The following is a 115,343-nucleotide window of genomic DNA, read 5'->3' as shown; positions in this document are numbered from 1 at the left end:
CGGAATATGTGCTGAAAGGGTTTCATCAATTGGGAGCCACTACTATTCTGGTCACCCATAATCACGAGCTGTGTGAGCGTCTGCAGAAAGACAATATGGGGGATTACCTGCAGGTTGAGTTCGGTGAGCATGGGCCGACTCATCGGCTGATACCGGGCGTATCGCGTGTCAGCCATGCTGATCGGATCGCCAGTGCATTGGGATTCAGCAGGGAAGATGTTGAAAAACACCTGGCTTCAATAGAGGGGGATGCCGGGAAGTGATCGGGAATTATTGTCCGTTAGGACTGCCTGAAGTGGAAAGATAACGGTAAAATCAAACCTTACCAAACGATCAACGACAAGCTTCAATTGTAGTCACGCCTGCTGTTTTTAAAAACTGCAGGTAATCAAAAAATCAAGGAATTGCCGTGAAATATCAGACCGAAGATCTGCGCATCATTGGTATGCACGAATTGACGCCGCCAGTCGAATTGCACCGTGAGTATCCATTGAGCGAACAGGCAACAGAAGTTGTTTTTCAGGCACGACAGGCGTGCCACCATATTTTACATGGCAAGGATGATCGGCTGCTGGTCGTCTGCGGCCCCTGCTCGATCCATGATGTGGATGCTGCGCTGGAATATGCCTCACGCCTGAATCATCTGCGCCATGAACTCAAGGATCACCTGGAAATCATCATGCGCGTTTATTTTGAAAAACCGCGCACTACCATCGGCTGGAAAGGGTTGATCAATGATCCTGATCTTGACAATAGTTTTCATATCAACAAGGGATTGCGGCTTGCCCGCAAACTGCTGCTGGATTTGAACAATATTGGTGTGCCGGCTGCCACCGAATTTTTGGACCTGATCAGTCCACAATATATTGCTGATTTGATCAGCTGGGCAGCAATCGGCGCACGCACCACCGAAAGCCAGGGACATCGTGAGCTGGCATCCGGGGTCTCCTGTCCGGTTGGGTTCAAGAACGGTACTTTTGGTAATTTGAATATTGCCATTGACGCTATCCAGGCAGCATCTCATCCGCATAATTTTCTATCCGTAACCAAAGCAGGGCACACCGCAATTTTTGCAACACGGGGAAATGAAGATTGTCATATTATTTTACGCGGGGGACAGGCGCCCAATTATGATGCTGATAGCGTGGCCATGGCGATGGAATCCTTGGCTGATGCGCATCTTCCGCCTTATTTAATGGTGGATTGCAGTCACGCTAATAGTTATAAGGACTATCAGCGTCAGCCAGAAGTAGCCGCTGATATTGCCCGCCAGATCGGGCAGGGTAATCCAGCCATTGTCGGTATGATGATCGAAAGTCATTTGCAGTCAGGCAGACAGGATATCGCCGGTAAAAAACTGGAGGAACTCGTCTATGGGCAGAGTATTACCGATGGTTGCATTGGTTTCGATACTACCGAGAAAATACTGTTTCAGCTGGCCGAAGCCGTGATGCAACGCCGACAATATTCTGGTAGCACTCATAGCGCACCTGCCAGTAATTTTGTTGTACTGCCGTAGCTCTGGCAATTACACACATAGGAATGACCACGCATGACAGAGAATAAAACCATCTGGTTCAAGGATTACACGCTGGAATATCTGGAAGGATTGCGCAACGCCAACATGGGCGTGCACATCGGTATTCACTTTAGTGAAATCGGCCCGGATTTTCTAACGGCGCATATGCCAGTTGATCATCGTACTACGCAGCCATTTGGCATTCTGCACGGTGGTGCCAGCTGTGTCTTGTCGGAAACACTGGGTAGTGTCGCTGCATGGATGACGATTGATCCCGAGATTCATCGAGCGGTCGGTATTGAGATCAATGCCAATCATATTCGTGCTGTCACCCAGGGTAATGTCATCGGAATCTGCAAACCTATGCATGTCGGTAAGCGCACTCAAGTCTGGCAAACCGAGATTAGCGAAGTTGCTACCGGCAAGCGTGTTGCTGTGTCCCGATTGACTGTAGCCATTATCGAACAAGGCTCGCTGAGCACTCAGAAAGAAGCAGTGCACTTAAAAAAACAGTGATAGGGCCGACAGGTTTTCTGGCCACCCGGATTTGAATATTTTGCTGCAGCCCTCTCCCGCATTGCATTATCCCCCGGAATTACCCGTTGCAGCCCGGCGCGAAGAAATCAGCCGCACGATCCGGAATCATCAGGTCGTCATTGTTTGCGGTGAAACCGGTTCTGGAAAAACGACACAGCTTCCCAAGATTTGTCTGGAGCTGGGGTTAGGTCAGAACAAGCTGATTGGCCACACCCAGCCACGCCGTATTGCCGCCAGAACCGTGGCTGCCCGTATTGCTTCCGAGCTGAATAGTCCATTGGGCACACTGGTGGGTTACAAAGTCCGTTTTTCCGATCAGACCAGCCCGCAGACCCGTATCAAACTGATGACCGATGGCATCCTGCTGGCAGAAACGCAGCAGGATCCCACGCTGCGGGCCTACGATACCCTCATCATCGATGAGGCGCATGAGCGCAGCCTTAATATTGATTTTCTGCTGGGCTATCTGCGGCAATTGCTGCCGCAGCGTCCGGATATGAAAGTGATCATTACTTCGGCAACCATTGATGCGCAACGTTTTTCCGAACACTTTCATCAGGCGCCGGTCATCGAAGTTTCCGGCAGGCTTTACCCGGTGGAAATCGTTTATCGCCCGTTCAATATCGTACCTGAGGATGAGCGCGATTTACCGGAGGCAATACGGGATGGAGTCGATGAAGCCTGCAGAATGGGGGAGGGAGATATTCTTGTTTTTCTGCCTGGCGAGCGGGAAATTCGTGACACTGCCGAGTGTCTGCGCAAGCACCATTTTGGTTCATCAGGTATCCGCCACGGCATTGAAATACTGCCGCTTTTCTCCCGGCTTTCCCACGGTGAGCAGGTACGAATTTTTTCAACCGGTGGACAGCGGCGGGTTGTGCTTGCCACCAATGTGGCCGAGACATCGCTGACTGTACCCGGTATTCGTTTTGTGATTGATTCTGGACTCGCGCGCCTCAATCGTTACAGCTACCGCAACAAGGTTGAGCAGCTGCTGGTTGAGAAAATATCGCAGGCTTCCGCCAGCCAGCGTGCCGGTCGCTGTGGACGGGTGATGAATGGCACCTGTTTTCGCCTGTATTCAGCGGAAGAGTTTGCGGCTCGCCCACCGTTTACCGATCCGGAGATTCTGCGTTCTTCACTGGCAGGTGTAATTTTGCGCATGCAATCTCTGAAAATTGGTGATGTGGAGAGCTTTCCGTTTATTCAGCCCCCGGCACCGCGCATGATTGCCGATGGCTATCAGTTATTGGCTGAGCTGGGCGCAATTGATAAGGACAAAAAGCTGACGCCTGTCGGCCAGCAACTGGCCAGATTGCCGCTTGATCCCAAAATCGGACGTATGATCATCGCCGCCCGGCAGGAAAACTGCTTGAGCGAAATGCTCATTATTACTTCGGCGCTGAGTGTGCAGGATCCGCGCGACCGCCCTTTTGATCAGCAGGAAGCGGCCGATCGGGCGCATTTGCCATTTCGGGATGAGCGCTCTGATTTTATGGGGTTACTGAAATTATGGGAATACTTTGATGCGCTGCTCAAGCACAAAAAATCCAATAAAAAACTGATTGCGCAGTGCCAGGCCAGCTTTATTTCCCACAGAAGAATGCGCGAATGGCGTGAAATTCATGGTCAACTTGCTACTTCATTGCGTGAAATGGGGTGGCGACCAAATCAGATGCCAGCTGGTTATGATGAAATACACCGCGCGTTGCTGGCGGGGCTGCTCGGCAATATCGGGTTCAAATCTGAGACAAACACCGATTATTTGGGTGCGCGCAGTATCAGATTCTCAATTTTTCCAGGTTCTGTTCTCCGTAAAAACAAGGCCAAGTGGGTTGTCGCCGCCGAGTTGACTGAAACCACACGGCTGTATGCACGCTGCGTCGCCACGATCGACCCCTCGTGGCTGGAGAGAATTGCGGGGCTATTGTGTAAAAAACATCACTTTGATCCCCACTGGGAGAAAAAGCGCGCGCAGGTCATGGTGTTCGAGCGTGTTTCACTTTATGGTCTTACCATCGTGACACAACGCCGCGTCGCCTATGGCGCAATCGATCCCGAACACGCCCGGGAAATCTTTATCCGTGAAGCATTGGTGGCAGGGGAATTCAATGGGTATGCGCCATTTCTGCAGCACAATCAGGAATTGATCGAGGAAATCAAGCGTCTGGAAAGTAAAGCCCGGCGGCAGGATATATTGGTCGATGAGGCTCAGATCGCTGATTTCTATGCAGAGCGAATTCCGGCCGGAATTTATAGTGGGCAGTTGTTTGATAAATGGTACAAACAGGCCGAAAAAGTTTCGCCTTCATTATTACTGCTTACCCGTGAAATACTGATGCGCGCAGCAATGGATACCGAAACGGAAGTGCAATTTCCCGAGTCGCTGCTAATCGAATCGCATGAATTGCCCCTGCGTTACCGGTTTGACCCAGGGCATCCCCTCGATGGCATCACGGTAAGCATTCCGCTCGCCTTGTTGAATACATTTTCTGGTGATCAATTTGACTGGCTGGTGCCGGGCATGATTCGTGAAAAAATTACCTGGTATCTTAAATTGCTGCCAAAAGCGGTTCGTCGTCACGTGATTCCATTGCCGGATTTTGTGACACAATTTTTGCTGGTAAGTGACAAACGCCATACTAAAATTGCCCTGGCAGCAAGCCTCGTTGATTTTGTTCAAGTCAAAACATCCATCCGGCTTTCACGGGATACCTGGGAAAACAAACCCCTGCCGGCACACCTGCAGATGACTTTCAGTGTGGTTGATGACGCCGGGAATGAATTGGCTGCCGGAAAAGACCTGGGTAGATTGCAGGATCAGTTTGGACAAACCGCGCAGCAAGTCTTCACACAGGCCGCGAGGGCAGGGGAAAATCAGATTGAGCGGGATGGCATCACTAAATGGGATTTTGAATCATTACCCGTCACGGTTAACTTCGAGCGTGATGGGGTATCAGTCACCGCTTATCCGGCATTGCTCGACCAACAGCAGCAGGTTGCCATCCGATTATTCGATACACGGGAAGCAGCCCAGGGCAGCATGCGGGCAGGCGTATTCCGGTTATTGCAGATGACGCTGCAGGAACGGGTTAAGTTGCTGGAGAAACAGTTCACAGCCAGACAGCAAACCTTATTGCTGCAACTCGGCAGTCTGGTAACGAGGGAAACCCTGCGGCAGGACATACTGGATGCCGTATTAACACGCGCATTGCTGGGAGAAGACAGCTTGCCCTACACCCGGGAAGATTTTTTGATGCAGGTGGAGCGGGCAAGATCAAGGCTGGGAAACGTCTTCAATGAATTCCTGGAATTGTTGGATGTCATTGCCGCCACTTATCAAGCCTGCAAAAAAAATCTTTCCACGGCGGATGCCGTTTTTCAGGAGAACCTGCTCGCGCAGCTGCGGCAGCTTATCTATCCAGGGTTCGTAAGTAAAACCCCCTGGCACTACCTGCAACACTATCCCCGTTATCTGAAAGCAATGGGAATTCGCATCGACAAATACCTTAAAAATCCTGTGAGAGACCAGGAGAACGAGGCGATCGTCAACGGATTGTGGCAACAATATAGCCAGTATTTGCAGAAACACCCTAAAACCGGTGCCCTTAATCCCAATCTGGAAAAATTTCGCTGGCAAATTGAAGAACTGCGCGTTTCCCTGTTTGCGCAGGAATTAAAAACACCCGCACCGGTTTCGGTTAAGCGGTTACAAAAATTGTGGGAAATGGTGCAGGTATAAATAAACCGTGAGCGCTATGCGGTTTGAATCTGCTGATAACGATTACGCACCATGCGTAACACGTACGCCCATTCTTTTCGGTCCCAGGGGGTAAAACGCGGTAGTTGAAACAGGTCATCATCGTGACATGCCGCTCCCCACGCGGTGGAGACGGCCGCTTCAAAACCCAGCTGACGGATTATATCCACATGTATCGGCAGGTAATCTCTGCCCGGTTTGCCATTGGGGTACGCAAAGAAACGTACAGGCGCACCCGTAATCGTTTCCAGATGCGCTTTCCCTTGAGCAATTTCCGTGCGGGCAGTGGTTTCATCTGTCGAAGCAAGAATCGGGTGGTTGACGGTGTGGCCTCCGATCTCCATGCCATGATCGTGCAATAATTTAACCTGATCACTTGTCATCATGAGGTCATCCGGCAACTTTGCTGCAATGATCTGTGCCAGCTTGTCTACCTGTGACTGCCGGATGACGGGTTCCAGATACTTGAGTTTGTCAATTACGCTGAAAAGCGCCTCACGACGCTGCTCAAGGGTGGCGACGGTATAGCATTCCAGTCCGATTTCCCGCAAATCAATGGTGTTTCCCTGGGCGCGGCGAAAAGATTCAATCACCGTATCGTTCCACATCCTGCCGCCATTAAGAAAACCGGTGGCGACAAAGAACGTGGCGGCTACACCATGTTTTTCCAGTATAGGCAGTGCGATGTCTGCATTATCCGCGTAGCCATCGTCAAAGGTGATGCAGACGGCGCGCGCGGGCAGGGTGGCTGCGCGTAAATGTTCAACAGCTTCGGAAAGCGAAAGCACGTTGAAGTTGCGGGTTAAGTAGCATAACTGCCGGTTAAAGCTGTTAATGTTACTCCCGTCACCCAGGAAATGATCTGCCTCAGGCAGTACCCGATGGTAAATAACGATGGAAAGTTTTGCGCGCTTGCCAGCTGGCAAACAGAACGAGGCGATAGTTTTCATGAAGTCAGGAGAAAGGGGAGCGGTGGCAAATTATGCCTGACTGCGCCGGGCGCGAAGTATCAGGGCATGGCTAAACAATACCCCGACTACAGGGATATGTTGGAAAATCCATCTGCTTCCTGTTGTCTCAAGTAGATATTGATATCGGCCCCAGCGGGCAGGTAGCATGGGCAGCCAGAACAAGGTGATATCCGTGAGCTGACAGGTTTGCATAATCTGTTTAAGATTGCCGGATGATTCGTAACGTAGATGATGAGGACGCTTGCCAAGCCAGAGAACAAAACGCTCCCAGGCGTGAGGAAGGCATTTGCCATTTAACGCATCAATCCAGATTTCTCCCCCGGGTTTGACGCAAGCGACCAGCTGCGCAATCGCATCGTTGGATTGACTAAGCGCCTGGGTTACGCCAAAGCACAGTGCGCCGTCAAATTTTTCTGATTTAACCGGTAATTTGGTGACATCAGCTGCGCACCAGTGGATCGTATCACCAGCATTTTTCGCACTGGCTTTTTGTAATGCCGGCAAGGAATAATCCATTCCGATCACCTCCATTCCCTGATCAGTCAAATATCTGGCATAAGTGCCTGCACCACAGCCTGCATCAAGCCATAATCTGTTTTTGTCATCTGAATTTTGCTTCCATAAGCGCACGAAACACCGCAGCCTGGTCTCCAGCCCTGTCGGCGACCAGCCGGCTACGCCTGCATCATCGTCTGATTTGGCAGCGAATTTCTCGAATCGTTTACGCCAGGATTCTTCGAATGGTGATCTGGAGGAGGGATTAACCATTTTTTAATATCATTAAATATATGTTTGCCAGGCAGTGATAATACCAGTCGAGAGAATCCTGCAACCAGTAGAGGCTGGAATTTTGCCGATCCGGTTAATTAAGTCGAGTGTGTAATGGTTTGTGCATGAATTTCAAGATACCAGATTGACGGCAAAATGATGGCTAATGCTAAGCCAATTTTATTTTTAGAGATGCCCTTTATTAGGCATTGCCTGCAAAGATAGGCTATGCGTTTGTTGCTGAGCATGGGCCAGACTCATTATTAATCTTCGCATAAAATTTGCTGCGTTATGTTGATAGCACATTGAATAATAGATTAATTGTTAATATTTCAAGCGCTTTTCGGTGAAAAACTACAAAGTTACGCTATAATCCGGGGCTGCAAATTGTGTGCTGCAATAATCTGGTTGACAGCGTAGCTGCTGGGTAATCGGAACAACCGCGCATTGGTGACAGAAGCAGAAGCTAAGCACGGCGAGGCAGTACAACAGCCGCAATTTAAACCGGTTCCGGGTTCTCAGCCTGAATCTGCCCTCATAGTTAAGTGGTATAACAGATCACTCGTAATGATCAGTCCCGTGTTCGATTCACGGCGAGGGCACCACAGTAGTTCAGGGATGGGAGCAGGTGCAGATTGTGTTAGATCCGTGTTTCCAGGTGATGGCGTATATGATCCTCAATAAACGTGTGGATAAAATAGTAGCTGTGGTCATAACCTGGGTGGCGACGCAGTGTCAATGGCTGGTTCATTTTTTGGCAGGCAGTTTCGAAATAATCCGGATGGAGCTGTTCGGTCAGAAACGGATCATTCATACCCTGATCGATCAGGGGAGCAGGCAAGTGGTGACCAGATTCAATCAATTCGGTACTATCGTGTTTCTTCCATAATTCAGTGGATTCTCCCAGATAACGGCTGAAAGCCTTCTGTCCCCACAGGCAGTTGACGGGTGCGGCGACTGGTGCGAAAGCGGAAACCGAGCGAAAGATTTGTGGGTGACGCATGGCCAGCGTGAGTGCACCATGCCCGCCCATCGAATGGCCAGAAATGCCGATCCGCTCGGGGTCAGCTGGAAACTTTTGGACAATGATCTCCAGCAGCTCCTGAGTCAGATAGCTTTCCATACGGAAATATCGTGACCAGGGCGCTTCGATGGCGTCAAGATAAAAACTGGCTCCGGTTCCCACTTCCCAGTCTTCTGCTTCTCCAGCTATACCGGTATGACGCGGGCTGGTGTCCGGGCTGACCAGTAATATTCCCCGTTCGGCAGCATAACGCTGTGCGCCAGCCTTGATCATGAATGTTTCCTCGGTACAGGTGAGTCCGGCGAGAAAAAACAATACTGGTCGCCTGGAATGCTGAGTTTGCGGGGGTTCATATACTGAAAAGCGCATCGGCAAATCGATGATCTGCGAATGATGCTCGTAGAAACCCTGTATTCCGCCGAAACAGAGATGCTGGCTTCTGACTTTTAGTTTGCTGGGCATGTATCTTCTCCGTAATCAGTAAACAATAACGGAACGGATCGATTGGCCAGTTTTCATCAGCTGGAAACCTTCATTGATATCTTCCAGTTTCAGCGTATGCGTAATCAGAGGGTCGATTTTAATCTTGCCCTGCATGTACCAGTCTACAATCCTGGGAACATCCGAGCGTCCCCTGGCGCCGCCAAAGGCCGAACCTTCCCATTTTCTGCCGGTCACCAGCTGGAACGGGCGTGTGCTGATTTCCGCACCTGCTGCGGCAACACCGATGATGATGCTGCGCCCCCAGCCCTTATGGGTACATTCCAGCGCCTGCCGCATGACATCGGTACGACCAATACATTCGAAACTGTAATCGACTCCACCCCCCGTTATTTGTACGATAGCGTCAACAATATCCACCCCCTCATGGGGATTGAGAAAATCGGTCATACCAAATTCCCGCGCCAGTTGCTCACGTTCTGGATTGATATCAATCCCGATGATGCGGTCTGCGCCAACCATGCGCGCACCCTGGATGACATTCAGGCCGATACCGCCCAATCCAAAAACAGCCACATTCGCGCCAGCCTCCACCTTGGCTGTGAAAACCACCGCACCGATACCGGTAGTTACCCCGCAGCCGATATAGCAAACCTTGTCAAACGGCGCATCGTTACGAATTTTGGCAAGAGCGATTTCAGGAACGACAATAAAATTGGAAAACGTCGATGTTCCCATGTAATGCAGGATGGGTTTGCCATGCAGCGAAAAACGCGATGTACTGTCCGGCATCAACCCGCGTCCCTGAGTGGCGCGTATCGCCTGGCACAAGTTGGTTTTGCGCGACAGGCAGAACTTGCATTCCCGGCATTCCGGCGTATACAGCGGAATAACATGATCGCCCGCTTTGAGTGATCGGACATTGGCGCCCGTTTCAACCACGACCCCCGCACCTTCATGACCGAGAATAGCGGGAAACAATCCCTCGGGATCCGCCCCGGACAAGGTGTAATAATCGGTATGGCAAATACCGGTCGCCTTGATTTCAACCAGCACCTCGCCTGCTTCAGGTCCGGCGAGATCAACTTCTTCGATCGTCAGTGGCTGACCCGCTTGCCAGGCGACTGCGGCGCGTGTTTTCATGGTGAATTATCCTTAATTGTGAATGGCAAACTGATGTCACTCAGAGCGTAAATAGAGAGAGGGGGGTAATGGTAACAAGGATTCAGGTAAAATTTGCCGGTCCGCTCCTCTTTTTTTGAGAAACTGCCTTGTCTGAATTAAATGTTCAACTTTATCCGTCCCGGCAGGTTGTCTGGATAATGGTAATGGCACACAGTTTTGCTGCGGTGGCGATTTTACCCGCAATCCAGAATTATCCGGTGGTGATCACCATCGCCACCATCGTACTGTTAGTGAGCAGTCTTGGTCATACCTTATGGCGTCATGCCTGGTTGCGGTCAGCGCAATCCGTGGTTGCCCTGCGCCTGACAGGTAAACACGTCTGTCAGGCGCGTCTCCTGTCAGATGATTGCCTGGATTACGTGATTGATAACGGTACGTTTGTGGCACCTTATCTGACGGTGCTCTGTCTGAAAACCAATCGTTACCTTCAGCGTCGCACGGTCGTGATTCTGCCGGATGGTATCGATCCTGAATCGTTCAGGCAGTTACGCGTGTGGTTACGCTGGAAGTAATGCGTTATCCTGTCAGCCAGATTAAATACCAGGAATGGATTCCATCATGAAATTTGATGTTGTCGTAATCGGAGGAGGGCTGGTGGGGGCGAGCCTGCTGGCGGCGTTGAGACATACCGGCCTGAAACTTGCCATTATCGAAGCGAAACCGCCGATACCGCTCCCGGGTGATGATAATTGGGATAGCAGAATCTACGCCATCAGCCCCGGCAGTGCCGAATTTCTACAAAAAATAGGGGTATGGCAGCAACTGCCGCACAAGCGGCTTGCCCCGGTTTATAAAATGCAGGTACATGGAGATGATCAGACATCCAGGCTGGAATTCAGCGCCTACGAGAGTGGTGTGCCCGAGCTTGCCTTCATTGCCGAGAACCGTGAGCTGCAGCATGCCATTTGGGATAGATTGACTGCTGCAGACCGGCATGTACACATTTTTTGTCCCGCACAATGTGCGGCGATCGAGTGGCATCATTCCCATGCGGAAATCACGCTGACAGATGGCGTCTGTCTGCAGGCTTCGCTGGTGGTCGGTGCGGATGGCGTCAATTCCTGGGTACGGGAGCAGGCGGGTATTCGTAGTGAGCGGCAACCCTATTTTCAAACGGGTGTCGTCGCCAATTTTGAAACTGAGTATTCCCACCATCACACCGCATATCAATGGTTCCGGCGAGATGGCATTCTGGCCCTGCTACCGTTACCTGACAAACGGGTGTCAATAGTCTGGTCGGCCAATCAGCTCAAGGCGGAGGCGTTGCTTGGTTTGTCCGATGATGCATTGGCCGAACAGGTTGCTCTTGCATCCAACCATACGCTGGGAAAATTATCGCTCATCACGAAAGCAACGGGTTTTCCGCTGAGTGCCGTGCGAGTGAAATCATTGGTCAAACCTGGAGTGGTATTGATCGGCGATGCGGCGCATGGCATCCATCCGCTGGCAGGGCAGGGCGTGAATCTGGGATTGCGTGATGCACGAGAACTGGCTTTGCTCCTCGAACAATTTGCCGGGCTCGGTAGTGGGGGTGGATATCGAATCCTCCAGCACTACGCGCGTCATCGCAAACAGGATATTGCCGCGATGCAATGGGTAACAGATGGCCTGCAGAAGCTTTTTGACAGTGAACAGGCCACCCTGATCCGGTTAAGAAATCTGGGTTTCGAAATGACCAATCGAATACCATTATTAAAAAATACGCTCATGCAGCATGCGTTGAACTAAGCACTAACCAGCAATATTTCGCATCACACTAAGTTACCCGTTACTTTATTCGTTTTACTCGACATTACCTGGAGAATTTTTATGTCATTATCGTTGCGTTTATTTGCCCTGTTTGTGCTCTTTGGTTTGCTGATGAGTGGATCTGCCATTGCGAATGAAGCAAATCTGAGGAAAGCGCTGCAGGCGCACTTCCCGGGCAGTGAAATTGAAAGCCTGACCCAAACGCCCTATCAGGGGTTGTACGAAGTGGTCATCGGTGGCGAGGTTTTTTATACCGATGAAAAAGCTGATTATTTTTTCATGGGGCACATGGTTGATACCAAAACCCGCAACAGCCTGACCAGTGAGCGCATGCAGCAAATCCGCGACGCACGCCGTATCGCCATCGATTCCCTGCCGCTGCAGCATGCCCTCAAAACTGTCAAGGGCAAAGGGGAGCGTAGTTTGGTCGTCTATTCCGACCCGAATTGTCCTTATTGCAAAAAACTGGAGGCAGAGCTGGCCCAGGCTGAGAACATCACCATTCACACTTTGGTATACCCGATTCTGAATGGTTCGATGGATACCGCTACGGCGATCTGGTGTGCACCGGATCGCGTCAAGGCATGGGATGATTTCATGCTCAGAGCGGTCAAGCCTAAAGCCGGGGAATGCGAAACTCCGTTGAAAACCATTCTCGAATCCGGTCAACAGCATCGCGTCACCGGCACGCCCACCCTGATTTTTGCAGATGGCTCGATTGTCTCTGGAATGATTCCACTGGCGGAAATTGAAAAGCGGCTTGATCAGCAGCCAGCCAAGACCAAATAAAAGACCGGAAATTACGCCTGGTTGTTTTTGTGTTTCCCGCCGGATGATGACGGCGGGCTGAAGGATTCCACTGAGATTGTGCGGTAACGGACAGACAGGATGTCCCGTTCCTCAATGTCGTTGGATGGTCATGCCAGCATCTGCAGCACACAGGTTTATACCCATCTGGATTTTCAGTATTTGGCTAAAACCTATGATCTGGCGCGCCCACGCGCCAGAAAAAAGTAACGAGCAGGCTGCTCTACCGCCCCTGAAACTGAACCCGCCCGTTCAAGGCGCGGGCTGTGCTGCCTGGCTGGCAAAGTTGGCCAGGGCACGGGCGATATTCGCAAGTATTTCATCAAGTCCCTGAATATTATGACGGCTGCCAATAAACTGTGGATCGTTGTAAGTGATGAAGACTTTGCCCTGCCGGTCTTCCCAGATCAGAAACTTGAGCGGCAGATCAATGCCGATGGTCTGCCGGTTTTGCATCAGCCGGGTACCGACAGTTGGATTACCGAATATCAGGAGTTGCGTCGGACGCAGACGTCGTTGATGCGCGGTCTGGGCAATCGCCTGATGGTCGATGGTCGGCAAGACGCCAAATCCGGATTCCGCGAGCAAAGTACGCAACGTGACGACTGTAGCTTCGACCGATTGGCGACTCTCAACGCTCACCAGGCCATCTTCGACCGGACCGAATTGGCTCAATCGCTCAGTCACCCGGCGCAGGAGTTGATCGCGCGGCACGATCCGATGCCGATCGGCGAGATATCCCGACGGGTTATAGCTCAATTGAATCTCCCCGGACGCGGCCTCCCAGACAAGAATCTTCTGTGGCAGATCGATGGCGGTGGTCTGACTGCGCTGAATAAGGCGTGTATCGACCTTTGGATCGGTGAACAGGATAACGGTGGTCGGGCGTAGCGGCAAAGACAGCTCCGCCGCTGCGGCTGCGTGATCGATGACACGGACAATCTGCATTCCCTGGGCTTTAAGTGCAGCGGTAATCTGCGCAACCCCCTCCGTTACTGTTGCTGCATCTTGAAAATTGAAGGATGAATCAGCCGTATCGCTCGCCATGGCCATGGGCATTGGCCCATAAAAAACCGACAATACAAAAGCGATGAGTAATCTACGAGCGTTATTCATGGTCATTCTCCTAAAAAAGCTTCGACAAGCTGGTGTTATATTCAGAAAGCATCTGCCATGTCAACTGTTTTCTGGCTTGCTGCCTGATGAAGAAGGCGGGCTGAAGGGTTCCATCGGGATCGTGCGGTAATGGACGGACAGGATGTCCAGTTCCTCAACGCCGCCGGGCGTGCGTAGCGTGACTGTATCCCCTTCCTGCGCGGAGAGGAAGGCACGGGCGACCGGTGATATCCAGCTGATATAACCTTTGAACGGATCGATTTCATCCACCCCCACGATCGAAACCGTTTTTTCCTCACCGGCCTGATTGGCAAAACACACCGTTGCCCCAAAAAAGATGCGCTGACAGTCGTCGCGCGGCGCGGCCGGATCAACCACCTCCGCGCAATCCAGCCGTTTCGACAAAAAACGCAAGCGGCGATCGATCTCCCGCAGCCGCTTTTTGCCATAGATATAATCGCCATTTTCGGAGCGATCCCCATTACCGGCTGCCCAGGAGACGATTGCCGTCACCTCGGGACGCTCCTGGTCGAGCAGCCAGCGATATTCCGCCGCCAGGCGGGTGTACCCATTCGGCGTCATGTAATTTTTGCCACCAGGTGGTAGCGGTAATACTACATCCTCATCGCCGTCATCCGGCTGGTCGGATTCCCTGATAAAAGCTTTGTTCATGAAGAAAATGGGAGGCAGGTCATGATTTGTAAAGGACTCGTATTGTTTTAACCTAAAAGCAGTTTTCAGGTTTAATCGAATGTTAGCATTGATAGAGAGAGTGTGATGAGAAGGAGGTGAAGAGGTGGTGATGTAATAGCCGGGATTGACGGGATTGACGGGAATGGCAGAGTGGCAGAAATGGGATCGGGTTGGGGTGACGGGATTGCGCCCATCACCTCTCCCACACCACCAGACATGCGGTTTTCCGCATCCGGCGGTTGAACCTGGTGACTTACAATGTCACGAAATCTGATGGAACCCATGGTCCCCAACGTTTCAACCTGCTTTTGTTCAGTACCGTTTGCAACATAGGGCAACGGGCCAAACGCCAGACACCAACCGAATTACTGGCTTGCCTCAAATGATAAGATTTGGCATCAAGCCGCCGCAGTGCATTTTGTCGACCTTTACGGTTGTGCCAGCGTTGCCAGAAGTATTTACGCATATGCCTGCGCATCCAGTTTGCCAAATATATTCATCTCAACCCTTTTCCTTTCTTTTGGGCATGCGCTTCTTCGCTTTAGGCTCACGGCAAGTCATTACTGTTACTGTCACCGTAAATGCACCGTAAACGTGTCACCGTAAACTTTGCGTTCGCAGATTATTTCCTGATGCCACCGATGGCAATACCCAGCGCTTGGGCAACGCCTTCGCCATAAGCCGAATCAGCTTTCAGACAGTTGGCGATATGGCGTAGCTGGATTGCTTCGGGTACACCGTTCATTGCGCGGGCAGTGTTTTCGGAGAGAGTCTGTCGCTGTTCGGAATTCATCAGCCGGAACAGGTTGCCGGGCTGAGAATAGTAATCATCGTCATCTTCACGGTGATTCCAGTGATCAGCTGCACCATCGAGCCCAAGTGGCGGCTCTTTGGCGTTCGGCTGTTCCTGCCATTCTCCGTAACTATTGGGTTCGTAACCAATCGTTCCGGCATAATTGCCGTCGATCCGCATCTGACCGTCACGATGGAAAGCATGGTAAGGACACTGCGGATGATTGACCGGAATCTGATGATGGTTCACGCCGAGACGGTAACGCTGCGCATCGCCATAGGAAAAAAGGCGCCCCTGGAGCATCTTGTCCGGCGAGAAGCCAATCCCGGGAACGACATTTGCCGGATTAAATGCGGATTGCTCGACTTCGGCAAAATAATTTTCCGGATTACGATTCAGTTCCAGCGTACCTGCATCCATGAGCGGATAGTCCTTGTGCGGCCATACTTTAGTCAGGTCGAATGGATTGAATGGCGCATGTTGGGCTTGCTCCTCGGTCATGATTTGAATTTTCATGTCCCATTTAGGGAAATCACCTTTTTCGATGCTGTCGAACAGATCCCGCTGATGGCTTTCGCGATCCCTGCCAATGCGTTGCTCGGCTTCCAGATCAGTGAGGCAGCGGATGCCCTGCCGGGTCTTGAGATGAAATTTCACCCAGCTTCGTTTGCCCTCACCATTGATCAGGCTGAAGGTGTGGCTGCCAAAGCCATGCATGTGGCGATACGAAAATGGAATGCCTCGGTCACTCATGGTGATGGTGATCTGGTGTAACGCTTCGGGCAGGAGTGTCCAGAAATCCCAGTTGCTTTGCGCGCTGCGCAGATTGGTCTTCGGGTCGCGTTTCACGGCGTGATTGAGATCAGGAAACTTGAGCGGGTCGCGCAGAAAAAAAACGGGCGTATTATTGCCAACAAGATCCCAGTTGCCTTCCTCGGTATAGAATTTGATAGCGAATCCGCGAATGTCGCGTTCCGCATCGGCAGCGCCACGTTCTCCGGCGACTGTTGAGAATCGCACAAAAACTTCGGCTTTTTTGCCGATCTGCGAGAACAGTTTTGCTCTGGTGTGTTCTGTGATGTCATGCGTCACGGTGAACGTGCCATAGGCGCCGGAGCCTTTTGCGTGCATTCGGCGCTCCGGGATCACCTCACGGTCAAAGTGAGCAAGTTTTTCCAGAAACCAGATGTCCTGCAGCAACTGAGGGCCGCGTGGTCCAGCAGTCATCACATTTTGGTTATCCGCAACCGGTGCGCCAGCCGTGGTGGTCAGCTTTTTCTTTTCGCCATTCATCTTCATTCTCCTTGCATTCCGGGTTATAAATGCGTTGGTTCAGGTCACATCTTAGTAAACTTTATTGAATTTTAGCTGCGCCGGACTGAATATCCATAATGATAAATGGTTAGTATTTGACATAAATTCAGTTACGTCAAATCAGGTGGTATCAGTTATCTTGCTGCAAATACCGTCTATAGCAGACGACGAACAGAAACAATGGCGACTGGGTCAGCGCGTAAGCACTCACTATCAATCGATTACGGTCACAGTTTACTGGTTCTACTTCGTCAGGTTGCTCCAGAACCACTTTTCGTCGGGCGAAAGACTGTTCGGCACTGAGTCTCCTCTGATGCCGCTTATGAATAATTTCAGCCAGATCATTAATGGATGGCATCGGCCACTGGCGGCGCACTTGATAATTGGCCATGCCACATTTACTTTATGAAAGCTGCGTTCTATAAAAAATCATTGCACGCATACTTGCGCCCGTTTCTGCAACGGTGTTTCAAGTGGCGTGCCGGATAAACAGTAACCTGATCAATTACTTCTCTCGAAAATCTTGTAAAATCCAGATGCTGCGAAAAAACGTAGCAAGATCATGGAAGAATGACAATGGCGATGAATAAAATTCGGCTTCAGGCAGGTTTGTTTTTGCATGAATTTCTACGTTAATATGGCACAGAAGCACAATGTGAAGCGGCTTTGTTTGCTGCGAAGTGACCACATGGCTGGAGATGCTTGTATTGCGAAGGAGCGCGAGCGGGTTTTGCATATGAAGCACTCAAATAATGGTCGAAACTAATCAGGAAAACCTTTACCTAAAGGAGCGCTGTAATGACCGACAAAGAAATCAGTAAACTGGATGCTGCTCTTCTGGCGGCACGTCAACATGCGGAAAAACGTGCCAAGGGTTATCGGGAACAAGCCTTGAAATTATTTCCCTGGATATGTGGTCGCTGTGCGCGGGTGTTTGATCATAAAAACTTGCAACTACTGGAAGTTCATCACAAAAACAGCAATCATGACGATAACCCTCCGGATGGCAGTAATTGGGAATTGCTGTGTACTTACTGTCATGAGAATGAGCACTCAAAGATCAAGGACTCAATGGGGCGCGCTGATAATCACTCTACTTTGCCAGCATCCACTTTTAATCCGTTTGCCAATCTGAAGGATCTGCTCAAGCAGAAAAAATAGCTATAGCGGCAGTTGCGCACTTCTCCCAAAAAGCAATTTAAGAAATCGATGGGGGAGGTTGATAAGGTATGGAGCGGGTAGTCACGTTGGAAGAACAATCCATCAAATTTGTTTCTTGAAAGCTATGAACTTTGCCACTGCCAGTAATACACTCGATCCGGTCGGGGCACTGGCGCGGACAGGCGCGCAAAATAGGTTTTTTCGTGTAGCCGCCGAAATAGGGATGCATCAACTTCAGCCGCAGAACCGCTGCCGAAGCAACCTACCGCAGGAATCAGCTGTGGTGATGCACCGATTTCCAGCAACCAGGCGTTGCGCAGTTCGACGGGAACCGGGAAAATCAGTTTTTCCTGGTTAGCAAGGATCGATTCAATGTGTGGCACTTTGGCAGGTGGCAGACGCGTATTGAGTGCGTTGATCAGCTGAAAGCGTTTATCGCTGTGCAGGTGTTTTTGCTGATAAGCTGGCCAGCCTTGAGCGATCAGTTCATCTTTGGTGTGCGAATGCTCATAATAATGCAGACATCCCGCACCGGGTTCCAGATAAAGCCGGTAGCCGCGTTTCTTTAAACGGCGCATCAGATCAGTGTCTTCCCAGTACAGAAAAAAACGCGGGTCAAATAAACCACCGCTGCGCAGAATTGCTTCGCGGCGGATCAGCATATGCCCGCCGGATAATGCTTCAACTGGAATGGCGGTGGTGCACGTCCAGGCCCGCAATGCTTTTTTCCGGACGTGAAGTGATGGATATGCAGACAAACGCGGAATCGCTCTGGAAACGGCTTCCCGGAAAAAGCCGGATAGCGATGGGTAGATACTCGGCGGTATCAAAAACTGGCAGCCATCGTCCCAGTATACGCGCGGTCCGACCGCCCCGGCATCCGGGTGATTGGCCAGGCTGTCAGCGAGTTTGGACAGTGCGCCGGGCAGCAGGCGGGCATCTGGGTTGAGTAACAATATGAATTCGCCGCTGGACTGCGCGAAAGCCAGGTTGCAGGCGCTGGCGAAGCCGGTGTTTTCCGGATTACGGATATGCGTGACTTCACCGGGTAATTTCGCGTTCAACAGAGCATGTTCGGAGTCGTTCACGCTGTTGTCGACGACAATTATTTCGGGCTTGTCAATAACCTGTTGTGCGGCTACGGAAGCGACAGCGTCGAGTGTATGCCGGGCGGTCAGATAATTAACGAGAATGACAGAGATCATGGGTTTTCAGATTTGGCTGTGAGGTACAAAATTGAATTTTTCTCACCCAGAAGCCTGTCAGGTGTTTTTTTAAATATGGGAGGCGAGTAGTTACGAAAATTTAGCCTATTTGAGTGCAGCATGATCGCCAAGCATCTCCTTGGCGTGCTTGCGTGTGGTGGCAGTGAGTTTTTCACCTCCGAGCATTCGCGCAATCTCGTCGATTCTTCCAGCCTGATCAAGATGATGAATTCGACTGATCAGTGTCTGATCAGCCTGTTGCCCATTTTTTTTGGATACCTGCCAGTGATGATCACCCATTGCCGCTACCTGCGGCAGATGCGTGATGCACAGAACCTGTCGCGTTTCTCCCAAAACTTTGAGTAATTTTCCAATTTTTTCTGCAACGCTACCGCCTATACCGGCATCGACCTCATCAAAAATCAGCGTAGGTGCCATTCCAGCCTGGCTGGCGATAACCTGGATAGCCAGACCAATTCGTGATAATTCTCCACCGGAGGCTACCTTGTGCAATGGCCGCAATGGCATGTCTTTATGTGCGGATACCTGAAATTCAATTTGTTCCAGACCAGATTGATTGCCGGGTGTCACCGGGTGCAACGCCACCTGAAAACGGCCACCTTCCATCGCCAGCATTTGCATGTTTTCGGTTACCCGTCTGGCCAGACTGGTTGCAGCCTCGTGTCGTTTATCACTCAGTTGTTGCGCAAGCTGCGTATATTCCTGCTGGGCAACCTGTTCGGCATCTGCCAGCGCAGTCCCATCTGCCCGGATTTCCAGGTTAGTCAGCTGCTGCGTGGCGGCCGCCAGCAATTCCGGCAGTTCCTCCGGATGGACGCGATATTTTCTGCTGACGCCATGTATGGCCAGAAGGCGCGCTTCGATCGCTTCCAGGCGCTGCGGATCAAGATCCAGGTGCTGCTGATAATGTCTGAGTTCATAAATGACGTCCTGTAGCTGCGCTTCTATCGATTGCAGTTGTTCGCTGATCGGCGCAAGCGTGCTGTCAATCTCAATTACGGAATGCAGACGGGTACTGACGCGATCAATTTGCGTGAGAGCGGCCATTTCATTTTCCGACAGCGATTCGAGGGAAAACTGAGCGGCTTCCAGTAGTTTTGCCGTATGCGCCAGACGGTTATGATCTCCTTGCAGCCTCTGCCAGTCTTCAACTGAAAAATTGAGATCGGATAGTTCCTTGACCTGCCACGTCAACTGCTCCCGCTCCCCGGCGTCGCGGCTGCTGTTCCTCTCCCAGTCAAGCCGCTGCTGACGCACGATTTGCCAATGCTGATAAGCGCTGGCAACTTGCTTTACAAGCCTGGTTTCACCGGCCCAGCCATCCAGCAATTCTGCTTGTTGCGGGATGCGCAGCAAGGTTTGGTGTGCATGTTGACCGTGAATATCGATCAGCCACTCGCCTGCCGTGCGCAGTTGCTGCAAGGTGCCCGGCATGCCATTGATGAAATTACGGGAACGGCCGCTGGTATCGATGACTCTGCGCAGCAAGCAACTGCCTGCCTGATCATCCAGTGCATTTTCCTGCAACCATTGCTGCAAAGGAGGGAGGTTACGGATATCAAATTCCGCACTGATTTCCGCCCGCTCGCAGCCATGTCGAATACGCTGCACATCTGCACGTCCACCCAGCAGCAGTTCCAGCGCATCGATCAGGATGGACTTTCCTGCACCGGTTTCACCGGTCAGTACCGTAAACCCGGATTGAAAGTCGAGCTTGATCTCGTCGATCAATACATAATCACGAATGGACAAGTGAAGCAACATGATAGCTATTCGATGTTATTGTGTTGCAGGATTCCACTCCAGCCCAGTTTTTCACGCAGCATCCGGTAATAGCTGTGATGGGTAGAGTGTAATATTCTGATGGTCTTTGGATGGCGCCGGATGACAATCTGATCCTGCTCACCGAGATCAAACCATGAGTGGCTATCGGCATAAATTTTGGTTTCAGTCGCGCCATGCAGTTTGATCTTGACCACGGCATCTCCGCCTACTACGATGGGACGATTACTTAGTGTGTGTGGACAAACCGGCACCAGCGCCATCAGATCCAGTTTAGGATGCAGGATTGGCCCGCCAGAAGACAGAGCATACGCTGTTGATCCGGTTGGGGTGGCCACGATCAGCCCGTCGGAACGCAAAGCATATCCATACTCATTGTCGATCAGTACCTCGAACTCAATCATGCCGCTGCTTATTCCTCGATGCAGCACCACATCGTTGAACGCCAGCTCCTTAAACACGATTTCCGTCTCGCGAGACACTTCTGCTGCCAGCAGCATACGGTTTTCCACAATGAATTGACCGGTTAGCATCGCGCTGAGCGTGGCCTGCATGGTATCAATCGTGAGATCAGTCAAAAATCCGAGCCGACCCTGATTGATGCCCACCAGTGGTACATTGTAGTCAACCAGTGTGCGTGCAATATTCAGCATGGTGCCGTCGCCCCCCAGCACAATGGCCAGGTCTGCCTGCTGGCCAATTTCATTCAGTGTCAAAACGGGAAATTCAACTTTTTCTATCTCGATGACTGTCAATGCATCCAGCACTATATTGAATCCCTGTCCGGCAAGCTGCCGCGCGAGACCGAGAAGCGGCGCGGTAATATCACGGTTTTTATATTTACCGATTAATGCGATAGTCTTGAAAAATGCGGTCATCTTCCGGAGTGATCCGTCAGTTAATATTAAAAAAAACGAACACGGACACGATAGCTTAAAACTGTTTCTTGATTGGCAGGGACATCAATCCGCCATTGTGCCAGATTGGCAGCCGGTTGAGTGTGGGGCAGGGAGGTTTCGATCATGGTCCAGTCACCCGGGATCGGTTCCTGTACCTGTATGGCGACCGCTTCATCGAGGGCATTGCGAATCCGAATCTGATAGGCTGTTTCAATGTGGCTTTGTGGCGCCGAGGCCAGCTGACGGAATTCAGTTTGAATTTTGTCGGCGGTAATATCGAATGCATTACCCAGGTGCAGACTAACCCGTTCATTTTTTGCAGTATGCCCGATGCGATCCTCGCCGACAAATTGTGCGTGACCTCGTGAATCCCGTTTGTATGTACGGATGATGCCCTTAGGGAGCGGAATACCCAATCCTTTTCCCTTGTTATCAAAATTGATCGAGACAGCCGGGTGCAATTTACGCCCGATCTCACCATATTTTCCAGAAAAATAATACTCCTCGCCTCGAAGCCAGTATTCCTTGTCAATCGCAATACCATTGGCTGACAGCAAACCCACCTGCTTGGTTTGATTGTCTGCAAGCGTGGTTGCGCTCGGCAGACTATAGAGGTGATAGGCAAACAGGGATTCTCGCTCCATCGCAGGTGCCATTTCCATCATGCTGGCAATTGCCATGGATTTTGCTCGATGCGGTGGATCAGGCTGAACCTGATTAATCTCCCCGGCAACCAGCTGCAGCTGTGCATTCTCATAGGCAATCCCGCTGTGATTGACCAAAGTCACCAGACCGTTTATTGCCAGAAGACTGTCATCGGCATTGAGTTCAGCCACATAATCCGCCCGCCAGGACAGACCCGAGGTCAGATATGACAATTCCAGATCATGACTGCCTGCCAGTGAAGTAGTGAGTAGTAGTGATAGTGTGGGTTGATCGCGCAAATGGCTCGGCACATCCGGAAAGGCAATCCGCCCCGGCAGGCCGGTTTCGATGCGATCAGCGAATTTGAGTACGACTCCCTGGCTGGTGGCAAGCACCGTCGCATCTTCGCGTGTTTCTTCACCCGTAGCGGCATTGGTACGAATAATAGCAACGCTTTTGCCCAGATATTTTTCTAGCAGCTTTTGCGGCGTTAACAGATCAAAATCAAAATTTTGCTCTGTTAAGCTTAAATTTGCTGAAGACGTTAGATTGCGCAGCAACGCAGTTTCCGGGCGCATTTGCGCCGATACTTCCCGCCATGCCAGCCGATTTTCACCCTGATCGAGCTGGATTGTGCGTTTCTCTTTGATCAGTGCGAGATTCTCATTGTAAATCGTTAGCATCACCTTGCCTTGATCCCGGTGTGTACTTGTCTTTTCTGCTAAATTTGTGGCAAAACACAGATTTGCCACAGTAAAAAAAACGGTAGCAAAAAAAGCAAGTTGCAAATATTTCATCATAGATATCTCCAGTATGATGGATGTTTCCAGAAATTCCTCATGCGGTTTCGTGTGGAAAATTGACTGCCCAGCATCATCCTGATTACTTCATGGCAGGTTTGCCAAAAAATGATGTTGAAGTTATTTATCATACCGTGGTATTTCTACAGTTGGCAGGATAACCGGCAATGCTTATCGATATAAGGTGGAAGTAACTTCATTCTGACCGAGGGGAAACCGGGTTAGTCAAATCCATGGATTACGACGTAGCAGGGGGCGGGTTGTCTGAGATGATAAAGCCAAAACGAGTCAGCGACCTGATCCAGCGAAGCGTATGCGTTGTCGCGGATGTGCTGGGTAATCAACGGAGTAATCCGGGTAATACTTATTGCTGCAACGGAATAATAAATTGGCTCCCCGACCAGGGCTCGAACCTGGGACCTGCGGATTAACAGTCCGTCGCTCTACCAACTGAGCTATCGGGGAATAGGAAGGAGGCAATTTGAATGAGTCGGGATATTAGCTTGTTAACCTGTTTTGGTCAACTCAATTTAATATTTAGCACATTTCATGCCATATTTTTAGATATATTAATTTAACCTGTTTGTTTGATTTGAAGTGCTGATGAAAATTCGTAGACAATGTGAGATGTGTAAAAAATTCCGACATTTTTGTCAGCTCGAATTGGAAGCTTTGCTCTTGATGAGAGTCAGGAATGGCTCTTGAATATGAAGGAAAATATCGGATATAAAGGCTTTCAGTAGAAGACCCGAGGAATCCGTAGAAGTGTTAAATAAATCGACAAACGGTCGGGAATTTACAAAACTTGAGTCTGAGCGGTAGAAAAGCATGCGGATTCGGAATGTACTTCTGCAAATCAAATGTTATCTTCCTGACTTCCTGTTGTCATTCTGTTCGTTTCATCTAAAATCCTTCCCGGATTCCATAGCAAGAATGGTAAGATCATCCCGAATTCCGTGACTAAAATTGTAACGCAACTTGAAAACCTTAACTTTATTGGAGAATTAGAATGGCAACTATTCATATATTCGATCCTGCTTCATGCTGTAGTTCAGGAGGGTGTGGCTCCGATGTTGATCAGGCGTCGACCGGTTTTTCCGCTGATGTGGATTGGGTCAGACAACATGATGTGGCAATCGAACGTTTTGATCTGGGACAACACCCCATGGTTTTTGAAGATAATTCAACCGTGAAGGCTTTTCTGCAACGCTCTGGTGCGGAAGCCCTGCCATTAATACTGGTGGACGGTGAAGTGGCACTGGCGGGTCGTTACCCGCAGCGTGGTGAACTTGCCCGTTGGGCAGGAATTCCTCTGGAAGAGGCCGTGGAAGAATCGAGCTGTTGCGGTGGCTGCTGCTAAAGCAGATTGGGCTTATACATAATCAGGCCGCTGATGAGCGGTGGCTCAGCCTTGCTGTAAGTGCATGGCCGGTTGGTGTATTCCGCTAGCCGGCTCACTCCTCCAGATTGCGTAACTGTTTGTTTTAAGGAGTCGTTTTAATGAAATCGGTAACTGTTTGCGGATCACGTGTCCGTTTCATTGGCGGCAGGCTTTGCCAGATTCGTCTTCCGTAAGGTCTGGATATTAAACGTGGATCGCAGATCATCAATACGCCCCGGTCAGTTTCATCGCGGATCAAACGCCCTGCTCCCTGCTTCAGACTGATAATTGCGTGGGGTAACTGATATTCCATGAAGGCATTTCTCCCTGTTTTCCGGTACTGATCGATACGCGCGGATAATACCGGATCCTCGAGTGAGGCAAAGGGGAGTCGATCGATGATGACCAGAGACAGGGCGCGTCCGCGAACATCCACTCCTTCCCAGAATGACTGACTGCCAATCAGGACTGCGTTTCCCAATTGACGAAAACGTTCCAGCATCGCGGATCGGGTTTCCTGCCCCTGCAACAACAGGGGCAGTTCAAGCTGCTTGTCTGTGAACGCTGCCTGTAGTAACTCATAAACCTGCTGCATGGCGCGCAGACTGGTACATAAAAAGAAGGTGCGCCCCTGGTTGGCTTCGATGACTGGCAAGGCGGCGGTAATCATGCTTGCAGTATAGGTGCTGTCATTAGGATCGGGTAACTGGGTAGGTACATACAGTAGAGCTTGGTTCGGGAAATCAAATGGACTTTCCCAAACCATGGTTTCAGCTTTACTTAATCCCATAACCTGCTGGTAGTGAGAAAAATTACCTTTAACCGATAGTGTGGCTGAGGTAAATATCCAGGCACGGTTTGCGCTTTCAAGCTGCTTGCTGAACATTTCCGCAATCGATACCGGTGTGGTATTTAATTGCAGACTTTGACTATAGGATTCGATCCAGCTGACATGATCCTGATTATTTTCCTGTTTCAGCCAATGTTCGATTTTGCCGGTCAGCGTCAGCGCGCGTTGCCAGCAGCCTTCCAGTCCTTTTGATCGGGCTGCCTGGGTTTCCAGTAATGTATTCAGTTGCAACAGGGCAGATTTAAGTTTATCCAGAGCCGGATTGAATCCCTGATGCTGTTTTGCCAGAGCAGAAGATAGCCGCGTGTTTTTCTCGCCTATAGTCAAATGAAGATCAAGTGCGGCCTTTTCCACTTCACTGGCCGCATCCGGTAGCGGTGTAAAATCCTGAGCAGATAACGCCGCTTCGATGATCGTATCCCGAACCAGCGCTGATAATTGACCCGTGCTGACTGATTCACCAAAAAACAGACTGGCGATTTCAGGTAATTGATGCGCCTCATCGAATATGACTGTATCGCAGGCAGGCAGCAGCTCAGATAAACCTTCATCCTTGAGCATAATGTCCGCAAAAAACAGGTGATGGTTGACCACAATGAGATCTGCGGACAAGGCACGTTTGCGTGCCTCCATGACAAAGCATTGTTTAAATTGGGGGCAATCCGATCCCAGGCAGTTTTCACGGGTGGAGGTGACGTGCTGCCAGATCGATGCATGCTCCGGTACTTTATCCAGACCACTTTTGTCGCCATGACTGCTGTTGGCGGCATAGCGTTCGATCTGCGTCAGATAGTATGCATCCTGACGGCTGGAAAAGAAAACCTGATCGGATGTGAGCGTGTGTTCGAGATGGTAATGACAGATATAATTCGCTCGACCTTTCAGCAACGCAAGTGATGCCGGAATTTTTAACGCTGCGCGCATTGCGGGAATGTCACGGTAAAAAAGCTGCTCCTGCAGTGTTTTGGTTCCGGTGGATAAAATGGTTTTGCCACCGGATAACAGTGCGGGCACCAGGTAAGCAAACGTTTTTCCGGTTCCCGTTCCTGCCTCGGCAATCAGGGTCTTGCGGTTGGCCATAGCGCTGGAAATGGCTTGCGCCATTTCCCGTTGTTGTTCACGAGGACGATAATCCGCCACACTTTGTGCCAGCAAGCCATGTGCCGAGAAAATAGCAGAGAGATCAGACATCAGATCAGGAATTTATTGGATAATGGCAGCCATTCAGCAAAACAATCGAAGCCAGTTTGAAGAAGTGTTGTAATCAGCCCGGCATCATAACGCACTATGTGGCTGAACCAAACCCGATCGGCAGGCCAGTCATCTCTGAAAAGTTGAATTCCCATAAAAGTTCGATGATCCAATACAAATTCCTTTTTCTCTGGTGTGTGTTGTTATTAATGGCACCAGTTGCCGCCATGGGAGCAGACCGGTTGTTCAAGTCAGGAGACAAGCTGCCGGTTTATATTGAGGCAGATCGGTTTGATGGCTATGCGGGTCGTGAAATCGAGGCAAGCGGTCATGTCAAAATGCGCCAGAATGATCTGGAGTTGAAGGCGGATCGTGTCAAATATTTTCAGGATAGTGAGGCGGTGGAGGTGCAGGGTAACGCAACACTGAATCGTTCTGACGATATTCTGAGGGGGAGCTTGCTGCAATTGAATCTGCAGACCGGTACAGGTGAATTGAGTGATCCGCTTTATTTCATCAAGGATGGCAGTGGACGAGGGGGGGGCAAAATATTGTTCCTGGAGGGGGACGATCATTATCGTCTGAAGCAGGCGCGCTATACGACTTGTCAGGTGGGCGATGACGATTGGTACATTCATTCGTCTGATCTGGCAATTGACAAGACAAAAAAGGTAGGAACGGCGCGCAATGTGACAGTCCGTTTCAAGGATGTGCCTTTTCTTTATTTACCGTGGATGAATTTTTCTTTTGGGGGACAGCGTAAAACGGGGTTGCTGGCACCTATCTTTGGCAATACGGTCAGAAGTGGCGCAGAGGTATCGGTGCCCTTTTACTGGAATATTGCGCCAAACTATGATGCCACCATCACGCCGCGTTATATGAGTAAACGTGGTCTGATGTTCAATAATGAGTTTCGCTATCTGGGGCAAGCCCATGGCGGGCAATTATTGTTCGATATTCTGCCGGATGATTTGCTTACCAATGAAACCCGGTATGGCGTTGCTTTTGACCATACCCAATTGCTGGGCAATGGCTGGACAGGGTCGCTGCATTACGAGCGGGCATCCGATAGCAATTATTTTCGTGATCTGGCAACGAATGTGGCCTTTACTGCACGTACCAATTTGCCTCAGCAGGCAACAGCCTCCTATCTGGGTGAGCTGGGGCGTGATGGCTCTCTGGCGTTCAATATTCTGATGCAACAATTTCAGACCTTGCAGGATCCGCGCGCAACGATTGTTGCGCCACACAAGCGGTTGCCGCAACTCACGTTGAATGCCGTGAAGCGCAATGTGCACGGACTGGATCTCGATTTAACCGGTAACTGGACGCATTTTTCTCATCCAACCCTGCAAGATGGATCACGCCTGGCCCTGTATCCCAGTATCAGTGCTCCTTTGCAGAATTCATGGGGATACATCAAACCGCGTATCGGTGTGCACCACACGCGATACAACCTGAATGCACCAACCGGAACAGAGACGAAAGCATTGAATCGCACTCTGCCCATACTCAGTCTTGACAGTGGCCTGGTATTTGAACGTGATGTCAATTTATGGCAAGGAAAATATATACAAACACTCGAACCGAGATTGTTCTATGTTTACATTCCTTTTAAGGAACAAAACAACTTACCAAATTTTGATTCGGCCGAGATGGATTTTAGTTTTGCGCAAATTTTTTCAGAAAGAAGATTCAGTGGCGAGGATCGTATCAATGACGCCAATGAAATTACCATGGCGGTAACATCACGCCTGATTGAATCTTCAACCGGGAATGAGCGTATTCGCGCCACTATTGGGCAGAAAGTCCGTCTTGATGAACGCCGGTTAACGTTGACTTCCCCTCAGACAACGGCAGCTGGCGCGGATTTTATTGCTGAGCTGTCAGGCAGGATTACTCGGCATATCCTCACGGATGCAGGTGTGCAGCTCAATCAGAATAATTTTCTTACTGAAAAAATACGTGCCGGTATCAGTTATCATCCGCAACCGGGCAAGGTACTGAATATGGGTTATCGCTTCTCGCGTGATATTTTCGAGCAAGTGGATATTTCCACGCAATGGCCAATAACGAAAAGATGGCAAGCGCTGGCAAGTGCCAATTATTCGCTCAAGGATGACAAACTACTTGCCGGATTACTGGGCATTGAATATAACGCCTGTTGCTGGTCCCTGCGGCTGGTTGCCAATCGTTTTACCACCGCCACCCAAAGAACCTCCACCACCATTTTTGTGCAACTGGAATTGAACGATCTGATGAGTATCGGCACCAATCCCATACGTGTTTTACAGCAGGGTATCCCCGGCTATGTCCGAACAAGCATGCAGTAGCCATTCCTGAAATCTACCGACACCTTCGTAATTCCTGAAAGAATGAATATCCAATACTTTTACAAACCCTTTCTTGTCATAATCAGCTTGCTGGCGTCCACCAGTTTTGCCCAGTCATCGTTGGATCCTGCCGGATATCAATCTATTGATCGCATCGTGGTCGTGGTGGATGATGAGGTGATTACCCAGCAGGAGGCTGATGAGGTTTTACAAAATGCCCTCCGGCAACTGGAAAAACAGGGCACACAGTTGCCACGCCGGGATGTTTTGGAAAAACAGATACTGGAGCGCTTGATTCTCAAACGAATACGGTTGAATCGTGCGCGTGAACTGGGACTGGTTGTCAGTGATGATGCGGTGGAGCAAACCCTGCACCGTATTGCCCAGGACAATAATCTTTCAATGGAAGCATTTCGCGAGACACTGCAAAATGAAGGCACCGATATCCAGTTATTCCGTGAGGAAATCCGTGAAGAGATTTTGATGGTGCGCTTAAAAGAGCAGGAGGTGAACAGTCGGGTCAACGTTACCGAAAGTGAAATTAATAATTTCATGCAAACGCAGGAGAATTCGTCAATTGGCAATGATGATTATCGACTGGCGCACATATTGATTCAACTATCTGAAAAAATGGATACAAAACAGATTGAAGCCAGGGAGCAGCGTGCGCAGAGCGCGCTGGAACGCCTTAAGCAAGGTGCTGATTTTGCCCAGGTGGCTGCTGAGTTCTCGGATGCGCCCGATGCCATGCAGGGTGGAGTACTTGATTGGCGCCCCATTGGTCAAATGGGGCCCTTATTCACCAATTTGCTGGTGACCATGCAGATTGGCGAGTTGACACCTGTTGTTCGCAGTCCGATTGGATTTCATATTCTCAAACTATTGGATAGACGCAAGCAGGAAACGCCGGTGGTCATCATTGAGCAAACCCATGCTCAGCATATTCTGATCAAGATCAATGAACTGATGTCAGAGGATGATGCCTACCGACAAATCATGCAGATCAAGCGGCGTGTCGATAAGGGAGAAAGTTTTGCAGAATTGGCCAAGGCTCTTTCCGAAGATAACAGTGCGTCATCGGGAGGAGACTTAGGCTGGATTTCCCCTCGTGATACCGTGCCGGAGTTTGAACAAGCCATGAATGATTTGCTGCCAGACCAGGTAAGCCAGCCCGTGCGCACGACCTTTGGTTGGCATCTGATCAAGGTGATTGAACGTCGTAAACAGGATGTCAGCGAACAGCAGCAGCGCGAAGCCGCCCGTCAGGCGATTCATGCTCGTAAAGCGGAGGGTGTGGTGCAGGAGTGGATGCAACAACTTAGGGATCAGGCCTATGTTGAGTATATTGCTGAAGACAATTGATGCAAGTATTTTTACTTAAAGCTGTCAATCGTTCATTTACGTCACCAGGAAAATAATCATGGTAACTCATGTTCTACCTAGACTGATATTAACAGCCGGTGAGCCAGCCGGTATCGGCCCGGATCTTTGCGTACAGGTCGCGCAAACCTTGCAGCCTTGCCAATTGATTGTTATCGCTGATCGCGATCTGATCCGGGAGCGCGCACGTTGTTTGAAATTGCCGATCGAAATTCACGAATACGATGTTGCCGTGGATCGGCCGCATCAGGCAGGGCATCTGTCGGTCTGGCATGTGCCAACCCGTCAACCGGTAGTAACCGGCAAGCTTGATTCCCGTAATGCCACCTATGTACTTGAGACATTAAAGCGGGCCGTTCACGCCTGCCTTGGTGGTGATGCAGATGCGATGGTAACCGCACCTGTCCATAAAGGCATCATCAGTGAAAGTGGTGTCAAATTTTCAGGACATACCGAGTTTTTGTCTGAACTGACGAATAGTCGAGCAGTGATGATGCTGGTGGGCGGGGGGATGCGAGTGACGCTCGCCACCACCCATCTACCACTGAAAGAAGTGTCGGCGGCCATTACATCCGAATTACTGGAACAAAAATTACATACCATTCACCACGATCTAGTCACTCGTTTCAAAATCGGGCATCCCTGTATTGCCGTAGCCGGGTTGAATCCACATGCCGGAGAGTCTGGCCATCTGGGCCGGGAGGAAATTGATATCATCATTCCCGTTCTGGAGAGATTGCGCGCAGCGGGCATGAATGTGCTGGGACCGCTGCCGGCGGATACCCTGTTTGTACCGCACAAGCTCAAACAATATGATTGTATTCTGACCATGTATCACGACCAGGGGCTGCCAGTACTGAAACACGCAAGTTTTGGTGGTGGCGTCAATGTTAGTCTCGGTTTGCCGATCATCCGTACTTCGGTTGATCATGGTACCGCACTGGAACTGGCTGGCACCGGGCAGGCTGATCTTGGCAGTATGCAGGCTGCCATCGATATGGCGCTGGATCTTGCAGGCAAGGCAAAACTGCTCTCGATACCCGATGCGGCACATTCCGCGTAAACGATTCGGGCAGAATTTCCTGATCGATCAGGGTGTTATTCTTGAGATTATCAATCAGATCCATCCGACCAGAGAGGACCGGCTGATAGAAATCGGCCCGGGACTTGGTGCGCTCACTCGGCCCTTACTGGCGAGACTGAATGAATTACAGGTCATCGAAATCGACCGGGATATCGTCGCTCGGCTCGAACGTGATTTTTCTGGCAGTAACCTGGTTATTCATCATGCTGACGCCTTGAAATTTGATTTTTCCCGGGTGGGAGAAAAGCTGCGCATTGTTGGCAATCTGCCCTACAACATATCTACTCCACTATTGTTCCATCTGGCGAGTTTTGCGAGGCATATCCAGGATATGCACTTTATGTTGCAGCAGGAAGTTGTCGATCGCATGGTGGCAAAACCTTCTACAAGTGAATATGGACGTCTGTCCTTGATGTTGCAATACCGCTATGAGATGGAACGACTCCTGCAGGTTTCGGCGGAGTGTTTCCATCCTGTGCCCAAGGTTCAGTCCGCAGTGATCAGCTTGCGTCCACGCACGCGCCTGCTGATTTCCCCGGAACACGAATCCTTGTTCGCGGATATTGTCAGTGCAGCCTTCTCACAGCGACGTAAAACCCTGAGGAATACCATGAGAAATTATCTGGGTGACGCTGATTATGATTCCCTGCAAATTGATCCGGGATTGCGTGCCGAGAATCTTACGCTGGAGAATTTTTCAGCGATTACTTGCTATCTGGCTGACAGAAAGTGATCGTTTCCGGGTAGATTCAGGCTTAACAGTCTAAGAGAAGCTCACCGCCTGATATAGTGAAAGTCAGCCATCAGGCTCATTCCATACTCTAATCAAAAGGGAAAATCATGAAAAATAATCCGGTGGGCTGGTTTGAAATTTATGTTCAGGACATGCCCCGTGCAAAAGTATTCTATGAGGCTGTATTTCAGGGAACACTCACGCCGTTGGAAAATCCGGATCCAGAGAGTTTTCCGGGAATGGAAATGTGGGTATTTCCTTCTTTGATGGGAGGCTGTGGTGCGCCAGGAGCACTGGTACGTATGGCAGGCTATCCTTCTGGTGGCAGCGGTACAATGGTGTATTTCTCATGTGATGATTGCGCAATGGAAGCCGCGCGAGCGGCGTCAAGCGGTGGCAAAGTTCTCTACGAGAAAATGTCGATTGGCGAACATGGTTTTATCGCAATGGTGACGGATACGGAAGGCAATGTCATCGGCCTTCATTCAATGCATTGATGATCGGATGAGCGGGCTGGCATGTTGTACATCGAAACTGAATCCACCTGCCAAAATCGCAGCGGCTGAATGTGTTGCGTCATAACCCTATTGGGGAGATATGGCATACTTCGCGCTTGATTGATTTTTCCGGAAAACATAGTGACCGCATACGAATTCATGATCGGCCTGCGTTATACACGCGCCAAACGCCGTAATCATTTTATTTCCTTCATCTCGCTGATTTCACTCTTGGGCATTACGCTGGGAATGACGGCGCTGATCACCGTTATGTCGGTAATGAATGGTTTCCACAAGGAAGTGCGCGCGCGCATTCTGGGGGTAGCCTCGCATGTGCAGATTGGCAGTTTCCAAGGCAGCGTGACGGATTGGCAGGATCTTGCGGCAGTGGCCATGAAGCAGCCACAGGTTGCCGCAGCCGCTCCCTATGTTGATGCACAGGGAATGCTTTCCTACCAGCAAGTGGTGCGTGGCGTCAGCGTGCGCGGTATTTTGCCGGATACCGAAAACAAGGTAGCGGATTTTGCCAACAGGATGGTGATGGGTGAATTCAGCCAGTTGCAGGCAGGCGAATTTGGCATGGTAATTGGCCTGGAACTGGCCCGCAGCCTCGGCGCCTACCCTGGAGATAAAATCACGCTGATCTCCCCGCAGGGGCAGGTGACGCCAGCCGGTATTCTGCCGCGCATGAAGCAGTTTACGGTGGTGGGCGTATTTGAAGCGGGACATTTTGAATACGACTCCGGCCTGGCGCTGATTCATCTGGCGGATGCGCAAAAACTCTACCGGATGGCACCCAATGAGGTATCCGGGGTGCGACTTAAGTTGCATGATCTTTTCCAGGCGCCGCAAGTGGTACGGAATCTCGTGAATCAATTGACTGCAAACTATTATTTGACCGACTGGACGCAGCAGCACGCCAATTATTTCCGGGCAATTCAGATTGAAAAGCGCATGTTATCGCTGATTCTTGCGTTAATTATTGCGGTGGCGGCGTTTAATATCGTATCAACCCTGGTGATGGCGGTGACGGACAAGCAATCGGATATTGCGATTCTCCGCACGCTGGGGGCGAGTCCCGGCAGCATCATGAAGATTTTTATCGTGCAGGGCACGATGATTGGTCTGCTGGGCACGCTACTCGGCCTGCTGGGTGGAATTTTGCTGGCGGTTAACGTCGGCGATCTGGTGGCGTGGATCGAGGGGCTATTCAATATTCAGTTTTTATCCCAGGAAGTCTATTACATCAGCAAGATTCCTTCTGAGCCGCAGCTGGCGGATATCGTTACAGTTGCGCTCGTTTCGTTCGTGTTGACGCTGCTGGCCACGCTCTATCCAAGCTATCGCGCATCCAAAGTGAATCCAGCCGAGGCGCTGCGCTATGAGTAAAACCGTCATTGCCTGTCGCGATCTGCATAAAAGTTATTTCCAGGGAAAGCATGAAGTGCCGGTACTGCATGGCGTTAATCTGCAGCTGCATGAAGGCGAACTGGTTGCAATTGTTGGTGCCTCCGGTTCAGGAAAAAGCACCCTGCTGCATCTGCTTGGCGGGCTGGACAATCCAACCCAGGGCAAAGTGCTGCTGCAGGATCAGGATCTGGCCGGGGTTGGTGAACAGCAGCGCGGACATTTACGTAACCAGTTTCTCGGTTTTGTTTATCAGTTTCATCATTTGCTGGCAGAATTTACCGCGCAGGAAAATGTGGCGATGCCGCTACTGATCCGGCGTGTCGATAAAAAGACAGCAATGGAACAAGCGGCGCAAATGTTATGCAACGTTGGTCTTGAGCATCGCTTGACCCATACGCCAGGCGAATTATCCGGAGGCGAGCGTCAACGTGCCGCCGTCGCGCGTGCATTGGTGACGTTGCCAGCCTGTGTGCTGGCGGATGAACCAACCGGCAATCTTGACCGGCATACTGCGGAGGGTGTGTTCGATCTGATGTTGCGTCTGAATCGCAAGGTGAATGCCGGTATGATCATCGTAACCCACGATACCCAGCTTGCCAGCCGGGCAGATCGAGTGTTGCAACTGGTGGATGGCGTGTTGACAGATCAAACACCATCCTGATTTTTATTTTCGCGGTATTGACGGCAAATTTTTGCGACAGTTTGCACATAAACCGTGCAGCTCCAGCTGCTGACCGGTGAGTGTAAAGCCGGTATGTTCAATACTGTGCGTAAGCTCCGCCATGATGCGTTTTTGAATACCGACTTCCTGCACTCTTTTGCAGTGGTCGCAGATCAGGAATTGAGGGATTTCATGGGGATGGTCGCACGCGATGTGAGCGCAGGCGATGAAACGATTGGCTGTTTCCAGCTTGTGCACCAGCTTTTCATGAATCAGAAAATGCATGATTCGGTACACCGACATGACGGGCAGCGTTTCGTTAAATTGCCTCTTGTATTGTTCGGCGATTTCATACGCTGACAGTGGAACGGAGGTGGAGAGCAATACCAGTAACACATGCTGGCGTTTGGTTGTCAGTTTTGCGCCGGTGGATGCACATAGCATCATGGTTTTCTGGATGATTTGTTCTATGCTGGCTGACATTCGGTAAATTCTCTGTTTAACCTGTATTCCGACTATATTCGTGCATGATACGCGTAAAAATATGTGGTTTATTGAGTTCAGCGCGATTGCCAGTCAATTGCAACAACATTGTGCAGGCAATAGTAATTTATCGATGCTGATTCATTAACCCATTCACGTAGCCAGAGTAAGCGCAATTAATTTACTTTTTCAGCAGGGTTGATGGTGTGGTGATTTGCCAATATTTTCATCCGATCAATGCGGGTATCCGATAGCAATTCTGCCTGCCCATCGGCCAGAATAAACACTCTGTCGGCGGCATTGATGACTGCAGGCTGATGAGAAACTGTAACGATTGTGAAGTCACGCGACAAGCGTTGCAGGGTGTCGCAAATGATGCGCTCACTTTCAGGGTCAAGGGCGCTGGTGGGTTCATCGAGCAGCAGCAGTTTGGGTTGATGGACAAGCGCTCTGGCAATGGCGATACGTTGTCGTTGACCACCTGATAGCATACCGCCACGCTCACCGACGATGGTATCGATGCCATCGGTAAGCTGACTGACAAACTCCCAGGCGCCGGCCTGCTGGAGCGCCCGCTCGATATCCTCGACCTGGATATCCGGTTCACCAACCAGAATATTGTTGCGAATGCTGTCATGCAGCAGGACTGTATCTTGAGATACATAACCAATCAGATGCCGCCACTTTCGTAAATCAACATGATGTAATGCCGCGCCATCGATCAGAATTTCTCCTGATCTGGGTTCCGCCAGTCCGCACAGCAGATCCAGCAAGGTACTCTTGCCTGCACCGGATGGACCCATGACCGCCGTAAATGATTTCACCGGAATGTCCATATCCAGGTTTCTGAAAACGGTTTTATTCTCATAGCTGAATGCGATCTGGCGTAAGTGTATTCCCAGTTCCAGAGTGGGTGTCAACGTGCCAGTCATTCTCTCCGCTTCCTGTCGCGCGTCCTCGGCTGCCTTGCGCAAGGCCCAGTATGCGCTTTCCTGAACAGCGAGTTGCTGGTAGCGGCGCTGCGCCTTGTTGAACAAGCCGAGTATGCGGGTCAGCAAAAATACCATTACCATTACTTCGGGCAAAGATAGATGCCAGACGGCTAGCGCGAGGTATAAACCACTGGCGGTCAATGCCGCCAGAATCGGTTCCTGCAGGGCAAGCATGGCTGCACGGTTGGTGACTTCCTTGCGGGTTGCTCTTTCCAGTTGCTGGGTTTGTTCGTGCAGGATAGCATCCGCGACTTTGTCCCGCGCCATGGCTTTCAGGGATTTTACGGAAGCAAGCGCATCTGTCAGATAAGTCAGTAAATGGCGCAATAATTGGGTTTGTTTGTTACCGGCGCGTTTGGTTGCCCGAACCAGGCTGTGTAATACAAAGAATAGAATTGAGCTGATCAGCAGAGATGCCAGCGTGGCTTCCCAGGAGATAAACCAGGCTACCAGACTGTAGACGATGACCTGAATGGCCAGCGCCAAGACATTGACACTATGTTCAAAACCATTGGCGGCACGATACGCTTCGGTAGCAACCGAATTGGCAAGCGCACCGATTGGCTGACGCAGGTAATATTGCCAGCGGCTTGCTAGCAAGGCTTCGATCAGATCCAGTCGTAACCGCGTTGCGACATGTGCAACGGTATAACCCACCTGGCGATTAGTCAGTAGCAGAATGATTCCTTTAAGAAACATACCGCCGACGATGACCAGCAGGATGGTCTCCAGTGAAGGATTGATGCCGATTTGTTGCAAAAACCCCATGACCATTTGGCCAATACTGGAATCCACCGACTCTCCCACGGCAATGGATAACAGTGGCAGCAGCGCTGTCAGACTGAGTGCTTCGGCTACGCCTGCAAGTAGCAGCGCAAACAGCACAAACGCGCTGCGCCTGGGGAAAACCATGATGTAAGTGACTAAGGTGCGCATGCTGTAGATAATAACTGTGATTGTTGAATGCTTGCTGATTAATGGGAGGGAATTTTACAGTCATCCCACCACAACAATAAGCGAACTGAAAGAATTTTGTAACCGGGCACAGGGCCACAAATTAATGATGTGGTAATTAGTTGTTCTTGAAAATCAAACTGGACACTGGCGTCGTTACCAAAATATACTGAACCGAGTCACAATAGTCGATAGGTTTGTAACACAGATAAAAAATCTCCTGGTTAAAAAATGGTGCAACCCCTTACTGATTCCATTCAGAATACGATACAGGCAGCGCTGCTCGCCGAGGCTGACCGGTGTGTGGCTTGCGGGTTGTGTTTGCCGCATTGTCCGACTTATCGCTTAACCCTGTCTGAAGCGGATTCGCCACGAGGTCGTATTGCGTTGATGAGTGGTGTGGCAACAGATCGTATTCCCATGAATGACCGATTTATACAGCATATGGACAGGTGTCTGACTTGCCGTGCTTGTGAATCTGTGTGTCCGAGTCAGGTGGCTTATGGCCAACTGATTGATTCCGCGCGTGTGATGATTCGGCACAAACAAATATCTCAAAGTGGGGATATTGTTGAAACACCTGCAGCAAGCCAGCCGATTCCAAGCAAGGCCAAGGACGGGCTGCGGTCTTTCATGGAGCGGCAATGGATTGCCAGGCCATCCCGTTTTGATGCTTTGCGCCCGTGGGTGCGCCTGCTGGTTAAAAGTGGTCTGCTAGCCAGATTATTGCGTTCAAAATTTTTTAGCCACCATGCACTGCTGCAAGCACAATGGTGTTTGACGGCTCGAAATTTGCCAGGGCATCGGTGGCAGCAGTACTATTCTGCTAAGGGAGCATGCCGTGGTGAGGTTGGATTGTTTCTGGGTTGTGTGGCGCGGATAAGCGATTCAGAAACGCTGCTTTCAGCGATAAAGCTGTTGACTCAATTGGGTTACGCCGTGCATGTGCCAAAGACGCAGACCTGCTGTGGTGCGTTACATCAACACAGTGGGCGTGTGGAGGAGGCTGCCAATTTTGCTGAGTGTAACCAGCAGGCTTTTTCCGGCCTGGATGTTCAGGCGATTGTTAGCACGGCTTCCGGCTGTGGTGTGCAATTGCTGGAGCACACGAAACCGGGCAGGGTGGACGGCTCGCCTGTGCCCGTGCTGGATATCAGTCAGTTTCTTGTGCAGCAGAATTGGGATGGCTTTAAGTTTGCCCCCCTGCGGAAAAAGGTTTGGGTGCATGAGCCTTGTACACTACGTAATGTATTGCGTGCGGCTGACCTGAATTATTCCTTGTTGGCACTGATTCCTGAGCTTGAGGTGCGGCCTCTGGAAGGCAATGATCAATGCTGTGGCGCGGCAGGCACCTATTTTCTGGATCAACCTGAATTTGCCGAGGCCTTGCTTGAGGACAAAGTGAGTGCTTTGCGCACAGCGGGAGCCGATTATCTGGTGACGGCAAATATCGGTTGTGCGTTACATATGGGTAATGGTCTGCTAAAAAAAGGGATAAATATGGAAGTCTTGCATCCAGTGACATTGCTTGCTCGTCAAATATGTTTACAATGATGAATCAGATAACGGGTATTCAGGTCAAAATGGATACTAAACAGGGGGAGCGGCTATGCTGCAGATAGACAAATTGATTGTGGGATTTGATAATGCGCTGCGCACACTGTTAGTGCCGGCGAACACATTGCGGCCGGTTCCAGGGGGGCATCTGCCAGAAAATGAATTAAGTGCATATGAGAAAAGGCAATCTGCAGCATTGATGCGGATCAATCATGTGGGCGAAATATGTGCTCAGGCACTTTACCAGGGGCAAGCCCTTACTGCCCGTAATGAACGCATTCAAGAGGCGTTAAATCATGCTGCGCGGGAAGAGACCGAGCACCTGGCGTGGACAGAGCGACGTATTGCCGAACTGGGTGGACGTAAGAGTTTGTTGAATCCTGTCTGGTATGGTGGATCATTCATGCTTGGGCTGATTGCAGGTGCGCTGGGTGATAAATGGAATTTGGGTTTTCTGGCGGAAACGGAGCGCCAGGTTGAGGCGCATCTGGCGGGTCATTTGGAGCGGCTGCCTTATCAGGATGAGCGCAGTCGCGCAATTGTCGCGCAAATGAAAATTGACGAGGCTAGCCATGCCAGCATGGCTGTTACGTATGGTGGAGGGGAGTTGCCTTTACCCGTCAAATTTACGATGAAGCTAAGTGCTAAAGTCATGACGCATACCGCCTATTGGGTCTAATGCGCGCTTTAATAAAACGTTTTTTCTGAAGGAAGGATTGCAATGGAAAACGTCAATCTAACTGATCATTTTCTGATAGCCATGCCAAGCCTTGAAAATTCATTCTTTGCCAAAACGCTGATCTACGTTTGTGAGCATGATGAGGAGGGTGCGCTGGGATTGGTTGTTAATCGCCCAACTGATATTTCAGTCGAGAAACTTTTGCAGCATTTGGGTATTTCCCCGGGAGAGTTAAGGGCAGGCTCACTGCCGGTTCTGGTAGGGGGGCCAGTGCAGGTCGATGGGGGCTTTGTGCTGCATCAGCCCGTAGGATTATGGCAATCTACCCTTACAACCAATGCAACGACCGGGTTGACTGCATCGATTGATATTTTGCAGGCGGCTGCCCATCATCAGGGACCGGATAAAATGCTGGTGACACTGGGTTATGCGGGCTGGGCTGCCGGACAGCTCGAACAGGAACTTGCACAAAATGCCTGGTTGACCGTACCCGCTTCAGCAGAAATTTTATTTGAGATGCCGTCCGAAAAAAGATTGCCAGCCGCAATGGAGCTCCTGGGTATCGATTATTGTCATTTATCCCATCAGGTGGGCCATGCATAATATTTCATATCTGAGTCAAAACAGGCAAGCGGACGGCTGGAGTATCTGAATAGCGTGTGTTCATCTGGTACTGTGCTGGCTTTTGATTTTGGTGAACGGCGTGTTGGGGTGGCAATTGGGGAAGATGAACTGCGGCTGGCGCATCCTTTGGCTACAATTGATGCAGTCGTGACCAAAGTGCGCTTTGATGCCATCGCCAGATTGATCGAGGAGTGGCGCCCCGTGTTGCTGGTTGTCGGATTGTCAGTACATGCGGATGGCACCGAACAATCATTAACGCTACTATGCGAACGTTTTTCCAGGCGGCTGCAAGGGCGTTTTAAACTGCCGGTTGTTATGGTCGATGAACGCTATACAACTGTTACAGCGCAATCTGCCTTAAGAGAGGCGGGTATAATAGGGCGTAAGCAGCGCACCATGATCGATCAGGTTGCGGCACAACATATTCTTCAATCCTTTTTTGACTCACTTGATGCTTCTACCTGACGCTGAACAACTGCTGGCCGGACTGATTGAGCGTTTACGACTCGTTATTGCGACTGATACTGTAATCGTTGGCATTCATACCGGAGGCGTCTGGCTTGCCCGGCGTATTCATGATGCATTACAGTTGTCTGCACCAATCGGGGTGCTGGATATTTCCTTTTATCGGGATGATTACAGCAAAATCGGCCTGCATCCGCAGGTCAGACCCTCCGAGCTTCCTTTTGATGTGGAAAACAGCAAAATTCTGCTGGTGGATGATGTACTTTTCACGGGCAGGACGGTGCGTGCTGCAGTAAACGAGTTATTCGACTACGGTCGTCCTGCCTGTATTCATCTGGCGGTACTGGTGGATCGCGGCGGGCGAGAGCTGCCGATTAATCCACAGTACACCGGAACAGAGTTGGTTCTGCCTGAAAACAGTATGCTGGAACTCAAACAGAATGAGAATGAGAGGTTGAGTCTGGAATTGCATCTGTCTGATATAGAAAGTGAAGCATGACTGGATGTCGCATCATAAATAACGCTGGCTTATGAGCAGACATCCACAGTTAAATTCCAATGGAGACTTGCAGCACCTGCTGACCATGGAAGGATTGTCTGCATCCATTTTGGAGCAGATACTCGATACCGCAGAATCGTTTGTGGGCGTTACTGAACGAGATGTCAAAAAAATTCCGCTGCTGCGTGGCAAATCAGTATTCAATCTGTTTTTTGAACCCAGCACGCGTACCCGTACCACCTTTGAAATTGCCGCTAAACGTCTTTCTGCCGATGTGATCAATCTGAATATGGCGGTCTCTTCGCAAACCAAAGGTGAGACACTGCTGGATACCGTCGATAATCTGGCCGCCATGCATGCCGATATTTTTGTGGTGCGTCACAATTTAAGTGGCGCCGCGCATCTGATCGCCCGGCATGTGCGGCCAGAAATTCATGTCATCAACGCCGGTGATGGCTGGCATGCCCATCCCACCCAGGCATTGCTGGATATGTTTACGATTCGTCGCTATAAACAGGACTTCCATACGCTGCGTGTTGCGATTGTGGGTGACGTACTGCACTCTCGGGTGGCGCGTTCCCAGATTCATGCATTAACTACCCTGGGCGTGCCCGAGATTCGCGTTATTGCACCCAAAACCCTGCTGCCGGCAAAAATTGAGCGTCTTGGAGTACATGTTTATCACGATATGTCGCAAGGACTGAAAGATGTGGATGTATTGATGATGCTGCGCTTGCAGCATGAACGCATGCAATCCGCACATTTGCCGAGCAGTGAAGAATATTTCAAATATTACGGCCTGACACCTCAAAAACTCGCGCTGGCAAAAGCTGATGCAATCGTTATGCATCCCGGACCCATGAACCGAGGTGTCGAAATTGATTCCGATGTTGCAGATGGTGCGCAATCTGTGATTCTGCCTCAGGTGAATTTTGGTATCGCGGTACGTATGGCGGTTATGTCAATGCTTGTCGGCTCTCAAAGTTGAGTACCATGAAAATCTGCATTCAAAATGGGCGATTGATTGATCCTCAAAGCCGAATGGATCAGGTGAGTGATCTTTTTCTGGCGGATGGCAGAATTGCGGCAATAGGTAGCCAGCCAGACGGATTTGGTGAATGCCAAAGAATCGATGCGACAGGTTTGATTGTGATTCCGGGACTGGTGGATCTGGCGGCACGCTTGCGCGAACCTGGCCTGGAATACATGGCCACCCTTGAATCGGAGCAGGAAGCTGCGGTTGCTGGGGGAGTGACCAGTCTTGCCTGCCCGCCGGATACCGATCCACCGCTGGATGAGCCTGGACTCGTGGAAATGCTCAAACATCGTGCCCGGAATCTTGACCGGGCACAGGTCTATCCGGTGGGCGCTCTGACGCAGGGACTCAAGGGTGAACGTCTAACCGAAATGGCGGAGTTGCACGATGCGGGTTGTGTCGCATTCAGCCAGGCGGATGCGCCAATTGCGAATCTGCATGTGTTGATGCGCGCGATGCAATACGCTGCCACCTTTGGCTTCAAGGTGTGGTTGCGCCCGCAAGATCACTATCTGGCTAATCATGGTGTGGCGCATGAAGGGGAAGTGGCAACCCGTTTGGGATTGCCGGCCATCCCGGTGACTGCGGAGACCATCGCACTGGCTAATATACTTGCACTGATGAAAGAGACGGACGCCAGTGTTCATTTTTGCCGTATTTCCAGTGCGGCAGGGGTAGCGATGCTGCGTGCCGCCAGGCAGCAGGGGCTTCCCCTGACTTGTGATGTCGCAATTCATCACGTTCACCTCATTGATATGGATATCGGATTTTTTGATGCCAATTGCCATCTGATTCCGCCACTCAGAAGTTTTGAGGATCGGGAAGCATTGCGTGCGGGTTTGCTGGATGGGACTATTGATGCGATCTGCTCGGATCATGCCCCGGTGGATGATGATGCCAAACTGGTTCCTTTCGCCCAGGCTGAACCGGGTGCAACCGGACTGGAACTGCTTCTACCCCTGACACTCAAGTGGGCACGTGAGGCACGCCTGCCCCTGGTTGAGGCGCTGGGACGTATCACGAGCCGTCCTGCCGGCATTCTAGGCATTGAGGGTGGATGCTTGATTCCGGGCGAACGTGCAGACTTGTGCGTGTTTGACCCTGAGTGTGACTGGGTAGTTACCCCACAGACGCTTAATAGTCTGGGAAAAAATACACCCTTCATAGGTACGGAGCTGTGTGGAAAAGTTAAGTTCACCTTTATTGCTGGACATCCCGTCTACCGTGCCTGAAATCGCAATATCCATGACATTTTTTTAATATTATTCTTAACTCAATACTGGACGATCTATGAGGAACCCGCTACTTGATTTTTCCGGCTTGCCCCGTTTCGAGGCTATCCGCAACGAAGATATCACACCGGCAATAGATGAACTGTTACGCGATTGTCGCTCGGTAATGGAAACAATCGGGAAGGCTGCTACTCCAGCAGATTGGCCGGACTTTATACAACCAATGGTCGATGTCAATGAACGCCTGGCCCGTGCCTGGGGACAAATAGCACATTTGAATGCCGTAGTGAATACTCCCGAGCTGCGTGAAACTTATAATGCTAATTTGCCGCGTATTACCCAGTACTATGCTGAGATATCCCAGGATCCGGTATTGTTTTCTAAATTCAAGCAAATACACGAGAGCGCGGAATTCAAAGGCCTGAGTCAGGCACGCAAAAAAATTATCGAAAACCAGCTGCGTGATTTTCGCCTCGGTGGTGCGGAATTACCGTCTGCTGATAAAACCAGATTGATGCAGATTCAGGAAGAATTATCGGCATTGAGTGCCAGATTCAGTGACCATCTGCTCGATGCAACCAACACTTTTTCTTTGTTTGTTGAATGCGAGGAGCAACTCGCTGGTATACCGGAGGATGTTCTGGAGGCAGCCAGACAAGCGGCGCAGAATGATCCGGAAATGACTACTTCCGGCTGGAAATTTACCCTTCATGCTCCTTCTTATTTGCCGGTCATGCAGTATGCGCACAATCGGGAGTTACGCGAACGGATGTATCGCGCTTATGCTACCCGCGCCAGTGAACTCGAAGCACTGGATGAAGGTGAAGCCAGTCGCGACAATATGCCATTGATTCAGCAGATTCTGCGACTCCGTCAAGAAGAAGCCCGGTTGCTGGGTTATGACTGTTACGCACAGGTTTCGCTTGCTCCTAAAATGGCGCAAACTCCACAACAGGTGCTGGACTTTCTCAATGAACTGGCCGCCAAGGCGAAACCTTATGCTGTCAAAGATTTCGCCCAACTCAAGCAGTTTGCTGCGGAGAAGCTCAAGCTCAATGAGCTGGAAGCCTGGGATATTGCCTATGTCAGTGAAAAGTTGCGTATCGAGTGCTATGCGTTTTCTGATCAGGAAGTCAAACAGTATTTTCCGGAAAACAAGGTGCTGCCAGGGATGTTTAAGCTGGTTGAGTCGCTTTATGGGATTTGTATTAAGGAAGCAGATCAGTCGGTGCAACGCTGGCATGAGACAGTCAAGTTTTTTGATATTGTTGGCAGTAAGGGAGAGATGATCGGGCAGTTTTATCTTGATCTTTATGCTCGTCCCGGAAAGCGCGGCGGCGCCTGGATGGACGATGCCATCACGCGCCGCTGTATTGAAGTACCAGAAATTGGCCGTTCTGAGATTCAAACACCCGTCGCCTATCTCACCTGTAATTTCTCCGCTCCGGTAACGATGGGTGGTCACTTGCGTCCGGCCTTGTTTACCCATGATGAAGTGATCACCCTTTTTCATGAATTTGGCCATGGGCTGCATCACTTGCTCACTCAGGTCGATGAGCTGGGCGTATCCGGTATCAATGGCGTGGAATGGGATGCCGTCGAACTACCCAGTCAATTCATGGAAAATTTTTGCTGGGAGTGGGATGTCTTGCAAGATATGACTGCGCATGTGGACAGTGGATTGCCACTACCGCGTGCGTTATTCGACAAAATGCTGGCCGCCAAAAATTTTCAGAGTGGGCTGCAGACCTTGCGCCAGATTGAATTTGCACTGTTTGATATGCATCTGCATACCGATTTCGATCCACAGGGCAGCCAGACGGTGTTGCAGCAACTGGATAAAATACGCCGCCATGTGGCGGTCATTATTCCCCCTGAATTTAACCGCTTTCCAAACAGTTTTGCGCACATTTTTGCAGGGGGGTATGCCGCTGGCTATTACAGCTATAAATGGGCGGAGGTTTTATCAGCAGATGCTTACAGTATGTTTGAGGAAAATGGTGCGGGTCAGGTCATTAACCGGCACACCGGCGCGCGTTTCTGGAATGAAATTCTCGCAGTAGGTGGCAGTCGCCCTGCGCTGGAATCTTTTGTTGCCTTCCGGGGGCGTGAACCGAATATTGAGGCATTACTGCGCCATCACGGAATGACAGCTTGAAATCTGCTTTCTTCACGGCTCCTGGGGGGGCTGTCCGAGAATAGCGAACCCCCCACCCTTGTCTTATAGTTCGATTTCGCCGGTAAATACCGTTTCTGCTGGTCCCGTCATCCACACGGGTTGATCTCCTTCCTGCCAGCGGATACGGAGATTGCCGCCTGATGTCCTGACTAGAACATCGTGATTCAGTTTTCCCAGCAGAATGCCACAAACAGTTGCAGCACAAGCACCCGTGCCGCAGGCGAGGGTTTCACCTGCGCCACGCTCAAAAACCCGTAGCTTAATATGTGAGCGATCAATGATTTGCATAAAACCGGCATTGACTCCTTTGGGAAAACAGGGGTGGGTAGCGATCAATGGCCCTTCACGGGTAACCGGTGCCTGTTCGATATCGGGTACGATCTGTACAGCATGGGGATTGCCCATGGATACCGCGCAGATCTCGATCTGCTTGCCGTTTAAAATCAATGGATAAGTGAGTGCGCGATGGCTTGCTTGAAAGGGGATATCCGCCGGTTCAAAGCAGGGAGTACCCATGTTGACCGATATATCACCATCTGTTCCCAGTGTGGGGGTAATGATTCCCTGAAGTGTCTCGACCCGGATAGTCTTTTTATCAGTTAACCCCTGTTCATGTACAAAACGGACAAAGCAGCGTGCGCCATTGCCGCATTGCTCAACTTCTTCGCCATTTGCGTTGAATATGCGATAACGAAAATCGGCATCTCCCCTGGCTTTTTCCACCAATAACAGCTGGTCAAAACCGATGCCAAAGTGACGGTCTGATAAGTGGCGAATTTGTCCTGCATCCGGTGCAAACGTCTGATGAATATTATCGATAATAATAAAATCATTGCCTAAACCCTGCATTTTCGTGAACTTTAGTCTCATAAATGTAATACTATCCTGATAGGCTTCAAGTTTGTCTGGTGACTTTAGGGGCAAGTAGGCTTGTGAATCAGGCCAAGAAGCGCGGTGGTGAGATACAGGTTTTGTTCGATATCCTTGAGTTCTAATTTCCGCTTGACCTGGATGGGGCGCAGCTCTACTATTTGCATCTGGTTAAACGTAAAAAAAATCTGTTACGATTGTTGTTGTCATTCACGCCAGCAAGATTTGTTGCTGTGATTCTTGCGTAGCACGATACCTAACTGTGTACGAGCCTGCAAAGAATTGTCCGGTTATTCAATTTCAAAATCAAAGGTCATTAAGATATGAAGCATGTTTGCGTATTGCCACGCATGACTAGTATACGTGGATTTACTTTGCTGGAATTACTGGTAGTGATGGTCATTATTGGGCTGTTGGCTGCTTATGTCGGCCCCAAATATTTTTCACAGGTGGGTAAGTCGGAAGTCAAAATGGCGCAGGCTCAGATTGATTCCCTGGAAAAAGCGCTGCATCAATACCGGTTGGATGTCGGGCATTACCCAAGTACCGAACAGGGCTTGAATGCCTTGCTCGCCAATCCCGGAAATGAACCCAGGTGGCAGGGGCCCTATTTGAGCAAGCGCCTGCCTGCGGATCCGTGGAACAATCCTTATCAATATAAATATCCGGGAGAACGGAGTGATTTTGATTTGTTCTCCTTTGGTAAGGATGGACAGCCGGGTGGAACGGAAGAGAATGCAGATATATCCAATTGGTAACGGTTAAATCTCATCACCAATAATTATGCGTTATCAGGTCAAGGCATTGCTGGTCAAACAGGGAACGGTATCGCTTGAGCTGGAAGCGGGCAGCGAAGCTGAGGTGCGTGAGAAGATCAGCGCTCAGGGCGGAATGGTGCTCAGTGTGCGGCGAAATTTCTCGGAATTATTGCCGCGTTTCTCCAATGCCCGTTTTCCCTTACCCAACTTCTCGCAGGAATTACTCGCGTTACTGAGCGCGGGATTGAGCCTGGTAGAAAGTATCGAGACACTGGCTGAAAAAGAAGAAGATAACGCGGTGCGCGAACTGCTGCGTAATCTGCTGACGCGCCTATACGAAGGGATGACATTTTCGCGTGTACTGGAATTTCATCCACAGGCATTTCCAGCGTTGTATGTTGCCACGGTGCGAGCAAGTGAGCGCACGGGTGATCTTGCCGAAGCGCTGACACGTTATCTGGTCTATCAGTCTCAAATGGATCTGGTGCGCAAAAAATTAGTGGGAGCATCGATTTATCCGGTACTGCTCCTGGTGCTGGGTTTACTGGTGGCCGTTTTTTTGCTGGTATTTGTCGTACCCAAATTCAGCGCAATCTATGAGGACATTGGTACGGATTTGCCCTGGATGTCGATGCTTTTGATTCAATGGGGACATCTTGTACAGGAAAATGGCTGGGTGCTGGCGGTTATCGCCATAGCAATACTGATGGCGATTGCCTACACGTTCTCCCAGCCGCAGGTTCGGGCAAGGCTGCTACAGGCGTTATGGCGAATTCCTGCTGTTGGTGAAAGAATGCGGGTATATCAACTTGCACGCTTCTACAAAACACTGGGTATGTTACTGCGTGGTGGTATTCCGGTTACGCAGGCGCTGGAAATGGTCAGCAATCTTTTACAGCCGCATTTTCGACCGAGGGTGAAGATTGCCGCGACCCTGATACGGGAAGGTAAAACCATTTCCGAGGCGATGCAAAGCGCCGAATTAACGACTGCGGTTGGCAGTCGCATGTTGCGTGTCGGGGAGCGCACCGGCATGATGGGCGACATGATGGAACGTATTGGCAATTTTCATGATGAAGAAATTAACCGTTGGGTCGAATGGACAACTAAACTGATCGAGCCATTGCTGATGGCGGTGATTGGAACCGTTATTGGTGGCATTATTATTCTGATGTATCTTCCTATTTTTGAGCTGGCAGGCAGTATCAATTGATTCAGACAGACACTATTCTCCCAGCCGCTCCGGTTATTAACTCTCATCAGATTACGCTGGCACGCGAACAATCTATTTCTCGTGGAATTTCGTTGGTCAAGGCGCTGGAAGAAGAGTTTTCCGGCACGCCCGAAGAGCTGACTGCCGCACTTGGCAAGATGTTGCATATGCCGGTGCTGGCAATGCAGGATTTGCACTCGGCAATACCGGCTTTTGACCTGCTGCCTTTTGCCCAGGCGGTTAAACAGGAATGCGTGTTACTACAAAAAGATTCGATCTGCTTGCTGGCAGTCAGTGATCCGTTTCGTCCGGGGCTGCGCGCGTGGGCAGAAGAATTCATCTCGGTGGACGCATTATGGTATCTGGTGCATCCAGCTGATCTGACCGCTTTTTTTACTCAGCAGGAAGCCAGCATGCGGGCAATGGACAACGTTCTGCCTGCTTCACAGGAAAACCTGCTGCATGCGGGTATTGAGGAGCTGTCCCTCAAAACCATCCATGAAGGAACCAGTCAGGTTGTACGGCTGGTGCAGTCCACCTTGTATGATGCGCATAAATCCCAGGCCAGTGATATTCATCTTGAAACCGCGCCGGGTGCGCTGTCGATCAAATATCGTATTGATGGTGTCCTGTCAACGATTGGCGTGATGCAGGGTGCGGACCTCGCTGAGCAGGTTATTTCGCGTATCAAGGTTATGTCCGATCTCGATATTGCCGAGCGCCGCATTCCCCAGGATGGTCGCTTCAAGGTCAAGATCCAGGGGCGGGAGATTGATTTTCGCGTCTCCATTATGCCCAGTATTTTTGGTGAAGATGCTGTGCTGCGGATACTCGACCGGCAAGCGTTGACTGATCATGTCGATGGCTTAACGCTCAATCAGCTTGGTTTCGATAGTGCGGCCATAGCCAGTATTCGCCGTCTTAGTTCCGAGCCCTACGGCATGCTGCTGGTGACGGGGCCGACTGGCAGTGGCAAGACGACATCACTTTACGCCGCGATTTCGGAAGTCAATCACGGCCATGACAAGATCATTACTATTGAAGATCCGATCGAATATCAATTGCCAGGTGTGCTGCAGATTCCCGTCAATGAAAAAAAAGGATTGACGTTTGCGCGTGGTCTGCGTTCCATTCTGCGGCATGATCCCGATAAAATTATGGTTGGTGAAATCCGGGATGCCGAGACAGCCCAGATCGCCATTCAGGCGGCACTTACCGGCCATCTGGTGTTTACCACCGTGCATGCCAATAATGTATTCGATGTTATTGGCCGCTTTGCACACATGGGCGTGGATCCCTACAGCTTTGTATCGGCACTGAATGGTATCGTTGCGCAACGTCTGGTGCGGGTGTTGTGTTCACATTGCACGGCAGCGGAGCAGCCTGATGATGAGCTGATTGAAACCTCAGGCATTTCACCCGAAGAAGCGAAGCAGTATAACTTCCAGACATCAAAAGGCTGTGGGCAGTGCCGGGGTAGCGGCTATCGGGGACGTAATGCCATTGCGGAGATTTTATTGCTGAATGATGAAATCCGGGAACTGATCGTTGCTCAGGCGCCGATTCGCCGCATCAAGGAGGCTGCGCGTAACAATGGTACGCATTTCTTGCGTGAAGCCGCCCTGAATATGGTCAAATCCGGGCAAACCAGCTTACAGGAGGCAAACCGTGTCACGATTGTGGCGTGATCAATTGCAGGTTTTTTTAGCGCCCGACCAGGTGATTATTGCTGGGCAATCACGTGGCTTCAAACCGTTGCCCTTATTCCGACAGCGTGCCGGATGTCCGTCATTGGCTGATCTGACTGTAAAACCATTGCCGTGGGAATGGCCGCTGAATCAGCTTGAACAGCTCATCGAACCACTCAATGCGCAGATTAAGACCGGTAGTGAATTACAGATAACGCTGGCAGATGATTTTGTGCGTTATGGAATGATCGCGCCACAACCAACTTTGGCCAATCCTGATGAAATGATGGCCTATGCGGGTTTTCAGATGCGCGAAATTTACGGAGAGCGTGTCGAAGAATGGGCGCTGAGCGTAAGTAATTGGGATCCCTTGAATGGGGGGCTATGTGCGGGAGTGTCATTGGGTTTGCTGGCGGCACTTGAGCATTTTGCCGTGCGCCACGAATGGAAACTTAGCTATACCGAACCCTATCTTGCTGCGGTATTGGACTATTGGTCCGGGAAACTGTCCAGTGAGCAGCTGTGGTTTGTACTGATCGAAAGTAACCGTTTCTGTCTGGTATCCACTCTGGCTGGACGTTGGCGGAGTATCCGCAATCAGCGGATTGTTGGTAATCTCGAGCAGGAGCTATTGTCTGCAATGGAGCAGGAAGCGATTCTGACGGATCAACCGGTTGATATTGCTCAGCCGCGACGGGTGCAGGTATTTGCCCCTGATACAATCGACTGGCAGTCACCGCAGGCGCAGGGATGGTATTTTGAACGACTGACACAATCAGAACAGCCGGTTCCTGCCCATTTCCCCTTTGCGATATCCCCAGAAAACCAAGCGAGTGCCTATGCGCAGCCTTAAATTAACTTTTCCTTACCGAAGCCAGCCCATAGGTCTGGTTGACTATCTATTGCTGTTGTTAGGAATACTCGCCCTGATTATGGTTTTTTTTCTGTTTAAAGTCACCATGGGCAAAATGGCAAAATGGGAAGCGCGTGAAATGCAATTGATTCAACAGCAAAAGCAGCGTGGCTCTCCCAGAACGACAACGACACGTGTCACTCAGGTTACGCAGCAGGAGGTGAAACAGGCTGGAGAAATTATCAGCTGGCTTAATCTGCCGTGGGAACCGGTGTTTGATTCGCTGGAGCTGGCAGCCAGCAAGGAAGTTGCGTTACTGTCGTTGCAACCTAACGTGGCCAGTCGCGCCATTCGTATTTCAGGTGAGGCAAAAAATCTGCAAGGGCTCGTTGAATATGTTGAAGCGCTGGAAAGGGAGCCTGTTTTTAAGAATGTGCACCTGGTCAATTACCGGATCAGGCAGGACCATCCCCAGCGCCCGGTTAACTTCCTGATTGCGTTTACCTGGGTGGATTCCATTTAACATGGCGAAATTCAGTTTGAGTCAATCGTTGATCAGGTTACGCTGGCGTCTGGCGTGTTTGAGTAATCCCGGCAAGCTGGGTGCGGGTATGCTGGTACTGGCGCTGGTTGTCTTGTTTGCAGCGGTTTTGCCGCAAGAGCACGCCAAGAATACATTAAAAAAGAAAGTCAAATCAGCGGAAAGCATACGGGCCGAATTCCCTGAGCAAATCCAGTTGAATGATGATCAGGCGCTACAGGTATTTTATGATTTTTTCCCGCGCAGTGATTCTTCTCCATTCTGGATCAATGAGCTGGACAAGATTGCCAAAAACCGGGGAGTGGAAGTCAGCCGAGGGGATTACCGTCTGATCCTTGAAAAAGAGGCCAAGCTGGCGCGCTATGAAATCCAGCTGCCTGTACGGGGAAGTTATCCACAAATCCGCGCTTTTATTGCTGATGCGCTGCAGGCGGTGCCTGCTCTGGCATTGGCCAGTGTTGTCATCAAGCGTGAGAATATTCAGACCGGCAGAATCGACGCTAATCTGGGCATGTATCTATATTTATATGATTACTGAATTTTTCTCTGTTCACGCTGCGTTACTGCACGGCATTATTTTCTGCTATCTGGAGTACAGGCATGATTAACCTGCCTGTGCGTAAAATCATTCTCTGGGGTGCGCTGGCTGCTACCTTGCTTGCGGTCATTGTACTAGACGAGGAGCCAGAAGAATTGTTGGTGGATAACGCGGCAGAGGCGGTATTGCCCACCCGTAATGTAGACAGGCGTACACAAACTTCTGACAATCGGGCTAACCAGGCACTTCCGGTTGATCAGCTGGGAAAACGTACCTTCAAGGCGGAAGCGGATGATATTTTTGCGGTGAATTCCTGGCAACCAGTGCCTGTAAATGCCGGAAGAAGAGCGGGTGGCGGGGCAGGGGGAGACGAAGATGATGAAGATGATCCCTTTCTTGCTGCCAGAAGGGGGCGACAAACGTCTCCTGTATCGGCACCCGCCATTGCTCCCCCGCTGCCGATCAAATATCTGGGCCGAGTTAGCGATGGTCGGGTTACGCGTGTGTTTTTGACGCATCAGGACAAAAATTATGCGACCAAAATTGGCGAGCGGATTGAAGGTCTGTACCGTCTGGACAGTATCCGCGATGACTTCCTCGAATGGACTTACCTGCCACTGGGGATCAAACAAAAACTTTTAATTAATGAGAAAACACCCGGAAAAACCTGATGAGTGCCAGTAAAAATATTTTGATGTGTTTTTTGCTTGTCTGGATGGCAGGCTGTGCCAGTTACACCACGAAGAACCCCGCTTTTCTGCAGGGCAAACAATTGATTACAGAAGGACAGTTTGAAGCCGGTTTGAGTAAACTGCAGCAAGCCGCTGATGAAGAACCCGAAAATAAAGAGATTCAGGTCGTCTTGGTACGGGAACAGGAATCGATAGCCGGGCAATTGCTGTTCCAGGCAGACAACGAACTGCTGACCGGTAACATCGATGCGGCTGAGCAAGTCTATTTACGGGTGCTGGGAATGGTGCCGAATAATGAGCGTGCCATTGCCGGGCTGGGTTTGGCTGCACTCGACAGAAAACATGCCAGACTGGCCAGTCAGGCAAGGGAACATCTGGCGAGCAATCAGATTGAAGCGGCAGAAAAAATTACCCGCAGTATCCTTGCTGAAAACCCGGCGCAGTCTGATGCCAGGCAGCTGGTCGACGAGCTGAGTGAACGTATCGCACGGGCCGAAATATCGCAATTGTCACTGGTGTCGGCTTTCCATAAGCCTATCACCATGGAATTTCGCGATGCACCGCTGAAAACTATTTTTGAACTGATTTCGCGCACAGCGGGCATCAATTTCATTTTTGACCGCACCGTGCAGCAGGAAGCCAAAACCTCGATTTTCGTCCGTGATAACCCGATCGAGGATGTGTTAAAGCTCATTCTCCTGACGAACCAGCTGGCGTATAAGGTGCTCAACGACAATTCCCTGCTGATTTATCCGGATACACCCGCCAAGCAGAAGGACTATCAGGAACTGGTCATACGCAGTTTTCATGTTAATAATACTGATGTCAAACAGATGGTGGCGATGGTACGCGGGCTGGTCAAGGCCCGTGATATTTATGTCAATGAGCGATTGAATCTGTTCATCATGCGTGACACCCTGGAGATGATTCGGTTGGTGGAGCGGCTGGTCACCATCAACGATTTTCCTGATCCGGAAGTCATGCTGGATGTTGAAGTGCTGGAAATTAACCGTATCAAGGTGCTTAATCTTGGCTTGAATACGCCGACCAGCGCTACTTTCAGCGGAACGCCGGGAGTGGGTAACGTTGCAGGCATTGCTGTCACCAAATTAAGTCAAATCAATGCGGATGGGCTGCGTAATTTTACGATTGGAAATAACGTTACGCTTGATTTAAGGAAGCAATTGACAGCGAATGAAATTCTGGCCAATCCGCGTATCCGCGTGAAAAGTCGCGAGAAGGCCAAAATATTAATTGGTGATAAAATTCCTATTTTCTCTTCAAATGCAACGGCAACCGGCGTTGTATCACAAAATGTTACTTTTCTTGACGTTGGTCTCAAACTGGAAGTTGAACCCATTATTTCGTTGAATAGCGAAGTTTCCATAAAAATTTTGCTGGAAGTCAGTACGTTGGGTGCAAGAGAACAATCTGGCACGACCACCGCTTTCAGGATAGGTACTCGAACAGCCGAGACACTGCTTTCCTCGCGTGACGGCGAAACCCAGGTACTGGCAGGGCTGATTCAGGATCAAGACAAAAGAGGGCTGGAGGGAATCGCTGGCCTGGTGGATATTCCTGTGTTGGGCAGGCTATTTGCCAGTCAAGAGCTTACACGCGACAAAACAGAAATTATTCTGCTGATTACGCCACGTATTGTTCGTAATGTTATCCAACCCAATAATTTTGAGAGCGAGTTCCACTCTGGTACCGCCAGTGCCGCTGGCAATATTCCGGTCAATATTCGTAAAACTGCACCGCAATCCTTGAGCGTGCTGCCCAGCGGAGGGGCAGGCGGTTTGGGAAGGGGCACTATTTTTGAGCAGGCATTGCGTTCTGAAGCGCGGGATAATGAGGAAACTACCAATCCTTTTGAAGCCGCTGCCGCACAAGCGCGCTCACCCGTGCCGACACTTAGCCTGCAAGCGCCCGCCAGTGTAGCCATGGGGCGGGAATTTACCGCTACGGTGCGTCTGGCTACGCAAAATACCCAATTGACTGGTGAGCTTGATCTGACCTATGACGGGGACACCCTGGAGTTGATGGATGGTGCCGAAAATTCTGGATCGCGTACGCTTAAACTGGGGCGTGAGCAACCGACAGGTATGACCAGTATTTTGCGTTTCAAAGTCATTGGCCCTAATACAGGCACCACCACTATTTCAGTGGATGGCGTGCGGGTACAGGATGAAAAGGGTGACGCCGTTGAAGTTCAGGCTCCTCCTGTGGCGAATATCACGTTGCAGTAACATGGGAATACTGTTTTTTTAACGCATTGATGTTGCCAAAATTTAATAACTGCGGATTCACATTAATCGAGTTGATGATTGTGGTCGCCATCATGGCTATTCTGGCGTCGGCTGCCATGCCATTGCAGGAAATGATGGTCAAACGGGAGAAGGAGCAAGCATTGCGTACCGCTTTGCGGCAAATCCGTACTGCAATTGATGCCTACAAACTGGCGGCTGATGAGGGTCGGGTGGAAAAGAAGGCGGATGAAATGGGTTATCCCCGTAAGCTGGAAGATTTGGAAATGGGAGTGGCGGATATCAAGACCCCCGACAAAAAAAAAATTTTTTTCATGCGTCGATTACCGCGTGATCCCCTGTTTGCTGATCCTGAAGTGCCTGCAGCAGAAACCTGGGGCAAGCGCAGTTATGAAAGTCCACCGGATAATCCCGATGAAGGGGATGACATATTTGACATTTACTCCTTATCGGAGCAAAAGGGTTTGAACGGTATCCCCTATAACCAATGGTAGCCATGCTCAAGCGTATCGTATTTCCCGTTACACGGGGTTTTACCCTGATCGAGCTGCTGGTGGTGATGGCAATCATCGCTACCTTGTTAAGTATTGTGGCGCCCCGTTATTTCACTTCGGTAGATCGCGCCAGGGAAACCGTTCTCAAGCAGAATCTCGCCATTATGCGTGATGCGATTGACAAATATTTCTCGGACACAGGTAAGTATCCACAGAGCTTGCAGCAGTTGGTTGATGAACGCTATATCCGCGCTATTCCGCTGGATCCCGTCATGGAACAGCCAGTGTGGGCTGAAATACCACCACCAGATGAAAGTATGGAAGGGGTGTATGACGTCCGAACGACTTCAGACAAGCAGGCACTCGATGGAACTTTCTACGAGAAGTGGTAGCGTGATGGGCGGCAGCAAAGTACAGGGTTATATCTACATCTGGACGTTATTCGCTACTATGCTGGCCGGGGTCATGCTGGGAGCTGTCGGAGAGGTTTGGCAAACCACTTCCCAGCGGGAAAAGGAGCGGGAGCTGCTTTTTATCGGTGATCAATTTCGTCTGGCCATCACGTCCTATCATGATGCCGCGCAGGCAGGGACGACCGCCAGCCGTTACCCTGAAAAACTGGAACAACTTCTTGAAGATAAGCGAGGACCCAAATCATTGCGGCATTTGAGAAAAATTTTTTATGATCCGATGACCAACAGTTTTGAATGGGGACTGATCGAACAGGAAAATGGGGGGATCACAGGAGTATATAGTCTGGCTACTGCGCAACCAATAAAACGGGCTGGATTCCCTCAGGAGTACTCTAAATTCGAAAAAGCTAAGGATTATCAGGACTGGCAGTTTGTGCATGCCGGGGCAGCGGCCAAAACTGCCGGCCGCGACGCTTCCTCACCAGACAAAACCAAGGAGGGGGCAGCCAATCCTTTTGGGCAATCGAGTGCTAAGCCCGTCGATAATCCATTCTCCCAATCTGCACCGACAGGAAAAGCCAATCCATTCGAATGAAAATGCCGTAAACCTGTCGGGATTATTTTGATATGCCGTAAAATAAGAACCGGGCGGGTGTATGTTCGGTCTTAGATTGGTGTTGAACGCTATTAAGGTTGAAATAAGGTTAACTAGATGAACATTAAAATAATGATGCTGTTGCTTGGGTGGTTGCTTGTTATGATGGGATGCGCACCGTTACCCAGAGTTGACAGTCAGGCCGGGTCTGATTCGGCGATTCAGCATAGTCCAGGCAAAACGGTCGCCGATTTGACCGCAACCAGCGGTCTGACGTTTGATTCCACCCTGACTGAAGAAACACTGTTCGATTTTTTGCTGGCGGAAACGGCGCTGCAGCGAGATCGCCCCGATGTAGCTGCCGAAAGTTATGCGAAGTTGGCGCGCGTCACCCGAAATGCCCGGGTTGCTGAACGAGCAACCGACATTGCCCTGCGTGCCCAGCAACCCGCACTTGCGCAAGAGGCAATTAATTTGTGGGTAGCGCTTGAGCCGCAATCACAATCAGCACAGCAGGCTGCAGTTATTTTATTTGTGGACTCCGGTCAATTAAATAAAGCGCGCCCGCATCTCGAAAAATTATTGGCTTCGCAAGCGGATGCGGTAGATAAATCTTTTCTACAGATCAACAAGCTGCTATCTCGCCATGCTGACAAGCAAGAAATACTGACACTGGTTCGGCAGTTGGCGCGCCCCTACGATAAACTGCCAGAAGCCCATTTTGCTGTCTCTCAGGCTGCCTGGACAGCAGATCAACCGAAATTGGCATCTGAGGCCATGCAAAAAGCGCTCAAATTGCGGCCAGCGTGGGAAATGGCGGCAATTCATCGCGGTCAGATTTTGCAAAAACTGGATAATTCGGCTGCCATCAATTTTTATGAGCACTACCTGGATCAATATCCGAAAGCCAATGACCTGCGGATTGCCTATATCCGTGCGTTGATGGTAAACAAAAAATTTGGTCTGGCCCGTGAACAGTTCCAGCGTCTGGAAGCAGAGAATATGTCTAATCCGGATATTGCACTGGCTATCGGTCTGCTTTCCGCTGAACTGAATGACTACAGCAATGCAGAACACTATTTCAAGAAAGCGCTCGAATTGGGATTTGAAGACACCAATTCCGTTAATTTTAATTTAGGGCGTATTTACGAAACCTCACAGCGTAACCGCGAAGCGATGAATTCCTATCGCAGAGTAACCGGTGGGGAGCGTTATATTCCGGCACAAATACGTTATGCTTTTCTGCTGGCTGGTCAGGATGGTCTGGCTCCCGCTAGAGAGCACCTGCAAGCAGTTCGTTATCTCGATGAAGAACAACGCTTGCAGTTGATTCTATCCGAGGCACAACTGTTGCGGGAACAGGGGGTCAATCTTGAGGCGTACAATCTGCTCAGTACACAACTGAACGAAACTCCCCGGCAGCCCGAGATACTTTACGACCGGGCACTAATTGCCGAAAAACTGGGCAAGCTGGATATTCTGGAGCAGGATTTACGCAAACTGATCGAATTAAAACCGAATAGCGCGCATGCCTATAACGCCTTGGGTTACAGTTTGGCAGATCGTGGTTTACGTTTATCGGAAGCGCTCTCGCTGATTCAGAAAGCCATTGAGTTATCTCCTGGGGATCCCTACATTATGGATAGCCTGGGCTGGGCCTATTACCGCATGGGCGACCTGAAAAAGGGTCTGGATTATTTGAATACTGCTTTTGCCGCCCGACCGGATCCGGAAATTGCCGCCCATTTTGGTGAGCTGCTGTGGGTGAATGGCCGCACTGAAGAAGCCAGGCAAATATGGCAATCGGCATGGGATAGCCATCCCGGAAATGAGGTTCTGCAGGATACCATGAAGCGTTTTATGCCCTAATCATCGATGGAGCGGGTCGGGGGGGGGCTCTGGCGGAAAATTCAAGCGGACCGCATCAAGCTACTTTAATCCCATCTTCTTCAAATTAGAGATCTGGTATCGTTGTCCGCCGGTGAATTGCTTATGGTGCATAGCATTACTCTCATGAATCAACTTGCATAGTGACAGATGGGAGCCATTTTACGGGTCGGGAGTGATATGCTATGAAACCCGTGCGGGTTTCCATTCACTGAAATACACTGGTTTTGTCATGCTTCTTAATCTTCCCAATACCCTGACCTGGCTGCGTATTCTCGCGATCCCACTTTTTGTCGGGATATTCTATATTCCTCCTGAGTGGCTCTCGCCCAGCGAGCAGAATCTTGCTGCCACCATCATTTTTGTCGGTGCGGCTTTGACAGACTGGCTTGATGGCTATCTGGCCCGGGTGCTCAACCAGACTTCTGCTTTTGGCGCTTTTCTTGATCCTGTTGCTGACAAACTGATGGTGGCGGCGGCGCTGATCGTGCTGGTTCATCTGGCAAGATTGGATGCCCCGATTGCGCTCATTATCATTGGCCGTGAAATCACCATTTCAGCATTACGCGAATGGATGGCTAAAATTGGCAAATCGAAAAGTGTGGCCGTTTCTTTTCTTGGAAAGATCAAAACCGTATCACAAATGGTAGCTATTCCGTTGCTGCTCTTCCATGACCCTGTCGGCAGTACCTTTGATGCTTTTATCGTGGGTACCTGGCTGATTTATCTGGCGGCAGTTTTGACGTTGTGGTCGATGTTCTACTATCTGAAATCGGCCATGCCACACGTTATCCGGCATGAGTAACAAAATCGGGTGTAGAGGATACTGACTCTGTGTCTGTCGATTGCAACCTGAGCGTGGGAAAATGGTCACATTATCGTTACTTATAAAATCCGGAAGGCTATCATGCAGCGAAGAATCTTCTTGAAAAGTATGACTGTGTGGGTGGCCCTGCCCATCCTCTCTGCCTGTTTCCGTCAAACTGAATTCGAGGTACAACCGATCATGAATACCGCTACTGTAACGCCTCTGAATAAATCTCATAAAGAATGGCAGGCGTTACTTACCCCCGAGGCTTACCGGGTGCTTTTTGACGAAGACACTGAAGCTCCTGGCAGCAGTGTTCTCAATGAGGAAACTCGTGATGGCGTTTATTTATGCGCAGCCTGTTATTTGCCTCTGTTCGAAAGCAAATTCAAATATTCCAGCGGTACCGGCTGGCCCAGTTTTACCCAGCCGATTGCAGGGCACATCGCGACTAAACGTGATTACAAGTTGATCATGCCGCGTACCGAATATCATTGCGCCCGTTGTGACGGCCATCAGGGGCACGTGTTCAATGATGGCCCGCCACCGCTTGGACAGCGCTGGTGTAATAATGGTCTCGCGCTTAAATTTATACTTCAGGGGGAGTTGATCCCTGAACTTCGGGGCTGAAGAAAATGAGAAACCAATTGATATTTCTCGCTTCGATCGTTACCAGTCTTTCGGCGGATATCAGCGCGCATGCCGATACTGACCAAGCGCCCAAAGAAGGTATGGATATATCCAGGCAGGCGTTCGCTATTTTTGCTGGTGGTTGTTTTTGGTGCGTGGAGGCTGATTTTGACAAGGTGTATGGTGTGACCAATACGATTTCCGGTTATATCGGTGGTAAAACCCCCAATCCGACCTATGAACAGGTCAGCCAGGGGCAAAGCGGGCATATCGAAGCAGTCAAGGTTTACTACGATCAGACCAAAACCAATTACACTCGACTGCTGGCGGCATTCTGGCCAATGATTGACCCACTTGCCAGAAATGGGCAATTTTGTGATGTGGGTAATCAGTACCGTTCTGCTATTTTTTATGCGGATGAAGAGCAGCACGAACAGGCGCAGGCGTCCCTGGTCGCACTAAAGAATTCAGGCCGGTTTGATCAACCGATTGCCACCGAATTGCTACCTGCCACCGAGTTTTACCCTGCCGAAGAGTACCATCAGGATTACTATTTAAAGAATCCGCTGCGCTATCAGTTTTACCGTAGCCGTTGTGGACGGAATAAGCGGCTGGCAGAATTGTGGCCTCAGCAGTAGAAACTAATTCCATGATGCTGCCCATCCTGCCAGATTATAGGGCTACGCAGCGTGGGCACTTCGCACCCACGCGTGATATCAGGTTACAGTTTTAATAAAAACTTGCTCAGGGTGCCGGCCACACTTGCTGACCGTCGATGGAAACCGGGAAATCCCGATCCAATTGAGCTGCCGATGGGTAGATCCGTACTGCAAGTCCGTCACCGCAGTTGGCTGGTAATGGGTTGGTTTCCAGGTTACGCGTTACCGTAAGTGGTGCAGGGTAATTCCAGCCTGGCGCATCGAATTTTGGATGGCCTGCGTCAGGTGCTGTCCAGAAATCAATATCGGTTCGTTCTGAATCCTTGCCGTCGATTTCACTGAGGCTGGTGACTTGACAGATATTGGCAATGGCAGGGGCAAGAATCACTTTTATGGCGCAGGATTCAGCCACGATACTGACAGGCTGGATACGTACCGGTAATTTACTGACCCAATTGCTTGCGGGTATCGATCCGCCTGCTGACCAGAAACCGACTGGATTGCCGAGGGCATCGGAAATCAATTCGCTCAAACTAAAGGTATCTTTACTCTGGATGCCGCGAATACTGACGCTCTGCACGAAATCTGTTGCAGGTTGGTCAGAGCGGGTAAACGATTCCGCGCCAATCGCAGCAGCAGGATCTTCTGATGTATCTACCAGCGCCGTAGTCACATCAGGAAAAACAGTTATACCTCCTATAACCGGCTGATCGGCACAACCATGTGGAATCATGACGTTGTTATCGTGGCTGGTACCTTCCGGGACTGTATTCTTTTCAAACCGGGTGTGTGCCTGCGCATTGCCCCATGCAACCATCAACGCGGCTGCTATTAGTGACACTGATAATATTTTTTTTTGGTTAAAGTTCATGGTGGTGCTCCTGTCTATTGAAATAAAATGGGACGCCGAGCCAAAAAACGGAACCGAGCTGGGAACAGCCCTGATTTCTCCGCGATCTATTCTCAGGCTCAATTGCTCAATTAATTTGTTATTCCCCTGTGTCACGCTGAATGGTGGTGAATAAAGTAAAGAAGCCGTGAACACGGACTGATTATTAATCAGAAAATATTTAATTACAATGTGACAAATTGTCGCACCTTATTTAATATATTGATTATTATTAATATTAAATTTCTACAAGTTTGATAGGTACGGCAATATGCCACTTTTTCAGGAGGAATTTATCTATTGGCCATCCGTGAGTACGTTATTTTGGAGCAATTTTCTGGATTTGGTTGAGGCGTTCTCAGGTGATCATCAATTGCCCAATACCGTTACTGGTACTGCGCTGCTTGGCTTCCGATCCATTCAATTTAATTTGCAGACGGAGTTCATTCATCGAATCAGCGTTGCGCATCGCATCTTCGTAAGAAATCAGGCCATTTTCATAATGTTCAAATAACGCCATATCGAAAGTTTGCATGCCCTGCTCGCGAGATTTTTTCATAATTTCCTTGATTTCATGCACGTTGCCTTTAAAAATCAGGTCAGAGATCAGTGGTGAATTGAGCATGATTTCGATTGCGGCAACCCGTCCTCCGGTTTTTTTAGGAATGAGTCGCTGTGCCACCATGGCGCGTAGATTGAGTGACAGATCCATCAAGAGTTGTGCACGCCGTTCTTCCGGAAAGAAATTGATGATACGGTCAAGCGCCTGGTTGGCGCTGTTGGCGTGCAGGGTGCCCATGCAAAGATGTCCGGTTTCAGCAAAAGAAATAGCGTGCTCCATGGTTTCCCGATCACGGATTTCCCCTATCAGAATGACATCTGGCGCCTGCCGCAGCGTATTTTTAAGGGCAGCTTCCCATGATTCGGTATCAACTCCCACTTCGCGTTGGGTGATGACGCAATTAATATGTTCATGAACATACTCGACCGGATCTTCAATAGTGATGATATGCCCATGGCTGTTTTGATTGCGGTAACCAATCAGTGCCGCCATGGAGGTTGATTTACCGGAACCGGTGCCGCCAACAAAAATGACCAGGCCTCGCTTGCTCATGACGACATCTTTCAATGCTGGTGGCAGCCCGAGGTCGTCGAAATTGGGGATTTGCGTGGTAATGGTTCGCAAAACGATACCGACCCGTTGCTGCTGTACGAAAGCATTGACCCGAAAACGGCCAATTCCTTCCGGGTTGATCGCAAAATTGCATTCCTTGGTGGTTTCAAATTCGGCTGCCTGCCGGTTGTTCATAATCGCACGCGCCAGCGCAGCGGTGTGTGCACTTGAGAGCACTTGCTGCGTGACAGGCGTCATTTGGCCATCGATTTTCATTGCCGGCGGGTAATCTGCCGTAATAAATAAATCTGATGCTTTTTTGGTAAGCATCATCCGCAACAAATCGTGCATGAATTTTAGTGCCTGCTCATTTTCCATCGTCAATTTCCTGTTAGTTAACCCCGAAAGTTGTCCTTATTCATGGCCTTGCTGCGTGCATCTGCCATGGAGATCACGTTGCGCCTGACAAGATCAGTCAGATTCTGATCCAGTGTCTGCATTCCGGTACCCTGGCCGGTCTGAATGGTTGAATACATCTGCGCCACTTTGCCTTCACGGATTAAATTGCGGATAGCCGGTGTGCCGATCATGATTTCGTGCGCTGCGACTCGACCACTGCCATCTTTTGTCTTTAATAATGCTTGAGAAATAACTGCACGCAATGATTCTGAGAGCATGGCACGCATCATTTCCTTTTCATCGGCAGGAAACACGTCAATGATACGGTCTATGGTTTTGGCGGCTGAACTGGTATGCAACGTGCCAAAAACCAGATGACCGGTTTCTGCGGCAGTCATCGCTAAACGGATTGTTTCCAGGTCACGCATCTCTCCCACTAGAATGATATCTGGATCTTCCCGCAGAGCCGAGCGTAGCGCGTTACTGAAGCTATAGGTATCTCGTCCAACTTCACGTTGATTAATCAGGCATTTTTTACTCTGATGAACAAACTCGATCGGGTCTTCAAGTGTGAGAATATGACCATACTGGTTTTCATTGATATCATTGACCATGGCCGCAAGAGTGGTTGATTTACCTGAACCGGTCGGGCCGGTTACCAGGACCACTCCACGGGGTTGCTGTGCAATTTCTGCAAAAATTTTGGGGGCCTTTAATTCTTCCAGGGACAGAACTTTCGACGGAATAGTCCGCATTACGGTGGCTGCACCCCGATTAGTATTGAAGGCATTAACCCGGAAACGCGCCAGATTGGGAATCTCGAACGAAAAATCGCACTCAAGAAGTTCCTCGTATTGCTTGCGTTGCTTATCGTTCATAATGTCGTAGATCATTTCATGAACGTCCTTATGTTCCATGGCGGGCAGGTTGATCCGGCGGATCTCGCCATGAACACGAATCATCGGTGGTAAACCCGATGATAGATGCAAATCGGAAGCGTTATTCTTGACCACGAAGGAGAGTAACTCTACTATGTTCATCCGTTTGATTCCTTTTTCCTGACTGGTGAATTTTCGTTGCAACTGGCTGACCTGAGGTAATACGGAATATTTTGGTGTAAATTTAGCGCTCACTGAGTGCGGCGCCCAGATATTCCCGCGCTATCAATTTTTTATTTGTATTTTTATTGGACTGACCACTCAATCATGACTTCGATTGCCGATCGTTTACAAGCCGTTAAAGCCCGTATTGCGGATGCTGCCAAGCAGTGTGGACGCGACCCACAAACTATCCAGCTGCTGGCTGCCAGCAAAACCAATCCGCCGGAAAATCTGAGAGCAGCGTGGGAGGTAGGCCAGACTGTGTTTGGTGAAAATTATCTACAGGAAGGACTGGTAAAAATAAAAGCGTTGGCTGATTTGCCGATTGAGTGGCATTTTATCGGTCCGATTCAGAGCAATAAAACCAAACCAATTGCGGAAAATTTTGCCTGGGTGCATGGCATTGATCGGGAAAAAATTGCTAATCGCCTGTCTGCGGCCAGGCCAGACACATTGCCCCCACTGCAGGTATGCGTGCAAGTTAATGTCAGCGGTGAGATCACTAAAAGTGGCGTCGATCCAGAGAAGGTAGCCGAACTGGCAGCTTATATCAGCGAGCTGCCGCAACTACAATTACGAGGATTGATGGCGGTACCTGAACTGACCGCCGTGACCGCGCTGCAGCGGGAACAATTTCAACAGTTGCGCGAGATATTTGAGCAGCTCAATCAACAGGGTTTCAATCTTGATACGTTGTCAATGGGTATGTCTGAGGATCTCGAAAATGCTGTTGCTGAAGGGGCAACCATGGTCAGAATTGGTACCGCAATTTTTGGACCACGACGTTATGCTATTCCCGAGGAGTTGGGGTCCCGGCAGCAGTAAGCGCATGATATTTGTCCAGTAACTGATCTTGACTCTCGGTTCTATCCGGGTCCGTTACGATACAACTCACGGGGCAGACCTCTACACATTGCGGGAGGTCGTAGTGGCCCACACATTCTGTGCAGAGGTCAGGGTTGATTTCATAAATTTCCTCACCTTGTGAAATGGCCCGATTGGGACATTCAGGTTCACATACATCGCAATTAATGCATTCATCAGTAATAATTAAGGCCATTCTTTCTCGATTTCTATTGTTTAACTAATTTTTTCAATTGTGCGGCAACCGCTGGATGAACAAATTTATTCATATCTCCTCCCAGTCTTGCCACTTCGCGCACGATGGTGGCAGAAACAAACATGTACTGTTCGGATGGTGTTAAAAAAATAGTTTCCACTTCTGGATACAAACCACGATTCATTCCTGCCAGTTGAAACTCATATTCAAAATCAGAAACCGCACGCAATCCACGCACAATGATACGGGCTTGTTGTTGCTGTGCAAATTCCATCAATAGTCCTGTAAATCCAGTTACAACAACATTGGAATACTGAGCGAGTACAGTTGTTGCCATCTGCACGCGCTCATCCAGTGTAAAGCAGGGTGTCTTAATGCCACCCGCTGCTACTGCCACAATTACCCGATCGAATAATTTTGAGGCTCGTTGTACTAAATCTTCGTGTCCACGGGTAATGGGGTCGAAAGTTCCGGGGTAAATAGCCTTATCCATTTGCTAATTTTAGAAGACAGTAATTAACGTTACCCGCCCGACTCTGTTTCCAAATAGTCCAGGTGGCATCAGGCACAAATTTTTTACGACTTTCAACGTAAACACAGCCACCCGGACAGAGTCTTTCCGGCAGCTGGGGTAATACTTCGGGCAATAAATCGGTATCAAAAGGAGGATCGACAAAAATTACGTCATAATGGCTCTGATCATACCTTAGAAAGGTTGGCGCATGCTTGTGCACCAGGCTGACTTTATTGGCAGCCAGGCTGGTAACAGATGTCTGCAGAAAACGCATCGCAGTGGTATCTTTCTCAACCATGACAACAGTTTCTGCACCTCTTGAAGCCGCTTCAAAACCCAGAGCACCACTGCCCGCAAAAAGATCCAGACAAGCCGCACCTGTTAAATCCTGCCCCAGCCAATTAAAAAGAGTCTCACGCACGCGGTCGGGTGTCGGGCGAATGAGTTCGCCTTCAGGAATGCCGATGAGACGGCTCCGCCACTCCCCTCCAATAATACGTGCCACCCCTTTTTTGCTCATGCCACTATACCCATATCTATCAATCAACCGTGCCAACCATCACTGCAACCATTCCTGCTGGATCGATACGACGTCGGAAGGCATCTCGAACCTGTTCTACCGTTATCTGTTCTACTGCTTTCACATAATCTTCCAGATAGGACAACGGTAACTGGTAAAAACCAATTACGGACAAGAATCCAAGAATCTTGCGGTTACTGTCAATACGTAGCGGAAAACCACCGACAATATTTTGTTTGGCTGCCTGTAATTCTTCATCACTTGGGCCTTGTTCTACAAAATCTCTAAGCACCTGTTGTGTCAGTTCAAGCGCCTGTTCTGCCTGTTCTTTCTTGGTTTGTAAGCCAATCTCGAAAGGACCCTGCTGCTGGTAGGGAGAAAAAGAACTATAAACACTGTAGACCAATCCGCGTTTCTGACGGATTTCTTCTACCAGTCGCGATACAAAACCACCGCCACCGAGTATGTGGTTGCCGACCAGCAGTGAAAAATAATCCGGGTCATGCCGGCTCAGTCCTGGATAAGCAAGCTGAATATGACTTTGTGAGGCTGGGTGTGCGATTTTTTGTGTCATAGGCACAGGTTTTTTTACAGCTGGCAATATGGCAACAGGTTGGCCTGCAGGAAGTTCGCGGGTCAATAACTGCGCGATCTGATCAGCCTCATCACGCGTGACATCACCAATAATAGCGATGACAGCATGATTGGCGGTGTAATGACTGCGATAAAAGTCCACTATATCGCCGCGTTGCAGCGCTGTTAAAGATGCAGATTCACCTGATCCGCGTAATCCATACGGATGTGCGCCATAGAGCATTTTCATTAAGGTGCGTTCAGCAATAACACCCGGCTTGGTGTCTGCTTCCTGCAAGGAAGCAAGCGTGCGAGCACGCTCCCTGTTAAGGATGCTCTCTGGAAATTCTGGATGCTGAATGATGCGCGCCATAATATCCAGTGCCTTGGTACGCTCAGCTCGACTGCTTAACGTGCGTAGTGAAAATCCTGCCCGATCCAGGTCAAACTGCCCGCCTAGCTGTGCACCAATGTCAGCAAGTGTTTCTGCTATTTGGTCCTCAGACATCTTTCCTGCACCCAGGCTCATCAAACGTTGCACCATTTGCGCGCGACCGGAAGTCTCGGCCGTATCGGTACTGCTGCCCGCTGCAAAATTGATACTAATGTCGAGAATCGGCAGATCATGAGTCTCGACAAAATAGATTTTTACTCCACTGGGTGTTTGCCAGTGTTGGATCGGCAGAAAAGCCATGACCCATTGAGTGTGAGCGGTTATCAACAAAGCCAGAGCAAGTTTTAGAATTTTCATATTGGTACCATTTGTCAGTAAATATTGTTTCATCCCCGATAGGACAACGTAGTCATGCGAATATTGCCATTAATTTCTGGGAGAGGCTTCATCTCCTAGAGAACACCACTTGTTAACAAATCTAGCGGGTAACGTTTGCCTGCCAGGTAATCTTCAATGGATTGCAGAACTATTGGACTACGATGCATAGGCTGCTTCTCACGGACTTCATCTATTGTCAGCCAGACTGCGCGCAGAATACCCTTATCCAGTTCTCTTTGGGGGTCGTACCCAGTAACGTTACCGATATAAGTAAAACGGAGATAAGTAGTATTGTTCTGTTTGGCACGCCAGTGATAAATTCCAGTCAACGCAACCGGTAAAAAAGTATAGCCTGTCTCTTCGAGTACTTCTCGGCTGCAGGCATTGGATAAGGTCTCACCTGCTTCCAAATGCCCTGCGGGTTGATTGAGGCGAAGATCCACTCCATTGGGAGTTTCTTCCACCAATAGAAATTTACCATTTTGTTCAATAATGGCAGCAACGGTAACATTGGGTTTCCAGATCATATGAGCTACAGTAAGTTGATAACAAGGTTATGTTGACAGCGCACCCAACTGACATGCTGAAAATTATCACGTCATCACACAGGAAAGCCGGTAAAGTGCTGCATTTTATATCGCTTTGTTTGAACTTGCATTTTTTATAATGAGAGGATGAAAATGACCACCTTCAAATTAAAGAAAACAAACGCCGCACTGGTTTCAAATAGTCTGCTGGCTGCTACGTTGGGCATTTCGCTGATTGGCTGTACTTCCTTATGTCGTCCCTGTGTTCCACGTACACAAATACAAACTAATCCTGATGTAATCAGAAATCCGGCTGTAAAAAAAAATCCCTGCGCGGCCATAAAAATCAACCCAGACAAAATTACCCGGCCAGTTAACTATCGTCCTTATCAAGGCAATCAGACTGATTTGCTGGAATACGGTGAAAAACTCTACAACGATAAGAGTTCCAGCACCAATGGACATTCCTGCCAGAGTTGCCATCAGGATGGCAATCTGTTCCAGCCTACTTTTATGCAGCCTTACCCTCATTTCGTCGCCATGGCGAGTAATCGTACTGGCCTTGACCAGATTGAACTTGATGAAATGGTGCAACTCTGCATGATGACATCGATGAAAGCCGAGCCACTGATGTGGAATTCCCGGTCGCTCGCCGCGTTGACAACCTATACCACCAAGGTTCAGAAAGCATTCCAGAAATCACATTTGAATCCTTGCAGAAGCAAAAATCCGTGTGCAATCAGAAACCCTCACGGAGTGCGTAATCCGGTTGCCTTGAAAAATCCCCGTGCCTTGCTTCACGTACCGATGTCTATAAGATAATCCTGATTCGATAATTCATAACCGGACGGAAAGATGCTTGTTTCAATTATTATCCCTGCTTTTAATGAAGACCGACTGATCGTGGCATGTCTCAAATCAGTTGATGAAGCCCTTGCCGCTAATGGTTCGCATGGCTTTTTACATGAGATTATTGTCGTTGACAACAATTCGACTGACAAGACGGCGTTACTGGCTTCGGAGGCTGGCGCCAGGGTCATTTTTGAGCCTGTTAATCAGATCGCGCGCGCTCGGGCAGCAGGGGCAAATGCTGCCAGTGGCGACTGGCTGCTGTTTCTTGATGCTGATTGTTTACTTAATGCTGCACTGGTAGATGATATTTTTCGATTGATCGCAGAGGGTAAGCACGTGGGTGCTGGCAGCACACTGTATATGCCCAATCTACCATGGTGGGCGGCAGGATTGTTGCATTTTTGGACAATATTATCAATCATGTTTAAATGGGCAGCGGGCGCGCTGATTGTTTGTAATGCCAAAGCTTTCCATGAGGTAGGCGGGTTTAATCAAACACTTTATGCTGCGGAAGAAGTGGATCTGAGTCAAAAGCTGAAAAAATGGGGACGGGCACACCGGCTGACTTTCACCATTTTGCGGAAACACCCCATTGAGACTTCTCCGAGAAAAGTTGAGCTGTATAGTAGCCGAGAAATATTCTCTCAGTTCTTTCGTTTGTTGCTGAGCCCCTGGCGTACGCTGCAAAACAAAAAACACCTATCTATCTGGTACGACGGCAGGCGTTAAAACTGATTCGCCTCATTTTGAGCAAGGTACTAAACCCATGCGGATCAGTGGCCACTGGCTATCAGTGTACGCAGATCATTTTCCCAGTTTCTAAACTTTTTGAAAGCGTACTGACGTTGACGGGAGTGGGTGCTGTTGTGAATGCGCGCTGCAAAAGCGCAGTTGTATTCCATCAACTCAGCTTGATAAATACGGTAGTTGCTATCATCGGAATCAGCAAACCGGGCTGCCAAAGTACGTAGCATCGTGATAGCCGATTCGTCTTTGATTGGCTCGCTGGTTAATTCATGGATCGTCATTAACACTTGACGCTGATTGCGTTTTTGTTCCATAAACCAAACTTCGGGGTCAAAGGGTGAGGAAACGATACCAGCCTTAATCAAGGCTCGTTGTTCCTTATCAATCTCGCCATAAAAATTCTCGATACGCTTGGCAGTCCGCTTAATCGAAGCCTCCAGCCGAGTATCAAGATCAGATTGCAGGTAATTGTGGCGAAGTTCGTCATTGTTTTTGGAAAAACGGCGCTCGATATGGTGCAGTTGTATTTTATTCAAACTGACGACTATGGGCACACTGAGCCGCAATGAATAATCAATGGCTGGTGATAGGATGCTTCGCAATTCTTCGGACCAGTGACAAACCTGCGTGGGGGTGATCGAATCATTGAGCTGATCACGGAGTCTGGCCAGCCAGTCGGCATATTCAGAAAGTTGAGTTTCCCGATGCCATTCAAACCATTGATGAATCGCGTCTTTAACAAGTGGCTCCTGCTCATGACTAAAATTGGCATACCGATCAAGCCACCATCTTGCCAGATGTGGCCCTTGGGAATAACTCAAGCGAACCATGCTGCAACTGGCTAGTAGAAACACTAAACAGATAATCACTGAAAATATACGAAGGAAATACCGCATTAGCTTCCTAAGACCTGTAAAAATTTAAAATCTACATAAATAATGGCCGAGCGATGCATCTTTATCAATGCTACTTTCAAATTATTATTTGAATTTAATTAAGGGTATCTCTGAAAATCCATATTTCGTTACAATACGCCGTTATCCACAAAAAACATTTCCTTACATATTGATTAAGACCTTTTCTGTTCTGTTCCATTGGTTCCAACTGACTGCAAATTTGATTCTACTGGGTAGTTTTGTATTTCTTGCCATGGTCGATCAACGAAAACCATTATCCAGTGCTTACTGGACAGTAAAGTTGGAAAAAAGCTTCCCATGGCTGGTCATGGTGATGTTAGTGAGCATGCTGGGAATTCTCTCCACCACAACGGGCGAGGCAACCGGCATGGTATCCAATGTTTGGAGTCCGGGCGCATGGCTTAAGCTGGTAATGCAGACATGGGTTGGACATATATGGTTAGTCGTGCTGATGCTGGTATTTTTGCTGATGGGCACCATTTTGTCTATCCAGAAAATTCCCCGTACTCGCTGGCATTATGTTTTGTGTGCATTGGTCGCTTCACTTCCCTTGATTGCAGGATCGCTGCTGAGTCATTCGGGAGCAGAAGACATATCTGTCGGTTCAATCGCGCCCTATGCGTTGCATATTCTGTTGGCAGGAATTTGGTTCGGCGCACTGCCTGCTTTTATATTTATTTTGGTTGATGGCTGCAGTCAGTTCGAGAAAATTTCACATTTGGAGGTTGCCATCCATCTTAGAAAATTTTCTACATTTGCACTGCCGGTGATGTTGCTGCTGATGGCTACTGGTTTAGTGGTCGCTGATCGCATGGTGGATGGCTACTACCATACCCTGGTTTCCAGCTCCTATGGTTGGTTATTGAGTATCAAGCTGGTGCTGCTGGCAGTTATTTTGAGTATTGCTTATCAGGCTCGCCACCGATGGCTACCCTTGTTTTCACAAGCCCAAGATACGAAACAGACAATCCAGGCTGCCTTGCATCTAAGAAAATGGGTAACGATCGAACTTGCTCTCGCGCTAATATTATTGCTGGTCGCAACAATGCTGGCAAATACACTTCCTGCCAAACACGCCATCATCACAAACTGGCCTTTTCCTTTCCGCTTTGTGTTTGATACAAATTGGGATGAACCGGACGTACAGGAAAAATTCTGGTTTGGTGCTGCGTTACTCGCTGTTGCACTGATAGTTTTTGGCGTGAGTATCAAAGAAAACTGGCGCCGCCGGACTCGTATTCTTGTCCCGAGCGGATTAGTGGTGACTGCACTGGTGATTGCTCTGCCACCATTTGCCATCGAAGCTTATCCCACAACTTATCAAAAACCACTGATTCCACTTGACACGATATCGATTTCTAACGGTTCACAACTATTTGCTGAGCATTGCGCCAGTTGCCATGGACCTCAGGGCAAAGGTAATGGTATACGCGCAGGCACGTTGACCAGTCTGCCAGCCGACTTGTTAACTGAGCCTCATACCGCGAAACATACGGTAGGAAATTTTTTCACTGGATATCTCACGGAATTCCTGGAACTGATATGCCAGGGTATGCTGCGCTCCTTTCTGAAGAAGCTCGCTGGGATATTGTCAATTATCTTCACGCATTATCGAGGGGTTTCGACGCACGATTATTGGGAAGCATGATTCTTCCTGAAAAACCTGCTGTCGCAGCACCCGTTTTTTCCTATAGTACACATGCTGGCTCAGTAAAAAGTATCAAAGATTTTCGTTTTCAAAAAAATGTGCTGCTGGTTTTGTTTTCATGGCCCCATTCCCAGCAGCGTCTCAATCAACTGGTCGCAGCCTATCAGGAAATTGGAATGACGCTGAATACCGAAATACTGGTCGTTCCAATGAATGAATCCGATGCTCAACAATTCATCCATGCATCAGCAGCCATTCCTTTTTCATTACTGACTGATGGCTGGCAGGAAATCAAAAACACTTACCTGCTATATCGCAGGGTAAGAACGGTTCCCGATCTTTTAGGGCAAGGAATCATCCCTGGGCATATGGAATTTTTGATTGATCGTTTCGGCTATATGCGTGCCAGATGGGTCGGTCAGTTTGAAGGATTTGGCTGGTCAAATATAAGTGCGTTGACTCTGCAGATATCCATGCTCAATCAGGAAGACGAAATCATGCCGCCACCCGGAGATCATGCACACTGACAAGCGTATCCAATCTTTAACTATCCGGTTGATTCTACGACATCGCTTGGGACATGCTTAATATTGGAGCCATTTTCGGCGGGTATTGCGTGCTTGCAGGAAAAACTGTTCTATTGATTCGCTGTCGGAGTGGCGCAACAGGTCTTGTAAATTTTCCAACCGTCGATAAAAACGGCTATCTCCGTTATCCCGGTCGGGGCCACGGGCGCGTTCTGCAGAAAATTTGTACGGCCACCCCGAGGTAATTGCCCCTTTAATAAGCAGGAACCTTAAGACGCTGCATGCCGGTCAGAGTGTGGCGTTGAAATACCGCTGCGATGGAGAAGTGGCTGATATCAGTGTCGTTTTAACTGACCGTTAGTGTTTTAGGTCTTGTCCAGGATTGGTGTGCGCATGGCACAGTTTAGATTTTCACGGAGTTCAAGAAACGCATTAAGCTGACCGATACATTGAGAATGAAAACAATCGTTCTCAATGATCATGCCAACGGCCATTCCCCACGCTCAGTCCCACCAAAATAACCTGCGCCAATCAGCTCAACACGCTGTGGCTGGAAATCAGATCCACTATGAGCGACACCGACCGGAACAAACCATTCTGTACCAATTGGTACAAGAACATATCGAGACTTTCTTTGCGCAGGTTGAAATGGAAACCGGTTCAGGGTTACCGGACTTTGTTAAAGACGAATTTGATGCGTTTCTTGAGTGTGGTATTTTGGCGCATGGATTTTTGCGCCTGCGTTGTGCCGATTGTGCCCATGAGAAACTGGTGGCGTTTTCTTGCAAACGGCGAGGATTCTGTCCCTCATGCGGTGGACGGCGTATGGCGCAGACGGCCGCTCACCTGGTTGATCACATCATTCCCCGGGTACCGGTGCGCCAATGGGTGCTTTCACTGCCGATTCCACTGCGCTACCTGTTAGCCGCCCATCCACATCTGCTCACACCGGTATTACAAGTGATTCACCGTGCCATCTCAACTTTTCTAATCAAGCGGGCCGGATTGAAACGATCCGAAGCACAAACCGGCGCGATTACGCTGATTCAACGTTTCGGTTCCGCCGCTAATCTCAACATTCATCTACATTGCCTGGTGCTCGATGGTGTCTATCGCATCCAAAACGGCGAGCCGGAATTCCATCGTGTGAAGACACCAACGGCTGAGCAGCTGCACACGCTGCTTGGGCAGATCATCAAGCGCATTATGAAAGCATTAACTCGCCATGGCGCACTTATTGAGGAGGAGGGGATGACTTACCTGGCAGAAATAGAATCGGACGCGGCATTGGCGCCACTACAATCGGCGGCCTGCACCTACCGGATTGCGCTCGGTCGCCGGGCAGGACAAAAATACTGACTTTGAAAACTGTGGCCACACAAAACCTGGAGCAGTCAGACCAGGAGTGCTGTGTCAATGCGCATGGTTTTAGCTTGCACGCCGGCGTGCGTTGCGCCATGAATCAGCGCAAGGAACTGGAGCACCTGTGCCGTTATATCACGCGACCGGCAATTGCCAATGAGCGACTGACACTCAACAGCAGCGGCGCGGTGGTGCTGACACTAAAGACGCCTTATCGGGATGGCACGACGCATATTGTCATGTCGCCGCTGGAATTCATGCAACGCCTGGCTGCATTGGTTCCCAGACCAAGGCTGAACCTTATTCGTTTCCATGGCGTGCTCGCACCGAATGCAAAGCTGCGCGCTGAGATTATTCCGGGCGAGAAGAAAAATAAAAGCAAACCAGCGGACGACAATGATGATGCGCTACATTCTCCAACTTCTGTACGCATCAGTTGGGCGCGCCTGTTGAAACGGGTGTTTGATATCGACATTGAACACTGCCCGCATTGTGGTGGAACCCTGAAAATCATTGCCGCTATTCTGGAGTCCAGCGTAATTACTAAAATTCTTGATCATCTTGGTTTGCCTACCCGGGCGCCGCCACGCTCACCCGCACAAATCTTTGATATTTTCGAGCCTGCCTGATCCCGTACTCGCTCCTATCAGTCTTCTTCATTGCCGGGCTGACCTTTACCCCTGGGCGTCTTTTGCCTGAAGCGCCAGAACACAGCAAAATCCTTGACGTTTTTGTGTCAACTAAACCGAAACGCAGTCATTTTTCGATAGATTATCATGGTGTTTGACAACCGTGCCAGCTTTCAGTACATTCAATCCTCATGGAAAAGGTGGTTTATTTTTCCTATGCTCCAGACATAGCCTAATCTTTAGCTTACGGTGCAAGAATTTGAGCGTAAAGTCACATTAGATATAGTATTAACGACTTAAGCTTTAAAGATTATCGTGAGTAAAACAACCGAGTCTTCAACTGCCTTAACTGAATGCGGCTCATCAGGCATTAAATGCAATAATTGGCCAGGCATCAACACTTGTATTTCGCCCATTGCAGTAAACTCTATTTTCCCATTTATGCAATGAACAATAATTGGTCCTGATACTTTGTGAGTTGGAAATTCTTTACCGGCTAGAATAACAAGGCGAGCAAGTTCCATTTCATCTGTTTTTACAATTACTTTAGTTTGTTCATTAGGCATATCTTGCGCCCAGGTTTCCAAGTCAACAATTTCAGCTGGTGATGCGTGATGTGTAGCCATGACTATCTCCTAATAGGTTTATGTATATTGGTCCTACCCAACAAAAGCAGAATGTAACGGCGCTTTTTGCAGTCTAAGTTTATAGCTTTATTAGCAGGATTGGCGGGCATGGATCGTGCCGGTGCCATCGAATTCCCAGGTGAAATTCACGCCCACGCTGCTTGTAGACTCCTTCATCTTCTCGAAGTTTTCTTTCTGTTGTTCGCCTTTGAATTCGCCTTCCGTTATCACCAGATGGATGGTCACCTCCTCATCCGGAACCTTGTGCTTGACCACAAGTCTCCAAAAATTCCATGAAGTTGCGCATCCCTCTCAAAGTTGTAGTAACAGCCATGGTTCTCATCACATTCAATTTGTGCACGGGCGCATTTGTAGATTTGATGAAACAGGAAATTGAATTCTGTTACGTAGTCCTTCAGGTATGGAGTCATTAATGCAATATCACTGACCTGATCTGTTCAGGCTATTGAGACTTGCTTTTGTTCAAAGTACTCGGAAGCCGTTTAGAGCGCGACCTGGCACTGCCAGATCTCGAATCACTCCCACTCGATGGTTGCCGGTGGTTTGCCTGAGATATCGTAAACGACTCGGTTGATGCCCCGCACTTCATTGATGATGCGATTGGAGATTTTAGCAAGCAAAGTGTAGGGTAATTCTGCCCAGTGCGCGGTCATGTAGTCTTCGGTCTGTACGGCACGTAACGCGATGACATACTCATAACTGCGGCTATCTCCCATGACACCGACTGATTTAACTGGCAGAAAAACAGCAAATGCCTGGGCAGTTTTTTCATACCAGCCGGAATACTTGAGTTCTTCAATGAAAATGGCATCTGCCTGGCGGAGTAATTCTGCGTATTCGTATTTAACCTCACCCAGTATCCGCACACCCAGACCCGGACCGGGAAAGGGGTGACGAAACACCAGGTCTCGTGGCAAACCCAGCGCTAGACCAAGTTCCCGCACTTCGTCCTTGAACAGTTCGCGCAGTGGTTCCAGCAGCTCCAGGTGCAGTGTATCGGGCAGGCCGCCAACGTTATGATGCGACTTGATGGTGCGGGCTTTTTGCGTTTTGCTTCCAGCCGATTCGATGACGTCAGGATAGATGGTTCCTTGTGCCAACCATTTGGCGTCATCAATCCTGGCAGCTTCCTGTTGAAATATTTCCACAAACTCCCGGCCAATGATGCGCCGCTTCTGTTCCGGATCAGAAGTACCTTGTAAACGTTCCAGAAATTGACGACGTGCATCGATATGGATCACATTCACCGCAAGATTACGGCTGAATGTCTCCATTACCTGCTTGGCTTCATGTTGTCTCAATAGGCCGTTATCAACAAACACACAAGTTAGCTGATCACCAATAGCACGGTGGATCAGTGCTGCCGCAACCGAGGAATCCACTCCACCCGACAGTCCGAGGATAACCCGTTCGTTTCCGACACGGGCACGAATACGCCCAATTGCCTCATCGATATAATTCGGCATATTCCAGTCGCTACCTGCCTGACAGATGTCGTGTACGAATCGATCCAGAATGGCGCATCCCTGCAGGGTATGCGTCACTTCGGGGTGAAACTGCAAGCCATAAAACTGGCGCGACTCGTCTGCCATCGCAGCAATCGGGGTAGCTGCATTGTGAGCGATAATGCTGAATCCTGGTGGTAGCGCATCGACCCGGTCGCCATGGCTCATCCAGACATCGAGAATCTTCTGGCCTCCGGCATTCACGCGATCCTGTATGTTCTCAAACAGCCTGCAGGGCTCGACCATTAATTCGGCGTAGCCAAATTCACGTGCAAGCGCATTGGCAACCTTGCCATTCAATTGATCGGCCATCGCCTGCATACCATAGCAAATACCCAGCACTGGTACACCCAGCTCAAATACGATTTGTGGTGCGCGAGGGGCGTTTTCCGTAAAGGCGGAAGCAGGTCCGCCGGAGAGGATGATGCCAATGGGCGCCATATCCTGAATAATTTGCGGATCGACATCAAATGGGTGAATTTCACAATAAACGTTAGTTGCACGAATACGGCGAGCAATAAGCTGCGTATATTGGGAACCAAAATCCAGAATGAGTACAGTTGAATGCATGGTCGGCTACCTACTCAACATGATAATTGGGTGCTTCCTTGGTAATCTGTACATCATGAACATGTGATTCACGTATACCTGCAGAAGTAATTTCGATAAATTCAGCCTTGTTGTGCATATCCTTAATAGTGCTGCAACCGAGATAGCCCATACTCGAACGTACTCCCCCCATCAATTGGTGAATAACATTGGCCAGTGTACCTTTGTAGGGAACCCGTCCTTCCACGCCTTCCGGTACCAGTTTCTCATTTTTGTTGCGTTCAGCTTCTTGAAAGTAGCGATCACTGGATCCCTGCTGCATGGCCGACAATGATCCCATTCCACGATAACTTTTATACGCCCTGCCCTTCAGCAGTTCAACCTCACCAGGAGATTCCTCGGTACCGGCCAGTAACCCGCCCAGCATCACCGTATCGGCGCCTGCCGCAATGGCCTTGGCGATATCCCCGGAATAGCGAATCCCGCCATCGGCTATGATTGGCACGCCTGTCCCCAGCAATGCCTTGGCCACATTATCAATGGCAGAAATTTGTGGAACCCCAACTCCGGCAACGATTCGGGTGGTGCAGATCGATCCGGGGCCAATTCCGACCTTGACTGCATCCGCACCATGTTCCACCAGTGCCCGCGCCGCATCTGCGGTAGCAATGTTGCCTGCAATTACCTGAATCTGCGGGAAGTGTTTCTTAACCCATTGAACTCGGTCCAGCACGCCTTGGGAATGTCCGTGCGCGGTGTCGACGATAATCACATCCACTCCGGCTTCGATCAGCGCTTCCGCACGTTCATCGCTACCCTCTCCAACGCCAATCGCTGCACCGACACACAGGCGCTCCAGGCTGTCAGTGTTGGCATTAGGATGCTCGGTGGTTTTGGTAATATCCTTAACGGTAATCAATCCACGCAATTCGAAATTGTCATCCACAACCAGTAGTTTTTCCAGCCGGTGTTTGTGCAACAACGCCAGTGCATCGGCCTGAGACACACCTTCACGTACCGTTACCAGTTTTTTTCTGGGTGTCATGATATTGCGGATCGGTTGATCAAGATTGGTTTCAAAACGAAAATCCCGGTTGGTGACAATGCCAACCACTTTTTTACCTTGAACTACCGGCAGTCCGGAAATATTATGCTGCCGGGTCAGCTCCAACACCTTGCGTACCATCATATCCGGTGAAATGACAATCGGGTCTTTTACTACACCGCTTTCAAAACGTTTAACCTGCGCGACCTGTGCAGCCTGTACTTCAATCGGCATGTTTTTGTGGATGATGCCGATTCCCCCTACCTGGGCGATGGCGATGGCAAGTGGCGCTTCCGTCACGGTATCCATCGCGGCAGAAACAACCGGAATGTTAATGGTCAGCTCACGTGTCAGTTTTGTGACAAGCTTGACATCTTTTGGTAAAACTTCGGAATGAGCGGGAACCAGCAGGACATCGTCGAATGTCAGTGCTTTCTGGAGCAGTCGCATGGTAACGATCCTTCACAAAACGTTATTATAACGGAACTGGGAGTACGCTTTCGCGCCACAACTATCGAATATTTTATACGGGGGAATCCCAAGAATGGTGCTGACTAACGCAAGCTGATAATAGGCCAGTCGTTTCTCTGAGCATGCGCTCGCAAGGTGTCGTCAGGATCGACTGCAACCGGATGCGTGACTTTGCCGAGCAACGGCAGATCATTGAGTGAATCACTATAAAACCAGCTTTGCAGAAATGACAGCCAGGTAAGATTTTGTTTGTCCAGCCATTGTTCCAGCCGTGTAATCTTGCCTTTCTGAAAACAAGGTACTCCAGCTACCCGGCCGGTAAACTGCCCGTCGATCTGTTCGGGTTCAGTCGCAATCAAATGCTCGATACCTAACGCCTGCGCAATCGGTGCCGTCACAAAACTGTTGGTCGCGGTAATGATGATGCATAAATTCCGTTCAGTCTGATGGCGGCTAACCAACTCACGCGCACCAGGTGTAATCAATGGCAGAATTTTTTCTGCAACAAACTGCCTGCGCCACTCATTCAATTGTTTGCGCGGATGACGTGCAAGTGGCTTAAGCTGAAAGTCCAGGAATTCGTGAATATCAAGCGTGCCATTTTTATATTGTTCATAAAATTCAATATTTTTTGCTGCATATACTTCCTGATCAAGCACTTTTTGTTCAATGAGAAATTGCGCCCATTGAAAATCGCTGTCTCCTGCGAGAAGCGTATTATCCAGATCAAATAAAGCCAGTTTCATGATATTGAATTTCCATTAGGTAGCGGGCAAAACGAGAAGGTCTTATGTCAATGCTTGAATGCGTACAGAAAGTCGCCGGAAATTTTTTGGATGCAACCTTATCACAAGGAATTGCTGCCGGCAAAATCTATGACCACACGTATTAGTCGATTTTAAAACATATTAAGGTACCTCTAAAGCGGTCATTCTGTTGGCTCAGGCGGCAAAAATGCTGCCAGATGCTATTAAGAGCGTTCTTTGTTAACCTGGAAAATAGACCGCCACAGATTGCCGCTACCGGTAAGGGACTGTGATTAACGGGACACAATTGGCAACACGTATTTCCTGCCAGCACTACCCAATACACTGACGCCTAACGTAACCCAGCATTGTGTCAACAGAAACTGTAGCCGGTTGTGCTTTCTGGCATGGTCGGCCAAACGATACTGCTCGGCACCTTCTCGGATTGGCGTGGAATTAACGTGTCGTCGATGGCCAGATTGAGGGCCTCCATTAGCAAAGCGCTGTTGACTACCTCGAACAAGGCTCTTGTCAGCCGTAGTGTCCGGACGCTGCCACATTCCAGGAGTTTGTAATAGGTCGTCCGGTGACGGCCTCTGGTAATGGTACTGAGCGCGTGTGTCACCCAGCCCTCCGGAGAAGCCAGGCAACCGCACGGTAATTCGACGAAAGTAGCGCGAGAATGCATGGGTACAGCGGTGAGTAATAAATGAGTATCCTGCCTGACAGACAAAGACGAGCCGTTTGAGCATAAGACATCGGGCACCGCGCGAGCTTTCCCTTCTATCAAGTAATTTTTGCTCATCTTGTGGATATTTTTGTGTCTCGTATCGCGACTTCGATTCTATTCAAAGAACCAATTATCTGGTGCTGAATGTCTAAACTTGAGTTATTATATTAATAGACTGATCGATCTATTTTTATCTCGCTCTTGGATGTGCGGAAGTGAAAAAAGATGTCAGTACCTTCTTGTGATTATATGGAGTCGAAGATGACAAAGAACTGCATAAATGGAATTGATGTGGACAGGTTGCAAGTAACGCGAGACCTTATCCAGACAGATGGGGACGGGCTCATTGCCAGGCCTCAATATCAGGCGGCAGTCATCTGGAACAATGGTTATCACACCACCTCGTGCGTTACGGATGGCCAGAAAATCATCGGTGATGAACCTGAGCAATACGGTGGTGGTGGAGCCGGCCTGACGCCACAGGACATGCTGCTTTCTGCGATCGGCCATTGCCTTACTGCCACCTATATTGGTGGATTGTCGGCTGCTGGCATCACCGTAAAACACCTTCAGTTGAGCGTTTCAGGCCGGGTAAACTTTCGTTCTGCCTTTGGTCTTGAAACCGGCAATCCCGGGTTTGAGAACATCGGGATAACAGTGGATATCCGAACAGATTCTTCCCCAGAAGATGTGAAAGAGATTCTAACCAAACTACTAAAAACTGCGCCCATTCCAGATACGATAATCCGCCCGGTACCACTTGATATTGAGATCATCTGCAAGGAGAACGAACGCAACAGTGAGTTCTCACACTCGCAAGAAGGGGAACAAAGATGAGCGGAGTGCATGATGTCGCGGTAATTGGGGCTGGTCCAGCGGGATTATCGGCAGCATATGAATTAAAAAGACTTGGACTCAATCCGTTAGTGCTGGAGAAAACCGCTGCGGTTGGAGATGTCTGGCGTAATCATTATGACGGTCTGCGTCTGAATTCGGGGCGCGCCTTATCGCGGCTTCCCGGGAGTCCGATTCCTCGCTCGGCCGGTAGCTGGCCTTCACGTGACGAGGTTGTGCGTATTCTCGAAACATTTCCTGAACGAGGAGGCTTCACGGTTAAAACCGGGATCAATATTGAGAAAGTCGAATATGATCGCCTACGCGATACCTGGTCTATCACTAGCCATGATGGTAAAAAATTTGAGTCACTAGCAGTGGTCGTTGCGACAGGAGGAGCACATACCCCCGTTATCCCGGAATGGGTAGGAGCGGAAACCTTTTCCGGTGAAATCATCCATTCCTCAAAATTCAAGCATGCCAAGACCTATGCGGGAAAGAATGTATTGGTTGTCGGTAGTGGTAATTCAGCCGCCGAAATTGCAAGTCGCCTCGCCGAGCACGCGAAATCGGTCACCCTCTCTGTCAGAACGCCGCCCCACATCCTTCCCAAAAGCATCTTTGGCATTCCACTGGTAGGGATTGGCCTTGCAACGCGATATCTGCCAGCCGCATGGGTTGATGGCCTTCTGTATGTTTTACGGCGACTGTTCATAGGTAATTTGACGCAATACGGCCTCCCCTTTCCTGTCACTCGGGTGTCGCAGCAGTTCGCCAGAACCCAGGTTGTACCGATTCTCTATTATCCCTTTGTGGACGATATCCGAGCGGGGCGTATTCGGGTAGTTGGCCCGATCAGAAAAATTGAAGGGCAGACTGTACATGCACTCAATTCCGTCGAAGCGAAACCTAGCGATCAGCAAAATGAAATAGCCCTAAACGTAGATGTGATCGTTGCTGGAACAGGTTTTCGGACTGGTCTTACGAAATTGATCCAGATTCCCGGTATTACCAGCCCGGATGATCGGCCGGTGGTCCTAGGGGAACAGGAATTTTCGGATGCACCTCGCCTGTACTTTATCGGGCACGTCAATCCCCTGAGTGGGCAGTTACGCGAAATCCGTCTGGAAGCGGGAAAAATCGCACGAAAAATCAAAAAACAGTTGGCAGAGAACCGCCCTCGACTACCCTAACTCACTTTGATCATCACTAATCACGGAGAAAGAGATTGACAAGGATAGTCGAACACCGCAAATCACCGAGTGAAAAATTGCTGCTGGCCGCGCGCTACCTGTTCTGTCGAGTGGGGATAAACGCAACTGGTATTTCCCGGATCCTTAAAGAAGCAGGTGTCGCTCGCGGTAGCCTTTATAAGCACTACGGCTCGAAAAAAAATCTACTGAAGACAGTATTAGATACGGAGGCGGACATGTGGTATCGATGGTTCGACCGGGATTTGTCGGATCTAGAATGCTCCGCCAAAGAGCGCATCATGCTCCTGTTCGACCTGATAGAGAAATGGTTCGAAAAAGAAGACTACTTCGGATGCGTCTTTATCAACGCGGTCGCGGAGCACGAGAAGGAGGGTGGCTGGGTAAAAGATGTGGCTGTTGCGCACCGGGAAAAATAAATGACCGACTCCGGGCAATAGTTACGGAAAGCGGGGCAAGGGATCCGGATATGATCACCGAGAAATTAAGCTTGATCATCGATGGGGCAATCGTGACCGCCATGGTCACCGGAAGCAGCGAGGCAGCACATATCGCACGCCTTGCCGCCGAGGATATTCTTCGAGGTATGGAATGATTACTCTCTCTGTCTCGAGAGTGGGCCGTACTGCCCGCCATGGCTGCTACCTTTTATATACGAATTTCTGCCCTAATTGGGAGGAGGGCTGATCATGGCATGGTTCATAAAAATTGAGAGTGCATTACCACAGCCTCTTCGGGTAATCCTCATGGGGGTCGGGCAGGTCATTTTTTGCGGCAATGCAGTCTCGGGTTTTATTTTTCTGGTGGCATTTTGTGCGTATGACGTGATGACCGGCCTGGCTGCGATTGTGGGAGCCATTAGCAGTACTGCGGCGGCCTCTGTCTTTAAAAGCGCAAAAAGCGACATAAGCGCAGGGTTGTACGGCTTCAACGGAACACTTACAGGAGTGGGTTTATGGACGTTTCTTGCTCATGCCCCTCAACTTTGGCTATACATCATTCTGGCGGCTATGCTCTCCAGTGTAGTGTTTGCAATGATAAGGAAGATTCCATTCGGGATTCCTCCAGCTGCGGCTCCATTCGTTCTGACTAGTTGGATATTCATACTGGCTGCACCTACATTCGACCCAACTCTTGATCCAGGACACGATCTGCGAACAGCAGATCCCGGCCTATCAATCCCCGATTCATCGCAGAGCATTGTAAGTGAAGGAGTGCCGCCAGGTATGTGGCCGACTCTGCTAATAAAGGGTGTAAGCCAAATATTCCTTGTTGATAGCTTCGCGACGGGCATCTTGATCCTGATTGGAGTCGTGGTCATATCGTTGCGCAGCACGCTGCTGCTTGGAGGAGGAGCTTTATGCGGAAGCCTGGTTGCGGCCTTACTCGGCGCCGATCACCATGCCATTGGAATCGGATTGTATGGGTTCAATGCTGGGCTGGCCGCCATCGCAGTGGGGCAAGTTTTCCTAAAGCCAGATGCAAAAAGCGCGTTCCTGGCGATATTGGCAAGCATGCTGACACCAGCGCTTCAAATTGGACTTTCTCAGATTCTTGTTCCAGTCGGTCTGCCAGTTCTAGCGGCTCCCTTTTTATCTGTTTTATGGGCCATTTTGTTCGTCACGGGTCGATGGAAGCGATACCAGTCACGGTTTAAAAAATCAACTGAATCTGCCTAACCTCATATTTATAGGAGAGAAACATGAATATCATTTGGGAAAATTTACCTAAGAATGCACAACGTTTTCTGATTCTGATCGGATCTCTTTCGATTATTGCCGTAGTTGGCTTGCAGTTTCATGTAGGTTCGCAGGGGGATACTTCGGCCACCTATCCGAAGGGTTTTCGAGGCGGCACGTGCACAATCGAATCCGAACACCTGTTGGTTGGCTACTCGGGTTATTTCATTTCCACAGATTATGCAATTCCCAGTGACGCAATGAGTGCGATGCCCGTTCCTGTTCTATGCGGAAAAATACCCAGTCCGGGGACGCTGGCTGTTACGATTGATCTTCTTTATCCTGAATCTGCGCGCGAATGGCCGCTGACCATGACGCTTGCAAAAATAGAAGATAATAAACCGACAAAAACACTATTGACAATTCCTCCGGAGATCCACGAATCCGGCATCATTACGCAGGTATTAAACATCAACGAAACCGGAGAATACGGGCTTTACCTTTCTGGAAAAAATACGGATCAAGTCGAATTTGTTGTAGAGATTCCAATCACAGTTGGAACACAATGGCATGAAACCATTGTTGAATTTTGGCCCATGCTCCTACTGATTGTGTCGGTACCTGTTCTCTACAATATTAGAAAAATTTTTAGTTGATGCCTTAATTTCAATTACCTGGATCAATGACAGCATTAATCACACACTATAGATCAGCGCGACAGACACATTCAGCACCGAATATACGGTGCTGAACAATAGCGAAATAAGCGATTGAGTCCTGTTTTATACTTTATCAATTCCATTCTGCGGAGAGTCATCTATGGCGGGCTATGTTGACGAAGTCGTCATTCCTTATGACCGTGATCCAGACCCCGTACTTATTGATCCAGCCAAATTGGGATAAACCGGACGTACAGGAAAAATTCTGGTTTGGTGTTGCGTTACTCGCTGTTGCACTGATAGTTTTTGGCGTGAGTATCAAAGAAAACTGGCGCCGCCGGACCCGTATTCTTGTCCCGAGCGGATTAGTGGTGACTGCACTGGTGATTGCTCTGCCACCATTTGCCATCGAAGCTTATCCCACAACTTATCAAAAACCACTGATTCCACTTGACACGATATCGATTTCTAACGGTTCACAACTATTTGCTGAGCATTGTGCCAGTTGCCATGGACCTCAGGGCAAAGGTAATGGTATACGCGCAGGCACGTTGACCAGTCTGCCAGCCGACTTGTTAACTGAGCCTCATACCGCGAAACATACGGTAGGAAATTTTTTTCACTGGATATCTCACGGAATTCCTGGAACTGATATGCCAGGGTATGCTGCGCTCCTTTCTGAAGAAGCTCGCTGGGATATTGTCAATTATCTTCACGCATTATCGAGGGGTTTCGACGCACGATTATTGGGAAGCATGATTCTTCCTGAAAAACCTGCTGTCGCAGCACCCGTTTTTTCCTATAGTACACATGCTGGCTCAGTAAAAAGTATCAAAGATTTTCGTTTTCAAAAAAATGTGCTGCTGGTTTTGTTTTCATGGCCCCATTCCCAGCAGCGTCTCAATCAACTGGTCGCAGCCTATCAGGAAATTGGAATGACGCTGAATACCGAAATACTGGTCGTTCCAATGAATGAATCCGATGCTCAACAATTCATCCATGCATCAGCAGCCATTCCTTTTTCATTACTGACTGATGGCTGGCAGGAAATCAAAACACTTACCTGCTATATCGCAGGGTAAGAACGGTTCCCGATCTTTTAGGGCAAGGAATCATCCCTGGGCATATGGAATTTTTGATTGATCGTTTTGGCTATATGCGTGCCAGATGGGTCGGTCAGTTTGAAGGATTTGGCTGGTCAAATATAAGTGCGTTGACTCTGCAGATATCCATGCTCAATCAGGAAGACGAAATCATGCCGCCACCCGGAGATCATGCACACTGACAAGCGTATCCAATCTTTAACTATCCGGTTGATTCTACGACATCGCTTGGGACATGCTTAATATTGGAGCCATTTTCGGCGGGTATTGCGTGCTTGCAGGAAAAACTGTTCTATTGATTCGCTGTCGGAGTGGCGCAACAGGTCTTGTAAATTTTCCAACCGTCGATAAAAACGGCTATCTCCGTTATCCCGGTCGGGGCCACGGGCGCGTTCTGCAGAAAATTTGTACGGCCACCCCGAGGTAATTGCCCCTTTAATAAGCAGGAACCTTAAGACGCTGCATGCCGGTCAGAGTGTGGCGTTGAAATACCGCTGCGATGGAGAAGTGGCTGATATCAGTGTCGTTTTAACTGACCGTTAGTGTTTTAGGTCTTGTCCAGGATTGGTGTGCGCATGGCACAGTTTAGATTTTCACGGAGTTCAAGAAACGCATTAAGCTGACCGATACATTGAGAATGAAAACAATCGTTCTCAATGATCATGCCAACGGCCATTCCCCACGCTCAGTCCCACCAAAATAACCTGCGCCAATCAGCTCAACACGCTGTGGCTGGAAATCAGATCCACTATGAGCGACACCGACCGGAACAAACCATTCTGTACCAATTGGTACAAGAACATATCGAGACTTTCTTTGCGCAGGTTGAAATGGAAACCGGTTCAGGGTTACCGGACTTTGTTAAAGACGAATTTGATGCGTTTCTTGAGTGTGGTATTTTGGCGCATGGATTTTTGCGCCTGCGTTGTGCCGATTGTGCCCATGAGAAACTGGTGGCGTTTTCTTGCAAACGGCGAGGATTCTGTCCCTCATGCGGTGGACGGCGTATGGCGCAGACGGCCGCTCACCTGGTTGATCACATCATTCCCCGGGTACCGGTGCGCCAATGGGTGCTTTCACTGCCGATTCCACTGCGCTACCTGTTAGCCGCCCATCCACATCTGCTCACACCGGTATTACAAGTGATTCACCGTGCCATCTCAACTTTTCTAATCAAGCGGGCCGGATTGAAACGATCCGAAGCACAAACCGGCGCGATTACGCTGATTCAACGTTTCGGTTCCGCCGCTAATCTCAACATTCATCTACATTGCCTGGTGCTCGATGGTGTCTATCGCATCCAAAACGGCGAGCCGGAATTCCATCGTGTGAAGACACCAACGGCTGAGCAGCTGCACACGCTGCTTGGGCAGATCATCAAGCGCATTATGAAAGCATTAACTCGCCATGGCGCACTTATTGAGGAGGAGGGGATGACTTACCTGGCAGAAATAGAATCGGACGCGGCATTGGCGCCACTACAATCGGCGGCCTGCACCTACCGGATTGCGCTCGGTCGCCGGGCAGGACAAAAAATACTGACTTTGAAAACTGTGGCCACACAAAACCTGGAGCAGTCAGACCAGGAGTGCTGTGTCAATGCGCATGGTTTTAGCTTGCACGCCGGCGTGCGTTGCGCCATGAATCAGCGCAAGGAACTGGAGCACCTGTGCCGTTATATCACGCGACCGGCAATTGCCAATGAGCGACTGACACTCAACAGCAGCGGCGCGGTGGTGCTGACACTAAAGACGCCTTATCGGGATGGCACGACGCATATTGTCATGTCGCCGCTGGAATTCATGCAACGCCTGGCTGCATTGGTTCCCAGACCAAGGCTGAACCTTATTCGTTTCCATGGCGTGCTCGCACCGAATGCAAAGCTGCGCGCTGAGATTATTCCGGGCGAGAAGAAAAATAAAAGCAAACCAGCGGACGACAATGATGATGCGCTACATTCTCCAACTTCTGTACGCATCAGTTGGGCGCGCCTGTTGAAACGGGTGTTTGATATCGACATTGAACACTGCCCGCATTGTGGTGGAACCCTGAAAATCATTGCCGCTATTCTGGAGTCCAGCGTAATTACTAAAATTCTTGATCATCTTGGTTTGCCTACCCGGGCGCCGCCACGCTCACCCGCACAAATCTTTGATATTTTCGAGCCTGCCTGATCCCGTACTCGCTCCTATCAGTCTTCTTCATTGCCGGGCTGACCTTTACCCCTGGGCGTCTTTTGCCTGAAGCGCCAGAACACAGCAAAATCCTTGACGTTTTTGTGTCAACTAAACCGAAACGCAGTCATTTTTCGATAGATTATCATGGTGTTTGACAACCGTGCCAGCTTTCAGTACATTCAATCCTCATGGAAAAGGTGGTTTATTTTTCCTATGCTCCAAGATTTTCAGACCTTAAGAGAACTGGGATTTGATGAGGAGGAAATCATGGAAGTTATTGCCATGTCAGGGATGAGTGTTTTCTATAATCACTTGGCCAATGCAACAAAAATAAACATTGATGAAGGATTTACTAAGATGTTGTCAAGGAAATGAATTGATATATTACTTAAAATTATCAGGGTGCCCCATGGTTATGGATTGAGGATAATTTTAATCGGGTTTGCTTGGTTTTTAGCAAGCCTCAGTAATTAAGCTAAAACGGTGATGCATTAGAAGAATAAGTGCATGACAGCTACTTACTTTTATAGGTGTCTTTGATGAGCATCCTGGATTGAGTATTTTCATTCACACAAATTTATAGTAGCCTGTCTGACATAAGGAATGTTGTGATAGGGGTCCGTCTTGGCGAGAATACGTGAATTTGATGTTAATGAAACGCTGGACAAAGCGATGCATTTATTCTGGGAGAAGGGCTATGTCGAGACTTCAGTGCGCGACCTGGTTAAGCACACAGGTGTTGCCCATGCAGGTCTGTACTCTGCGTTTGGGGATAAAGAAGGACTCTTCAAGGCTACTGTTAGGAAATATTGTCTCAATATAGCAGATGAGATGTTCAGTGTTCTTGACCACAATAATGCTGGACGTGCTGAAATTGAACACGTTTTCGAAATCATCCTGCAAATGAATAAAGACGGGCGTCTACGTAATGGTTGTATGTTGGTCAATACGGCCATTGAGTTTTCAGGAACAGATGAGGAGCTCAAAAGCATGGTGTTGGGCAATTTTAATAAACTGACAAAAGCACTGAGTAAAGCGTTAACGCATGCTGTTGCAGTCGGAGAAGTCCGGAATGATCTTCCTGCCGAAAGGATAGCCATTTCGATGGCAACAACAATCCACGGTCTAGCCGCGTTGTCTCGAGCCGGAATATCATTTTCTATAATAGAACAAGCCATACTTGCTACGCTTGAACAGCTAGAATAAAAAAATTTTTTCACAATTAAGATCGATCGTTCTTATTTGGATGATATTTTTAATATACGTGTTGATATAGATAGATCCAGGATTTTAGTCAATGGGTATCTATTTAAAATAATTATTACTTGTACTTGCTACACAATTTTAAAAATAATTTTGACAAAAAAAGATCATATGATCTTAAATGGAGGTTGCAGTGACTGTCATTAGAAACGAAACCAAACAATTAAACAAAACTGATCGTTTTGCACTTCAATGGGCAGAATTCGTCATTAAAAATCGTCTGAAGACAATTTTTTTCGCAATTGTTGTCTTTTTAATTATGGCCGCTGGATTGATGCAGATTCAGGCTTCACATAATTATCGAGTCTTTTTTAGCGATAAAAACCCTGATCTGATTGCATTTGAGAAATTTGAAGAGACGTATACAAAAAACGACAATTTTCTTTTTGCTATTAAGCCTAATTCAGGAACGATTGATCAACCGTTTGTTGCCCAGGCTATTGAAGAATTAACCGCGCGCGCCTGGACGATTCCATTCGCAATACGGGTCGATTCAATCACGAACTTTCAGCATACTTATGCAATAGAGGATGATTTAATTGTAGAAGACTTAATTGAAGATGCATCAAATCTTTCACAGGCAGAAATAGCCAAGCGCGTTGACATCGCGCTTAAAGAACCATTACTTGCCGGCAGTCTTGTCGCACTTGATCGTGGTGCATCAGGCATCAATGTAACACTGCAATACCCGGGAGTAAGTGAAGGTGAGTTACCAGAAGCCATTAATTTCGCGCGTGCACTCGTAGCCGAATTCGAACAAGACTATCCCGACCTGAAGATTGCACTCACGGGTATATCGGCACTCAATGCTGCTTTTTTTCAAGCGACAATTAATGACGCAGAGACGCTCTATGGGCCAATGTTTTTAGTGCTGATTGTTATTACCTGGCTGGTCATACGAAGCTTCTCGGGTGTCGTTGCAACGGTACTCGTTATTACGTTTGCAACAATGGCCGCGATGGGTTTTGCGGGCTGGGCAGGTATTATCATTTCACCATTTTCGGGTAGCGCGCCGGTCGTTATTCTAACGCTCGCCATTGTGGACTCCATCCATATACTGATCACGATGGTACAGCGTATGCGTGTTGGCGATGACAAAATTGAGGCCATCAAAGAGAGCATTCGCGTCAATTTCCTGGCGGTTTCAATTACCAGTTTAACGACAATTATCGGTTTTCTTGCTCTCAACTTTTCCGATGCACCGCCCTTCAACGCGTTAGGAAATATTTCAGCAGTCGGTATTGCTGCCGCCTGGTTTTTTTCACTAACATTTCTGCCGGCATTGTTAGTACTTTTGCCATTTAATGTACAAACTTACGCAGATAAATCTCGAGGTCCGTTGCAAGAAGCAATTAACAAACTTGCCGAGTTCGTTATTGCAAGAGCACGGGCCACACTGGTTTTCGTGAGTATTCTTTTTATTGGACTGGCTTGTGCTATACCAACAATTAACCTGAATGATCAATGGGTTGAATACTTTGACGATAGAGTAGAATTTCGTGGTGACGCGAAGTTTGCTATGAAGCACCTGACAGGGCTTTATATTCTGGAATACTCCGTGCCTGCAGGAGGACCTGGCGCCATCAGTGAGCCTAAATATCTGCAAGACCTTGATGACTTTGCAATCTGGCTGCGGGAATATTCAAAAGTACGCCATGTTTACTCGTATACGGACGTTATCAAGCGGTTGAGCAAGAACATGCATGCCGATGATCCGGCTTTTTATAAAATTCCAGAAGAGCGCGAACTCGCTGCACAATACCTGCTGCTTTATGAATTGTCATTACCCTACGGACTGGATCTCAATGACCGCATAGACATTGACAAATCATCGACCCGAGTTTCGGTCACGCTCGATGAAATTACCACAGGAGAGACGCGACAATTCCTGAAAGAGGTCGAGGCCTGGTGGGACGACCGCTCACCCGGGAATGAAGTCTATGGCACTGGCGCAACCTATCTTTTCTCCTTTATCTCCGAGCGCAATATTCAGGACATGATTGGTGGCAACATTGTCGCTGTCATTTTGATTTCAATCATTATGATGATCGCACTGAGAAGCTTCAGTTTCGGACTTCTCAGCTTGATTCCAAATATTGCGCCACTTATTATGACGTTCGGCGTATGGGCGCTGTTAGTGGGTGAAGTGGGTATGGCTGCAGCGACAGTATCCGCTACTTCTCTTGGCATTATTGTCGACAACACGGTTCATATCCTTACGAAATACCAGCGTGCTCGTGAAGAGCTAATGCTCTCCATTGAGGACGCAATTCGTTACACCTTTGATACTGTCGGGGCTGCGGTTGTGGCCAATGCGCTGATTCTGGCGTTTGGCTTTAGTGTGCTCATGTTCTCATCATTCAAGATTACGGGTGATATGGGAACGTTGACTGCACTGGCCATTATTATCGCTTTGATTGTAGATCTGTTGTTGTTACCAGCGCTTTTAATGTTACGCGCTAAACCTAAAACAAAAGGAGTTCATTATGTTAGCACTGAAAGCACGCAAACAATTTAATCCCTATAAATATGTGATTTTCGCCGGTGTTCTTGTGCTGGCAAGCTTCGCTCATTTGCCTGTTTCTGCAGAAGATCTTGATCAAAAAGGATATGATGTTGCTGCGCGCAATGACCGCTCAGATCGAGGTTTCAATAACAGTCGAGTAGAGCTTGAAATGGTGCTGAAAAATGCCTCAGGTGCAGAATCTCGACGTGTACTTGAACAATCAACCCTGGAACTACCTGATGAATCTGTCGGTGATAAAAATCTTATTGTTTTTTTCTCACCAGCAGACATTGAAGGTACGGCGTTACTTTCGTACGCCCAAATATTGGATCCGGACGATCAATGGCTCTATTTGCCAGAACTCAAACGCGTGAAGCGCATCTCATCAAAAAACAAATCCGGACCATTTGTCGGCTCAGAATTTGCTTTTGAAGATATTACCGGCCAGGAGCTTGAAAAATATGAATATACCTGGTTGCGTGAAGAAGCGTGTGGAGAGCTGACCTGTGATGTTGTCGAACGTCGCCCACTTTATAAAGACTCTGGCTATACACGACAAATTGGTTGGGTTGATCAGACCGATTATCAAGTGCGCAAGCTTGAATATTACGATCGCAAAGGCAGCCTACTAAAAACTCAACTGTTTGAGGATTACAAGCTTTATGATGATAAATACTGGCGAGCACATGTATGGCGCATGGAAAATCATCAAACAGGTAAAAGCACGGATCTTTTTTTCAAGGACTATGAATTTGATCTGGGCTTAAGCGACAGAGACTTTGTTGCAGGAGCGCTATCGCGTCAGCGTTAGAAAGCGCGGACTTTGCAAGTGCCATGGAAAAATTAAGAAGACTTCATTTATCAACAAGCTTCATAATTAAGGCACTTGCTGTTTTATTTCTTTTCGAATTATCTGTTGTGTCGGCGCAATCATTTGACATGAGCGGTCAGATGGCTTTAGAGATGCGTGGGTTTCCTGACAAATCATTATTGCCCGGCCAGGTTGAAGGTGTGCAGTTCTCAAGCTTTTTGGAACCAGAGTTTCGTTGGCGTAGTGCTGACCGCGATTCATTGTTAAAATTTACGCCCTTCGTTCGCGTAGATGCAGTAGACGATAAACGCACTCATTTTGATATCCGCGAAGCAAACTGGCGAAAAATTGCGGGCGACTGGGAATTTCTTGCCGGTGCCACACGTGTATTCTGGGGTGTTACAGAATCTCGCCATCTGGTTAATGTAATCAATCAAATTGATGCTGTTGAGGACATCGATGAAGAAACTTTTCTTGGTCAGCCTATGGTGAAGATAGGCCGTCAGTCAGATGTCGGTCGATTTGAACTCTTTTTAATGACAGGATTTCGTGAACGAACGTTTGCGGGGCGTGATGGCCGACTTAGAACACCGCTTCCTGTTAAAACGGGAAACGCAGTATATGAAAACAGCGCTGAACAGTGGCATCCCGATGTCGCCTTGCGTTATTCACATTTTTTTGGCGATTTTGATCTCGGGTTACATGTCTTTCGCGGCATCAATCGCGAACCTTCCCTTGTTCTATCGTCTGACAACCAAAGCTTTACACCACACTACGCTTTAATTACCCAGGCAGGTATTGATCTTCAATTGACTCGCGATGCCTGGCTTTGGAAGTTTGAAGGGATCGTCCGTGAAGGACAGGGTGATACATTTGCTGCTGCAGTTGCCGGATTGGAGTATACCTTCTTCCAAGTTGCCGAAAGTGATATCGATCTTGGCCTCATTGTGGAAGGACTATATGACGGTCGGGATAAACTGAGTTTTGGTGACATTCGGAGTAAACAGATTTTTCCTACAATTTATGATAAAGATATTTTTCTAGGCACGCGCCTCGCTTTTAATGATGTTCAAGATTCATCCGTTCTCGCTGGCTTTGTAACTGATGTTGTAGATGGACCGGCAACTTTGCGTGTTGAAGCTGAACGACGGCTCGGTCAACACATAAAAATCGAGCTTATCGGCCAGGCATTCTTTGAAGATGCTCCTAAAAATCCCGTGTCTTTCTTCAGACAGGACAGTTTTGTTACCTTGAGGGTTTCTAGATTCTTTTAATTCATATAGAGGCTCAATATCAACGATATTGTTGAGGTATTTCACCTGCCGGTGTAGCGTATATTTTGGGCATTTTTCTTCTATCTTCAGTTCCTCAATGGCGGAACCAAAAGCGGGTGCTTTGTCTGTATTGATTGTCTTTGGATGTGCCCATGGTTTTATGGACTTGAGTGCTTTGCTGAGAAAACGCTTGGCCACTTTAGCACTGCGAGTAGACGACAAATAAAAATCAATAGTTTTTCCGCGCTTATCAACAGCCCGGTATAAGTAAGCCCATTTTCCTTTAACTTTTACATAAGTCACATCTACTCGCCAGCTGCGAGCAATCCCCGCCTTATAGTGCCATCGCAAGCGCCTCTCAATTTCTGGCGCATCATGCTGAACCCAGCGGTAAAGCGTGGTGTGATCTACTTCAAATCCGTGCTCCAACATCATCTCTTCCAATTCACGGCAACTGATTCCATATTTGCAGTACCATCTAACGCAACCAAGAATCACACCACTTATGGTAATGCCGCCATTTGAAATCCGACATTGCGATATATCCTTAAAAATTCAATAATGCACCAGCTCGTTTATTTTGCAACAGAGCAGTTTTGGGCTTATAGTCCCATCAAACAGATCTGTCGTTTGTTTAAACGTACCCCTATACCTGCTACTCACCTAAAAGATGACGCTGTGGCTCCATTGACTGATGTAGTATGTCGATAATATTGATTTCATTGTTTGAAACTATTTCATAATAGATAGTATGAGAACCTACAAAGCAACTATAGCAATTCCAGTTACTAGAAATGTCCTCTCTTAACTTACCAAGTTTATTTGGATTTTCAGAGATAAGCTGCATTTTCTCATGCAATTTTTTCAGATAAATTCCGGTTTGAATTTTGCCAAACGTATCTAAAGTATATTCTTCAATGCCTTCGCAGGCATACTTGTTCGGATTTGATTGGGGCTTGCACGCATTAATTTATATCCTAGCCGCATTTATTATGCCTTTTATCTATGGCTCATGGCGTTTTGTCGGTTTTCATTTTTTGGTCGGTCCGCTGATTTCAGATATTTTGACCAATGATCCAAATGAATTCTCAGCCGTCTGGTGTTTATTCTCAATTGCATTATGTGTGTCGGTTATCAAGACGCCGATTAGGAAGCATTTGCATGTTAAGAATTGGCCTTTTTATAAACGCTCACCCGATGAGAAGCCGGAACGAACAAATACCTATTAAGTTGAAAAACGGCGCTACAATGATGAATCGTGCATTTTTTACTGGAGTGAAGATATGATTACTTTGTATGGCATCGAATGGTCACGAGCAAACTATGTGCTATTTACCCTGGAAGAGCTTGGCCTTGAATTTCAGCATATCAAAACACATCCTTTTGAAGAAGGAAAGAATTCGCCAGAATATTTGGCGCTAAATCCTATGGCACAGGTTCCTACCCTGGTCGATGGGGATCTTGTTTTGACTGAATCAATGGCGATAAATTTCTATCTGGTTAGGAAATATGGCGCTGAAAAACTCTGGTTCAACCGCCTTGAAGACGAAGCGCAGATTTTTAAATGGACATTTTTTGCGGTAGCGCAGATGGAAACACATTGCGTCAATATTATTTTCCAGAAAAAATTAGTTGCAGAAAAAGATAGAGATTTTGATTTGATTAAAAGTGCTGAAAGAAGTTTGATGAAGCCGTTGGGGGTGTTGGATAATTATCTGGGCGGTAAAGATTTCTTGGTTGCGAATAAATTTTGTGTTGCAGACATCAATGTGGCGGGTATTTTATCTTATGCGCGAAATGGAGAGTATGACTTTTCGCCATATAATAATGTCACTCGATATCTGAACAATATCTTGTCGAGACCAGCGCGTAAAAGGGCAGAAGCCGCTTAGTTTATCCTTCAAGCGGCAACTAAATAAAAGGTGTTGAATTTACATTGCACTTGAGATCGTACAATTTTAATAATCAACACCTTTTGTTATGCAATCAGTTGCTTGGACTAGAAGCCAAGGCCCAAGTATCCGCCAGCGGTTAAGCAGTTGAGCGTTTCAGGCCGGGTAAACTTTCGTTCTGCCTTTGGTCTTGAAACCGGCAATCCCGGGTTTGAGAACATCGGGATAACAGTGGATATCCGAACAGATTCTTCCCCAGAAGATGTGAAAGAGATTCTAACCAAACTACTAAAAACTGCGCCCATTCCAGATACGATAATCCGCCCGGTACCACTTGATATTGAGATCATCTGCAAGGAGAACGAACGCAACAGTGAGTTCTCACACTCGCAAGAAGGGGAACAAAGATGAGCGGAGTGCATGATGTCGCGGTAATTGGGGCTGGTCCAGCGGGATTATCGGCAGCATATGAATTAAAAAGACTTGGACTCAATCCGTTAGTGCTGGAGAAAACCGCTGCGGTTGGAGATGTCTGGCGTAATCATTATGACGGTCTGCGTCTGAATTCGGGGCGCGCCTTATCGCGGCTTCCCGGGAGTCCGATTCCTCGCTCGGCCGGTAGCTGGCCTTCACGTGACGAGGTTGTGCGTATTCTCGAAACATTTCCTGAACGAGGAGGCTTCACGGTTAAAACCGGGATCAATATTGAGAAAGTCGAATATGATCGCCTACGCGATACCTGGTCTATCACTAGCCATGATGGTAAAAAATTTGAGTCACTAGCAGTGGTCGTTGCGACAGGAGGAGCACATACCCCCGTTATCCCGGAATGGGTAGGAGCGGAAACCTTTCCGGTGAAATCATCCATTCCTCAAAATTCAAGCATGCCAAGACCTATGCGGGAAAGAATGTATTGGTTGTCGGTAGTGGTAATTCAGCCGCCGAAATTGCAAGTCGCCTCGCCGAGCACGCGAAATCGGTCACCCTCTCTGTCAGAACGCCGCCCCACATCCTTCCCAAAAGCATCTTTGGCATTCCACTGGTAGGGATTGGCCTTGCAACGCGATATCTGCCAGCCGCATGGGTTGATGGCCTTCTGTATGTTTTACGGCGACTGTTCATAGGTAATTTGACGCAATACGGCCTCCCCTTTCCTGTCACTCGGGTGTCGCAGCAGTTCGCCAGAACCCAGGTTGTACCGATTCTCTATTATCCCTTTGTGGACGATATCCGAGCGGGGCGTATTCGGGTAGTTGGCCCGATCAGAAAAATTGAAGGGCAGACTGTACATGCACTCAATTCCGTCGAAGCGAAACCTAGCGATCAGCAAAATGAAATAGCCCTAAACGTAGATGTGATCGTTGCTGGAACAGGTTTTCGGACTGGTCTTACGAAATTGATCCAGATTCCCGGTATTACCAGCCCGGATGATCGGCCGGTGGTCCTAGGGGAACAGGAATTTTCGGATGCACCTCGCCTGTACTTTATCGGGCACGTCAATCCCCTGAGTGGGCAGTTACGCGAAATCCGTCTGGAAGCGGGAAAAATCGCACGAAAAATCAAAAAACAGTTGGCAGAGAACCGCCCTCGACTACCCTAACTCACTTTGATCATCACTAATCACGGAGAAAGAGATTGACAAGGATAGTCGAACACCGCAAATCACCGAGTGAAAAATTGCTGCTGGCCGCGCGCTACCTGTTCTGTCGAGTGGGGATAAACGCAACTGGTATTTCCCGGATCCTTAAAGAAGCAGGTGTCGCTCGCGGTAGCCTTTATAAGCACTACGGCTCGAAAAAATCTACTGAAGACAGTATTAGATACGGAGGCGGACATGTGGTATCGATGGTTCGACCGGGATTTGTCGGATCTAGAATGCTCCGCCAAAGAGCGCATCATGCTCCTGTTCGACCTGATAGAGAAATGGTTCGAAAAAGAAGACTACTTCGGATGCGTCTTTATCAACGCGGTCGCGGAGCACGAGAAGGAGGGTGGCTGGGTAAAAGATGTGGCTGTTGCGCACCGGGAAAAAATAAATGACCGACTCCGGGCAATAGTTACGGAAAGCGGGGCAAGGGATCCGGATATGATCACCGAGAAATTAAGCTTGATCATCGATGGGGCAATCGTGACCGCCATGGTCACCGGAAGCAGCGAGGCAGCACATATCGCACGCCTTGCCGCCGAGGATATTCTTCGAGGTATGGAATGATTACTCTCTCTGTCTCGAGAGTGGGCCGTACTGCCCGCCATGGCTGCTACCTTTTATATACGAATTTCTGCCCTAATTGGGAGGAGGGCTGATCATGGCATGGTTCATAAAAATTGAGAGTGCATTACCACAGCCTCTTCGGGTAATCCTCATGGGGGTCGGGCAGGTCATTTTTTGCGGCAATGCAGTCTCGGGTTTTATTTTTCTGGTGGCATTTTGTGCGTATGACGTGATGACCGGCCTGGCTGCGATTGTGGGAGCCATTAGCAGTACTGCGGCGGCCTCTGTCTTTAAAAGCGCAAAAAGCGACATAAGCGCAGGGTTGTACGGCTTCAACGGAACACTTACAGGAGTGGGTTTATGGACGTTTCTTGCTCATGCCCCTCAACTTTGGCTATACATCATTCTGGCGGCTATGCTCTCCAGTGTAGTGTTTGCAATGATAAGGAAGATTCCATTCGGGATTCCTCCAGCTGCGGCTCCATTCGTTCTGACTAGTTGGATATTCATACTGGCTGCACCTACATTCGACCCAACTCTTGATCCAGGACACGATCTGCGAACAGCAGATCCCGGCCTATCAATCCCCGATTCATCGCAGAGCATTGTAAGTGAAGGAGTGCCGCCAGGTATGTGGCCGACTCTGCTAATAAAGGGTGTAAGCCAAATATTCCTTGTTGATAGCTTCGCGACGGGCATCTTGATCCTGATTGGAGTCGTGGTCATATCGTTGCGCAGCACGCTGCTGCTTGGAGGAGGAGCTTTATGCGGAAGCCTGGTTGCGGCCTTACTCGGCGCCGATCACCATGCCATTGGAATCGGATTGTATGGGTTCAATGCTGGGCTGGCCGCCATCGCAGTGGGGCAAGTTTTCCTAAAGCCAGATGCAAAAAGCGCGTTCCTGGCGATATTGGCAAGCATGCTGACACCAGCGCTTCAAATTGGACTTTCTCAGATTCTTGTTCCAGTCGGTCTGCCAGTTCTAGCGGCTCCCTTTTTATCTGTTTTATGGGCCATTTTGTTCGTCACGGGTCGATGGAAGCGATACCAGTCACGGTTTAAAAAATCAACTGAATCTGCCTAACCTCATATTTATAGGAGAGAAACATGAATATCATTTGGGAAAATTTACCTAAGAATGCACAACGTTTTCTGATTCTGATCGGATCTCTTTCGATTATTGCCGTAGTTGGCTTGCAGTTTCATGTAGGTTCGCAGGGGGATACTTCGGCCACCTATCCGAAGGGTTTTCGAGGCGGCACGTGCACAATCGAATCCGAACACCTGTTGGTTGGCTACTCGGGTTATTTCATTTCCACAGATTATGCAATTCCCAGTGACGCAATGAGTGCGATGCCCGTTCCTGTTCTATGCGGAAAAATACCCAGTCCGGGGACGCTGGCTGTTACGATTGATCTTCTTTATCCTGAATCTGCGCGCGAATGGCCGCTGACCATGACGCTTGCAAAAATAGAAGATAATAAACCGACAAAAACACTATTGACAATTCCTCCGGAGATCCACGAATCCGGCATCATTACGCAGGTATTAAACATCAACGAAACCGGAGAATACGGGCTTTACCTTTCTGGAAAAAATACGGATCAAGTCGAATTTGTTGTAGAGATTCCAATCACAGTTGGAACACAATGGCATGAAACCATTGTTGAATTTTGGCCCATGCTCCTACTGATTGTGTCGGTACCTGTTCTCTACAATATTAGAAAAATTTTTAGTTGATGCCTTAATTTCAATTACCTGGATCAATGACAGCATTAATCACACACTATAGATCAGCGCGACAGACACATTCAGCACCGAATATACGGTGCTGAACAATAGCGAAATAAGCGATTGAGTCCTGTTTTATACTTTATCAATTCCATTCTGCGGAGAGTCATCTATGGCGGGCTATGTTGACGAAGTCGTCATTCCTTATGACCGTGATCCAGACCCCACTTATTGATCCAGCCAAATTGGGATAAACCGGACGTACAGGAAAAATTCTGGTTTGGTGTTGCGTTACTCGCTGTTGCACTGATAGTTTTTGGCGTGAGTATCAAAGAAAACTGGCGCCGCCGGACCCGTATTCTTGTCCCGAGCGGATTAGTGGTGACTGCACTGGTGATTGCTCTGCCACCATTTGCCATCGAAGCTTATCCCACAACTTATCAAAAACCACTGATTCCACTTGACACGATATCGATTTCTAACGGTTCACAACTATTTGCTGAGCATTGTGCCAGTTGCCATGGACCTCAGGGCAAAGGTAATGGTATACGCGCAGGCACGTTGACCAGTCTGCCAGCCGACTTGTTAACTGAGCCTCATACCGCGAAACATACGGTAGGAAATTTTTTTCACTGGATATCTCACGGAATTCCTGGAACTGATATGCCAGGGTATGCTGCGCTCCTTTCTGAAGAAGCTCGCTGGGATATTGTCAATTATCTTCACGCATTATCGAGGGGTTTCGACGCACGATTATTGGGAAGCATGATTCTTCCTGAAAAACCTGCTGTCGCAGCACCCGTTTTTTCCTATAGTACACATGCTGGCTCAGTAAAAAGTATCAAAGATTTTCGTTTTCAAAAAAATGTGCTGCTGGTTTTGTTTTCATGGCCCCATTCCCAGCAGCGTCTCAATCAACTGGTCGCAGCCTATCAGGAAATTGGAATGACGCTGAATACCGAAATACTGGTCGTTCCAATGAATGAATCCGATGCTCAACAATTCATCCATGCATCAGCAGCCATTCCTTTTTCATTACTGACTGATGGCTGGCAGGAAATCAAAACACTTACCTGCTATATCGCAGGGTGAGAACGGTTCCCGATCTTTTAGGGCAAGGAATCATCCCTGGGCATATGGAATTTTTGATTGATCGTTTCGGCTATATGCGTGCCAGATGGGTCGGTCAGTTTGAAGGATTTGGCTGGTCAAATATAAGTGCGTTGACTCTGCAGATATCCATGCTCAATCAGGAAGACGAAATCATGCCGCCACCCGGAGATCATGCACACTGACAAGCGTATCCAATCTTTAACTATCCGGTTGATTCTACGACATCGCTTGGGACATGCTTAATATTGGAGCCATTTTCGGCGGGTATTGCGTGCTTGCAGGAAAAACTGTTCTATTGATTCGCTGTCGGAGTGGCGCAACAGGTCTTGTAAATTTTCCAACCGTCGATAAAAACGGCTATCTCCGTTATCCCGGTCGGGGCCACGGGCGCGTTCTGCAGAAAATTTGTACGGCCACCCCGAGGTAATTGCCCCTTTAATAAGCAGGAACCTTAAGACGCTGCATGCCGGTCAGAGTGTGGCGTTGAAATACCGCTGCGATGGAGAAGTGGCTGATATCAGTGTCGTTTTAACTGACCGTTAGTGTTTTAGGTCTTGTCCAGGATTGGTGTGCGCATGGCACAGTTTAGATTTTCACGGAGTTCAAGAAACGCATTAAGCTGACCGATACATTGAGAATGAAAACAATCGTTCTCAATGATCATGCCAACGGCCATTCCCCACGCTCAGTCCCACCAAAATAACCTGCGCCAATCAGCTCAACACGCTGTGGCTGGAAATCAGATCCACTATGAGCGACACCGACCGGAACAAACCATTCTGTACCAATTGGTACAAGAACATATCGAGACTTTCTTTGCGCAGGTTGAAATGGAAACCGGTTCAGGGTTACCGGACTTTGTTAAAGACGAATTTGATGCGTTTCTTGAGTGTGGTATTTTGGCGCATGGATTTTTGCGCCTGCGTTGTGCCGATTGTGCCCATGAGAAACTGGTGGCGTTTTCTTGCAAACGGCGAGGATTCTGTCCCTCATGCGGTGGACGGCGTATGGCGCAGACGGCCGCTCACCTGGTTGATCACATCATTCCCCGGGTACCGGTGCGCCAATGGGTGCTTTCACTGCCGATTCCACTGCGCTACCTGTTAGCCGCCCATCCACATCTGCTCACACCGGTATTACAAGTGATTCACCGTGCCATCTCAACTTTTCTAATCAAGCGGGCCGGATTGAAACGATCCGAAGCACAAACCGGCGCGATTACGCTGATTCAACGTTTCGGTTCCGCCGCTAATCTCAACATTCATCTACATTGCCTGGTGCTCGATGGTGTCTATCGCATCCAAAACGGCGAGCCGGAATTCCATCGTGTGAAGACACCAACGGCTGAGCAGCTGCACACGCTGCTTGGGCAGATCATCAAGCGCATTATGAAAGCATTAACTCGCCATGGCGCACTTATTGAGGAGGAGGGGATGACTTACCTGGCAGAAATAGAATCGGACGCGGCATTGGCGCCACTACAATCGGCGGCCTGCACCTACCGGATTGCGCTCGGTCGCCGGGCAGGACAAAAAATACTGACTTTGAAAACTGTGGCCACACAAAACCTGGAGCAGTCAGACCAGGAGTGCTGTGTCAATGCGCATGGTTTTAGCTTGCACGCCGGCGTGCGTTGCGCCATGAATCAGCGCAAGGAACTGGAGCACCTGTGCCGTTATATCACGCGACCGGCAATTGCCAATGAGCGACTGACACTCAACAGCAGCGGCGCGGTGGTGCTGACACTAAAGACGCCTTATCGGGATGGCACGACGCATATTGTCATGTCGCCGCTGGAATTCATGCAACGCCTGGCTGCATTGGTTCCCAGACCAAGGCTGAACCTTATTCGTTTCCATGGCGTGCTCGCACCGAATGCAAAGCTGCGCGCTGAGATTATTCCGGGCGAGAAGAAAAATAAAAGCAAACCAGCGGACGACAATGATGATGCGCTACATTCTCCAACTTCTGTACGCATCAGTTGGGCGCGCCTGTTGAAACGGGTGTTTGATATCGACATTGAACACTGCCCGCATTGTGGTGGAACCCTGAAAATCATTGCCGCTATTCTGGAGTCCAGCGTAATTACTAAAATTCTTGATCATCTTGGTTTGCCTACCCGGGCGCCGCCACGCTCACCCGCACAAATCTTTGATATTTTCGAGCCTGCCTGATCCCGTACTCGCTCCTATCAGTCTTCTTCATTGCCGGGCTGACCTTTACCCCTGGGCGTCTTTTGCCTGAAGCGCCAGAACACAGCAAAATCCTTGACGTTTTTGTGTCAACTAAACCGAAACGCAGTCATTTTTCGATAGATTATCATGGTGTTTGACAACCGTGCCAGCTTTCAGTACATTCAATCCTCATGGAAAAGGTGGTTTATTTTTCCTATGCTCACCCACCCGGACAACGTGCTGCGTGCGTCTGTGCTGGCCGATCCGGACGGCAAGCGTGCCAACACCAAAGACAACACCCCGGCCATCATCCACATGAAACTGGTTCCGGGTAACACCGTCGACGTGCACGTCGCAGCCAAAGGTGGCGGTTCTGAAGCCAAATCCAAGTTCGCCATGCTGAACCCGTCTGACTCTGTGGTGGATTGGGTGCTGGAACAGGTACCGAAAATGGGCGCTGGCTGGTGTCCGCCGGGCATGCTCGGCATTGGTATCGGCGGCACGGCCGAAAAAGCCATGCTGCTGGCCAAAGAGGCCCTGCTGGAACCGATCGACATTCACGAACTGCAGGCCCGTGGCCCGCAGAACCGTGCTGAAGAGCTGCGCTTAGAGCTGTTTGAAAAAGTAAACAAGCTGAGTTGAGTCCTGTTTTATACTTTATCAATTCCATTCTGCGGAGAGTCATCTATGGCGGGCTATGTTGACGAAGTCGTCATTCCTTATGACCGTGATCCAGACCCCGTACTTATTGATCCAGCCAAATTGGGATAAACCGGACGTACAGGAAAAATTCTGGTTTGGTGTTGCGTTACTCGCTGTTGCACTGATAGTTTTTGGCGTGAGTATCAAAGAAAACTGGCGCCGCCGGACCCGTATTCTTGTCCCGAGCGGATTAGTGGTGACTGCACTGGTGATTGCTCTGCCACCATTTGCCATCGAAGCTTATCCCACAACTTATCAAAAACCACTGATTCCACTTGACACGATATCGATTTCTAACGGTTCACAACTATTTGCTGAGCATTGTGCCAGTTGCCATGGACCTCAGGGCAAAGGTAATGGTATACGCGCAGGCACGTTGACCAGTCTGCCAGCCGACTTGTTAACTGAGCCTCATACCGCGAAACATACGGTAGGAAATTTTTTTCACTGGATATCTCACGGAATTCCTGGAACTGATATGCCAGGGTATGCTGCGCTCCTTTCTGAAGAAGCTCGCTGGGATATTGTCAATTATCTTCACGCATTATCGAGGGGTTTCGACGCACGATTATTGGGAAGCATGATTCTTCCTGAAAAACCTGCTGTCGCAGCACCCGTTTTTTCCTATAGTACACATGCTGGCTCAGTAAAAAGTATCAAAGATTTTCGTTTTCAAAAAAATGTGCTGCTGGTTTTGTTTTCATGGCCCCATTCCCAGCAGCGTCTCAATCAACTGGTCGCAGCCTATCAGGAAATTGGAATGACGCTGAATACCGAAATACTGGTCGTTCCAATGAATGAATCCGATGCTCAACAATTCATCCATGCATCAGCAGCCATTCCTTTTTCATTACTGACTGATGGCTGGCAGGAAATCAAAAACACTTACCTGCTATATCGCAGGGTAAGAACGGTTCCCGATCTTTTAGGGCAAGGAATCATCCCTGGGCATATGGAATTTTTGATTGATCGTTTTGGCTATATGCGTGCCAGATGGGTCGGTCAGTTTGAAGGATTTGGCTGGTCAAATATAAGTGCGTTGACTCTGCAGATATCCATGCTCAATCAGGAAGACGAAATCATGCCGCCACCCGGAGATCATGCACACTGACAAGCGCATCCAATCCTCATGGAAAAGGTGGTTTATTTTTCCTATGCTCCGGGTTCTTTAACTTCATGATTTTATGATTTTCTCAGATCATTGAATTTCCTTAACCCTTTCTGGCTTAAATTTATAAGCAATTAAAACAGTATATTAAAAAGTGTGAAACTATAATATAGACCATAAAACAATGTCTTTTTATAAAGTGTAGATTGATAACCTAAAATATAATCTTTAGCGCAACAACATTTTTAATTCAATTTAAGGGGAGTTGTTATGTCAAAGATTTTTACCCGAGTGACGCCTAGAAGCTCGTTGTCAATTTTCATTACCTTTATTATGCTATTTGTCTTCAATATTGGTGCCGCAAATTCTTCTGAAACAGAATTAGATCAACAACCAATAATTAAAACAGATGCTTTCAAAGATATTGATCTATCTCATTTAGAAGCATTGCTCGAAGAATCTAAAAAGGCAGATGCGAGAAAGAAGAAAAACGGCGATGAAACACTAATCAGCTCAGCATCGGTTGCCCAAGGAATATCTTATTTTCAAATTTATGCGGTTGGATCTAGTAACATTGGGTGGGAGTACCCTCAATCCTGGCAAACGAGTACGACCTATGACTATGGGGGAAGTCTGCTAAGAGTTGCCATTTTTCAAATTGGATACGGAAATCCTAACCCGGCCACATTAAATGGATTGTCGCGGACACCTTATTATATAGAAAAATATTGTTCTGGCGGCGGTTGGCACATTTGTAATGTAGGAGAGACTATCGAAGCATGGATGTATTATTTTGCATTTGATGGACAACAACAAGGATATTTTACTAGTTCCTCAAATTCAACAGCTTCTCCTTTTGGGTATTGGAGCGATTCCATTTCTATTCAATAATATAGGAATTGAACCGTAAAATATCTATCGTATTATAAATATCTAACATCATCATCAGATCGATTGGTGGTAATGTTTTAGATTATTATTAATGGCACAAAAGGAAAACACATGAGTATTTCAAGTATAGGGCAAAATGCTTTCATTTTGAACGTTCAAAATGAAAGGAATCTAAATTTAGAATCTAAACCTGCTAGTGAAATAACCGACACTACTGATAATGCGAAATCTCAACCAAGGCAAATTGATTTTAGGAATATATCACTTAATGAAGTTAACGAATTAATTAAATCTGGTGTTGAAGGGTTACTTGAAGTGGCTCCATTTGTTTCTCCAGATATTATCGAAAAACATGGCTCAGGATATGCGGCCAATATTAAGGTGGATTTTCTTGCTCAAATAGAATCCAGCATTACATTTGGCAAAAGTATTGGTGAAGATACGAGTTTTGCAGAAAAAGTATTAGCAGATATTTTAAAAATTAATGGCTCTGATTTTCCCTCTAAAATAGATACCGTAGCCTAATCGCCGAGTGCTGGCGTTTTTCCTTCATAACTTTCCAATTACGGTGACAGTTTGTCAAATATGCTAACTCTGCCATGCTGGCAGTGTTGCATAATCGGTATGGTATATTTAGTAAACTGTCACCGTAATTACACCGTAATTACAATGCCTGGCACCGGCCTTTCGGGTTTGCTGCAGGTGCGCATGCCGGTTCAAAAGAATCGAAACGCGCGTATGATCAAAGCATCAACGTCGGCGCTGACGACGTCCGAAGCCCAGCAAACCTAATAGTCCCAAGCCCATCAGTGCAATGGTTCCTGGCTCCGGCACTGACGACGCGCCGACATCGCCTGAGTGAACGGCCCACGCGAACAAATTGAGGTCCTTGACGTCCGCGAACTGGATGCCGAAATTGAAGTTGAAGAGCCACGCGTTGACCGGAACCGGCGCAAACTCCGTACCGGACCAGTAGCTGAGGGACTGGACGTTACTGAATACGCCCGGAGCATTTGCCGTGATACCCTCCTCATTGAACAGATGACCCATCTCACTGCCTGTACAACCAGAACCAAAACCTTGCGGTATAGCATCACCACTTTGGTTGCCACAACTGGGATCTGGTTGCTGCGTGGTCGGCAAACGCCAACCCGTTACGCCACCCACATTAAGGCTGGCCGCCCAGGCGTTGGCATTGCCCCAGGTCATGCGACCATCGGAAGAACTAACACCGTCATCAAAGGTGCTGCCTGCGCCAGCGTTCGCATCCGCCAACCAGGTAATGTCCAAATCGGTATCGTATACGGCCAATCCGCCTAAACGGCTGATCAATGCCGCATTCGCGGTCGATACGAGTCCGAATAAAAACATGCCGGCGCATAACGCCTTGCTTAATGACGCAATAGGTTTCTTGTTCAAGATATTCCTCCTGTTTTTCGATATTTATACTTTAAGAGGCTTTCACAAAAACAAATTCCTTGGCAATTAACAAAAACAGCACAGTAAGTTAACCATTAATAATGCCAGGAAAGGTTTTTGAAAAGGCTCTATTATCAATAAGCAATTATCATGCCAAAAATAATCGTTTGTTGATAATAGATAAAATAATTATTTATAATCATATAAATGCAATGCAATGCAATGCAATGCAATGCAATGCAATGCAATGTTTGGATAACTCCAGTTCCAGAAAAAGTGTGTAAAATATTTCGACAAATTTAAGGAGCGGATCTTCTTTTTGAAGCACTACAAGCAGGGAAGTGAATTGTTCGCGACTGCCGAACAATCATCAGGTTGTTTATAAATTGTTGATATTAATGTTAATGACTTTAAATAAATCAATTTCAACAGGACATCTGTAGTGTAAAAAAAACCGACACAAGCAAGCTTGAATTGTGATTCCGGTATTTCAATTACGGTGACAGTTTACTAAATATGCTAATTATGTCATGCTAGTAGCATAGCATATTTAGTAAACTGTCACCGTGATTGCGTAATTGCGCAATGAATGAATCCGATGCTCAACAATTCATCCATGCATCAGCAGCCATTCCTTTTTCATTACTGACTGATGGCTGGCAGGAAATCAAAAACACTTACCTGCTATATCGCAGGGTGAGAACGGTTCCCGATCTTTTAGGGCAAGGAATCATCCCTGGGCATATGGAATTTTTGATTGATCGTTTTGGCTATATGCGTGCCAGATGGGTCGGTCAGTTTGAAGGATTTGGCTGGTCAAATATAAGTGCGTTGACTCTGCAGATATCCATGCTCAATCAGGAAGACGAAATCATGCCGCCACCCGGAGATCATGCACACTGACAAGCGCATCCAATCTTTAACTATCCGGTTGATTCTACGACATCGCTTGGGACATGCTTAATATTGGAGCCATTTTTGGTGGATGTTGCGCGCTTGCAGAAAAAACCGTTCTATTGATTCGCTGTCGGAGTGGCGCAACAGGTCTTGTAAATTTTCCAACTGGAATTGATAAGTTTCGATTTGCTCAATCAGCGCCTCACGGTTATCAATGCAGATATCACGCCACATCTCAGGTGAGCTGCCTGCGATGCGGGTCATGTCTTTGAGACTGGTGCCTGCCAGTTGTAGGTTCGCCATAGTTTGATCTCCACCAACCGTGCTGATATGGTTCATAAGCGTGAATGCCAGCAGGTGTGGCAAATGGCTGATTGAGGCCAGTACTTGATCATGCTGTGCAGAGGTCATGCAGGAGACAACTGTACCGCATTGTTGCCAGAGAAACGTAACCTGATCGATGGCAGCTGTGTTGTTTTCTGGCAACGGCGTCAATATAACGGGCTTATTTCGAAATAGAGCGGGGTCTGCCGCATCGGCGCCACTGAATTCTGTACCGGCAATCGGGTGAGCAGGAATAAAAAGATGCCGGTGATTGCCGAGATACTCATACACAGTATTGACGACATGTTGTTTGGTACTGCCGACATCGGACAAGACGGTATGTTCTTCCAGATGAGGTGCAATCTGTTGAAAAATGTTGGGATTTTGTCCAACTGGAGTCGCCAGTAGCACAAAATCCGCACCTGATAAAGCCTTGGCATAATCATCAGTGTATTCATCGATGATGCCCAGCTCGATAGCGCGTTGCAGATTTTGGTGACTGCGTCCGATTCCGGTGATGTGTGAAACCTGTCCCGCCTGGCGCAGCGCAAGTGCAAATGAACCGCCAATCAGTCCGACACCAATTACCACCAGTTTGCCAAGACATTGGGTCATTAAGAGATTTGGTCAGGCAACTTTTTCAGAGATTGTTCCAGTGAAACCAGGAATTTGTGATTTTCTGCTTCAAGGCCAATTGTGACCCGCAAATGATGATTCATGCCGTAATTATTCAAAGGCCGCACAATTACCCCCTGACGCAACAGATATTTGTAAACTTTCAAAGCATTGATCGATTCACCATCGATATGGATGCTGACAAAATTAGCATAGGACGGAATAAACTCAACTCCCAGTTGCCGTAATCCATTGGTCATTTGCAGCATACCGTTCCGATTGGTGGTGTACGCCTGTTTGACAAACTCGACATCCTGGAGAGCCGCCAATGCACCAGCCTGACCGATACTGTTGACATTGAAGGGTTGACGGATACGATTCATCAGGTTAGCAATATCTGGGTGCGCCAGTGCAAAACCGACACGCACACTTGCCAGGCCATATGCCTTGGAAAAAGTCCGGGTAATCACCAGATTGGGAAAGTCCTTCAACCAGGCGATGCTGTGCGCCTGGTGGGCCTCCGACAGATATTCATCATAAGCTTCATCAAGAATGACCAGGATATCCGGTGAGATACGTTCCATAAAGCGTAGTAGATCACGCCCTTCACATAGCGTGCCGGTCGGATTATTGGGGTTGGCGATAAAGACGATACGCGTATCCGCCGTGGTTGCATCGAGCATAGCTGCCAGGTCATGGCCAAAATTACGTGCGGGCACCGAGATTCCGGTAGCACCTACTGCTTGCGCCAGTAATGGGTAAATGGCAAATGCGTATTGAGAATAGATTGCTGAGGCCCCGGGGCGTAAGAAAATGCGGGCAGCTAGCTCCAGAACATCATTAGAGCCATTGCCAAGCACGATCTGCTCAGTGGATACACCAAAATATTCGGAGAGCACAGCCTTCAATTCAAAACCACTGCCATCGGGATAACGGGAAGCTTCGCTGAGTGCCTGGATCATGGCCTTCTTGGCCATTGGGCTGGTACCCAGCGGGTTTTCGTTGGATGCAAGCTTGATGACTTCATCTTTATTGAGATCAAGCTCACGCACCAGTTCAGATATCGGTTTGCCGGGGCGGTAGGGTTGAATTGCCCGAATATATTCGGGTGCGAGGTCACGTAGCTTCATGGTGTTGGGAACTTACTCATTAAGAGAGAAGAATGGTCAAGCTATGGGATAGGAACCCAATAGCTTGATGAAAGTTGCATTACGGTGAAGTGCCTGCAACGCCAGGGCCACATTTTCATCCTGTTGATGCCCTTCAATATCGACAAAGAAGACGTAATCCCATAAATTAGTACGCGAAGGGCGTGATTCGAGACGCGTCATGCTGACCTGATGACGCGCCAGTGGTGCCAGCAGCTCATGTACCGCACCGGGGCGATTGTTGGTTGCCATGGCCAGCGAAGTTTTGTCTCGTCCGGAAGGTGCAACAGCTTGTGAACCAATGATGAGAAAACGGGTGGTGTTATTTGGATTATCCTCGATGTTACAGGCATACAACATCAAACCGAACACTTCCGCCGCTTGCTTGCCGGCAATAGCGGCAGCATGCTCGTCATTGGCTGCCAGCCGTGCGGCATCGGCATTACTGGCGGCATTGATACATTCGATTCCCTGCAGATTATGCAAGTTCTCTATCAGCCAGGACTGGCATTGAGCAAATGACTGCGGATGCGAATAAATTCTTTGAATTTTACTCAAATCCAGCTGTTTTGCCATCAAGCACTGATGAATGGCCAATTCCAACTCGCCACAAATCACGAGCGATGTCTGGAGCAGTAAATCCATGGTTCTGCCAACCGCACCTTCGGTCGAATTCTCGACCGGAACGACACCAAAACTGGCTGTTCCAGATTCCACTTTTCGAAATACGTCATCGATTGAACTGCTGGGTAACGCATGGACAGCTTTGCCAAAGCGTTTGTTGACGGCTTCTTCGGAGAATGTTCCTTCCGGTCCCAGGTAAGCGACCGTGAATGGATCTTCCAGTGCCCGGCAGGCTGAAATGATTTCGGTGAATAGCTGCTGGATTTGAGTCTGACTGAGTGGGCCACGATTATTTTGCTGCAAGCGGGCAAAAATCTGCGATTCCCGCTCAGGACGATAGGCGACACCTGACTTCTGCCGACCCACTTCCTGCGCAAGCTGTGCACGCGTGCTGATTAGTTTGAGCAATTCATCATCGATGGCATCGATTTTGTCACGCAAATGTTTCAGGTTTTCGATCATACTTTTCTCTGATAGCGTCTGATGCTCTCCAAGAATATCAAAAAATTACTGTTGCCCATCACTGGGCAGTTTAGGGATATAACGTACCATTAACACACCAGTAATATTTTCGATTGCGTTGATGATTTCCTGTGGAATGGGTTTGTCGGTATCCACCAGGGTATAAGCAATCTCGCCGCGCGACTTGTTTACCATGTTATGAATGTTCAGGCCGATACTGGCCATGCAGGTTGATATTTGTCCAAGTAAGTTCGGTACATTGGCGTTAGCGATGGCTGCCCGGTAGGGGACTTCCCGCTCCATCGAAATATCTGGAAAATTAACGCTGTGTAAGATGTTGCCATTGATCAGATAATCCATAATCTGATCGGCAATCATGATGGCGCAGTTTTCTTCGGCTTCTTTGGTTGAGGCGCCCAGATGGGGCAGGGCAATGACTGCGGGGTGATGCTGCAGTTTTTGACTTGGAAAATCACAAATATAATTCTTGATCGTACCTTGTTCGATACCAGCAAGAATCGCATCTTCATCCACGATCTCATCACGTGAAAAATTCAGTAACACCGTATTTTTCTGCATTCTGGCAACCAGGTCGGTATTGATAAGGTGACGTGTCGAATCGGTTAGTGGAATATGCAGCGAAATGATATGGCTACGGTGTACCAGTGTTTCTATTTCGTTCACTTTTCTGACTTCAGCGGGTAGGCTCCAGGCAGCGTCAATCGTAATTTTAGGATCAAAACCCGATACCTTCATTCCCAGTTTGATTGCGGCATCGGCAACCAGTCTTCCAATTTTTCCAAGCCCGATGATACCCAGTATTTGCCCAGGCAGCTCTAGTCCAGAAAAGCGTTTTTTCTCAGTTTCTACCTGTTGATGTAAGTCGGCATCATCCCCTTGTAGCGTATCGACAAAGCGAATGGCGGGAATGATATTGCGAGAAGCCAGCAATATTCCAGTCAGTACCAGTTCCTTGACAGCATTGGCATTGGCGCCAGGGGTGTTGAATACCGGAATACCACGCGCATTCATCTGGTTAACCGGAATATTGTTGGTGCCAGCGCCAGCGCGGCCGATCGCGACTACACTCCTGGGAACAGGCATATCGTGCATATTGTGTGAGCGTAGCAGGATGGCGTCCGGATCGGTAATGGTATTGCCAACCTGGAAATAGCCGTCTGGCAGACGGGTGAGCCCGACAGCGGCAATGGCATTGAGTGTGAGAATGCCGAATTTATTATTTTGTGACTCAGGCATGATTTTTCTCAAATTCCCGCATGAAGGTAACCAGTGTTTGCACGCCTTCCACTGACATGGCGTTATAGATCGATGCTCGCATACCCCCCACGGAACGGTGACCTTTTAGTTGAATTAATCCATGTGCTTCGGCCTGCTGCAAAAAAATACTATCGAGGGCTGCATCAGCCAGGGTAAAAGGAATATTCATTCGTGAACGATCTGGTGTTGCTACCGGGCAGTGATAGAACGCGCTGGCATCAATCAGGTCGTAAATTAGTTTTGCTTTGGTGAGATTACGTTGCTCGATTGCGGACAGGCCACCGAGTTGTTTCAGCCATTGCATCACCAGACCCATGATATAAATAGCATAAGTTGGTGGTGTGTTATACATTGAATCATTCTGCGCGTGTGTTTTGTAGCGGTACATGGTCGGTGTGCCGGTAAGCGGATCGGTTTGTAGTAAATCTTCGCGCACAATGACAATTACCAACCCTGCGGGGCCAACATTTTTCTGAGCGCCGGCGTAAATCAATCCAAATTTGCTGATATCAAATGGGCGAGACAGAAAATTGGATGACATATCAGCAACCAGGGGGATGTCTGAGCTTCCGCCAGCAATCTTTGACAAATCAGGTATCCACTGGAACTCAACGCCACCGATGGTTTCGTTGGTGGTGTAGTGGAGATAAGCCGTGTTCGGGCTGATTTGCCATTGATCCATTGGCGGTGCCGAGTTGAAAGCACTTTTTTCCGCGCTGGCGGCGAGATGTACCTGGCAGTAGTTCGATGCTTCGGCAATAGCCTTTTCTGACCATTGACCCGTATGAACATAATCAGCATGCTTCTTGTTGCCTAGCAGATTCATGGGTACCATCGCAAATTGACAGGATGCGCCACCTTGCAGAAAAAGGATTTTGTAATGGTCGGGGATATTGACCAGATCACGCAAATCCTGTTCGGCTTGCTCGGCAATCAACATGAATTCCCTGCCGCGATGACTCATTTCCATGACGGACATTCCACTACCCCGCCAGTCGAGCATCTCATCACGCGCCTGCTGAAGCACGATCTCCGGCAATACAGCCGGACCTGCACTGAAATTAAAGATTTTTCGCATAAGGTATGCTTTGTTTAGTTTTCTTCGGTTTCGATTATTCTTTCTAGTCCGGCGAGTTTTTCATTGTTTCCCAGATTGATTAATGTGACACCCTGGGTTGAGCGTCCCATTTCCCTGATTTCACTGACACGTGTTCGAATCATAATTCCCCCGGTTGTGATTAGCATGATTTCATCTTCCGGCTGGACGAGCTGTGCGGCCACAACCTTGCCATTACGGATGTTGGTGCTGATTGCAATCATGCCCTGTGTGGCACGCCCATGACGAGTATATTCACTGATAGGGGTACGTTTACCAAAGCCATTTTCAGTTGCGGTCAGCACCGCCAGAGATTCATTTTCTGCCACCAGCAGCGAGATCACCTTTTGGCCCGTACCAAGCTTCATTCCCCTGACACCACGCGCCTGACGGCCTATCGGCCGGACATCATTCTCATCAAATCGTACCGCTTTCCCGGCATCAGAGAACAGCATCACATCATGTTTGCCGTCTGTGAGGGCAATACCAATCAAATAATCACCTTCATCCAGTCCAATTGCAATAATTCCGCTGCTACGTGGGCGTGAGAACTCGGTTAGTGGTGTTTTTTTAACCGTTCCGAGCGCAGTTGCCATGAAAATAAAATGTGTATCATCAAAAGTTTTAACAGGCAGGACAGCATTAATTTTTTCGTTCTGCACCAGCGGAAGTAAATTATTGATCGGCTTGCCGCGAGCAGATCGGCTGCCTTGCGGTACGTTGTAGACCTTGATCCAATAAATACGACCCAGGCTGGAGAAGCACAAAATATAATCGTGAGTATTGGCTATGAACAGATTGTCGATGAAGTCATCCTCGCGGGTCGTGATGGCGAGTTTGCCGCGCCCGCCACGTTTTTGTGCCTGATAATCATCCAGTAGCTGGGATTTTATGTAGCCTGCGTGAGATAGCGTCACTACCATGTCAGCCGGAGTGATCAAATCTTCAGTTTGCAGATCTTCGGCATCAACTACGACTTCACTGCGGCGGATATCGCCAAACTGCTGTTTGATCGCAGTCAATTCTTCAGTAATGATGGCAGTGATTCTGCCCGAGTTAGCCAATATATCCAGCAAATCGAGAATCTTATTCATTACTTCGCGGTATTCGGAAACAATTTTTTCCTGTTCGAGGCCAGTCAGGCGTTGCAGGCGTAAATCCAGAATGGCTTGTGCCTGAACATCCGATAACAGATAACCATGTGCAGTCAGCCCAAGATTGGCGGTCAGCAAGTCAGGCCGCAGGCTTTCGGCATCGATAGTCGCGCGCCGTAGCATTTCCTCTACCAGTTGCGAATGCCATGGCCGGGACATCAAGCCTTGTTTTGCGTCAGCAGGCGTAGGCGCAGCCTTGATTAACGCAATAATTTCGTCTACGTTGGATAATGCTACCGCGAGACCTTCCAGTAAGTGGCCTCGTTCACGCGCTTTTTTGAGTTCAAAAGCTGTGCGCCGTGTGACTACTTCACGGCGATGACGCAGAAAACATTCCAGCATCTGCTTCAGATTGAGCAGACGCGGCTGGCCATCGACGAGTGCGACCATATTCATTCCGAACGTATCCTGCATTTGTGTTTCTTTATACAGATTGTTCAGAATAACATCCGGGTTTTCACCTCGCTTCAATTCGATTACTACTCGCATACCGGATTTATCAGATTCATCGCGTAATTCAGAAATACCTTCGATTCTCTTATCGCGCACCAGCTCGCCGATACGTATCAGCAGATTGGCTTTATTTACCTGATAGGGAAGCTCATCGATAATGATACTTTGACGGCTACCTTTCTCCATATCTTCAAAATGAGTTCGAGCGCGTATGACAACCCTTCCACGACCGGTACGGTAGCCATCACGAATACCCGCAACACCATAGAGAATTCCGGCGGTCGGAAAATCTGGCGCAATGATGTAGGTCATTAACTCGTCAATATCTGCTTCTGGTTTAGTCTGTAACAAAAGACAGGCATCGATGACTTCAT

The 115,343-nt window shown here is 48.8% G+C and carries 105 protein-coding genes, 2 tRNA genes and 10 pseudogenes (2 of these 117 cut by a window edge); 75 read left to right on the top strand and 42 right to left on the bottom strand.

The genetic code is table 11. The features are described from left to right. The 4 genes from IPG31_05890 to hrpA form a co-directional block, all read left to right on the top strand. On the top strand, positions 1-263 hold the 3' end of the coding sequence (locus tag IPG31_05890) for a DNA mismatch repair protein MutS (protein ID MBK6617910.1). 1,438 nt of this gene lie to the left of the window's left edge; 263 of the gene's 1,701 nt are visible here — the last part of the coding sequence; its start codon lies off the left edge, out of view; its stop codon occupies positions 261-263. Positions 264-409: 146 nt separating this feature from the next. Next, entirely contained in the window at positions 410-1,519 is a 1,110-nt protein-coding gene (locus IPG31_05885; GenBank protein MBK6617909.1) for a 3-deoxy-7-phosphoheptulonate synthase, read from the top strand. Between the two features lie 33 nt (positions 1,520-1,552). Then, a complete protein-coding gene (locus IPG31_05880) occupies positions 1,553-2,035 on the top strand; it encodes a hotdog fold thioesterase (protein ID MBK6617908.1) in 483 nt (160 codons plus the stop codon). A gap of 31 nt (positions 2,036-2,066) precedes the next feature. Beyond that, on the top strand, positions 2,067-5,798 hold the full coding sequence (hrpA, locus tag IPG31_05875; protein MBK6617907.1) for an ATP-dependent RNA helicase HrpA: 3,732 nt from the start codon (positions 2,067-2,069) through the stop codon (positions 5,796-5,798). 14 nt (positions 5,799-5,812) lie between these two features. On the opposite strand, the gene IPG31_05870 is transcribed toward hrpA, so the two are convergent. Beyond that, positions 5,813-6,766, bottom strand: coding sequence for a polysaccharide deacetylase family protein (locus tag IPG31_05870; GenBank protein ID MBK6617906.1), 954 nt, complete (start codon positions 6,764-6,766; stop codon positions 5,813-5,815). Positions 6,767-6,796: 30 nt separating this feature from the next. Continuing rightward, complete coding sequence (locus tag IPG31_05865; GenBank protein ID MBK6617905.1) at positions 6,797-7,555, bottom strand: class I SAM-dependent methyltransferase; 759 nt, start codon at positions 7,553-7,555, stop codon at positions 6,797-6,799. Between the two features lie 531 nt (positions 7,556-8,086). Here IPG31_05865 and IPG31_05860 point away from each other — a divergent pair. Continuing rightward, positions 8,087-8,160 (top strand) — tRNA-Thr (locus IPG31_05860). A 35-nt stretch (positions 8,161-8,195) separates the two neighbouring features. On the opposite strand, the gene fghA is transcribed toward IPG31_05860, so the two are convergent. Both fghA and IPG31_05850 read right to left on the bottom strand, forming a co-directional pair. After that, positions 8,196-9,041, bottom strand: a complete 846-nt coding sequence (gene fghA, locus IPG31_05855) for an S-formylglutathione hydrolase (protein MBK6617904.1) — start codon at positions 9,039-9,041, stop codon at positions 8,196-8,198. Positions 9,042-9,056: 15 nt separating this feature from the next. Then, entirely contained in the window at positions 9,057-10,163 is a 1,107-nt protein-coding gene (locus IPG31_05850) for an S-(hydroxymethyl)glutathione dehydrogenase/class III alcohol dehydrogenase (protein MBK6617903.1), read from the bottom strand. A gap of 128 nt (positions 10,164-10,291) precedes the next feature. Here IPG31_05850 and IPG31_05845 point away from each other — a divergent pair, with 128 nt between their 5' ends. The 4 genes and pseudogenes from IPG31_05845 (at position 10,292) to xerC (ending at position 12,971) form a co-directional block, all read left to right on the top strand. Further along, positions 10,292-10,717 (top strand): hypothetical protein, encoded by a 426-nt coding sequence (locus IPG31_05845; protein MBK6617902.1) that lies wholly within the window; start codon positions 10,292-10,294, stop codon positions 10,715-10,717. A gap of 46 nt (positions 10,718-10,763) precedes the next feature. After that, positions 10,764-11,933 carry a UbiH/UbiF family hydroxylase gene (locus IPG31_05840; protein MBK6617901.1) on the top strand — a complete coding sequence of 390 codons (1,170 nt, stop codon included), beginning with the start codon at positions 10,764-10,766 and terminating at the stop codon, positions 11,931-11,933. 81 nt (positions 11,934-12,014) lie between these two features. Continuing rightward, positions 12,015-12,743 (top strand): DsbC family protein, encoded by a 729-nt coding sequence (locus IPG31_05835; GenBank protein MBK6617900.1) that lies wholly within the window; start codon positions 12,015-12,017, stop codon positions 12,741-12,743. A gap of 126 nt (positions 12,744-12,869) precedes the next feature. Further along, positions 12,870-12,971, top strand: a pseudogene (xerC, locus tag IPG31_05830) (tyrosine recombinase XerC). 42 nt (positions 12,972-13,013) lie between these two features. On the opposite strand, the gene IPG31_05825 reads toward xerC, so the two are convergent. The 5 genes from IPG31_05825 to IPG31_05805 form a co-directional block, all read right to left on the bottom strand. Further along, a complete protein-coding gene (locus IPG31_05825; protein ID MBK6617899.1) occupies positions 13,014-13,877 on the bottom strand; it encodes a DUF302 domain-containing protein in 864 nt (287 codons plus the stop codon). Between the two features lie 60 nt (positions 13,878-13,937). Then, on the bottom strand, positions 13,938-14,549 hold the full coding sequence (gene greB / locus IPG31_05820) for a transcription elongation factor GreB (protein MBK6617898.1): 612 nt from the start codon (positions 14,547-14,549) through the stop codon (positions 13,938-13,940). 71 nt (positions 14,550-14,620) lie between these two features. Next, positions 14,621-14,854 carry a hypothetical protein gene (locus IPG31_05815; GenBank protein MBK6617897.1) on the bottom strand — a complete coding sequence of 78 codons (234 nt, stop codon included), beginning with the start codon at positions 14,852-14,854 and terminating at the stop codon, positions 14,621-14,623. Between the two features lie 338 nt (positions 14,855-15,192). After that, positions 15,193-16,656, bottom strand: coding sequence for a catalase (locus IPG31_05810; protein ID MBK6617896.1), 1,464 nt, complete (start codon positions 16,654-16,656; stop codon positions 15,193-15,195). A gap of 151 nt (positions 16,657-16,807) precedes the next feature. Further along, the gene (locus IPG31_05805) at positions 16,808-17,068 is read right to left on the bottom strand and encodes a hypothetical protein (protein ID MBK6617895.1); all 261 of its coding nucleotides are present in this window, start codon (positions 17,066-17,068) and stop codon (positions 16,808-16,810) included. Between the two features lie 407 nt (positions 17,069-17,475). Here IPG31_05805 and IPG31_05800 point away from each other — a divergent pair, with 407 nt between their 5' ends. Next, positions 17,476-17,838 (top strand): HNH nuclease family protein, encoded by a 363-nt coding sequence (locus tag IPG31_05800; GenBank protein MBK6617894.1) that lies wholly within the window; start codon positions 17,476-17,478, stop codon positions 17,836-17,838. 122 nt (positions 17,839-17,960) lie between these two features. Here the strand turns inward: IPG31_05800 and IPG31_05795 are convergent, their stop codons facing one another. From IPG31_05795 to IPG31_05780, 4 genes are all read right to left on the bottom strand, one after another. After that, positions 17,961-19,043 (bottom strand): glycosyltransferase family 2 protein, encoded by a 1,083-nt coding sequence (locus IPG31_05795; protein MBK6617893.1) that lies wholly within the window; start codon positions 19,041-19,043, stop codon positions 17,961-17,963. Positions 19,044-19,148: 105 nt separating this feature from the next. Next, positions 19,149-20,828 (bottom strand): DNA repair protein RecN, encoded by a 1,680-nt coding sequence (gene recN / locus IPG31_05790; protein MBK6617892.1) that lies wholly within the window; start codon positions 20,826-20,828, stop codon positions 19,149-19,151. Between the two features lie 5 nt (positions 20,829-20,833). Next, positions 20,834-21,724, bottom strand: coding sequence for an NAD kinase (locus tag IPG31_05785; GenBank protein MBK6617891.1), 891 nt, complete (start codon positions 21,722-21,724; stop codon positions 20,834-20,836). 26 nt (positions 21,725-21,750) lie between these two features. Next, the gene (locus tag IPG31_05780) at positions 21,751-23,190 is read right to left on the bottom strand and encodes a DUF4139 domain-containing protein (protein ID MBK6617890.1); all 1,440 of its coding nucleotides are present in this window, start codon (positions 23,188-23,190) and stop codon (positions 21,751-21,753) included. A 20-nt stretch (positions 23,191-23,210) separates the two neighbouring features. Here IPG31_05780 and IPG31_05775 point away from each other — a divergent pair, with 20 nt between their 5' ends. Then, positions 23,211-23,351: a hypothetical protein gene (locus IPG31_05775; protein MBK6617889.1), complete on the top strand. Its 141-nt coding sequence runs from the start codon at positions 23,211-23,213 to the stop codon at positions 23,349-23,351. 228 nt (positions 23,352-23,579) lie between these two features. Here IPG31_05775 and IPG31_05770 read toward each other — a convergent pair. Continuing rightward, positions 23,580-23,655: transfer RNA gene (locus IPG31_05770), tRNA-Asn, on the bottom strand. A 544-nt stretch (positions 23,656-24,199) separates the two neighbouring features. Between IPG31_05770 and arsD the strand changes: the two genes are divergently transcribed. Beyond that, entirely contained in the window at positions 24,200-24,550 is a 351-nt protein-coding gene (arsD, locus tag IPG31_05765; GenBank protein ID MBK6617888.1) for an arsenite efflux transporter metallochaperone ArsD, read from the top strand. A 124-nt stretch (positions 24,551-24,674) separates the two neighbouring features. Here the strand turns inward: arsD and IPG31_05760 are convergent, their stop codons facing one another. Next, on the bottom strand, positions 24,675-26,612 hold the full coding sequence (locus tag IPG31_05760) for an ATP-dependent DNA helicase (GenBank protein ID MBK6617887.1): 1,938 nt from the start codon (positions 26,610-26,612) through the stop codon (positions 24,675-24,677). Between the two features lie 164 nt (positions 26,613-26,776). Here IPG31_05760 and IPG31_05755 point away from each other — a divergent pair, with 164 nt between their 5' ends. The 7 genes from IPG31_05755 to lolD all read left to right on the top strand — a co-directional run bounded on the left by IPG31_05755 (position 26,777) and on the right by lolD (position 34,710). Next, positions 26,777-28,945, top strand: a complete 2,169-nt coding sequence (locus IPG31_05755) for an LPS-assembly protein LptD (protein MBK6617886.1) — start codon at positions 26,777-26,779, stop codon at positions 28,943-28,945. Between the two features lie 42 nt (positions 28,946-28,987). Further along, a complete protein-coding gene (locus IPG31_05750; GenBank protein ID MBK6617885.1) occupies positions 28,988-30,307 on the top strand; it encodes a peptidylprolyl isomerase in 1,320 nt (439 codons plus the stop codon). A 58-nt stretch (positions 30,308-30,365) separates the two neighbouring features. After that, entirely contained in the window at positions 30,366-31,388 is a 1,023-nt protein-coding gene (pdxA, locus tag IPG31_05745) for a 4-hydroxythreonine-4-phosphate dehydrogenase PdxA (GenBank protein MBK6617884.1), read from the top strand. After that, positions 31,369-32,142, top strand: a complete 774-nt coding sequence (gene rsmA / locus IPG31_05740) for a 16S rRNA (adenine(1518)-N(6)/adenine(1519)-N(6))-dimethyltransferase RsmA (GenBank protein MBK6617883.1) — start codon at positions 31,369-31,371, stop codon at positions 32,140-32,142. The genes pdxA and rsmA overlap by 20 nt, the downstream gene beginning before the upstream one ends. 107 nt (positions 32,143-32,249) lie before the next feature. Continuing rightward, the gene (locus tag IPG31_05735; protein ID MBK6617882.1) at positions 32,250-32,639 is read left to right on the top strand and encodes a VOC family protein; all 390 of its coding nucleotides are present in this window, start codon (positions 32,250-32,252) and stop codon (positions 32,637-32,639) included. A gap of 141 nt (positions 32,640-32,780) precedes the next feature. Continuing rightward, entirely contained in the window at positions 32,781-34,028 is a 1,248-nt protein-coding gene (locus tag IPG31_05730; protein MBK6617881.1) for a lipoprotein-releasing ABC transporter permease subunit, read from the top strand. Next, positions 34,021-34,710 (top strand): lipoprotein-releasing ABC transporter ATP-binding protein LolD, encoded by a 690-nt coding sequence (lolD, locus tag IPG31_05725; GenBank protein ID MBK6617880.1) that lies wholly within the window; start codon positions 34,021-34,023, stop codon positions 34,708-34,710. The genes IPG31_05730 and lolD overlap by 8 nt, the downstream gene beginning before the upstream one ends. A gap of 3 nt (positions 34,711-34,713) precedes the next feature. On the opposite strand, the gene IPG31_05720 is transcribed toward lolD, so the two are convergent. Next, on the bottom strand, positions 34,714-35,193 hold the full coding sequence (locus tag IPG31_05720; GenBank protein MBK6617879.1) for a transcriptional repressor: 480 nt from the start codon (positions 35,191-35,193) through the stop codon (positions 34,714-34,716). A gap of 176 nt (positions 35,194-35,369) precedes the next feature. Continuing rightward, positions 35,370-37,121 carry an ABC transporter ATP-binding protein gene (locus IPG31_05715; GenBank protein ID MBK6617878.1) on the bottom strand — a complete coding sequence of 584 codons (1,752 nt, stop codon included), beginning with the start codon at positions 37,119-37,121 and terminating at the stop codon, positions 35,370-35,372. A gap of 249 nt (positions 37,122-37,370) precedes the next feature. On the opposite strand from IPG31_05715, the gene IPG31_05710 reads away from it, so the two are divergent. From IPG31_05710 to IPG31_05675, 8 genes are read left to right on the top strand one after another with little or no spacing between them, the layout of a single operon-like run. Continuing rightward, complete coding sequence (locus tag IPG31_05710) at positions 37,371-38,693, top strand: (Fe-S)-binding protein (protein MBK6617877.1); 1,323 nt, start codon at positions 37,371-37,373, stop codon at positions 38,691-38,693. Positions 38,694-38,748: 55 nt separating this feature from the next. Continuing rightward, positions 38,749-39,375 carry a 2-polyprenyl-3-methyl-6-methoxy-1,4-benzoquinone monooxygenase gene (gene coq7 / locus IPG31_05705; protein MBK6617876.1) on the top strand — a complete coding sequence of 209 codons (627 nt, stop codon included), beginning with the start codon at positions 38,749-38,751 and terminating at the stop codon, positions 39,373-39,375. Positions 39,376-39,417: 42 nt separating this feature from the next. Next, positions 39,418-39,978 carry a YqgE/AlgH family protein gene (locus IPG31_05700; protein ID MBK6617875.1) on the top strand — a complete coding sequence of 187 codons (561 nt, stop codon included), beginning with the start codon at positions 39,418-39,420 and terminating at the stop codon, positions 39,976-39,978. A gap of 45 nt (positions 39,979-40,023) precedes the next feature. Then, positions 40,024-40,464 (top strand): Holliday junction resolvase RuvX, encoded by a 441-nt coding sequence (gene ruvX / locus IPG31_05695; GenBank protein MBK6617874.1) that lies wholly within the window; start codon positions 40,024-40,026, stop codon positions 40,462-40,464. Then, on the top strand, positions 40,451-40,963 hold the full coding sequence (pyrR, locus tag IPG31_05690; protein MBK6617873.1) for a bifunctional pyr operon transcriptional regulator/uracil phosphoribosyltransferase PyrR: 513 nt from the start codon (positions 40,451-40,453) through the stop codon (positions 40,961-40,963). Before ruvX ends, pyrR begins: the two co-directional genes overlap by 14 nt. Before the next feature lie 31 nt (positions 40,964-40,994). After that, positions 40,995-41,951, top strand: coding sequence for an aspartate carbamoyltransferase catalytic subunit (locus IPG31_05685; protein MBK6617872.1), 957 nt, complete (start codon positions 40,995-40,997; stop codon positions 41,949-41,951). Positions 41,952-41,956: 5 nt separating this feature from the next. Beyond that, positions 41,957-43,231: a dihydroorotase gene (locus IPG31_05680; GenBank protein ID MBK6617871.1), complete on the top strand. Its 1,275-nt coding sequence runs from the start codon at positions 41,957-41,959 to the stop codon at positions 43,229-43,231. A 58-nt stretch (positions 43,232-43,289) separates the two neighbouring features. Continuing rightward, the gene (locus IPG31_05675; GenBank protein ID MBK6617870.1) at positions 43,290-45,389 is read left to right on the top strand and encodes a M3 family metallopeptidase; all 2,100 of its coding nucleotides are present in this window, start codon (positions 43,290-43,292) and stop codon (positions 45,387-45,389) included. A gap of 63 nt (positions 45,390-45,452) precedes the next feature. Here IPG31_05675 and dapF read toward each other — a convergent pair whose 3' ends face one another. Further along, positions 45,453-46,280, bottom strand: a complete 828-nt coding sequence (gene dapF / locus IPG31_05670; protein ID MBK6617869.1) for a diaminopimelate epimerase — start codon at positions 46,278-46,280, stop codon at positions 45,453-45,455. 323 nt (positions 46,281-46,603) lie between these two features. On the opposite strand from dapF, the gene gspG reads away from it, so the two are divergent. The 15 genes from gspG (at position 46,604) to msrA (ending at position 60,295) form a co-directional block, all read left to right on the top strand. Continuing rightward, positions 46,604-47,038 (top strand): type II secretion system major pseudopilin GspG, encoded by a 435-nt coding sequence (gene gspG / locus IPG31_05665; GenBank protein ID MBK6617868.1) that lies wholly within the window; start codon positions 46,604-46,606, stop codon positions 47,036-47,038. Between the two features lie 25 nt (positions 47,039-47,063). After that, on the top strand, positions 47,064-48,251 hold the full coding sequence (locus IPG31_05660; protein MBK6617867.1) for a type II secretion system F family protein: 1,188 nt from the start codon (positions 47,064-47,066) through the stop codon (positions 48,249-48,251). Continuing rightward, the gene (locus IPG31_05655) at positions 48,251-49,939 is read left to right on the top strand and encodes a type II/IV secretion system protein (protein MBK6617866.1); all 1,689 of its coding nucleotides are present in this window, start codon (positions 48,251-48,253) and stop codon (positions 49,937-49,939) included. The genes IPG31_05660 and IPG31_05655 overlap by 1 nt, the downstream gene beginning before the upstream one ends. After that, a complete protein-coding gene (locus IPG31_05650) occupies positions 49,920-50,792 on the top strand; it encodes a hypothetical protein (GenBank protein ID MBK6617865.1) in 873 nt (290 codons plus the stop codon). The genes IPG31_05655 and IPG31_05650 overlap by 20 nt, the downstream gene beginning before the upstream one ends. Further along, positions 50,779-51,315, top strand: coding sequence for a PilN domain-containing protein (locus IPG31_05645; protein ID MBK6617864.1), 537 nt, complete (start codon positions 50,779-50,781; stop codon positions 51,313-51,315). The genes IPG31_05650 and IPG31_05645 overlap by 14 nt, the downstream gene beginning before the upstream one ends. A gap of 1 nt (position 51,316) precedes the next feature. Next, positions 51,317-51,871 carry a hypothetical protein gene (locus tag IPG31_05640; GenBank protein MBK6617863.1) on the top strand — a complete coding sequence of 185 codons (555 nt, stop codon included), beginning with the start codon at positions 51,317-51,319 and terminating at the stop codon, positions 51,869-51,871. A gap of 62 nt (positions 51,872-51,933) precedes the next feature. Next, positions 51,934-52,542, top strand: a complete 609-nt coding sequence (locus IPG31_05635) for a hypothetical protein (protein ID MBK6617862.1) — start codon at positions 51,934-51,936, stop codon at positions 52,540-52,542. Continuing rightward, complete coding sequence (locus IPG31_05630; protein MBK6617861.1) at positions 52,542-54,812, top strand: secretin and TonB N-terminal domain-containing protein; 2,271 nt, start codon at positions 52,542-52,544, stop codon at positions 54,810-54,812. The genes IPG31_05635 and IPG31_05630 overlap by 1 nt, the downstream gene beginning before the upstream one ends. A 29-nt stretch (positions 54,813-54,841) precedes the next feature. Then, entirely contained in the window at positions 54,842-55,324 is a 483-nt protein-coding gene (locus IPG31_05625; protein ID MBK6617860.1) for a type II secretion system protein, read from the top strand. Beyond that, entirely contained in the window at positions 55,318-55,716 is a 399-nt protein-coding gene (locus IPG31_05620; GenBank protein MBK6617859.1) for a prepilin-type N-terminal cleavage/methylation domain-containing protein, read from the top strand. The genes IPG31_05625 and IPG31_05620 overlap by 7 nt, the downstream gene beginning before the upstream one ends. 4 nt (positions 55,717-55,720) lie before the next feature. Beyond that, on the top strand, positions 55,721-56,332 hold the full coding sequence (locus IPG31_05615) for a type II secretion system protein (GenBank protein ID MBK6617858.1): 612 nt from the start codon (positions 55,721-55,723) through the stop codon (positions 56,330-56,332). A 117-nt stretch (positions 56,333-56,449) separates the two neighbouring features. After that, positions 56,450-58,201, top strand: coding sequence for a tetratricopeptide repeat protein (locus IPG31_05610; protein MBK6617857.1), 1,752 nt, complete (start codon positions 56,450-56,452; stop codon positions 58,199-58,201). 250 nt (positions 58,202-58,451) lie between these two features. Further along, positions 58,452-59,024: a CDP-diacylglycerol--glycerol-3-phosphate 3-phosphatidyltransferase gene (gene pgsA, locus IPG31_05605; protein ID MBK6617856.1), complete on the top strand. Its 573-nt coding sequence runs from the start codon at positions 58,452-58,454 to the stop codon at positions 59,022-59,024. A 102-nt stretch (positions 59,025-59,126) separates the two neighbouring features. Continuing rightward, a complete protein-coding gene (msrB, locus tag IPG31_05600) occupies positions 59,127-59,657 on the top strand; it encodes a peptide-methionine (R)-S-oxide reductase MsrB (protein MBK6617855.1) in 531 nt (176 codons plus the stop codon). Between the two features lie 5 nt (positions 59,658-59,662). Beyond that, positions 59,663-60,295: a peptide-methionine (S)-S-oxide reductase MsrA gene (gene msrA, locus IPG31_05595; GenBank protein ID MBK6617854.1), complete on the top strand. Its 633-nt coding sequence runs from the start codon at positions 59,663-59,665 to the stop codon at positions 60,293-60,295. Between the two features lie 106 nt (positions 60,296-60,401). Here msrA and IPG31_05590 read toward each other — a convergent pair whose 3' ends face one another. From IPG31_05590 to IPG31_05580, 3 genes are all read right to left on the bottom strand, one after another. After that, positions 60,402-61,187 carry a hypothetical protein gene (locus IPG31_05590; protein MBK6617853.1) on the bottom strand — a complete coding sequence of 262 codons (786 nt, stop codon included), beginning with the start codon at positions 61,185-61,187 and terminating at the stop codon, positions 60,402-60,404. Between the two features lie 376 nt (positions 61,188-61,563). Then, complete coding sequence (locus IPG31_05585) at positions 61,564-62,697, bottom strand: PilT/PilU family type 4a pilus ATPase (protein MBK6617852.1); 1,134 nt, start codon at positions 62,695-62,697, stop codon at positions 61,564-61,566. Positions 62,698-62,714: 17 nt separating this feature from the next. After that, positions 62,715-63,758: a type IV pilus twitching motility protein PilT gene (locus IPG31_05580; protein MBK6617851.1), complete on the bottom strand. Its 1,044-nt coding sequence runs from the start codon at positions 63,756-63,758 to the stop codon at positions 62,715-62,717. A 165-nt stretch (positions 63,759-63,923) separates the two neighbouring features. Between IPG31_05580 and IPG31_05575 the strand changes: the two genes are divergently transcribed. Further along, positions 63,924-64,643 carry a YggS family pyridoxal phosphate-dependent enzyme gene (locus tag IPG31_05575; protein ID MBK6617850.1) on the top strand — a complete coding sequence of 240 codons (720 nt, stop codon included), beginning with the start codon at positions 63,924-63,926 and terminating at the stop codon, positions 64,641-64,643. On the opposite strand, the gene IPG31_05570 is transcribed toward IPG31_05575, so the two are convergent. The 5 genes from IPG31_05570 to IPG31_05550 form a co-directional block, all read right to left on the bottom strand. Then, positions 64,609-64,878 carry a YfhL family 4Fe-4S dicluster ferredoxin gene (locus IPG31_05570; protein ID MBK6617849.1) on the bottom strand — a complete coding sequence of 90 codons (270 nt, stop codon included), beginning with the start codon at positions 64,876-64,878 and terminating at the stop codon, positions 64,609-64,611. The genes IPG31_05575 and IPG31_05570 overlap by 35 nt on opposite strands. Positions 64,879-64,891: 13 nt before the next feature. Continuing rightward, complete coding sequence (gene coaD, locus IPG31_05565) at positions 64,892-65,371, bottom strand: pantetheine-phosphate adenylyltransferase (protein ID MBK6617848.1); 480 nt, start codon at positions 65,369-65,371, stop codon at positions 64,892-64,894. Continuing rightward, positions 65,364-65,912, bottom strand: coding sequence for a 16S rRNA (guanine(966)-N(2))-methyltransferase RsmD (gene rsmD / locus IPG31_05560; protein MBK6617847.1), 549 nt, complete (start codon positions 65,910-65,912; stop codon positions 65,364-65,366). Before rsmD ends, coaD begins: the two co-directional genes overlap by 8 nt. 19 nt (positions 65,913-65,931) lie before the next feature. After that, positions 65,932-67,236 carry an insulinase family protein gene (locus tag IPG31_05555; GenBank protein ID MBK6617846.1) on the bottom strand — a complete coding sequence of 435 codons (1,305 nt, stop codon included), beginning with the start codon at positions 67,234-67,236 and terminating at the stop codon, positions 65,932-65,934. Positions 67,237-67,331: 95 nt separating this feature from the next. Then, positions 67,332-67,784: an NUDIX hydrolase gene (locus IPG31_05550; protein ID MBK6617845.1), complete on the bottom strand. Its 453-nt coding sequence runs from the start codon at positions 67,782-67,784 to the stop codon at positions 67,332-67,334. Positions 67,785-67,937: 153 nt separating this feature from the next. On the opposite strand from IPG31_05550, the gene IPG31_05545 reads away from it, so the two are divergent. Then, positions 67,938-68,606: a cytochrome C peroxidase gene (locus IPG31_05545; GenBank protein MBK6617844.1), complete on the top strand. Its 669-nt coding sequence runs from the start codon at positions 67,938-67,940 to the stop codon at positions 68,604-68,606. A gap of 33 nt (positions 68,607-68,639) precedes the next feature. Beyond that, positions 68,640-69,365: a glycosyltransferase gene (locus tag IPG31_05540; GenBank protein ID MBK6617843.1), complete on the top strand. Its 726-nt coding sequence runs from the start codon at positions 68,640-68,642 to the stop codon at positions 69,363-69,365. Positions 69,366-69,409: 44 nt separating this feature from the next. On the opposite strand, the gene IPG31_05535 is transcribed toward IPG31_05540, so the two are convergent. Continuing rightward, positions 69,410-70,204 (bottom strand): hypothetical protein, encoded by a 795-nt coding sequence (locus tag IPG31_05535; GenBank protein MBK6617842.1) that lies wholly within the window; start codon positions 70,202-70,204, stop codon positions 69,410-69,412. A gap of 244 nt (positions 70,205-70,448) precedes the next feature. Between IPG31_05535 and IPG31_05530 the strand changes: the two are divergent. Further along, positions 70,449-72,475, top strand: a pseudogene (locus IPG31_05530) (CopD family protein). Positions 72,476-72,997: 522 nt separating this feature from the next. Next, a pseudogene (locus IPG31_05525) lies at positions 72,998-74,466 on the top strand (transposase). Positions 74,467-74,762: 296 nt separating this feature from the next. Here the strand turns inward: IPG31_05525 and IPG31_05520 are convergent. The 6 genes and pseudogenes from IPG31_05520 to IPG31_05495 all read right to left on the bottom strand — a co-directional run bounded on the left by IPG31_05520 (position 74,763) and on the right by IPG31_05495 (position 80,234). Next, positions 74,763-75,092: a cupin domain-containing protein gene (locus IPG31_05520; GenBank protein ID MBK6617841.1), complete on the bottom strand. Its 330-nt coding sequence runs from the start codon at positions 75,090-75,092 to the stop codon at positions 74,763-74,765. 102 nt (positions 75,093-75,194) lie between these two features. After that, positions 75,195-75,399, bottom strand: a pseudogene (locus IPG31_05515) (hypothetical protein). A 229-nt stretch (positions 75,400-75,628) separates the two neighbouring features. After that, the gene (guaA, locus tag IPG31_05510) at positions 75,629-77,188 is read right to left on the bottom strand and encodes a glutamine-hydrolyzing GMP synthase (GenBank protein MBK6617840.1); all 1,560 of its coding nucleotides are present in this window, start codon (positions 77,186-77,188) and stop codon (positions 75,629-75,631) included. Between the two features lie 10 nt (positions 77,189-77,198). After that, positions 77,199-78,662 carry an IMP dehydrogenase gene (gene guaB / locus IPG31_05505; GenBank protein MBK6617839.1) on the bottom strand — a complete coding sequence of 488 codons (1,464 nt, stop codon included), beginning with the start codon at positions 78,660-78,662 and terminating at the stop codon, positions 77,199-77,201. A 104-nt stretch (positions 78,663-78,766) separates the two neighbouring features. Next, complete coding sequence (locus tag IPG31_05500; GenBank protein MBK6617838.1) at positions 78,767-79,429, bottom strand: HAD family hydrolase; 663 nt, start codon at positions 79,427-79,429, stop codon at positions 78,767-78,769. A 373-nt stretch (positions 79,430-79,802) separates the two neighbouring features. Next, a complete protein-coding gene (locus IPG31_05495) occupies positions 79,803-80,234 on the bottom strand; it encodes a transposase (GenBank protein MBK6617837.1) in 432 nt (143 codons plus the stop codon). Positions 80,235-80,408: 174 nt separating this feature from the next. Here IPG31_05495 and IPG31_05490 point away from each other — a divergent pair, with 174 nt between their 5' ends. The 13 genes and pseudogenes from IPG31_05490 to IPG31_05430 all read left to right on the top strand — a co-directional run bounded on the left by IPG31_05490 (position 80,409) and on the right by IPG31_05430 (position 93,676). Next, positions 80,409-80,996, top strand: coding sequence for an OsmC family protein (locus IPG31_05490; GenBank protein MBK6617836.1), 588 nt, complete (start codon positions 80,409-80,411; stop codon positions 80,994-80,996). Beyond that, complete coding sequence (locus IPG31_05485) at positions 80,993-82,186, top strand: NAD(P)/FAD-dependent oxidoreductase (protein MBK6617835.1); 1,194 nt, start codon at positions 80,993-80,995, stop codon at positions 82,184-82,186. The genes IPG31_05490 and IPG31_05485 overlap by 4 nt, the downstream gene beginning before the upstream one ends. A 44-nt stretch (positions 82,187-82,230) precedes the next feature. After that, positions 82,231-82,799, top strand: a pseudogene (locus IPG31_05480) (TetR/AcrR family transcriptional regulator). A gap of 94 nt (positions 82,800-82,893) precedes the next feature. After that, positions 82,894-83,883 carry an urea transporter gene (locus IPG31_05475; protein ID MBK6617834.1) on the top strand — a complete coding sequence of 330 codons (990 nt, stop codon included), beginning with the start codon at positions 82,894-82,896 and terminating at the stop codon, positions 83,881-83,883. Between the two features lie 23 nt (positions 83,884-83,906). Next, on the top strand, positions 83,907-84,539 hold the full coding sequence (locus IPG31_05470) for a hypothetical protein (GenBank protein MBK6617833.1): 633 nt from the start codon (positions 83,907-83,909) through the stop codon (positions 84,537-84,539). Between the two features lie 203 nt (positions 84,540-84,742). Continuing rightward, positions 84,743-85,624: a cytochrome c gene (locus IPG31_05465; protein MBK6617832.1), complete on the top strand. Its 882-nt coding sequence runs from the start codon at positions 84,743-84,745 to the stop codon at positions 85,622-85,624. A gap of 44 nt (positions 85,625-85,668) precedes the next feature. After that, positions 85,669-85,827, top strand: coding sequence for a hypothetical protein (locus IPG31_05460; protein MBK6617831.1), 159 nt, complete (start codon positions 85,669-85,671; stop codon positions 85,825-85,827). Positions 85,828-86,349: 522 nt separating this feature from the next. After that, entirely contained in the window at positions 86,350-87,819 is a 1,470-nt protein-coding gene (locus IPG31_05455) for a transposase (protein MBK6617830.1), read from the top strand. Between the two features lie 147 nt (positions 87,820-87,966). Beyond that, positions 87,967-88,197, top strand: a complete 231-nt coding sequence (locus IPG31_05450) for a hypothetical protein (protein ID MBK6617829.1) — start codon at positions 87,967-87,969, stop codon at positions 88,195-88,197. Positions 88,198-88,446: 249 nt separating this feature from the next. After that, entirely contained in the window at positions 88,447-89,028 is a 582-nt protein-coding gene (locus IPG31_05445) for a helix-turn-helix transcriptional regulator (GenBank protein MBK6617828.1), read from the top strand. Positions 89,029-89,206: 178 nt separating this feature from the next. Next, a complete protein-coding gene (locus tag IPG31_05440; protein ID MBK6617827.1) occupies positions 89,207-91,603 on the top strand; it encodes an MMPL family transporter in 2,397 nt (798 codons plus the stop codon). After that, a complete protein-coding gene (locus IPG31_05435; GenBank protein ID MBK6617826.1) occupies positions 91,572-92,402 on the top strand; it encodes an outer membrane lipoprotein-sorting protein in 831 nt (276 codons plus the stop codon). The genes IPG31_05440 and IPG31_05435 overlap by 32 nt, the downstream gene beginning before the upstream one ends. Positions 92,403-92,425: 23 nt before the next feature. Then, a complete protein-coding gene (locus tag IPG31_05430; protein MBK6617825.1) occupies positions 92,426-93,676 on the top strand; it encodes a hypothetical protein in 1,251 nt (416 codons plus the stop codon). Here IPG31_05430 and IPG31_05425 read toward each other — a convergent pair. Both IPG31_05425 and IPG31_05420 read right to left on the bottom strand, forming a co-directional pair. Further along, positions 93,638-94,211: pseudogene (locus IPG31_05425) on the bottom strand (IS6 family transposase). The gene IPG31_05430 and the pseudogene IPG31_05425 sit on opposite strands and share 39 nt — an antisense overlap. A 120-nt stretch (positions 94,212-94,331) precedes the next feature. Next, positions 94,332-94,646 (bottom strand): type II toxin-antitoxin system RelE/ParE family toxin, encoded by a 315-nt coding sequence (locus tag IPG31_05420; GenBank protein MBK6617824.1) that lies wholly within the window; start codon positions 94,644-94,646, stop codon positions 94,332-94,334. Between IPG31_05420 and IPG31_05415 the strand changes: the two are divergent. The 14 genes and pseudogenes from IPG31_05415 to IPG31_05350 all read left to right on the top strand — a co-directional run bounded on the left by IPG31_05415 (position 94,609) and on the right by IPG31_05350 (position 106,024). Further along, a pseudogene (locus IPG31_05415) lies at positions 94,609-94,905 on the top strand (hypothetical protein). The gene IPG31_05420 and the pseudogene IPG31_05415 overlap by 38 nt on opposite strands. 54 nt (positions 94,906-94,959) lie before the next feature. Further along, on the top strand, positions 94,960-95,568 hold the full coding sequence (locus IPG31_05410; protein MBK6617823.1) for a glutathione S-transferase family protein: 609 nt from the start codon (positions 94,960-94,962) through the stop codon (positions 95,566-95,568). A gap of 147 nt (positions 95,569-95,715) precedes the next feature. After that, the gene (locus tag IPG31_05405) at positions 95,716-95,979 is read left to right on the top strand and encodes a hypothetical protein (protein ID MBK6617822.1); all 264 of its coding nucleotides are present in this window, start codon (positions 95,716-95,718) and stop codon (positions 95,977-95,979) included. Beyond that, positions 95,976-97,168, top strand: a pseudogene (locus tag IPG31_05400) (NAD(P)/FAD-dependent oxidoreductase). Before IPG31_05405 ends, IPG31_05400 begins: the two are co-directional and overlap by 4 nt. A 44-nt stretch (positions 97,169-97,212) precedes the next feature. After that, positions 97,213-97,780 (top strand): annotated as a pseudogene (locus IPG31_05395) (TetR/AcrR family transcriptional regulator). Between the two features lie 94 nt (positions 97,781-97,874). Next, positions 97,875-98,864, top strand: coding sequence for an urea transporter (locus IPG31_05390; protein ID MBK6617821.1), 990 nt, complete (start codon positions 97,875-97,877; stop codon positions 98,862-98,864). A gap of 23 nt (positions 98,865-98,887) precedes the next feature. After that, positions 98,888-99,520, top strand: a complete 633-nt coding sequence (locus IPG31_05385) for a hypothetical protein (GenBank protein ID MBK6617820.1) — start codon at positions 98,888-98,890, stop codon at positions 99,518-99,520. Positions 99,521-99,742: 222 nt separating this feature from the next. Next, positions 99,743-100,603, top strand: coding sequence for a cytochrome c (locus tag IPG31_05380; protein ID MBK6617819.1), 861 nt, complete (start codon positions 99,743-99,745; stop codon positions 100,601-100,603). A 44-nt stretch (positions 100,604-100,647) separates the two neighbouring features. Then, complete coding sequence (locus tag IPG31_05375; GenBank protein MBK6617818.1) at positions 100,648-100,806, top strand: hypothetical protein; 159 nt, start codon at positions 100,648-100,650, stop codon at positions 100,804-100,806. Between the two features lie 522 nt (positions 100,807-101,328). Then, on the top strand, positions 101,329-102,798 hold the full coding sequence (locus tag IPG31_05370; protein MBK6617817.1) for a transposase: 1,470 nt from the start codon (positions 101,329-101,331) through the stop codon (positions 102,796-102,798). Positions 102,799-103,023: 225 nt separating this feature from the next. Further along, positions 103,024-103,434 (top strand): annotated as a pseudogene (locus tag IPG31_05365) (fumarate hydratase). A gap of 61 nt (positions 103,435-103,495) precedes the next feature. Continuing rightward, positions 103,496-104,611, top strand: coding sequence for a cytochrome c (locus tag IPG31_05360; protein MBK6617816.1), 1,116 nt, complete (start codon positions 103,496-103,498; stop codon positions 104,609-104,611). Between the two features lie 267 nt (positions 104,612-104,878). Next, positions 104,879-105,499 carry a DUF4879 domain-containing protein gene (locus IPG31_05355; GenBank protein ID MBK6617815.1) on the top strand — a complete coding sequence of 207 codons (621 nt, stop codon included), beginning with the start codon at positions 104,879-104,881 and terminating at the stop codon, positions 105,497-105,499. Between the two features lie 111 nt (positions 105,500-105,610). Beyond that, the gene (locus IPG31_05350; protein ID MBK6617814.1) at positions 105,611-106,024 is read left to right on the top strand and encodes a hypothetical protein; all 414 of its coding nucleotides are present in this window, start codon (positions 105,611-105,613) and stop codon (positions 106,022-106,024) included. A gap of 225 nt (positions 106,025-106,249) precedes the next feature. Here the strand turns inward: IPG31_05350 and IPG31_05345 are convergent, their stop codons facing one another. Beyond that, entirely contained in the window at positions 106,250-106,918 is a 669-nt protein-coding gene (locus tag IPG31_05345) for a DUF1566 domain-containing protein (protein MBK6617813.1), read from the bottom strand. Between the two features lie 585 nt (positions 106,919-107,503). On the opposite strand from IPG31_05345, the gene IPG31_05340 reads away from it, so the two are divergent. Beyond that, complete coding sequence (locus IPG31_05340; protein MBK6617812.1) at positions 107,504-107,821, top strand: hypothetical protein; 318 nt, start codon at positions 107,504-107,506, stop codon at positions 107,819-107,821. 57 nt (positions 107,822-107,878) lie between these two features. Here IPG31_05340 and IPG31_05335 read toward each other — a convergent pair whose 3' ends face one another. The 6 genes in view from IPG31_05335 to gyrA are tightly spaced (at most 45 nt apart) and all read right to left on the bottom strand, a layout consistent with a single transcriptional unit that may run on beyond the window. Next, entirely contained in the window at positions 107,879-108,754 is an 876-nt protein-coding gene (locus IPG31_05335; GenBank protein ID MBK6617811.1) for a prephenate dehydrogenase/arogenate dehydrogenase family protein, read from the bottom strand. After that, complete coding sequence (locus tag IPG31_05330; protein MBK6617810.1) at positions 108,754-109,884, bottom strand: histidinol-phosphate transaminase; 1,131 nt, start codon at positions 109,882-109,884, stop codon at positions 108,754-108,756. Before IPG31_05330 ends, IPG31_05335 begins: the two co-directional genes overlap by 1 nt. A 36-nt stretch (positions 109,885-109,920) precedes the next feature. Further along, positions 109,921-110,988 (bottom strand): prephenate dehydratase, encoded by a 1,068-nt coding sequence (pheA, locus tag IPG31_05325; GenBank protein ID MBK6617809.1) that lies wholly within the window; start codon positions 110,986-110,988, stop codon positions 109,921-109,923. A 45-nt stretch (positions 110,989-111,033) separates the two neighbouring features. Further along, positions 111,034-112,245: a 3-phosphoglycerate dehydrogenase gene (locus IPG31_05320; protein ID MBK6617808.1), complete on the bottom strand. Its 1,212-nt coding sequence runs from the start codon at positions 112,243-112,245 to the stop codon at positions 111,034-111,036. Next, a complete protein-coding gene (serC, locus tag IPG31_05315) occupies positions 112,238-113,344 on the bottom strand; it encodes a 3-phosphoserine/phosphohydroxythreonine transaminase (GenBank protein ID MBK6617807.1) in 1,107 nt (368 codons plus the stop codon). Before serC ends, IPG31_05320 begins: the two co-directional genes overlap by 8 nt. A 14-nt stretch (positions 113,345-113,358) precedes the next feature. Next, a protein-coding gene (gyrA, locus tag IPG31_05310; GenBank protein ID MBK6617806.1) for a DNA gyrase subunit A crosses the window boundary here: on the bottom strand, positions 113,359-115,343 show its 3' portion. The gene runs 562 nt beyond the window's last position; 1,985 of the gene's 2,547 nt are visible here — the last part of the coding sequence; its start codon lies beyond the right edge, outside the window; the stop codon is at positions 113,359-113,361.

Origin of the sequence: Nitrosomonas sp., assembly GCA_016703745.1 — a bacterium.
Lineage (GTDB): Bacteria > Pseudomonadota > Gammaproteobacteria > Burkholderiales > Nitrosomonadaceae > Nitrosomonas.
This window is presented reverse-complemented; position numbering and strand designations above follow the sequence as displayed.

Coding starts and splice junctions, on each gene's coding strand:
- IPG31_05865 (MBK6617905.1), bottom strand. CDS start 7,555: ATGGTTAATCCCTCCTCCAGATCACCATTCGAAGAATCCTGGCGTAAA.
- IPG31_05755 (MBK6617886.1), top strand. CDS start 26,777: ATGATCCAATACAAATTCCTTTTTCTCTGGTGTGTGTTGTTATTAATG.
- pyrR (MBK6617873.1), top strand. CDS start 40,451: ATGCTTCTACCTGACGCTGAACAACTGCTGGCCGGACTGATTGAGCGT.
- coaD (MBK6617848.1), bottom strand. CDS start 65,371: ATGGATAAGGCTATTTACCCCGGAACTTTCGACCCCATTACCCGTGGA.
- msrA (MBK6617854.1), top strand. CDS start 59,663: ATGAGAAACCAATTGATATTTCTCGCTTCGATCGTTACCAGTCTTTCG.
- IPG31_05660 (MBK6617867.1), top strand. CDS start 47,064: ATGCGTTATCAGGTCAAGGCATTGCTGGTCAAACAGGGAACGGTATCG.
- IPG31_05580 (MBK6617851.1), bottom strand. CDS start 63,758: ATGAACATAGTAGAGTTACTCTCCTTCGTGGTCAAGAATAACGCTTCC.
- IPG31_05570 (MBK6617849.1), bottom strand. CDS start 64,878: ATGGCCTTAATTATTACTGATGAATGCATTAATTGCGATGTATGTGAA.
- IPG31_05390 (MBK6617821.1), top strand. CDS start 97,875: ATGGCATGGTTCATAAAAATTGAGAGTGCATTACCACAGCCTCTTCGG.
- IPG31_05410 (MBK6617823.1), top strand. CDS start 94,960: ATGATTACTTTGTATGGCATCGAATGGTCACGAGCAAACTATGTGCTA.
- IPG31_05620 (MBK6617859.1), top strand. CDS start 55,318: ATGGTAGCCATGCTCAAGCGTATCGTATTTCCCGTTACACGGGGTTTT.
- IPG31_05880 (MBK6617908.1), top strand. CDS start 1,553: ATGACAGAGAATAAAACCATCTGGTTCAAGGATTACACGCTGGAATAT.
- IPG31_05540 (MBK6617843.1), top strand. CDS start 68,640: ATGCTTGTTTCAATTATTATCCCTGCTTTTAATGAAGACCGACTGATC.
- IPG31_05385 (MBK6617820.1), top strand. CDS start 98,888: ATGAATATCATTTGGGAAAATTTACCTAAGAATGCACAACGTTTTCTG.
- recN (MBK6617892.1), bottom strand. CDS start 20,828: ATGTTGCTTCACTTGTCCATTCGTGATTATGTATTGATCGACGAGATC.
- IPG31_05675 (MBK6617870.1), top strand. CDS start 43,290: ATGAGGAACCCGCTACTTGATTTTTCCGGCTTGCCCCGTTTCGAGGCT.
- IPG31_05320 (MBK6617808.1), bottom strand. CDS start 112,245: ATGCCTGAGTCACAAAATAATAAATTCGGCATTCTCACACTCAATGCC.
- IPG31_05760 (MBK6617887.1), bottom strand. CDS start 26,612: ATGTCTGATCTCTCTGCTATTTTCTCGGCACATGGCTTGCTGGCACAA.
- IPG31_05715 (MBK6617878.1), bottom strand. CDS start 37,121: ATGCGCACCTTAGTCACTTACATCATGGTTTTCCCCAGGCGCAGCGCG.
- IPG31_05815 (MBK6617897.1), bottom strand. CDS start 14,854: ATGGGTTCCATCAGATTTCGTGACATTGTAAGTCACCAGGTTCAACCG.
- pgsA (MBK6617856.1), top strand. CDS start 58,452: ATGCTTCTTAATCTTCCCAATACCCTGACCTGGCTGCGTATTCTCGCG.
- IPG31_05470 (MBK6617833.1), top strand. CDS start 83,907: ATGAATATCATTTGGGAAAATTTACCTAAGAATGCACAACGTTTTCTG.
- IPG31_05835 (MBK6617900.1), top strand. CDS start 12,015: ATGTCATTATCGTTGCGTTTATTTGCCCTGTTTGTGCTCTTTGGTTTG.
- arsD (MBK6617888.1), top strand. CDS start 24,200: ATGGCAACTATTCATATATTCGATCCTGCTTCATGCTGTAGTTCAGGA.
- IPG31_05870 (MBK6617906.1), bottom strand. CDS start 6,766: ATGAAAACTATCGCCTCGTTCTGTTTGCCAGCTGGCAAGCGCGCAAAA.
- IPG31_05785 (MBK6617891.1), bottom strand. CDS start 21,724: ATGACCGCATTTTTCAAGACTATCGCATTAATCGGTAAATATAAAAAC.
- IPG31_05625 (MBK6617860.1), top strand. CDS start 54,842: ATGTTGCCAAAATTTAATAACTGCGGATTCACATTAATCGAGTTGATG.
- IPG31_05635 (MBK6617862.1), top strand. CDS start 51,934: ATGATTAACCTGCCTGTGCGTAAAATCATTCTCTGGGGTGCGCTGGCT.
- IPG31_05720 (MBK6617879.1), bottom strand. CDS start 35,193: ATGTCAGCCAGCATAGAACAAATCATCCAGAAAACCATGATGCTATGT.
- IPG31_05330 (MBK6617810.1), bottom strand. CDS start 109,884: ATGAAGCTACGTGACCTCGCACCCGAATATATTCGGGCAATTCAACCC.
- coq7 (MBK6617876.1), top strand. CDS start 38,749: ATGCTGCAGATAGACAAATTGATTGTGGGATTTGATAATGCGCTGCGC.
- greB (MBK6617898.1), bottom strand. CDS start 14,549: ATGAACAAAGCTTTTATCAGGGAATCCGACCAGCCGGATGACGGCGAT.
- IPG31_05850 (MBK6617903.1), bottom strand. CDS start 10,163: ATGAAAACACGCGCCGCAGTCGCCTGGCAAGCGGGTCAGCCACTGACG.
- guaB (MBK6617839.1), bottom strand. CDS start 78,662: ATGCGACTGCTCCAGAAAGCACTGACATTCGACGATGTCCTGCTGGTT.
- IPG31_05685 (MBK6617872.1), top strand. CDS start 40,995: ATGAGCAGACATCCACAGTTAAATTCCAATGGAGACTTGCAGCACCTG.
- IPG31_05490 (MBK6617836.1), top strand. CDS start 80,409: ATGGAGTCGAAGATGACAAAGAACTGCATAAATGGAATTGATGTGGAC.
- msrB (MBK6617855.1), top strand. CDS start 59,127: ATGCAGCGAAGAATCTTCTTGAAAAGTATGACTGTGTGGGTGGCCCTG.
- IPG31_05700 (MBK6617875.1), top strand. CDS start 39,418: ATGGAAAACGTCAATCTAACTGATCATTTTCTGATAGCCATGCCAAGC.
- IPG31_05460 (MBK6617831.1), top strand. CDS start 85,669: ATGGAATTTTTGATTGATCGTTTTGGCTATATGCGTGCCAGATGGGTC.
- IPG31_05795 (MBK6617893.1), bottom strand. CDS start 19,043: ATGATCTCTGTCATTCTCGTTAATTATCTGACCGCCCGGCATACACTC.
- IPG31_05615 (MBK6617858.1), top strand. CDS start 55,721: ATGGGCGGCAGCAAAGTACAGGGTTATATCTACATCTGGACGTTATTC.
- pheA (MBK6617809.1), bottom strand. CDS start 110,988: ATGATCGAAAACCTGAAACATTTGCGTGACAAAATCGATGCCATCGAT.
- gspG (MBK6617868.1), top strand. CDS start 46,604: ATGAAGCATGTTTGCGTATTGCCACGCATGACTAGTATACGTGGATTT.
- IPG31_05645 (MBK6617864.1), top strand. CDS start 50,779: ATGCGCAGCCTTAAATTAACTTTTCCTTACCGAAGCCAGCCCATAGGT.
- IPG31_05800 (MBK6617894.1), top strand. CDS start 17,476: ATGACCGACAAAGAAATCAGTAAACTGGATGCTGCTCTTCTGGCGGCA.
- IPG31_05680 (MBK6617871.1), top strand. CDS start 41,957: ATGAAAATCTGCATTCAAAATGGGCGATTGATTGATCCTCAAAGCCGA.
- IPG31_05360 (MBK6617816.1), top strand. CDS start 103,496: ATGTTGACGAAGTCGTCATTCCTTATGACCGTGATCCAGACCCCGTAC.
- IPG31_05590 (MBK6617853.1), bottom strand. CDS start 61,187: ATGAACTTTAACCAAAAAAAAATATTATCAGTGTCACTAATAGCAGCC.
- IPG31_05355 (MBK6617815.1), top strand. CDS start 104,879: ATGTCAAAGATTTTTACCCGAGTGACGCCTAGAAGCTCGTTGTCAATT.
- IPG31_05430 (MBK6617825.1), top strand. CDS start 92,426: ATGGAAAAATTAAGAAGACTTCATTTATCAACAAGCTTCATAATTAAG.
- IPG31_05840 (MBK6617901.1), top strand. CDS start 10,764: ATGAAATTTGATGTTGTCGTAATCGGAGGAGGGCTGGTGGGGGCGAGC.
- IPG31_05440 (MBK6617827.1), top strand. CDS start 89,207: ATGGAGGTTGCAGTGACTGTCATTAGAAACGAAACCAAACAATTAAAC.
- IPG31_05500 (MBK6617838.1), bottom strand. CDS start 79,429: ATGAAACTGGCTTTATTTGATCTGGATAATACGCTTCTCGCAGGAGAC.
- IPG31_05375 (MBK6617818.1), top strand. CDS start 100,648: ATGGAATTTTTGATTGATCGTTTCGGCTATATGCGTGCCAGATGGGTC.
- serC (MBK6617807.1), bottom strand. CDS start 113,344: ATGCGAAAAATCTTTAATTTCAGTGCAGGTCCGGCTGTATTGCCGGAG.
- IPG31_05825 (MBK6617899.1), bottom strand. CDS start 13,877: ATGAATAACGCTCGTAGATTACTCATCGCTTTTGTATTGTCGGTTTTT.
- IPG31_05610 (MBK6617857.1), top strand. CDS start 56,450: ATGAACATTAAAATAATGATGCTGTTGCTTGGGTGGTTGCTTGTTATG.
- IPG31_05340 (MBK6617812.1), top strand. CDS start 107,504: ATGAATGAATCCGATGCTCAACAATTCATCCATGCATCAGCAGCCATT.
- IPG31_05555 (MBK6617846.1), bottom strand. CDS start 67,236: ATGAAAATTCTAAAACTTGCTCTGGCTTTGTTGATAACCGCTCACACT.
- IPG31_05335 (MBK6617811.1), bottom strand. CDS start 108,754: ATGACCCAATGTCTTGGCAAACTGGTGGTAATTGGTGTCGGACTGATT.
- IPG31_05575 (MBK6617850.1), top strand. CDS start 63,924: ATGACTTCGATTGCCGATCGTTTACAAGCCGTTAAAGCCCGTATTGCG.
- IPG31_05350 (MBK6617814.1), top strand. CDS start 105,611: ATGAGTATTTCAAGTATAGGGCAAAATGCTTTCATTTTGAACGTTCAA.
- dapF (MBK6617869.1), bottom strand. CDS start 46,280: ATGAGACTAAAGTTCACGAAAATGCAGGGTTTAGGCAATGATTTTATT.
- IPG31_05475 (MBK6617834.1), top strand. CDS start 82,894: ATGGCATGGTTCATAAAAATTGAGAGTGCATTACCACAGCCTCTTCGG.
- IPG31_05630 (MBK6617861.1), top strand. CDS start 52,542: ATGAGTGCCAGTAAAAATATTTTGATGTGTTTTTTGCTTGTCTGGATG.
- IPG31_05450 (MBK6617829.1), top strand. CDS start 87,967: ATGGTGTTTGACAACCGTGCCAGCTTTCAGTACATTCAATCCTCATGG.
- lolD (MBK6617880.1), top strand. CDS start 34,021: ATGAGTAAAACCGTCATTGCCTGTCGCGATCTGCATAAAAGTTATTTC.
- rsmD (MBK6617847.1), bottom strand. CDS start 65,912: ATGAGCAAAAAAGGGGTGGCACGTATTATTGGAGGGGAGTGGCGGAGC.
- fghA (MBK6617904.1), bottom strand. CDS start 9,041: ATGCCCAGCAAACTAAAAGTCAGAAGCCAGCATCTCTGTTTCGGCGGA.
- pdxA (MBK6617884.1), top strand. CDS start 30,366: ATGGTAACTCATGTTCTACCTAGACTGATATTAACAGCCGGTGAGCCA.
- rsmA (MBK6617883.1), top strand. CDS start 31,369: ATGCGGCACATTCCGCGTAAACGATTCGGGCAGAATTTCCTGATCGAT.
- IPG31_05550 (MBK6617845.1), bottom strand. CDS start 67,784: ATGATCTGGAAACCCAATGTTACCGTTGCTGCCATTATTGAACAAAAT.
- IPG31_05775 (MBK6617889.1), top strand. CDS start 23,211: ATGTTTCCAGAAATTCCTCATGCGGTTTCGTGTGGAAAATTGACTGCC.
- IPG31_05495 (MBK6617837.1), bottom strand. CDS start 80,234: ATGAGCAAAAATTACTTGATAGAAGGGAAAGCTCGCGCGGTGCCCGAT.
- IPG31_05585 (MBK6617852.1), bottom strand. CDS start 62,697: ATGGAAAATGAGCAGGCACTAAAATTCATGCACGATTTGTTGCGGATG.
- IPG31_05750 (MBK6617885.1), top strand. CDS start 28,988: ATGAATATCCAATACTTTTACAAACCCTTTCTTGTCATAATCAGCTTG.
- IPG31_05710 (MBK6617877.1), top strand. CDS start 37,371: ATGGTGCAACCCCTTACTGATTCCATTCAGAATACGATACAGGCAGCG.
- guaA (MBK6617840.1), bottom strand. CDS start 77,188: ATGCATTCAACTGTACTCATTCTGGATTTTGGTTCCCAATATACGCAG.
- IPG31_05435 (MBK6617826.1), top strand. CDS start 91,572: ATGTTAGCACTGAAAGCACGCAAACAATTTAATCCCTATAAATATGTG.
- IPG31_05545 (MBK6617844.1), top strand. CDS start 67,938: ATGACCACCTTCAAATTAAAGAAAACAAACGCCGCACTGGTTTCAAAT.
- IPG31_05520 (MBK6617841.1), bottom strand. CDS start 75,092: ATGGCTACACATCACGCATCACCAGCTGAAATTGTTGACTTGGAAACC.
- IPG31_05780 (MBK6617890.1), bottom strand. CDS start 23,190: ATGATGAAATATTTGCAACTTGCTTTTTTTGCTACCGTTTTTTTTACT.
- IPG31_05485 (MBK6617835.1), top strand. CDS start 80,993: ATGAGCGGAGTGCATGATGTCGCGGTAATTGGGGCTGGTCCAGCGGGA.
- IPG31_05805 (MBK6617895.1), bottom strand. CDS start 17,068: ATGGCCAATTATCAAGTGCGCCGCCAGTGGCCGATGCCATCCATTAAT.
- IPG31_05640 (MBK6617863.1), top strand. CDS start 51,317: ATGGCGAAATTCAGTTTGAGTCAATCGTTGATCAGGTTACGCTGGCGT.
- IPG31_05735 (MBK6617882.1), top strand. CDS start 32,250: ATGAAAAATAATCCGGTGGGCTGGTTTGAAATTTATGTTCAGGACATG.
- IPG31_05810 (MBK6617896.1), bottom strand. CDS start 16,656: ATGAATGGCGAAAAGAAAAAGCTGACCACCACGGCTGGCGCACCGGTT.